Below are 115,343 nucleotides of genomic sequence, written 5' to 3'. Positions count from 1 at the left end.
AGGCGGCCGAGGACGCCGATGCCGAGCCCGCGGACCGGGAGCCGGTGACGGCGTCGAGATCACGACGGGGCGGTGACGCATGACAGTGGCGACCCAGCGACAGGGTGGCGGAGGCGGTTACGTCGAGCGGGGCGGGGGCGGGTCCAGCAGTCTCGCCGACGTCGTCGAGCTGATCCTGGACAAGGGCCTGGTCATCGACGTGTTCGTGCGGGTCTCGCTGGTCGGGATCGAGATCCTGACCATCGACGCGCGGATCGTCGTGGCGAGCGTGGACACCTACCTGCGCTTCGCCGAGGCCACCAACCGCCTGGACCTCTACGCCAAGGGCGGCAAGGACCTGCCCGGGCTGGTGCAGGGCATGACCGAGGGCGGTGCGAAAGGCAAGACGTCCGGCGTCCTCGACGCGGCCGTCGACAAGGTCGAGGACGTGCTGACCAGCGGGCGCGAGGACCGGGAGCGCGAGGAGGCGCCGCGACGGCGTCCGCAGCGGCGGGTGCGGGAGCGCGAGGAATGACCGCGGTGTACGTCTACGGATTGGTGGGCGCGGATACGCCGCTGCCCGACGGCCTGACCGGGCTGGGCCCGTCGGGGAAGGTCTCGACGGTGGCCCACGGGGACCTCGCGGCGATCGTCGGCGACGTGCCGGCCGACCGGCCGCTCGGCACGCGGGACGACCTGCTCGCCCACGAGGCGGTGGTGGACACCGTCGCGTCGATCGCCGCCGTGCTCCCGATGCGCTTCCCGGCCGTGGTCGAGGAGGAAGGCGTCGTGGAGGAGCTGCTCGCGCCGCACCACGACCGCTTCGTGGCCGCGCTCGGCGAGCTCGAGGGGCGTGTGCAGTACACGCTCAAGGGCCGGTACGAGCAGGACGTCGTGCTGCGCGAGGTGCTCGAGTCGGACCCGGAGATCCGGCAGTTGCAGGCGGATATCCGGGACCTGCCCGAGGACGCCACCTACCACCAGCGGCTCCGGCTGGGCGAGCTCGTGGTCGGGGCGCTGGAGGAGCGCCGGGACGCCGAGGCGGAGCAGCTGGTGACGGGGCTGGAGCCGTACGCCGTCGGGATCGTCGAGCACCACCCGGGCCAGCCCGACGACATCGTCAACGCGGCCTTCCTGGTGGAGCGCGAGCGCGCGCAGGAGTTCGAGGACGCCGTCGAGGGGCTGGGGGAGCGGCTGCACGGGCGGGCCCGGCTGCGGCTGCTCGGCCCGCTCGCGCCGTACGACTTCGTTCCCGGGGACGAGCAGTAGTGGGACTGCTGACCGGGCTGCTCGGCCTGCCGCTCGCCCCCGTGCGGGGGGTGCTGTGGCTGGCCGAGCAGATCCACGACCACGCCGAGGAGCAGTACTACGACCCGGTGCGCATCCGTTCGCACCTGGAACGGGTCGACGAGGCGCGGCGGGCGGGCGAGGTCTCCGAGGAGGAGGCGGCCGAGCTCGAGAACGCGTTGCTGCAGCGGCTGATGGTGCGGCGGCAGCAGTGACCGGAGGGAGCCGCAGTGGCTGACGGAGCACAGGTGGCCGACGAGGAGCAGGAGCAACCGCGCCGCCCGCGGCGGGCGCGCCCGGCCGCCAAGGGGTCCGACGGGTCGGTCCCGGCGACGGTCGCGGCGCGCCGGGCCGCGGAACAGGTCGCGGACTTCACCGGGCGCAGCCCCGAATGCGTGATCTCGATCGACCGTGCCGACGACGGGTGGAAGGTCGGCGTGGAGGTCGTGGAGTCCCGGCGCATCCCGGACACCCAGGACGTGCTCGCGATCTACGAGGTGTCGGTGGACCGCCGCGGCGAACTCGTGTCCTACCGCCGCACCCGCCGCTACGCCCGTGGCCAGCTCGACGAGAGGTGCCGATGACATCCGGCGGAATGCCCGTACCCGGCCGCTCCCGCACGCCCGATCACCGGCAGGAGTCGACGAACCTCGCCGACATCCTGGAACGCGTCCTGGACAAGGGCGTCGTGATCGCGGGCGACATCCGGGTGAACCTGCTCGACATCGAGCTGCTGACGATCAAGATCCGGCTGCTCGTCGCGTCCGTGGACAAGGCGCGGGAGATGGGCATCGACTGGTGGGAGCACGACCCGACCCTCAGCTCCGGTCAGCGTGACGTAGCCGAGGAGAACCGGCGGTTGCGTCAGCGGATCGGCGAGCTGGAGGCGGGCCGCGACGGCGCGTCCACGGAGCCCGCGGTGCCCGCTCCGCAGCGGGAACGGGAGGAGGCCGATGGCTGACACCGTCGTCTACCTGTACGCCGTGACCGACGCCGACGCCCCGGATCCCGCGGTGCCTGCCGGCGTCGACGGGGCGCCGGTCCGCCGGGTGGTCGCCGGGCCGCTCGCGGCCGTGGTCTCGTCCGTGGACGCCGTCCGGTTCGGCGAGGAGGCGCTGCAGCGCAGCCTGGAGGACCTGCGGTGGCTGGAGGCCACCGCGCGGGCCCACCACGCCGTCGTCGGGGCCGTCGCGGAGAACGGCCCGGTCGCCCCCGTCCGCCTCGCCACCGTCTACCTCGACGACGAGCGCGTCCGCGCCCTGCTCGACGAGCGGGCGGCGGCGTTCACCGCGGCGCTGGACCGGGTGCGCGGACGCGTCGAGTGGGGCGTGAAGGGCTTCGCCACGCCGTCCGCGGCCGCGGCACCCGCCGAGCCCGAGCCGGAGCGGGGCGGCGGCGGGCCCGGCGCGTCCTACCTGAAGCGCAGGCTCGCCCAGCGCGACCGGGCCACCCGCGGGCAGGAGGCCGCCTTCGCGGCGGCGGAGGAGGCGCACCGCGCGCTCGCCGCGGCCGCCCTGGCCCACCGGACCTACAAGCCGCAGGACCGGCGGCTCACCGGCCGCGCCGAGGAGATGGTGCTCAACGCCGCCTACCTCGTCGACGCCGACGCCGGCGACGCGCTGCGGCAGGTCGTGGAGGAACGGTCGACCGGCGCGGTGGCGCTCGAGCTCACCGGCCCGTGGGCGCCCTACTCGTTCGCCACCCTGGAGGAGCCGTCGTGACCGTCGCGATCGGACCCTCCGCGGAGCGGGACGTGGCGCTCGTGGACCTGCTCGACCGCCTGCTCGCCGGCGGGGTCGTCATCACCGGGGACCTGACGATCTCGCTGGCCGGGGTCGACCTGGTGCACGTGTCGCTGCGCGCCCTGATCAGCTCGGTGTCGACCCTCACGGAGGAGCTGACGGAGGAGCAGCCGTGACGCAGGTACCGGAACGCCTGGACCTCGACCCCGACATGGTCGGGCGCGGGCTGGGCCGCCTCGTCCTCACGCTCATCGAGCTGATCCGCCAGCTCATGGAGCGCCAGGCCCTGCGCCGGGTGGAGGCGGGCGACCTGCCGGAGGAGAAGGTCGAGGAGCTCGGGCTCGGACTGATGCGCCTGGAGGAGGCGATGACCGAGCTGCGGGAGCACTTCGGCCTGCGGCCCGAGGACCTGAACATCGACCTGGGTCCGCTGGGGGACCTGCTGCCCCGCGACCGGCTGTGAGTGGATGCGAGTGCTCCAGCACTCGTATCCGCTCACGACCTCCGAGCGGCGCGCACGGCGTCGGCGGTGGCCGCGTCGCCGCGCGCGTCGAGGCCGGTGATCACTCCGTCGACGTCGGCCGGGGGCCGGTTCTGGCTCATCTTGACCTTCGCCTCGATGCGGCTGATCACCAGTTCGACGCCGACGATCGCGCGCAGCTGCCCGGCCACGAACGTCGCGGGCGCGTCGTCCACCGCCCACGCCTCCGGCTCGCGCGCCTCGTGCAGGTCGGTGAGCTCGCGGACCAGGCCGTCGAGCCACGCCGGGTCGTCGTGGATGCGCAGCTGCCCGTACACGTGCGCGGTGACGTAGTTCCAGGTGGGCACGACGCGGCCGTGCTCGGCCTTCGAGGCGTACCAGCTCGGCGTGACGTAGGCGTCCGGGCCGTGCACGATCACCAGCGCCTCGCCGACGACTGCGCGGCTCCACTGGTCGTTGTTGCGCGCCAGGTGCCCGCGCAGCACGCCGTGCTCGCCCGCGTCCGGGTCGAACACGAACGGCAGGAACGTGGCGACCAGGCCGTCCTCGGTCATCGTGACGAGGTCGGCGGCCTGCGGCCGGGAGAGCAGCTCCCGGACCGCCGCGTCGTCGGGGGCGAAGTGCGTGGGGACGTACACGCCTCCGAGTCTGCGCCGTGGGCGCCGTCCTCCGCGAGGGGTTAGGTGGCCATGATCGCGAGTATCGGTTGTGCGCCACGAGGCGCTGTTGGTTCGGATGGAGGTGGGAGACCTTCGTGGCCCTGTCGTCGTAGCGGTGGGGTGAAGCTGGCGGCAGCCTGATCCGGGGATCGCCGGGGAGGGTGGGAGCAGCCGCGACAAAGTCGGGACGGCTCAGGACTGCCGGATGGGCCGGGCCCGGTGAGCGAGACGAGAAGGTATACGAGAGAAACCAGCGCTATTACGCCTCTTGACTCGCGGCCAGCTCGAAATCCGGTGGATATGGGCTGGGGTGCGGCGCGTACTCGGCTGCCGGTCGTGTCCCGGCGGGTGAGGAACTCCCGGCTGGTATGGCCGTGCCGGGTCCGGGAGGCCATGGTGAATGTCTACGGCGTAGCCGTGGCGATGCCGCAGGGGTACAGCTGGGTGCCTCACTCGTCGACCGAGCAACAGTGAACGTGGGAACCATCCGTGCGACGTTCCAGCAGGGTGCGCCGGCCAGGCGTGACGACCGCTGGATAGGTGCGATGCCGACCGAAGGGCCGGGTGGGGCGGAGCCGCCGTAGTACTCCGGGCCGGGGAAAGCCCGGCACACGGGGAAGGGCGGCAGCGTGTCGGGCGAGGATGCTGACTGCAAGGGACGGAGATACACCGGTGAATACTGGTGTCGTGGCTTGGCCGGATGTGGATTCGGCCGGGTTGGCGGTACGGAGGATGCAGCGCAAGTTGCACCGTTGGGCGAGCGAGGACCCGGCTCGCCGGTTTGATGATCTGTTCAACCTGGTCTATGATCCGGCGTTCCTGGTCGATGCGTTCACGCGTGTTGCCGGAAACAAGGGGGCGAAGACCGCGGGGGTCGACGGGCTGACGGTGGCCGCGGTCGATACCCGCATCGGAGTGGACGTGTTCCTGGGTCAGATCCGGGACTCACTCAAGACGCGTGAGTACCGGCCGTGTCCGGTCCGGCAGGTGATGATCCCCAAGGGCGGCGGCAAGCTGCGCCGGCTGGGGATCCCCACGGTGGCCGACCGGGTGGTCCAGGCCGTCGTCAAGGCGGTGCTCGAACCCATCTTCGAGGCGGACTTCCTGCCGTGCTCGTATGGGTTCCGCCCGAACCGGCGCGCTCAGGACGCGATCGCCGAGATCCACCACTTCACCTCCGCACCCATCAACTACGAGTGGGTGCTGGAGGCCGACATCGCCGCGTGTTTCGATGAGATCGACCACGTCGCGGTGATGGACCGGCTGCGGCGGCGGATCAAGGACAAGCGGCTGGCGAATCTGGTGAAGGCGTTCCTGAAATCCGGGATCTTCACCGATCTCGGGGATCGGGAGGAATCACCGACCGGCACCCCGCAGGGTGGGATCCTCTCGCCGCTGCTGGCGAACATCGCACTCTCAGTGTTGGATGAACACTTCACCCAACACTGGGACCCGGCCACCGGGGCGATGGGCACCCCGGCACGGCGGGCCGCGCGGAAACGTAACGGCAAGGGGAACTGGCGTTTGATCCGGTATGCCGACGACTTCGTGTTGCTGGTCTCCGGGGACCGTCACCACGCCGAAGCGCTCCGGGTCGAGGTGGCGGCCGTGCTCGCCCCACTGGGGCTACGGCTTGCCGAGGAGAAAACCCGGGCGGTGCACATCGACGAGGGCTTCGACTTCCTCGGTTTCCACATCCGGCGGATGCGGAAACGTGGAACGCAGAAGCGCTACGTCTACACCACACCCTCCCGCAAATCAACACAGAAGGTGCGGGACCGGGTGCGAGAGAAAACGAACAAGTCAAACCTGAACACCGACCTGGACGAGCTGCTCTCCGGGCTCAACCAGACGGTGCGAGGGTGGGCGAACTACTTCCGGCACGGGGTGTCCAAAGCGACCTTCAGCGCGGTCGACCACCACACCTGGTGGCGACTGGTCGGGTGGATCCGCCGCAAACACCCCAAGATCAGCTGGAAGGAGATCCGCCGCCGCTTCTGCGATCATGGCTGGCGGATCGCCCACAACGGGGTGGTGTTCACCGGCGCTTCCAGCGTCGCCGTGACCCGCTACCGCTACCGCGGAGCGAACATACCAACCCCGTGGACCCCAGCCCTCACAGGCTGAGCAACGGCCACGACATGCGGAGAGCCGGATGCGGTGAGAGCCGCACGTCCGGTTCGGCGGGCGGGCACGGGAAACGGACCCGGGGCAACCCGGGCACCGCGCCCGTGTCCGACCCAACGCTCATGGTCGTGACGACAGCAATGGGCAACCGATACTCGGGATCTTCGGCCGGTCAGGCCACCCGTTCGGCCCCCGCGGACGGCTCTGTGGCGCGGATGTCGGGCTCCCGGTGCCCGCCCTCCGCGAACGCCGCGCGCACGGCGTCGGCCACCGCGTCGGCGCGGTCGACCGGGACCAGGGCGATCGCCGAGCCGCCGAACCCACCGCCGGTCATCCGGGCCCCGAGGGCGCCGGCTGCGCGGGCCGACTCGCACGCCAGGTCGAGCTCGAGGCACGACACCTCGTAGTCGCCGGCCAGCGAGGCGTGCGAGGCGTCGAGCAGCGGGCCGATCTCGGGGAGCCGGCCGTCGTCGAGCAGGGCGACGGTCTCGCGGACGCGCGCGATCTCGGTGACGACGTGCCGGGCCCGGGGGAGCAGGTCGGCGTCGAGCGCGGCGAGGTCGTCGAGGCCGGCGTCGCGGAGGCTGGGGCGCCCGAGCGTGGCGGCGGCCTTCTCCACCGACGCGCGCCGGGCGCCGTACTGGTTGTCGGCGTGGCTGTGGCGCACCTTCGTGTCGATCACGAGCAGGGTGAGCCCGGCGTCGGCGGGGGCGAAGGGGACCTGGCGCGTCGAGTCGTCGTGGGTGTCGAGCAGCAGCGCGTGCCCGGCCGTCCCGAGCAGCGACGCGGCCTGGTCCATGCCGCCGGTCTGCGCGCCGACCACGTCGTTCTCCGCCCGCCGGCACGCCGCGACGAGCGTCTGGCGGCCCCCGGTCGAGCCGCCGAGCCCGAGCCCGAACAGGTCGTCGGCGGCCAGCGCCGCTCCGCACTCCAGCGCCGCGGACGACGAGAGCCCCGAGCCGAGCGGCACCGTGTCCGTCACCAGCAGGTCGATCCCGCCGACCGCGTACCCGGCCTCGCGCAGCGCCCACAGCACGCCGGCGACGTAGCCCGCCCAGCCCTCGGGGCGGCCCGGGCCGACGTCGGCGAGGTCGCCGTCGTAGCCGCCCTCCTCGGAGCGGCTGCGCAGCCGCAGCCGCGTGTCGTCGCGCCTCCCGACCTCGACGACGGTGCGCTGGGCGATCGCGAACGGCAGGCACAGCCCGTCGGCGTAGTCGACGTGCTCGCCGATCAGGTTGACCCGCCCCGGGCCGGCCCACCGCCCGTCCGGCTCGCGCCCGAACAGCTCTGCGAACGTGCTCACGGTCCGACCTCCCGAAGCCGCTGGGCGATCCGCTCCGGCAGCGCGTCGTTGATCCAGGCGCCGGCCCCGGACTCGGAGCCGGCGAGGTACTTGAGCTTGCCGGGGGCCCGGCGCAGCGAGAACAGCCGCAGGTGCAGCCGGGTGAGGTCACGGCCGGTGCGCACCGGCGCCTGGTGCCACCCCGCGATGTACGGCGGCGGCCCCGCGTCGGAGAAGTACACCTCGAAGCGGTGCAGCAGGTCGCGGTAGAGCTCGGCGAGCTCCGTGCGCTCGTCGTCGGTGAGGGCGGGGAAGTCCGGCACGGGCCGGTGCGGCACGAGGTGCGCCTCGACCGGCCAGCGCGCCGCGGCGGGCACGAACACCGTGAAGTGCTCGCCCTCGCGGATGATCCGGGTGCCCGCCTTGCGCTCGGCGTCGAGGACGTCGCCGAGCAGGTCGCGGCCCGTGCGCCGGCGGTGCTCCGCGGCCTGCTCGAGCAGCTGCCCGGTGCGCGGCGTGACGAACGGGTAGGCGTAGATCTGGCCGTGCGGGTGCTCCAGCGTCACCCCGATCTCGGTGCCGCGGTTCTCGAACGGGAACACCTGCTCCACGCCCGGCAGCGCCGACAGCGCTGCGGTGCGGTCGGCCCACGCCTCGATCACCGTGCGCACCCGCGAGACCGGCAGCGCGCCGAACGACGCGCCGTGGTCGCTGGTGAAGCACACGACCTCGCAGCGCCCGGTCGCCGGTCGCTGCGGCCACAGCGGGTCGCCGTCCACCTCGGCAGGCACGTCGGCGATCCCCTGCGCGAACGAGGGGAAGCGGTTCTCGAACACCACCACGTCGTAGTCCGGAGCCGGGATCTCCGACGCAGGGCGCCCCGGCCGCGTCGGGCACAGCGGGCAGGCGTCGGCGGGCGGCAGGAACGTGCGGTCCTGGCGGTGCGCCGCGATCGCCACCCACTCGCCGGTGAGCACGTCGTAGCGCATGATCGACCCGGTTTGCACCTGCGGCAGGTCCCGGGTGTCCGGCGGCGGCACGCGGTCGGGCGTGACGTCGTCGAAGTAGATCAGCTCGCGCCCGTCGGCCATCCGGGCCGTCGTGCGCCTCATGCGAGCACCAGCCGTCCGCAGCTCTGCTCCAGGACATGGCGCGCTTCCGGATCGAGGCCGTCGTCGCTGACGACGACGTCGACCTCGTCGAGGGCCGCGATCGTGCTCAACCCCACCACTCCCCATTTCGAGTTGTCGGCCACCACGGCCACCTGCCGGGCGCTGGCCACCAGCGCCCGGTTCGTCTCCGCTTCCTCCAGGTTCGGTGTGGTGAACCCGGCCTCGGCGTCCATCCCGTGCACCCCCATCAGCAGCCAGTCGACGTGCAGCCCCCGCAGGGTGGCCACCGCGACCGGCCCGACCAGCGCGTCCGACGGCGTGCGCTCCCCGCCGGTGAGCACCACCGTGAGGTCGTCGCGCGCCGCCGCGTGCAGCACCTCGCCGACGCGCAGCGAGTTCGTCACGACGGTGAGCCGCGGGACCCCGAGCAGCACGGACGCGACCGCATGCGTCGTCGTACCCGCCGACAGCGCCACCGACGCGCCCGGCTCGATGAGGGCGGCCGCCGCCGTGGCGATCGCCTGCTTCGCCGCCGTGTGCAGGGCCGCCTTCGCCGCGAAGCCGGGCTCCTCGACGCTGCTGCCTGCCGCCGTGGCGCCACCGTGCACGCGCGTGACCAGCCCGCGCCGGGCGAGCTCGTCGATGTCGCGGCGCACCGTCATGTCCGAGACGCCCAGCCGTTCCACCAGCTCCGACACCCGCACGCCGCCCGTGGTGCGGACGGCGTCGAGGATCAGCTCCTGGCGCTGGCGGGCGAGCATCAGTCCGCGGTCCGCACCACGGCCGCGCCGCCCGCCGCCACCTCGATCGCGCCGTCCACCGCGTCCCCGGTGAGCAGGTCCGTGCCCCGGGCGGGCACGGTCGCCGGGAGGCCGCCGCGGTTGAGCACGAACAGGTAGCGGCCGCGGCGCACGACCTCCAACCCCGGCTGCGGCGCGTCGAGCCGCGTGACGCCGGCCTCGCGCGCGAGCCGCCCGGCGAGCGCCGCGGTGGCGTCGTCGTCGAGCCAGGTGGCGAGGTACCAGGCCACCCCGTCGCCGACGGCGCGGCGGGTCAGCGCGGGCGTGCCGGGCAGCGGCCCGTCGGTGTAGCGGGCCACGACCTCCGCGTCGCGCGCCTCCAGCAGCTCGGTCCAGACGTCGGCGGCGCTGCCGTCGTCGAGCGCGACGGTCTCGCCGGGCCGCAGCGGCGCGAACTCCTCGGTGCGCACGCCCAGCAGCTCCCGGAACGCGCCCGGGTAGCCGCCGAGCCGGACGTGGTCGTGCTCGTCGACGATCCCGGAGAAGTAGGTGACGAGGACGTGCCCGCCGCCGCGCACGTACGCCTGCACCGCCTCGGCCGTCGCGTCCGCGCAGAGGTAGAGGGTCGGGACGACCACGAGCCGGTAGCCGGACAGGTCGGCGCAGGGGTGCACGACGTCGGCCGTGGCGCCCAGCTCGGTGACCGCGCGGTGCCAGCGCAGCGCGGCGTCCATGTAGCGGATCTGGCAGCTGGGGTGCGCGGTCTGGTCGCACGCCCACCAGGCCTCCCAGTCGACGAGCAGCGCGACATCCGCCTCGACCCGGCTGCCCGCCACCTCCCCGAGCTTCCCGAGCGCCTCGCCGAGGGCGGCGACCTCCCGGAAGCGGGCCGAGTCCGGCCCCGCGTGCGGCACCAGCGCCGAGTGGTACTTCTCGGCGCCGGCCTTCGACGCCCGCCACTGGAAGAAGCCGACGGTGTCGGCGCCGCGGGCGACGTGGCGCAGCGAGTCGAGCAGCAGCTCGCCGGGCTTCTTGGCGACGTTGACCGGCTGCCAGTTCACCGCGCTCGTCGCCGACTCCATCAGCATCCACGGGGCCCCGCCCGCCACCCCGCGCGTGAAGTCGTCGCTGAACGCCTGCTCGGCGTGCGGGTGGGGCATGCGGGCGTCGAGGTAGTGGTCCTGCGCGATGAGGTCGAGCTCGGGCGCCCAGCGGAAGTAGTCCGGCCCGGGCTGGCGGGCGTTGACCATCAGGTTCGTGGTGACCGGCAGGTCCGGCGTGAGCGTGCGCAGGACGTCGCGCTCGGCGCGGTAGTAGTCGAGCAGGGCGTCGGAGGAGAAGCGGGAGAAGTCCAGCTCGTGGCCCGGGTTGGAGAACGACGGGGTGAGCCGCGGCGGCAGCACCTCGTCGAACGAGGAGTAGTGCTGCGACCAGAACGCCGTGCCCCACGCCTCGTTCAGCGCCTCGAGCGTGCCGTAGCGCCCGGCCAGCCAGCGCCGGAACGCCGCCGCGCTCTCGTCGCAGTAGCAGCGGACGATGTGGCAGCCCAGCTCGTTGCTGACGTGCCACATCCGCACGGCGGGGTGGCTGCCGTAGCGCCGCGCCAGCTCCCCGACCAGCTGCAGCGCGTGCTCGCGGAACACCGGCGAGCTGGGACACCACGACTGGCGGCTGCCGGGCCAGAGCGTGCGGCCCTCGACGTCGACCGGGAGGACCTCGGGGTAGGACCGCGTCAGCCACGGTGGCGGCGAGGCGGTGGCCGTGGCCAGGTCGACCGCGATCCCGCCCTCGTGCAGCAGCCCGAGCACCTCGTCGAACCAGGCGAAGTCGTACTCGTCCTCGGCCGGCTCGAGCAGGGCCCACGAGAACACCCCGAGCGTGACGAACCCGAGGCCCGCCTCCCGCATCAGCGCCACGTCCTCGCGCCACACGTCGGGATCCCACTGCTCGGGGTTGTAGTCACAGCCCATCGCGATGCCGGGGAAGGGGAACTCGAAGGCCTTGCGTCGGGCCGGCATGTCGTCTCCTTCGACGCGGTGGACGGGGGTGCGAACAGAACGCAACAAGTTCGAACAGAACCGCAAGGACGGATACTAGGGCGTCGCTGCGGGCACCATCCCGGCGGACGGCCGTACGGGCACTGCGCCGAAGGCACCCATCCGGGTCGCGGGACCCGGCACGGTGCCGCCGGTGCGGCAGGATGACCCGCGGGGGACGAGGACCGGGAGACGACATGCTGATGTTCCTGCTGGGCGCGGCGCTCGGGTACGTGCTGGGCGCCCGCGCCGGCCACGAGCGCTACGAACAGCTGCGCCGCACCTACCAGCGCGTCGCCGACCACCCCGCCGTCCAGGGCGCCGCCGGAGTCGTCCGCGCCCGCGTGGAGGAGCGGGTGAACGGCGGCAAGCACGCCGACACCGGCGCCCGCTGACGGGAGGGGGCCCGAAGGGCGGGATGGGCCGTGCGCTAGAGTCCTCCCTGCCAGCGGGGCTCCGCCCCGCACCCGTACGGTCCTCCGTAGCTCAATTGGCAGAGCATGCGACTGTTAATCGCAGGGTTACTGGTTCGAGTCCAGTCGGAGGAGCACATTCCCAGGTCAGCGGCCTGGCCGGGACTTACGCTCAAGATCCACCCCTGCTTTACCCCCATCTTCGGGTGCGATTGAGTTCGAGCCGAAGATCGCCAACACCTCAGCGGCGGCCGTGCGCGCGGCCGAAGTAGTTGTCCTGGGTCATCGACACCTTCGCGTGGCCGAGCTGGTCGGCCGCCTGGCGCGCGCTCAGCCCTGCCGCGTCCATCAGGGTGGCCACCGTCTTCCGGTAGACGTGCGAGGTCACCCAGGGGTAGCCGGCGTCGGCGAACACCACCCGTAGATCGGCCTGGGTGTTCGACGGGTCGCGCAGTCCGCCCAGCGGCGCCGTGAACACCCACGCCCCACTCGTTCGCCTGAGCACCTGTCCGACGGCGCGCAGCATCTCGATCGCCCATCCCGGCAGCTCCAACGCGCGGTAGCCGCTCTTGCTCTTCGGCCGCCACTTGATCGACAGCCCCACGCCTTTGAGCCGGACCACCGTGCCGCGCACCTCGACGGTCCCGGCGTCCCAGGTCCAACGCGCCCCAGGTGACCGCCGCGGCCTCGCCGATCCGCAGCCCGGTCGCGAGCATGAAGTCCGTGAAGTCGACCAGGTCCCAACCCCGGCAGCGCTCGTCGGCGTGGATCGTGCTCCGGAGCTCGACGGCCGGGACGGGTCGAAGCAGGTCACGATGCTTGGCCGAGCGGGCGCGCGGACAAGAGTGGGGGAGGAAGGGTGCGGCATCCCGTCGACCTCCCAATGGGCTACCACACGCGGGGCCGGGGGCAGAGAATGCCGAGCATCGGCGGCGGTAACGTCGAGGGCTGCCCCCGGCCGGGCGCGCGGTCGGGCTTCGCCAGGTCGACGGGATGCCGCACGAGCCCCGAAGTGGGCAGCGGGCCGCTGGGCACATTGGTCGACGCTGCCCCGTCCTACTCCCACTTTTTGACCCGAGAAGACGAACTCGCGCACGGGGGCGACGAACACTCTCCGTGAAATCAAACCCTGCGAATGTGGCGCCGCTCGCAATCACGGTCGCCAACCCTTCGACGTTGAAAGAGTCGCCGCACAACGGCGAGGTATGCGGCGAGGATGCCGATCGCTGCCCCTGCCCACGCCAGTAGTGCGAAATATTGCACTCCGACGAACGCGGGAATCCCGACCGCGAGAGTCAGGATGAGAAAGCCCTGGCAGGCACGGATGCTCCGGCGACCAGCGCGAACGCATCACGAGCCCTGACACTGGCCGGCGCGACCCCCATACGGTCCGGCACGCCGACCAGTCGGAGGAGGCCTCGGCGGCCTTGCGCATCGGCCACGTCCGCGAAGGTGGTGTAAGAGATCGACTCCGCGTGATCTTGGTGAAGGTTATGCGGTGAGTGCTTCGGTTGTCACGACCGGCTCGCTGGTGGTGGGGTCGGGTTCGGTGGTGACGATGCGGATGCGGGATTTCGTGAGCAGTTCCAGGCTCATGTAGCGGCGGCCTTCGGTCCATTCGTCGCTTTGCTCGGCCAGCACTGCGCCGACGAGGCGGATCAGGGCTTCGCGGCCGGGGAAGATCCCGACCACGTCGGTGCGGCGGCGGATCTCCTTGTTCAGCCGCTCCTGTGGGTTGTTGGACCAGATCTGGCGCCAGATCTGACGTGGGTAGGCGGTGAAGGCGAGCAGGTCAGCGCGGGCGGCTTCGAGGTGCTCGGCGGCGTCGCGGAACTTGGGCTCGAGGCCGTCGACGACGCGGTCGTACTGGGCTGCCACGGCGTCGGCGTCGGCCTGGTCGAAGATGGTGCGGACCTGGGTGGCCATGTGCGGCTGCGCGCTCTTGGGTACCTGGGTGAGCAGGTTGCGCAGGTAGTGGGTGCGACACCGCTGCCAGGTCGCGCCGGGCAACGCCGACCCGATCGCGGCGACCAGCCCGGAGTGGGCGTCGGAGATGACCAGCTGGACCCCGGACAGGCCGCGGGCGACCAGCCCGCGCAGGAACGCCAACCAGCCGGCGCCGTCCTCGGCGGAGGCCACGTCGAGGCCGAGGATCTCGCGGTGCCCGTCGGCGTTCACCCCGGTCGCCACGAGCGCGTGCACGTTGACCACGCGGCCGTCCTCGCGGACCTTCACGACCAGGGCGTCTACCCAGACGAAGGTGTAGGGCCCTTGGTCGAGGGGCCGCTGGCGGAACGCGGTGACCTGGGCGTCGAGGTGGGTGGCCATCTCCGAGACCTGCGAGCGGGACAGCGACTTGATCCCGAGCTGCTCGGCCAGGCGCTCCACCCGGCGGGTCGAGACACCGAGTAGGTAGGCGGTGGCCACGACGGTGACCAGGGCCTGCTCGGCGCGGCGGCGGTGGGTCAGCAGCCAGTCCGGGAAGTAGGAGCCCTCACGCAGCTTGGGGATCGCGAGCTCGATCGTGCCGGCGCGGGTGTCCCACTCCCGGGGCCGGTAGCCGTTGCGTCGGTTGACCCGCTCTTGGCTGCGCTCGCCCCAGTCGGCGCCGCAGACTCCGTCGGCCTCGGCGGACATCATCGCGTTCGCGAACGAGGCGACCATCTGCCGCAACAAGTCCGGCGACGCGCCCTGCAGCTGCTGCTCCAACAACCCCTCGACATCGATACTGTGCGGTGCGGCCATCGTGGTGATCCTCTCGGTGAGTTCCTTGGTCGGTACTCATCAAGATCACGCGGTGGCCGTCTCAGTTCACGACGCCACGCCGTTCACCAGCGGGGGACTCGTACACCACCTCCGAGGACGCAGCCTGCGCATCCGCAGTGATCCGCGTTCGGGACGAAACCGCTCCAAGTCGGACTGGTCTCGCTCGCCTGTTGACCTAGCGACCGTTCCTTCCCTGTCCGGTCTTGGCGTCACCCGCATGCCGCTCAGCGCGATACCGAGTGTTGGGTCGTGCGAACGGTGCGTAACAAGACCTAGACCGCGCGCGAGAAGGGCAGTGTGAGTGGCGGCGGTGGCCCGAGCGGCGGTGGCCCGAGCGGCGGTGGCCCGAGCGGCGGTGGCCCGAGCGGCGGTGGCCCGAGCGGCGGTGGCCCGAGCGGCGGTGGCCCGAGCGGCGGTGGCCCGAGCGGCGGTGGCCCGAGCGGCGGTGGCCCGAGCGGCGGTGGCCCGAGCGGCGGTGGCCCGAGCGGCGGTGGCCCGAGCGGCGGTGGCCCGAGCGGCGGTGGCCCGAGCGGCGGTGGCCCGAGCGGCGGTGGCCCGAGCGGCGGTGGCCCGAGCGGCGGTGGCCCGAGCGGCGGTGGCCCGAGCGGCGGTGGCCCGAGCGGCGGTGGCCCGAGCGGCGGTGGCCCGAGCGGCGGTGGCCCGAGCGGCGGTGGCCCGAGCGGCGGTGGCCCGAGCGGCGGTGGCCCGAGCGGCGGTGGCCCGAGCGGCGGTGGCCCGAGCGGCGGTGGCCCGAGCGGCGGTGGCCCGAGCGGCGGTGGCCCGAGCGGCGGTGGCCCGAGCGGCTCGGTCCTTGCGTGGTTCACACTTGCAGGGGGGATAGGGACATCGCTTGCGGCAGTATTCGCCGGTGTCGCCCTTTTAATACAAACTAACGCATTCAACATCCAGGTTTCACGTGAAGCGAGAGAGTATGCAAGTCGCGTTGCTTGGTGGTACAACGACGATGGCACGTTGACTCTGCAGAACCGGTCATATGTACCGATCATCGGAACGCACTTCCGCCTCCTTGCCGTCGGCGAAGAGGGGGAAATCGGCGGGCTGACCGTATTTGACAATGCCGACGAAATCGAAGGTGGTGGTGCTGTAGTGGTCGATCTACTTCCGCCTTGCGCGATTCTGGTGCTCGACGCCGCGGAGATGCAAGACTTCTACGTCGCTACGCTCAATGAATGGGATACGGTTGTGCCCCCGGATCCTGGCGCTCCGAGGAAGGTGTACACAGATGCGGTGGTTAGCTACATAGAGTTTGGCGATGTTAATGGATTTTGGCGAGCGCGCTCGGGTGGCCAGCCAGAGTCAATTGAGCAAGACGACTTCGGGCGAACTGCGGAGGACGGGGACTTGTGGATCGAAGCTGAGTCGACTTCGACTGCGGGTGATTGTGGGTCGGGATGACATTATCCGCCTTCTGGCGGCCTTGATGCCTTTGACGTTTGGGGGTGCACCAGGACCACGCCGACAAGCCAGGCTTGGGCTCAGCCGGTCGTAGCATTTGATCTTGGGAGTTCGGTGGGACAGGATGCCCGCCGTGCGCGTGATGTTGATGTTGTCGGATCGTGAGGAGATCTCCCGTGGCCTGGCCGAGGGCCTGCAGTTCACCGAGATCGGGTTGCGGCTCGGGCGCGATGCGTCGGTGATCTCGCGCGAGGTGGCCCGTCACGGCGGCCGTGGCGGGTATCGGGCGGTGGTCGCGGACACCACGGCGTGCGCCGCGCGCGAGCGGCCGAAGCGGTTCGCCGTGGAGCGCTCACCCCGGCTGCGGGCAGTGGTGTGTCAGCAGCTGCGCGACGGGTGGTCCCCGGCCTCGATCGCGGGCCGGTTGCCGGTCGAGTACGCCAGCGACCAGGCTTGCCGGGTGTCTCACGAGGCGATCTACCAGTGGGTCTACGCCCAGCCGGTGTCCACCCTGGCCAGCGAACTGATCAGCCTGCGCACCGGCCGTAAGGCCCGCAAGGGCGGGCGGCGCCCCGAGCCGGCGCCGCGGATCCGGGAGCCGGTTTACATCGACGACCGCCCGGCCGAGGTCGAGGGCCGTCAGGTGCCCGGGCATTGGGAGGGGGACCTCGTGATCGGCAAGGGCGGCAAGACCGCGGTCGCGACGCTGGTCGAGCGCACCTCCCGGTTCCTCATCCTGGTGCCCTTAACCGGGCGTGACTCGTTGACCGTGGGTGACGCGGTCATCGCCGCCACCCACGGCCTGCCCGACCAGATCCGTCGCTCGCTGACCTGGGACTGCGGCTCGGAGATGGCCCGACACGCCACGATCACCGCGACCGGGCTGCCGGTGTACTTCGCCCATCCGCACAGCCCGTGGGAGCGCGGCAGCAACGAGAACCTCAACCGCATCGTGCGCGAGTACTTCCCCAAAGGTGTGACAATCACCTCCGATCCGACATACTTGGCGATGGTGGCTTCCGACATCAACGACAGACCCCGTAAGATTCACAACTGGAAGAAGCCCTCCGAGTTATTCACCGAACTCGTCGAGGCGAATGCTTCGACTGGCTGAATCTGCCAGGTTCTGGCTCAAGACGAGCAGTCATCAGGTAGTCGGAACCGGCGAGGCCTTCGAGATGAAGGTCGTCGCGAAGAAGGGCTGCGAGGCGGTCCAGCAGGCTCGCCGAGGGCGCTCCGGTCGTTGATACGGACTGAAACTCGCCCCGGCGGGATATGCGGCGGCGAGTGACTAACTGACTGACAACGGCGGTGCAGTAGGCTGGACTGCCACGGACGCCGCGACGAGCAGGGAGCGGTGTGTGGCCCGAGTCAAGCTGGCCTCGCGAGTGCCTGACAGTCAGGGGATCAGGACAGGGATCGCCCTCGCCGGGCGGGCAGGTCTCCGGGATGGCCGGCCGAGCAGCCGCGCGGGCAGGGTGGGGGAGGAGGGGTGCGGCACCCCGTCGACCTCCCAGAGGGCTACCACACGCCGAGCCGGGGCAGAGCATGTCGAGCATCGGTGGCGATAGCGTCGAGGGCTGCCCCCGCCTCGGCGCGTGGTCGGGCTTCGCCAGGTCGACGGGATGCCGCACGAGCCCCGAGGTGGGCAGCGGGCAGGTGGGTAGGGTGGTCGGCAGTGCCCCCGTCTTACCTTCCCTTTTGAGCGGCAGAAGTCGGTAGTCGACGCTCGAGGACAGAAGGCTCGCCAGGGGCTTGGCGAAGTTCACGGCAGGTGATGCCAGGCGACCAGCATCGACCGCAATAGTGGATCTTGTTTCGCAGGGTTACTGGTTCGAGTCCAGTCGGAGGAGCTCCGCCCCTGGTCAGGGGCTTCAGCCGCGGACGCCGCCAAGATCGACACATCACGTGTCCATCATCTATGGCCGGCTGTGTCGCCGACTGCAACCTGGAGCGCATCCGCCGTGCGGCGGCTCGTCAGCCGCCGGCTGAGGTGGTTGTCCTGCGTCATGGAGACCTTCTCGTGCCCGAGTTGGTGCCGGCCGAGGTAGCTGCGGCCTTCGAAGTGGTCCAGGCCGAGGCCGTCTCGCGCTCGCGGTAGTCGTGCTCGATGCGCCGGCGGATCTTGGCCAGTCCGACCGGCTCACGTCGGCCCGGGTGGACCCGCAGGGCCAGGAACTACTAGAAATGACTGTCGTTTTCATGTGAAGCTGGAGGCTCCCCCGAGAACGGAGCATCGATGCGTCACGGGATGAGTCTGTTTCCCGTCCTGGCCCCCGAGGAGAAGAGCGCCGCCGACTACTTCGACGAGAGCCTGCGGCTCGTCGAGCTCGCGGAGTCCCTCGGCTACGACCACGTCCAGATCGTCGAGCACTACCTCGGCCCCTACGGCGGCTACAGCCCCGACCCGGTGACCTTCCTCGCGGCCGCGGCGATGCGGACGACGACGTTGCGCCTGATCACCGGGGCGTCGATACCGGCGTTCACCCACCCGCTCCAGCTCGCCGGCAAGCTCGCGATGCTGGACAACCTCTCGCACGGCAGGCTCGGCGTGGGCTTCGGGCGGGCGTTCCTGCCCACGGAGTTCGAGGCGTTCGGAGTGGACATCGACACCAGTCGCGAGCGGTTCGCGGCCGGGGTCGAGGCCTGCCGGGCGCTCTGGTCCGGGACGGACGTGACGGTGGACGACGGGTTCCACCGGTTCGGCCCGATCACCTCGCTGCCGCGCACCGTGCAGCGCCCGCATCCGCCGATCTACCTGGCCTCGGCGATGAGCCCGCAGACCTGCGAGTGGGCGGGCCGGTCCGGCTTCCACCTCCAGGTCGTCCCGACGATCACCGCCCGGTCGCAGGTGCAGGAGATGCTCGCGGCCTACCGGGAGGCCTGGGCGGCCGCGGGCAGGGACCCCGGCGACGCCGAGATCCAGCTCAAGTTCACCTGCTACCTCGACGACGACCGCGACGTGGCGCTGCGCACCGCCGAGGAGCTGGAGCGCAACTACATCGCGAAGATGACGGCCGTCGTCGCAGGCTGGGCGGACGTGCGCAGCAGCGCGTACGCCGGGTACGAGCAGCTCGCGGGGAAGGTCCGCCAGTACGACTTCGCGACGTCGCACCGGGACAACAAGGTGCTCGCCGGCCGCCCGCAGGACGTGGCCGAGCAGCTCGCGACGGTCCGCGGGTGGTTCGGGGACGTCGACGTGAGCTGCGTCTTCTCACCCGGCTACCTGCCCGCCGACCGGGCGGAGGCGGCCGTCCGGATGTACGCCGAGCAGGTCGTCCCGGCGCTCGGCCCCGCGCCGGCGGGTGTGGCGTGAGCGGCGGCGACACGAGCGGCGGCGACCTGCACGCGGACGTCGTGGTCGTCGGGCTCGGTGCGTGGGGCGCGTCCACGCTGTGGCGGCTGGCCGCGGCGGGCGTCGACGTCGTGGGCGTCGAGCGGTTCACCCCGGGGCACCCGCTCGGCTCGTCGCACGGGGGCAGCCGGATGTTCCGGACGGCCTGCCTGGAACACCCCGGACTGGTGCCGCTCGCCCAGCGGTCCGGCGAGCTGTGGGCCGAGCTCTCGCAGGTGAGCGGGCGGCGGCTCGTGGAGCCCACCGGCGGGTTGCTCATCGGGCCGCGGGACGGGCACGTCGTCGAGGGCACGCTGGCGGCGGCCCGGCGGTTCGACCTGCCGGTGGAGCTGCTCGAGGCCGGACGGGTGCGGGAGGAGTACCCCCTGCACGCGAGCCTGCCGGACTCCCACGCCGCGGTCCTGGAGAAGACGGCGGCACTGGTCCGGCCCGAGCAGACGATCCGCGCCGCGGTGGAGGCGGCGGTGGCCGCGGGCGCGCGGACCCTCACCGGAACCGCGGTCGAGGGCATCGAGCTCGTCGGCGACGGCGTGGTCGTCCGCACCGCGGCCCGGAACCTGCGCGCGGGGCAGGTCGTCGTCACGGCGGGTCCGTGGCTCTCGTCGCTCGTCGCGGACCTCCCCGTCGAGGCGGTGCGCATGCCGATGACGTGGTTCGCGCCCTCGGGCGACCCGGCGCCGTTCGCGCTCGACCGTTTCCCGGTCTTCATCCGTGAGCTCGACGAGGGCGCCATCTGGGGCCACGGGCTCGGAGCCGACCTGGGGCCTGCCGGCGAGGTCAAGCTCGGCCTCGAGGACGGCGGCTCCGCGTTCTCCGTGGTCGACGCCGCGGCGGTGGACCGGTCGGTCTCCGAGGCGGACTGGGCGGTGCTCACCCGGCTGCTGCCCGACGCCGTCCCCGGGCTCGGCGCGGCCCCGACCCGGGCGGCGGTCTGCATGATCACCCGCACGCCGGACCGGCAGTTCCTGCTGGGGCGCCCGCGCGCGGACCCGCGCCTGGTGGTGGGCGGCGGGTGCAGCGGCCACGGTTTCAAGCACGCCACGGGGGTGGGCGAGGCGTTGGCGGACGTGGTCCTCGGCCGAGAGCCGAGGATCGAGTTGGGCTTCACGAACCCGAACCGCTTCGGCTGACCGCGGCGGTCCGCCCCGGAGGTTCAGGAAAGCCACGTTGCTGTCCTGCAGGTCTATGAAAGTGGCTTTCCTGAACCTCGGACGTGCCGCGCCGCCCCCCCGTCAGTCCGAGCCGATCCGGTCGGAGTCCCGGATCAGGGTGAGGGCGACGAGCACCCCGAGCGCGCAGAGCGCCGCCATCGACGCGGCGATGGCGTCCAGGCCCGCGACGACGGCGTCCTCGGCGTCGGCGGCCGCGGTGGAGACCACCCCGAAGACGGCCACTCCGACGGCCGTGCCGAGCGGGAAGAACGTGTTCGCCATGCCGGACGCCATCCCGGCCCGGTCCGGCGTCACGACACCGACCGCGATCCCCATCAGCGAGGGGAACACCAGTCCGGCGCCGGCGCCGATCAGGGCGAACCCGGGCAGCGCCGCGGTCCAGCCGCTGCCCGGGCCGATTGCGACGAGCAGTGCCAGCGCGCCGGCCGCAGCAGCGAGGTTCCCGGAGGCGATGAGGACCCGGGCGGACAGCACGCGCTGCAGCCGCCCGCTCAGCGATGCCAGCACGAGGACCGGCAGCGAGAGCGCCAGCAGGCACAGCCCCGTCGCCGTCGCGGAGAGCCCGAGCGGGCCCTGCATCCACAGCACGAAGAAGGGCAGGGCGCCGAAGGAGGCCATGCGGGTCAGCAGGCTCAGGACGATCGCGGCGCTGAAGGACGGGATCCGGAACAGCCGGAGGTCGAACATCGCCCGCTCGCCCCGCGCCCGCTGCAACAGGACGAAGCCCACCAGTGCGAGCACGGCGACCCCGGACGCGCCGAGCACGGCCGGGTCCCGCCAGCCGCGTTCGGAGCCGCTGAGCACGGCGAAGTTCAGCGCGAACAGCCCGGCCACGGCGAGGGCGACGCCGCCGACGTCCGGGCGCCGGTCGCGCCCGGGTGCGGGGTGGCCGGAGCGGGCGGGGACGAGCACGGGCAGCGCGATCAGCAGGACGAGGCCGATCGGGACGTTCACGAGGAAGATCCCGCGCCAGCCGAGGCCGTCGACGAGGACGCCCCCGACGAGCGGGCCGAGGTTCGCGGCCAGCGTGCCGACCGTCACCCAGGCGCCGATCGCGGTGGCGCGGCGCGGGCCGTCGTAGGAACGGGCGAGCAGCGAGATGGAGGTGGCGAGGATCGCCGCGGCGCCGATCCCCTGGACCGCCCGGGCGGCGACGAGCACCTCGGCGGAGGGAGCGAGGCCGCAGCCCGCGGAGGCGATCGTGAACAGCGCCACACCGCTGCCGAAGACGGGCCGGTCGCCGAGCCGGTCGGACAGCGCGCCCGCCGTGAGGATCAACGACGCGAACGCGAGCGTGTAGGCGTTCACCACCCACTGGAGGCCGCTCAGACCGGCCGCCAGATCGTCTGCGAGCTGCGGCAACGCCACGTTGACGATGGTCAGGTCGAGGGAGGTCAGGGCGCCGCCGACGCAGACCGCGACGACGGGCCCGTGCCGCCGGACGAGGCTCGGTGATGTCCGGTCGGCAGGGGATCGGGTCACGCTGTTCCTCCTCGCGGGCTGGGCGGTCCACGCTCCCAGACCAAGACGATATTGACAATCGTTCTCGATTCCACGAATGATCCTGCGCGACAGGCCCGTGCACGGGGACGCGAGCCGATGGCCGCACACGACGAGCGAGGAGTCACCGGTGAGGGCAGGTCGGATGGGTCGGCGCGCGTTCCTGCGGGCGGGAGCGGCCGTGGGTGTCGTGGGGGCCTCATCCCTGCTCACCGCGTGCGGGTCGGGTGGAGCCGCCCCCGGACCGGCTCCGGCGACCGCCCCGGCGGCGGGCGGGACGCTGCGCGCCGCCTTCGTCGGCGGCGGGGCGACCGAGACGCTCAACCACCTCATGGGCCCGACCGCGCTGGACTACGTGCGGGCCAGGGCGCGGCACGGCGCCCTCGGCGCCGTCGACCCGTCCGCCCCCGACGGCGTCCGGTACGACCTGCTCGAGGGCATCGACATCTCCGACGACCTCACCGAGTACACGCTCCGGCTCCGCCCAGGTCTCACCTTCACCGACGGCTCCCCGCTGACGGTCCGCGACGTCGTCTACTCGCTGGCGGCCCCGGCCACACTGGGCTCGCTGCCCTTCCTGAAGAACGCCGTCGGCGCGTTCGACCTCGACGCGGCCCGGGTCGAGGGCGACCTCACGGCCGTGCTGCCCGCCCGCCGCCCGCTGGTCGACGGCCGGCTGCTGCTGTGCCAGAGCAACCTGGTCTTCCGCGAGGGCACCACCGGGTTCACCGCGGACATGCCGACCTGCGGGCCGTTCCGGATGACGGCGTTCGACCCGGGCCAGGGCTCGACCTTCGTCCGGCACGACGGCTACACCGCGCCGGCGGGCGCGCCCGGTCCCTTCCTCGACGGACTGGAGCTGCGCTCGATCGCCGACAGCACGGCCCGCGCCGCCGCGCTGACCGGCGGCCAGGTCGACTACGCCGACGACCTCGCGCCCGCGACCGCCCGCACCCTGGAGGCGGACCCCGCGGTCCGGATCACGGCCACCGAGGCGCCGTTCGTCAACCAGCTGAGCTTCACCATGAACGTCGCCAGGGAGCCGTTCGCCGACCCGCGCGTGCGGGAGGCGTTCAAGCTCGCCGTCGACCGGCAGCGGATCGTCGACACGGTGTTCTTCGGCCGGGCGGAGGTCGGCAACGACCTGCCGTCGGTCGGGTTCCCGTCCTACGCGGGCGCCATCGAGCAGCGCGCCTTCGACCCGGACCGCGCCCGCGCGCTGCTCGCCGAGGCCGGCGTCGCGGGCGTCGTGGTCACCCTGACCACCGGCCCGGAGATCCCCGGCATGGCCGAGACGGCCACCGTCGTCGTCGAGAACCTGCAGGCGGTCGGGGTGGACGCGACCCTGGACCAGCTGCCGGCCGGGCAGCTCTACGCGGACTTCCCCGCCTACACGCAGCTGCAGTTCGCGGGAGGCTACAACCCACCGCAGCCGGTGCTCACCGCGTACCTGTCCACCCGTACCGCCGGATCGCCGACGTCGTTCGGGTTCGACCGCCCGGACATCGACGAGCTCGTCACGACCGCGCGCACGTCGACCGACGAGGCCGAGCGGGACGCCGCGATCGCAGAGGCCCAGCGTCGCACCTGGGCCGAGGGCAACACGATCATCCCCGTGTTCAAGGCCGCGGCGAACGCCCAGACCGCCGCCGTGCAGGGGGTCACGTACTCGCCGTTCGCCGACTTCACCGGTGCCTCGGTCCGCTGACGGCCGCCCGGGCTGGGCGCGGTTCCTGCTCGGGCGGATCGCGGGCGCCGCGCTCGTGCTGGCGGTGCTGTCGGTGCTCGTCTTCGCCGCCACGGCCGTGCTGCCGGGCGACGCCGCCGGTGGCCTCGCCGGGCCCGACGCCACCGAGGCCGAGCGGGACCGGATCCGGGCCGACCTCGGCCTGGACCGGCCCGCGGTCGAGCGCTACCTGATCTGGGTGGGCGGGCTGCTGCGCGGCGACCTCGGCACGGCATGGGTCGGCGGGCGGCCGGTCGGGGAGCTCATCGTGGATCGGCTGCCCGACAGCGCCCTGCTCGCGGGCCTCGCCCTGCTGGTGATCGTGCCCCTCGGGGTGGTGCTCGGCCTGCTCGCCGGGCTGCGGGCCGGCCGGACCGCGGATCGCGTGGTCTCCACGGGCGCGCTGCTCGCGGTCGGCGTCCCGGAGTTCCTCACCGCGGCGCTGCTCGTCGCGGTGTGCGGGACCTGGCTGGCGCTGTTCCCGCGGGTGTCGCTCGTGCCGCTGGGCGGCTCCGGGCTGGACACCCCGGAGGTCCTCGTGCTGCCCGTGCTCACCCTGAGCGTCGTGGGGCTCGCGACGGCGACGCGGATGATCCGCAGCTCCGCGGCCGAGGTCGCCGCGTCGCCGTACGTCGAGGCGGCGCGCCTGGGCGGGGTGCGCGGGGCCCGGCTCGCACTGGTGCACGTGCTGCCGAACGCTGCGGGCCCCGCCGTCCAGGTGGTCGCCGTCGTCGTCGGCGGACTCGTCGGCGGTTCGGTCGTGGTCGAGACTGTGTTCGGCTACCCCGGCGTCGGCCAGGAGCTCGCGCAGGCCGTGGCCCGGCGCGACGTCCCGGTGGTCCAGGGGCTGGCCCTCGTGCTCGCCGCCGTCGCTCTCGGCGCGCTGCTCGCGGGCGATGTCGTCCGGCGGTTGCTCGACCCGCTGGGGCAGGGGGCCCGGTGACGCTCCTGCGCAGGCCGGTGGCGCTGGTGGCGGGGGCGCTCACCCTCGTGGTCCTGGTGGTCGCACTCGGTGGAGCGGTCGTCGGCGGCGCGCTGACCGGTGCCTCGCCGACCGAGCAGGTCGGCGTCCCCTTCGACCTCCCGAGCCCCGCGCACCCGCTGGGCACCGACTTCCTCGGCCGGGACGCGCTCTCCCGGGTGCTTGCGGGCGGCGCCGTCGTGGTCGGGCTGGCGGCGGGCGCCACCCTGCTCGCGGGTGCCGCCGGGCTGCTGCTCGGCGTCCTGGCGGGGACGGCACCGCGGCGGGTCGGCGAGCTGGTCGTCCGGGTCGTCGACGTGCTGGGCGTGGTGCCCGCGCTGTTGGTCGTACTGGTCCTCGCGGCAGGCTTCCCGGGCAGCGACCTCGCCGTCCTCGTCGCCGTGGCGCTGGTCAGCCTGCCGTTCTCGGTTCGTGTGAACCGTGCGGCCGTCGAGCGGGTGGCCTCGTCGGGGTACGTCGAGATCGCCCGCGCCCGGGGCGACGGCTGGTGGCGCGTGCTGCGCCACGACGTGGCGCCGAACGTGGCCGGGACCGCGATCACCGAGACCGGGCTGCGGTTCGTCGCCGCCGTCTACCTCACCGCGACGGCCGGTTTCCTCGGACTCGGGGCCGGGGCACCGGCCGCGAACTGGGGCCGCATGGTCGCGGAGAACCTGCCCGGGGCCGCGCTGTCGCCGTGGCCGTTCCTCGCCCCGGCGCTGCTGCTCGTCGCGCTGGCGGTCGGGGTGAACCTGCTGGCGGACGAGCTGACCGGCGGGGAGCACCGTGGTTGAGTCGGCGCTGGGGTCGGTGCGTGACCTGGTCGTCGGACCGGTCGGCGGTGGGGCGCCCGTCGTGGACGGCGCCTCCCTGACCGTCGGCCGCGGCGAGGTCCTCGGCATCGCCGGGCGCTCCGGCTCGGGGAAGACGACGACCGCGCTGGCCCTGCTCGGCCACGTCCGGCCCGGCCTCGTCCGGCGGGGCGGCGAGGTTCGCGTCGAGGGCACGGACCCCTTCACCCGCACCGGTGCGCGCGAGCTCCGCGGCCGGGTGGTGAGCTTCCTCGGCCAGGACCCGGCGGCGGCGCTGAACCCGCGGCGCCGGCTCGGTGCCCAGATCGCGGAGTCGGTGCGGCTGCGCTGCCCCGGCGTCGGACGCGCGGGTGCCGCGGCCCAGACCGCGCGGCTGCTGGAGTCGGTCTCGCTGCCGGCGGACCCGGAGTTCCTGCGCCGGCTGCCGGCGCAGGTCTCCGGTGGCCAGGCCCGCCGCGTCGCCCTGGCGGTCGCGCTGGCGGGTGGACCGCGGTTGCTCGTGCTCGACGAGCCCACGGCCGGGCTGGACTCCGTGGTCGCCGACTCGGTGCGGGAGCTGCTCGCCGAGGTCGTGCAGCGGTGCGCGGTCGTCCTCGTCAGCCACGACACCCGGCTCGTCGGCGCGCTGGCCGACCGCACGCTGGTGATGCGGGACGGGAGGGTCGTCGCCGACGGCGCGCCCGCCTCCGTGCTCGCAGGGCCGCCCCCGCGCCCGCCCGCGGTTCCAGCACCGGTCCGCGCCGCACCGCTGCTCACGGCCGAAGGGGTGAGCGCGGCGCACGGCCGCCGCTCCCCGGTGCTGCACGAGGTGTCGTTCGAGCTCGGTGCGGGGGAGTGCCTGGCGCTCGTCGGCCCCTCGGGCTCGGGCAAGAGCACCCTCGCCCGCGTCGTCACCGGGCTGCACCCGCCTACGGCCGGGCTCCTCACCCTCGACGGCTCCCCGCTCGCGCCCCGGGCGGCCCACCGCACCCCGGCCCAGCGCCGCGCGGTGCAGCTCGTGGCCCAGGACAGCGTCGGCGCGCTCAACCCCCGCGAGACCGTCGGCGACGCGCTCGCGCGTGCGCTGCGGTTGCGCGGCGTACGCGGCCCCGAGGCGTCGGCGCGGACCTCGGTTCTGCTGGACCGGGTGCACCTCCCCGCCGCGATGCGCGAACGCAGGCCGGGGGAGCTCTCCGGTGGGGAACGTCAGCGGGTGAACCTCGCGCGGGCGCTCGCCGCCGGTCCGAACCTGCTGGTCTGCGACGAGGTCACCTCGGCGCTGGACCCCGAGATCGGCTCCGCGGTGATCGACCTGGTCGACGAGCTGCGCCGCGACGCCGGGCTCGGGGTGCTGCTGGTGACCCACGACCTCGGCGTCGTCGCCCGCAGCGCGGACCGCGTGCTTGTCCTCGACGACGGGCGGGTGGTGGAGGAGGGCCCGCTGGCCCGGTCCGGAGGTTCAGGAAAGCCACGTTGCTGTCCTGCAGGTTCAGGAAAGTGGCTTTCCTGAACCTCGGGCGACGACCAGGTCCCCGTTGACCTCCGAGTGCAGGCCCGCCTCCGTCAGCTCCGCGGCGAGGCCGGCCGCCGACAGGACCCACCACCCGTACTCCGCTTCCGCCTCCTCCACGACGACGCCGTCGCGCAGGGTGGCGTACTGCATCCGCCAGCGCACCGACTCCGGGCCGGTGGGCTCGGCGCTGCCCGTGCCCTGGTAGGTCAGCGCGCCCTGCCGGACGCCGAACGGCGGCCAGGCGGGAACGGCGGTCGCGGTCTCCGGTGGCTGCACGTTGAGCACCACCGGCGCCCCCGGCGTGAGCCGGGCGGCGATGTCGCGCCAGAGCGCGCGGCGGGTGTCCGGGGCGAGGTGCCCGACCATGTGCATCCCCACGACGGCCGCCAGCCGCTCCGGCAGGTCGACCTCGGCGGCGCCCACGGGCAGCACAGTCACCCGCTCACCTCCGGTCATCCCGCGCAGCCGGGCGATCAGCACGGCGCGCAGCGCTGCCGACGGCTCGGCGGCGAGGACGGGGGAGTCCGGCACGGCGGCGAGGATGCGCTCGGTGCCCAGGCCGGATCCCGCCCCGAGTTCGAGCACCGCTCCCGCTGCCGGGTCGGCGCCGGCGAGGGCGTCCGCCAGCCGGGGGCCCAGGTCGACCCACGCCGATTCGCTGAGCAGGTGCAGGTAGGGCGCCGACGCGTCGTACTCGCCGTAGTGGTTCATCGCTTCTCCTCCGTGGTGGGGACGAGCCGCCAGCCCGCCGCGTGCGTGCGCCGCTCCCAGAACTCGGCGTAGGTACCGCCGGCCGCGAGCAGCTCGGTGTGCCGGCCCTGCTCGGCGACGACCCCGTGCCGCAGCACGAGGATCTTCTCGGCGGCCTGCACCGTCTGCAGCCGGTGGGCGATCACCAGCACCGTGGCGCGGGTGGCGAGCTCGGTGACGGCCGCGCCGATCGCCGCGTCGTTCTCCGGGTCGAGTGCGGCGGTCGCCTCGTCGAGGACGACGATCGGGGCGTCCTTGAGCAGGGCGCGGGCGATCGAGACCCGCTGGCGCTGCCCGCCCGACAGCGTCGCGCCGCCCTCGCCGACGCGGGTGTCCCAGCCGGCGGGCAGCTCCTCGACGACCTGGATCAGCCCGGCGAGCCGGCCGACCCGGTCGAGGTCGTCGGCGCTCGCGTCGGGACGGCCGAGCCGGACGTTGTCGGCCAGCGTGCCCTCGAACAGGTAGACGTCCTGGAAGACGCTCGCGACCAGGCCCATCAGGTCGTCGGCGGCGATCTCCCGGACGTCGACGCCGCCGATCCGGACCGCGCCGGTGTCGACGTCGGCGAAGCGGGCCAGCAGCCGGGCGACGGTGGTCTTGCCCGCCCCGGACGGCCCGACCAGCGCGGTGAGCCCGCGTTCGGGCAGGGTGAACGAGACGTCGCGCAGGACGGGGGCGTCCGCCCGGTAGCCGAACCCGACTCCCGCGAACTCGACCTCGTACGACTCCGGCCGGCGCGGCCGCGCCGGTTCGGGCAGCGGCGGGGTGTCGAGCACGTCTGTGATCCGGGTGAGGGCGTTGCCCGACATCCGCAGGCTCGCGCCGATCTCGGCGCCGGTCCCGATCGTCTCGGTGAACCGCGCGACGAGCACGATGACGGCGATCGCGGTGGCGGGGTCGAGCGATCCGGTGAGCGCGAGCTGGACGGCGAGTGCCAGCGCGGCGGTGAACACGACGCGGACCCCGAACGCGAACGACACCAGGCCGGGCACGGCCAGCCCGATCATCCGGCGGTCGGCGTCGCGCTGGGCGACCAGCGCGTCGTCGAGGACCCGGTTGCCGTCGGTGGTGGCACCGAACGCCCGCAGCACCGGCTGGGCCCGCGCGAACTCGATCACCCGCGCGGCGGCCTCGTGGATCACCGCGTCCCGGCCCCGGTCGCTGCGCGCGAGCAGGTCGTTGCCGACGCGGAGCACCACGAGCAGGACCGGCACGGCCACGGCGACGGCGAGCCCAACCCGCCAGTCGATCACGAGCAGGGCGACCAGCACCGTGGCCGGGGTGACGACGGCGGTGACGAGCGGGCGCAACTGGTGTGCCGGCAGCGACATCACCTGCAGCACGCTCTGCCCGGCGACCCGGGTGAGCTCGCCGGAGCGGCCGCCTGCGAACCAGCCCAGAGGGAGCGTCACGATCGCCTCGCCGAGGACGTGGTGCAGCTGACGGGCGACTCGGGCGCCGGTGCGGAAGCCCTCGTTCTGGGCGTGGAAGGTGATCGCGAGGAACGCCGCGGTGGCGAGGGCGAACCAGCCCAGCGGTGCCCACGCGTCGCGCGGGTCGGGCCCGAGCAGCGCGCGCAGCAGCGGAACGAGCAGGGCGAACGCGAGCCCCTGCAGCACCGCCGCCGCGACAAGCAGCGCGAGCAGCCTGCGCACGGGCCGCGCGTCCTCGGGGCCGAGCGCGGCCAGCAGCCGCCGGATCATCGCGGCACCCCCTGCCCTGCGAGGACCGTGCCGTCCTGGGCCGCCCACATCCGCGCGTACCGGCCGCCGAGGGCGAGCAGCTCGTCGTGCCGGCCCTGTTCGGTGACCCGGCCGCTCTCGAGCACCACGATCTCGTCGGCGCCGGCGACGGTGTGCAGCCGGTGGGCCACCACCAGCAGGGTCCGGCCGACCGCCAGCTCGGAGAGCGCGTCGCAGATGGCGGCCTCCGACTCGGGGTCGGCGAACGCGGTGGCCTCGTCGAGGACGAGGACCGGGGTGTCCGCGAGCAGCGCGCGGGCGATCGAGAGCCGCTGCCGCTCGCCGCCGGAGAACTCGGCGTCCTCCCCGACGACGGCGTCGTACCCCCGGCCGAGGGCGAGGATCCGCTCGTGGATGCGGGCCGCGCGGGCCGCATCCACGATCTCCTCCCGCGCCGCGCCGGGCCGGCCGAGGGCGATGTTGTCGGCGACCGAGGTGCGCAGCAGCGTGGTGTCCTGGAAGACGAAACCGACGCTGCGGTAGAGGGTGCGGGCGTCGAGCTCGCGGACGTCGACGCCGCCGATGCGGATCGCGCCGCCGGTGACGTCGTGGAACCGGGGGACGAGCGTCGCGAGGGTGGTCTTGCCCGCCCCGGACGGTCCGACCAGCGCGGTGACGGTGCCGGGTCGCAACTCCAGGTCCACCCCGGCGAGGGCGTCGGACTCCGTGCCCGGGTAGCGGAATGCGACGTCGTGCAGTGTGACCGTGGTGCCCTCGGGCTCGCCTCCCACCGCAGGCTGCGGCTGGACCGGCTCCGCGAGCAACGCCTCGATCGACGCCGCCGCGGCGGTTCCGCCACGCAGCGCCTGGATCCGGGGCCCGACCGCGCCCATCGGGGCGACGATCGCCGGGCCCAGCAGGGCGAACGGGATCAGCGCGGTGGCGGGCGTCCACCCGGCCACGACGAGCACGGTGCCGGCGCCGAGGAGCAGCAGCAGGACCAGCGACGGCGTGACCACCAGCTGGGACGCCGTCGTCACCGACGTGGTGCGCCGCTGCCAGCTCGCGAAGAAGTCGTGGAAGGCGTCGCACGCCGCGACGAACCGGCGGTGCGCCGACCGGCCGCGGCCGAACGTCTTCACCACGGCGATGCCGTCGACGAACTCGACGATGCCGGCGTTGATCTCGGTCTGGGCCCTGCCGTACTCGGCCATCAACGGGCCCGCGCCGGACATGGCCTTCCGGAACAGCAGCGCCCCGGCGACCAGGGGGACCAGGGCGAGCAGCGCCAGCCGCCAGTCGACGGCGGCCAGGTACACCAGCGCGGCGAGCGGGGTCACGAGGACCGCGGTGACGTCGAGCAGGGTGTGGCCGACCAGGTAGTGGAGCGAGTGCACGTCGTCCTGCAGGGCCTTGGACACGTGCCCTGAGCTGCGGGCGGAGAACCAGCCGGGGGAGACCCTGGCCAGGTGCCCGGCGATGCGCCTGCGCAGGAGCAGCTGCAGCCGGTTGTCCGCGAGGTGGGTCAGCGTGGTCGCCAGCGTGGTGGCGATCAGCGCGAGGACCGCGGCGCCGGCACCGAGACCCACCAGCAGCCAGATCCGGTCCGAGGCAACCGGTTCGGGAGCGAGCAGCGCCCGGCCGATCTCGGCGACGGCGACGAACGGGGCCACTCCCGCCACCGAACCGAGGGCCTGCAGCGCGACGGCGGCGGCGAGGGTGCCACGCACCGGCGCCAGCACCCTGGTCACGGTGTTCATGCCGGCCGCCCGCGGAGGATCGCGATCTCGGCCGTGGTGCGGCTGTTCACCTCGGTGACCTGCTCCGCCGCCAGTCCGGATTCGGCCGCGAGGTCGGCAGTGCCGAGCGTGTGCCACTGGTAGGACTCGGAGACCTCGCGCACCGGGGCGCCGCCCGCCGGACCGAACACCTTCCACGTCGTGTCGAAGCGCATCCGGCCCGCGCCCGACGGCTCGCCCGCGCTCCACCACTCGTAGACCTGGTCGCCGACGCGTTCGCGCAGCATCCGGACCGGGGGGATGGTGCGCGGTGCCGCGACGCCCATCAGGTCGACCGCGATCGGGGCGCCCGGGGGCAGCGCGCCGTCCAGGGCGCTCCACAGGGCCCGCCGCTCGCCGGGGTCGAGGTGGCCGGCCACGCCGAAGACGACCGCGGCGCAGAACCGCTCGCCGGTGCGGGGCAGCCGGGCGGCGAGGTCCTGGGCGCTCTCGGCCGTGACGGTGACCCGCTCGCGCAGCCCGGGGTCCCCGGCGACCCGGCTGGTCAGCACGGCGCGCATCGTGGTGGCCGGCTCGGTCGCCACGATCGAGGCGCCCGGTACCTCCCGCGCGATCAGCTCGGTGATGCGCCCGGTGCCGGCGCCGATCTCGAGCACCGGCCCGGCCGCCGGGTCCACCCCGGCCAGCGCGACGGTCAGGGCGGGGCCGCTGCTGGCGGCCTGGCGCTCGGCGACCAGCTCGTAGAACTCGCCCGCGGCGGAGTAGGCGCTCTCGACGGTGCTCACGGCGTGCGGTGTCACGGCGTGCTGGGGTGCTCGATGCGGCCGCGGGACAGCGCCGGGTCCAGCCGGCGCAGCAGCGCGTTCACGACCTGCGCCCGGTGCGGGCCGAGGTAGAAGTGCCCGCCGGGGAAGGTCTGGACGTCCTCCTGGCCGTCGCCCAGCGGTGCCCAGGCCGCCGCCTGCGCAGGCGTGAGCTCGGGGTCGGCGTCCCCGGTGAAGACCGTGACCGGGCAGCCCAGCGGGGTCGCGGGCGCGGGACGGTAGGTCTCGATGAGCCGGTAGTCGTTGCGCACGTAGCCGAGCACGGCCCGGCGCAGGTCGTGGTCCGCGAGGATCTCCGTCGCGGTGCCACCGAGCCTGCTCAGCTCCGCGCACAGCGCGTCGTCGTCGCCGAGGTGGACCTCGCCGCCGCGGGGGCGCACCGGCGCTTCCCGCCCCGACGCCACGAGTCTCCTGGGCCCCGGCCGCCCGCGGCGGCGCAGCTCCCGGGCCACCTCGTAGGCCACCGCAGAACCCATGCTGTGCCCGAACAGGACGTAGGGCCGGTCCAGGACCCCGGCCAGCGCGTCGCACACCGCGACGACCAGCGCGCCCATCTCGTCGATCATCGGTTCGCCGAAGCGGTCCTCTCGCCCGGGGTACTGCACGGCGAGGAGCTCCACGTCCGGCGGCAGCAGGCCCGACCAGCCCCGGAAGCTGCTCGCCCCACCGCCCGCGTGCGGGAGGCAGACGAGCTGCAGGCGCGCCGCGGGGCGCGCGGTGAAGCGTCGCAGCCAGGGATCGGGTGCCGTTCGGGAACTCACGCGAAGAACCGTACAACAATGGCGCGGAGAATTGCCAAAGCATGCACTCATGGCAATGCGGCAACGGTCTGGAAATGCGTGGTCCGGCCGTTCTACGGTGGGGTGTGACTTCCGAGGTGCTCCCGGATTTTCCGATCCGGCGTGACGAGCCGTTCTTCCCGCCCGCCGCCTACGACCGGATCCGTGCGCAGACGCCGGTGCTGCGGGTTCGCCTGCCGACCGGCCGTCCCGCCTGGGTCCTGACCCGCTACGCCGACGTGCGGGCCCTGCTGGCCGATCCCGCCGCGTCGTCGGACATCCGCAGGCCGAACTTCCCCGCGATGGGGGCCGGCGAGCAGGAGGCCGGGATCCGGACCCGGCCGTTCATCCGCACCGACCCGCCGCGGCACACGCGCTTCCGGAAGCTGTTCGTGGGGGAGTTCACCCCGCGCCGCGTCCAGGCCCTGCGGCCCACGGTCGAGAAGCTCGTCGACGGGCTGGTGGACGACCTGCACTCCCTCGGGCGGCCGGTCGACCTGGTGCCGCACTACGCCAACGCGGTCACCACCACGGTCGTCTGCGCGCTGCTCGGCGTGCCCGCCGACGACGTCGAGTTCTTCCGGGACGTCACCCGGGTGTCGGGCTCGCGCCTGAGCACGTCCGAGCAGGTGGGAGCCGCCCTGGGGCAGCTGTTCTCGCTCCTGGGGGGCCTCGTGGAGGCCAAGCGCCGCACCCCGGGCGACGACCTGGTGAGCCGGTTGGCGGGCGAGCACCTGCCCGCGGGCACCGTCACCGAGCAGGAGCTGGTGTCCGCGCTCGCGATGACGATCATCGCCGGGCGGGAGACGACCACGAGCATGATCACCCTCGGCGCGCTGTACCTGCTGGAGCACGCGGCGCTGCGCGCGGAGCTGGAGCGGCGGCCCGACCGGTGGCCGGCCGCGGTCGACGAGCTGCTGCGGGTGCTGTCGGTGGGCGACTCGCTCGCACTGCGGGTGCTCACCGAGCAACGGACGTTCTCGGGCACCACGATCGGTGCCGGCGAGGGCGTGATCGGGCTGCTCGGTGCGGCCAACCACGACCCCGATGCGTTCCCCCGGCCCCGCGAGATCGATCTCGACAGGGCGGGGCCGGCACACCTCTCCTTCGGTCACGGTGGCCATTCCTGTTTCGGTGCGACGCTCGCCAGGATGGAGATCGGGGTCGCCCTGGAATCGCTTTTCCGGCGCATTCCGGAACTGTCGCTCGTCGGCGGGATCGCCGACGTCGACTTCAAGCACGAGTCCGCCACCTTCGGGGTGGAGGAGATGCGGGTCAGCTGGCCCGGGTGAACACCCCCAAGGGAGCCGAGTTGGCTCCGGGCCCGCCGCGCAGGGCCCGGAGCTCCCACCCGGTCTCCGCGGCCACCCGCTCGAGCCCGAAGGCGTGCCAGCGGTGGGTCTCGGTCTCCTCGCGCACGGTGGAGCCCGTGGCGTCGAGCACCCGCCAGGTGCTGTGCAGCACCAGCGGATCGCCCTCGCCCGCGCCGGGGCGGGCCGCGAACCACCACTCGTAGTCCTGCCCGCCGACGCGGCGGGTCGCGAGCCGGGTCCGCGGCATCGCGACCGGCCGGTGCACCGCCATCAGCTCGACCACCAGCGGCGCCCCGGGCAGCATCCGCTCGGTGAGCCGCCGCCACAGGTCCGCCCGCTCGGCATGGTCGAGGTGCCCCGCGACACCGCAGAGCACCGCCGCCGAGATCCGCTCCGGCAGCGCCAGCTCCTGCGCGGTGTCCGGGCGTACCGTGACGCGCTCGCGCAGGTCGGGATCCCGGACGACGCGGCTGGTCAGCACCGAGCGCAGCACGGTCGAGGGCTCCGCGGCGAGGATCCTGGCTCCGGGCAGGGCCGCCGCGATCGCCGCGGTCACCAGCCCGCTGCCCGCCCCGATCTCCACGACCGTGCCCGCGTGCGGGTCGACGCCTGCCAGGGCCTGCGCGACCTCCGGCGAGCCTGCGGCGGCGAGCTCGTAGAACTCGGCGGTGGCGCCGTAGGCACCGTGGCCACCTGCCGGCGCGGGGCTCGGGGAGCGCGCCCCGGAGGTGCCCTGCACCGCGGCGGCGTTCGGCAGCTCGGCGGCGTCCGGCGCGTCGAGGGCTTCCGGTATGTCGGGGGCGTCCGGCACGTCGGAGGCACCCGGCACGTCGGAGGCACCCAGCACCTCGGAGGCACCCAGCACCTCCGGCGGCGCCGGCCGGATGCTGCGCGGCGGGCCGAGCCGGGTGACCAGGTCGGTCCACATCCGGGCGACGGTGAGGTCGCGCTGCCCGTCCCGCAACGGGTCGACGCCCTGCTCGACGGCCGTGCGCAGGCCGCGTAGCGCGTGAACCACCGCGTCCGGCCACAGGGTCGCGACCGCCTCGGCGAGCGTCCCGGCGGGCGCGGCGACCGAGGTGCTCGGGTGCGCGAGCCCGGGCCCGTCGAGGACGAGCCGGTGGTCGGCGTCGCGGGTGCTGTGGAAGCGGGGGCTCCACAGCACCGGGCCATGGGTGTCCGCGAGGGTCAGGACGCCGCCCTCGGTGCCGATGGCGATCCGGTGCCAGAGCAGGGCGTGGTTGTCCCGGTCGCCCGGATGCAGCTCGTTGTGCACCCGCAGGGTGACCGGTACCCCCGCGACGACGGCCTGCAGTGTCCGCAGCGGCGCGTCGCGGCCGGTCAGCGCCGTCAGCTCGGGATCCTCCGGGGCCGGGTCGCCGAACGCCCACGGCCGCACCCCGCCCAGCGCGCGCCCGAGGACGTCGAGGAAGGGCTGCAGGACGTGGACGGGGGTCGCGGCGTCGACGAACAGCGGTGCCTGGCGCGCCCGCAGCCGGCTGGCGGCGTCGAGGAACGTCCGGACCGGCCGCACGTGCGGGTAGTGGGTGGTGAGCCGGAAACCGGTGCGGTGCCGGCGCGCGGTCCGCAGGCACTGCGTCAGCTCGTCGGGGTGCATCGGGTGCTCGGCGAGGACGGCGATCCCGCGTTCGAGCAGCGCGCAGGCCAGCTCGGTGCCGCGCCCGCCGGAGACCGCCGAGCCGACCGCGACGCAGACGGCGTCGACGTCGCCGGGCACCTCGTCGGCGCAGGTGAGGTGCGGGACGCGCAGCGCCGCCGCCTCGCGGGCCGAGCGGTCGCTGCCGCGGGAGAGGACGCCGGCGAGGGTGAACTCCGCCGGCGCGGAACGCACGCCGCGGGCGTGCACCCGGCCGAAGTTCGTGCCCGCCACCACGACTCGCCACGGCCGATTCACAGTGCCCCCTCCTCCACGAGCGAGTCGGCGGGCGACCCGTCGTGCACGAGCTCGGTCAGCCGGGACACCTCAGAGGCCCGGATGCGCCGCAGCGTCTCCGCCGGGTCCAGCACGTCGCACGCGTAGTGCGTGCCGGGCCGGACCCGGCCCCGGGCCACGGCCTCGGCGGCCAGCGCCGCCACGAACCCGGTGAGGGCGTAGCTGTCCCGGCTGCGCAGGACCGCCGTGCGCCCGGCGCCCGCCTCGTCGAGCGCGGTGACGACCATCAGGTGGTAGGGCGTGCGGCCGGCCAGGTCCAGGTCGGCGGCGCGGATCAGCTCGGCGCCCGCCCGTTCCTCGTCGAGCCCGCGCAGCCGGCGCATCGCCGCGCGCACGTGCGGTCCGGGGTGGACGTTGTACCAGTCCAGCTCCGCGAGCGAGGTGTCACGGGCGAGGCGCTGCGCCTCGGCCGCGAGGAACGGCTGCAGCGCCACGCGGCCGGGGAAGAAGGGTGCCTCGGCGTCCTCCTCGCTGCGCAGCTCGCGCGGGACCACCCGGTCGGTCCGCCAGGCGGCGAGCGGCTCGCCGTAGGCGCCGTCCGGGCCGCCGGTGCCGAGGGAGAGCAGCATGTCCCGGGCCACGCCGGGGGTGCACGGCTCCACCCCTCCGGTGTGGACGGTGAGCCGGTCCGCCTCGACCCCGGCGGCCCGGGCCGCGTCCAGGACGTACCGGGGCAGCAGCGAGGACAGTCCCGGGACGACGCCCGCCCCGAGCACGGCCACCCCGGCGGCGGCCCCCAGCTGATCGTGCAGCAGGGCGTCCCCGGAGACGTCGACGTAGCCGGCGCGCGCCCGGCCCGCGGCCCGCGCCACCCGGTCGCCGATTGCGAACGCCGGGGCGGCGCAGTGCAGCACGACGTCGGCGCCGGCACAGAACGCGTCGAGGGCGCGGTCGTCGTCGAGGTCCAGCGGGTGCACTTCGGCCCCCAGCGACTCCGCCAGCGCGCCCAGCGGCGCCTCCCGCCGCCCACCCAGCCGCAGCCGGTGGCCTGCGGCCAGCGCCCGGGCGGCCGCGGAACCCACGGCCCCGCTCGCGCCGAGGACCGCGAGCACGGGCGCCGTCACGCGAGCACCTCCCCGCCGGTCAGGTCGACCAGGTGCCCGAGGATCGAGGGCACGTGGTCGTCGCCGAGGCAGGTGAAGTGGTCGCCGCCGATGTCGGTGACGGTGAGGTCGCCCAACGTCAGCTCCTCCCAGTACCGGGTGACGCTGCTGCGGCTCCCCGGGAACGGGTACGGACCCGCGTGCCGGAGGAAGGCGACATCGCCCGCGTAGGGATCGGCCCGGTAGCGCGTGATCGCGAAGACGCTCTGGCGGAACGTGCGGAACATGCGCAGCAGCTGGGCCGGGGTGAAGGTGCCGACCGACGGCGGGACCGCGTCGCACATCCGGCTCACCCGCTGCGCCCGCGGCACCCCGGCGAGGTGTCGGAAGCAGGCCGAGACCTCCTCGTACTCCCCGCCCAGGGCGGCGATCGCGCCGTCCGGCATCACGCCGGGGGAGTGTGCGAGCACCTCCTGGGCCGCGGCGGTGAACAGCTGCGCGTCGGCGGGGAAGCCGAGCGACACCGCGTCGATGCCCATCATCACGGCGAACGAGTACTCCGAGAGCAGCTCGTCCTCGAGCCGGAACGCGGGCGCGTGGCTGCTGATGGCGGTGAACGACCCGACGTCCGCGCCCGCCTCGGTCAGCGTGCGGGCGACCTCCGTGGCGACGAGCCCGCCGAGGCAGTAGCCGACGACGTGGAAGCGGCGGTCGCCGGTCTCGAGTAGCGCGCGGGCGTACTCGGCGGCCATCCGCTCGATCAGCCCGGCCGGCTCGGCGTCGAGGAAGGCGTCCAGGTCCGGGACCTCGATCCCGACCAGCCTGCCCTTCCCCGCGGCGCGCCTGCGGATCTCGGTGACCAGCGCCCGGTACGGCATGATCGTCCCGACGCCCGCGTGCACGAGCACCGTCGTGACCTCCGCGGCGTCCGGCCCGTTGAGCGGGACCACCGGACTGACCGGCCCGGCCGGCTCCGTGGCAGGGGAACCGGCGCCGTCGATCCCGGCCAGGTACTCGGCGAGCCCGGCGACGGTCGGGCGGTGCAGCAGGTGGCGCAGCACCACGTCCCACTCGATCTCGACGAGCGCGGGCTCGCTCTCGCGGAGCCTGCCGACGAGCCGGGCGACCAGCAGCGAGTCCCCACCGAGGGCGAAGAAGTCCTCGTCGCGCCCGACCCGGTCGCGGTCGAGCAGCTCGGCCCACAGCGTGGCGAGCTCCCGCTCCCGGTCGTCGCGGGGTTCGCCGGAGCCGGTGACCGGCTCGCCGGTCTCTCCCGAGGGCAGCAGCGCGTGCAGCGCGGCGCGGTCGACCTTGCCGTTGGCGGTGTGCGGCAGCGCGTCGAGCACCTGCCAGTGCGCCGGGATCATGTACTCGGGCAGCCGGTCGGCGAGGTGCCGGGTCAGCACGCCGATGTCGGCGCGGGCGCGGTCCTCCTTGACGACCGCGCTCACCAGGCGCTGGCCCAGGCCGGCCAGCGCGGTGCCGGGCTCGGGGAGGACGAGCTCGGTGCGGGCCCCCGCGGCGTCGAGGAGCGCCGTCCAGCCGTCGGCGTCGACGAACACGCCGTCGGTCGCGTGGCGCCCGTCCACCGGCTCGCCGGCGAGCGCCTCCAGGAACTCCATCGAGATCATCAGCGCGGGCGAGTCGTCCCGGGTCTGCTCGACGAGCACGAGCCGGCCGCCGGGCGTGAGCAGCTCGGTGAGCCGGCCGAGCACCGCGGGCAGGTCGGTGCAGCGGTGCAGCGCGTTCCCGGCGACGATCACGTCGACGCCGTGCGGCGCCATCCCCTGCGCGCGCAGGTCGCCGTCGTGGTCGAGGCGGGCGTGCCGCACCCACGGGTGGTCGGCGAACCGCTCCCTCGCCTCGGCGACGAAGAACGGCGACGGGTCGGTGACCAGGTACTCGACGTCGAGCCCGGCCAGTGCGGGCACCAGTTCGGCGGTCGTGCCGCCGACGCCCGCGCCGATCTCCAGGACGCGCAGTGGGCCACGGGTGCGGGCGAGCTCCGCCACGGCCGCGGCGGCGGCGGTGTGGAGCCCGCGGACGGCGAGGTTGTCCCGGTAGGCCGCGCGCACCGCGTCGGCCGGGGCGCCCGGGAACAGCAGCCCGGCGACCGGGACCGAGCCGTCGAGCAGCGCCGGCAGCGTTGCGGCGCAGGCGCGCACGTGGTCGAGCAGGTCGGCGCTCCAGCCGAGCGCGCGTTCGGCCGCGACGAGGTCGTCCCAGCGCGGGGGACCGGATTCGGACAGGCCGGTGTAGACGCCGTCCGGCGTGCGCGTGAGCCGGCCCGCCGCGACGAGCGCCCGGAGCCACCGACGGACGATCCGGTGGTGCCGGGGCAGGGCACCGACCGCCGCGCAGACCTGTTCCGCCGTGCGCGGGCCGTCGGCGAGCGCCGCCCGCAGGGTGGCGGCCATCGCGTCGAGCGCGGCCTCGTCGAGGTCGGCGGTGAACGTGCGGAGCCGCTGCGCGCGCTCCTCCGCCAGTGGCTCCCCGGCCGCCCGGGCGGCGTCGGCGGGGCGGGTGTCCGGGGCCGGCGGGGTGATCCGTGCGGGAGCCACGAACGCGGCGAGGCGGTGGCCGGAGAAGGTGTCGCTGTCGACGAGCACGGCGGCGGTCGCGACATAGTCGTGGGTGTGCAGCGCGGCCTCGACCTCGGCCAGCTCGATCCGGTAGCCCCGGATCTTGACCTGGGTGTCCTCCCGGCCGAGGAACTCCAGCACGCCCTGGCCGCGGGCGTCCCCGGCGCCGATGTGGCGACCCAGGTCGCCGGTGCGGTAGATCCGCTCGCCGGTGCGCGGGTGCACCCCGAACCGCGCGGCCGTCCGTTCCGGGTCGCCCCGGTAGCCGAGCGCCACGCCGCTGCCGCCGATGTACAGCTCGCCCACCACCCAGTCCGGGCAGGGGCGGAGCCGGTGGTCGAGTGCGCGCAGCGTCTGGTTGGCCATCGGCGTGCCGTACGGGATGCTCGGCCAGGCCGGGTCGACCTCGCCCACCGGGTGGTGGATCGACCAGATCGCGCCCTCGGTGGCGCCGCCCAGGCTGTGCACCTCCAGGCCCGGCACCAGCGCGCGGACCTGGTCCGGCAGCGTGACGGGGATCCAGTCGCCGGACAGCATCGCCACCCGCAGCGAGGCGAGCCCCGCGCCCGCGCCCGGAGGCAGGTGGTCGTGCAGCATCTGCAGCTGCCCCGGCACCGAGTTCCAGACCGTGACGCCGTGCTCGGCGACCAGCTCGGCCCAGTGCGACGGGTCGCCGCGACGCGCCGGGTCCGGCAGCACCAGGGTGCCGCCCGCGGCGAGCGTGCCGAACACGTCGTACACCGACAGGTCGAAGCCGAGCGCGGCGAGCCCGAGCACCCGGTCCGCGGGCCCGACCCCGAAGCGCGCGGTCACGTCGACGACGGTGTTCAGCGCGGCCTCGTGGCTGATCATCACGCCCTTCGGGCTCCCCGTGGACCCGGAGGTGTAGATGACGTAGGCGAGGTCGCCCGGCGCCGTCGCCACCGGTTCCGGGGTGCCTCCACCGCCGGCGGGCAGCGCGTCGACGGCGACGAGGCTCAGCCCCGGCGAGCCGTCGTGCACGGCGTCGACCAGCCAGGACTGGGTCAGCGCCACCCGCACCCCGCCGTCCTCGACGATCGTGTTGCGCCGCGCCGCGGGCTGGTTCGGCTCGATGGGGAGGTAGGCCCCGCCGGCCAGCAGGACGCCGAGGACGCCCACCACCTGCTCGACCCCCTTGTCCATCAGGACGGCCACGAGCTCACCGGGCTCGACGTCGCGGGCGTGCAGCAGCGCGGCGACCGCGGACGCCCGTGCGGCGAGCTCCCCGTAGGTCGTCGGGCCCGTGACGTCGACGACGGCGACGTCGTCGGGGTGGGTGGCGGCGCGGGCGAGCACGGGCTCGTGCAGCAGGCCGGGCGGCACCGGGGCCGCGGTCGCGTCGATCCGCTCCCGGACGGCCGCCTGGCCCGCGGGCAGCCGGACCGGGTCGTCGTCGCCCCAGAGGGCGTCGGACCCCGGATCGACCAGCCGGGTGACGACGTCGGCGAAGGCCTCGAACGCGTCGTCGAGCAGGCCGCCGGGGAATACGCCCTCGCGGCAGTCCCAGCTGACGACGACGCCGCCGCCCCCGGGAGGTTCAGGAAAGCCACTTTCCTGAACCTGGGGGACAGCAACGTGGCTTTCCTGAACCGGCGATGCGTCCTCGGCGAGGGGCAGGACCTGGCAGTCGATCCACACCTGCGGGGTCTGGGTGATCGCCCGGCTCACCCGGAACCCGCCGGGCTCGGGGCCGGACGGAGCCTGGTCGAGGGCGCTGGTGAACACGACCGGCATGAGCAGCCCGCCTGCGCTCGCGCCCGCGGCGCGGGTCATCTCGGCGAGGACCTCGCTGCCGGTGTGCAGCGGGTGCGCCAGGTCCTCCAGCAGCCGGGCGCCGAGCTCGCGGGCGCGCCCGGCGAAGGGCAGCGCCTCGGTGAGGTCCACCTCCAGCAGCTCGACGGCGGTGAAGTCGCCGACCAGCCGGTCGACGTCGGGGTGGACCGGGTGCCGGGTGAACGTCGGCACCGTGAGGGTGAAGCGGGGGTGGCGGCTCCATCGGCCGACGACCTCGGCGTAGGCGGTGAGCAGTGCGCCGGACGGGGTGACCCCGTGCGCGGTGGCGCGCTCGCGCAGCCGGGCCCAGTCGGCGGCGTCGAGGACGAGCTCCCGACGGGTGAACCGGACGGGCCGCTCGGTCCCGTCGCCGGTCACGGGCAGCTCGGGGGCGGGTGGGAGCTCACGGCCGCGCCAGTAGGCCCGGTCGCGCTCGGCCTGCGGGCTCTCGGCGAGCCCGCGGCAGGCGAGGACGTAGTCGCGGAACGTGAGGCCGAGCGGCTCGGGATCCGCGGTCCCGGCGTACCCCGCGGCCAGCTCGGCGAGCAGCAGCTGCAGGCTCGTGAAGTCCACGACGAGCAGGTCGACCGACAGGTGCAGGACCGTCCGGTCGGGACATCGGGTCAGCCGGAGCAGGCACAGCGGCAGGGCCGCCGGGTCGCCGACGCGGTGGTCGAGCTCGGCGCGGGTGGCCTCCAGCGCGGCCTCGACGTCGGCGGGTGCGGCCCCGCGCAGATCGTGGACGACGACCGTGGCCTCCCCGGTCTCCCGGACCTGGGCCACGCCGTCGGGGTGTACGACCGCGCGCAGCATGTCGTGCCGGTCGACCAGGGCCGCCCAGGCGGCGGCGAGGCGGTCCGGGTCGAGGTCGGTGCCCGCATGCTCCAGCTCCACGTAGGCGTGGCAGGCGGTGCCGCCCCAGGGGTAGCCCGCGCCCCGCCCGACCAGGTACGCGGCCTGGATGTCGGTGAGCGGGAAGGGTTCGTGGCGGGCGGCCGGGTCGGGCTGGGCCCGGACGGTCGCGGCGCCGGACAGGTGCGCGAGGAGCTCGTCGCGGTGCGCGCGCACGCGGGCCCGGCGCTCCTCGGTCATCGTCCCGCGGGGGGCGCGGAACCGGATCTGGTCGGCCTCGGCCCACAACCGGATGCCCGAGGACTCCAGGTCGTCGATCAGCTCGGCGACGTTCATGCGATTCCGGTCTCCTCGTCTGCGTTTGTGATGGCGGTCCGCACGTCCGCGGCGAGTGCCGCCACGGTGGGGGCCGCGAGGAAGCGGCGTGCGGGGATCTCGGCGCCGTACCGTTCCGACACCGCGGCGAGCAGCCGCAACGTCGTGAGGCTCGATCCGCCGAGGGCGAAGAAGGCGACGTCGCGGGCGGGCAGCGGCGCGGCGGGCAGCTCCAGCAGCTCGGCCCACAGCCGGGCGATGCCGATCTCGAGCTCGCCGTCGGGGGCCGCGCCGGTCGCAGCGCCGTCCGCCTCGGCCCGTGCCGCGAGCCCGGCGCGGTCGACCTTGCCGTTCGCGGTGAGAGGGAGTGCGTCGAGCACGGTGCGGCGCGCAGGGACGGCATGCGTGGGGAGCCGCTCGGTCAGGAACGCGTCCAGGTCCGTCCCCGGATCACCGACGAGGAAGGCGTGCAGCCTGCGCGCCCGCTGCGGCCCGACGGCGACGACGGCGGCGCGGTCGATCCGCGGGTGCTCGGCGAGCGCGGTCTCGACCTCGCCGAGCTCCAGCCGGTGCCCGCCGATCTTGACCTGCTGGTCGGCGCGGCCGAGGAACTCGAGCATCCCGTCCGGGCGGTAGCGGCCGACGTCGCCGGTGCGGTACCAGCGCAGCCCGTCGCGGGTGACGAAGCGCTCCGCGGTCCGGTCCGGGTCGCCCCGGTAGCCGTCGGCGACCCCGCGGCCGCCGATCCACAGCTCACCGGGCACCCAGTCCGGCCGGTCCCGCCCGTCCTCGCCGACGACGCGGTAGCGCTGGTTGGCCAGTGGGAAGCCGTAGGGCACCGAGCCCCAGGCGCCGCCGTCGCCCCCGGCCGCCCAACCGGCGGGCAGCGCGGTGGCGTCGACCGCGTTGGACCAGATCGCGCCCTCGGTGGCACCGCCCATCGCGATCAGCCGGATCCCGGCCGCCGCGGCCCGGCCCGGCAGGTCGACGGGCACCCAGTCCCCGGACACCAGCGCCAGCCGCAGCGTCGAGGGCAGGCCCGCGACCAGCAGCATCTCCAGCAGCACCGGCACCGAGTTCCACACGGTCACCCCGTGGGCCTGCGCGAGATCGCGCCAGCGGGCCGCGTCGCGGCGCTCGTCCTCGGCCGGGAACACCACCGCCCCGCCCGCGCCGAGCAGGCCGAACAGGTCGTAGACCGACAGGTCGAAGTCGAGGGCGGACACCCCGAGCACCCGGTCGGCCGGGCTGATCCCGAAGCGCGCGGTCACGTCCGCGACGGTGTTGGCCGCCGCGCTGTGCCGGACCTGCACGCCCTTGGGGGTGCCCGTGGACCCGGACGTGAAGATCACGTAGGCCGGCGCATCGGCCGAGACGGGGACGGGTCCGGCGAGCGGCACCGCGGCGAGCAGCGGGCCCAGGTCGGTGATCGCCGCGCGGGCCTGCGCGGCCTGGTGCACCTGCGCGCGCCGCCGCGGCGGCTGGTCGACCCCGACGGGTACGTACGCGGCGCCCGCGGCGAGCACCCCCAGCACCGCGACGGCCTGCTCGGGCCCCTTGGGCAGCGTGACGGTCACCGCGTCGCCGGGCCGCACGCCGCGCTCGACCAGCCCGGCCGCCACCCGCAGGGCACGGTCGGCGAGCTCGCCGTGGGTCACCGAGACGTTCTCGGCGATGAGGGCGGGCGCGTCCGGGCGCGCGGCGGCGCCGTCGAAGAAGGGGGCGTGCAGCAGCCCGGCCGGGAGGTCGGCGTCGGTAGCGTTGACCCGGTCGCGGACCGCCCGCTGCGCCGGCGGCAGCAGCTCGGGCAGCGGCGTGTGCCAGTCCGCGGTCGCGAGGTGCTCCAGCAGCAGGTGGTAGGCGTCGAACATGGCGTCGAGCACGCCCGCGTGGAACAGCTCCTCGACGGCGTCCCAGGTGACCTGCAGCCCGCACGCGGACTCCAGCACCTGGTTGTCCAGGCTCACCTGCGGGGACTGCGAGATGCCGAAGACCCGTTCCGGGAAGCCCGGGGACATGTCCATCGAGACCGGCGTCTCCTGGTCGCCGACGCCGAGTGCGCTGGTGAAGACCACCGGCACCGCGGCGTCGAGCGTCCCGGTCCGGGTGGCGAGCTCGCGCAGCAGCCACGACGGCGAGACGTCGCGGTGGTCGAGGTCCTCGCCGAGACGCCGCTGCAGCTCGCGGGCCGCCGCGAGCCACCCGGCCCCCGGGCCGGGCCGGTACCCGGCGAGGGTCAGCGAGGTGAAGTCGCCGAGCACCCGGAAGACGTCGTCGTGGACGGGCCTGCGGTCGAACAGGGTGAGCGTGACGGTCAGCGCGGACGACCCGCTCCAGGCGCCGAGCACCTCGGCGTAGGCCGCGAGCAGCACCGTCGACGGGGTCAGCCCTTCGGCCCTGGCGCGGCGGACCAGCTCCGACCAGCGGTCGGCGGGCAGGTCGCGGCGGCGGCGGGTGAAGCGCGGGCGTTCCACGTCGGCGGGGTCGATCCGCAGCGGGAGCTGCGGGGGTTCGGGGAGCTCGGCGAGCCGGGCCCGCCAGTGCTCCTGGGCCCGCTCGACGGCCGCCGGGTCCGGTGCGACCTGCAGGACGTAGTCCCGGAACGACAGCGTGATCGGCTCGAGGTGCGCCGCCGGGTCGGCGTAGAGGAGGTCGAGCTCGGTGAACAGGGTCATGATCGACAGTGCGTCGAAGAGGATGTAGTCGAGCCCGATCGCGAGCCGGGTCCGGCGCTCGCCGTCGGCGCCGGCGTAGCGGACCGCGCGCAGCTCGTGCAGCGGCCAGGCGGTGAGGTCGAGCAGCCGGTGCGAGCACTCCGCGCGCAGCTCGGCACAGGCCCGCTCGCCGGCGCCCACCCCGTCGCCGGACACGTCACGTACGGCGATCCGGGTGGGCGGCACGTCGCGCAGAATGCGGTGCCGGCCGTCCGGGTCGAGCACGGCGCGCAGCATCTCGTGCCGCGCGACGAGCCGGTCCCACGCCCGCTCCAGCCGGGGGAGGTCGACCTCTGCTCCGTCGAACTCGGCGTACTGCCAGGTGCCGACCCCGCCGAGGGTGAACGCGGGGTCGCGGCCGAGCCAGTAGGCGGCCTGGACGTCCGTGCCGGGGAACGGCTCGTGCCGGTTCGCGGGATCCGGGACGATCCGCGTGCCCTGCGGGGTGACCGTCGCCGGCTCCGCGAGCTCCAGCGTGGCGGCGAAGTCGGCGAGCCGCGGGGAGCCGAACAGCGCACCGAGCCGGGCGCCCGCGAGCCCGTCGGCGGCCAGGCGCGTGACCAGCCGGGTGGCGAGCAGCGAGTCCCCGCCGAGGGTGAAGAAGCTGTCGGTGCGGTGCACGGCAGGCACGTCGAGCAGCTCCGCCCAGACGCCCGCGAGGCGCTGCTCGACCGGCCCGCGCGGCGGCTCGCCCTCGGCGACGGCGGGACCGGCAGCCGCGAGCAGCCGGGCGACGGCGGCCCGGTCCGGCTTGCCGTTGGAGGTGAGGGGGAGCGCGTCGCGGACCTGGACGGTCTCGCAGATCATCGCGGGTGGCAGCAGCGCGGTCTGCCGGTCGCGCAGCTCCTGCGCGGACACCGGAGGGATGGCCTCGACGAGGGCGGCGAGCCGGGCGCCCGACCCCGTCCCGATCACGACGGCGACCGCGCGGCGCACAGCCGGGTGGGTCTCCAGCACGGACTCGATCTCGCCGAGCTCGATGCGGTGGCCGCGCACCTTGACCTGGTGATCAGCGCGGCCGAGGAAGTCGAGGGTGCCGTCGGGCAGGTAGCGGGCGAGGTCACCGGTGCGGTACCAGCGCACGCCGTCGCGGGTCACGAAGCGGTCGGCCGTGCGCTCGGGGTCGCCGCGGTAGCCGCGGGCGACGCTCGCGCCGCCGACCCAGAGCTCACCGGTCACGAGGTCGGGCCGGTCCCGGTCGCGGCCGTCGACGACCCGACACCGGACACCGGCGAGCGGGACGCCCCAGGGCACCGCGCGCCAGTCCGGGTCCGGCGCGCCGGGCACCTCCTGGACGGTCGAGTGGATCGCGGCCTCGGTCATCCCGCCCAGTGCGACGAACCGGGCCCCCGGCACGACGGCACGCAGCCGGCCGGGCAGCTCGGGGGACACCCAGTCACCCCCGAGCAGCACGAGCCGCAGCGAGTCGCCCGGATCGGCGGGGGCGGCGGCGAGGAGCATGTCGAGCAGCACCGGGACCGTGTTCCACACGCTCACCCGGTGCCGGCGGACGAGCTCCCACCAGCGCACGGGGTCGCGCCGCTCGTCGTCGGCGAGGGGGACGACCGCGCCGCCGACCGACAGCGGCGCGAACAGGTCGTAGACCGACAGGTCGAACTCCAGGGCGGACACCAGCAGGGTGCGGTCGCCCGCGCCGACGCCGAACCGGGCGCCGATGGCGGCGATCGTGTTGGCGGCGGCGGCGTGCGAGACCTCGACGCCCTTGGGCTCGCCGGTCGAGCCCGAGGTGAACAGGACGTAGGCGGCGTCGTCGGGGGAGACCGGCAGCGGCCCGGGCAGGGGCTGCTCGCCGAGGTCGCGCGCGGACAGGACCGGCACCTCGGCCTCGGCGCCCGGCTGCGCGAGCAGCGCCTTCGGTTCGGCCCGCTCGAGGATCCGGGTGTGCCGCCGCAGGGGCTGATCACGGCCGATCGGAACGTACGCGGCCCCGGCGGCCAGCGTGCCGAGCACCGCGACGACCTGGTCGGTGCCGCGGGGCAGGCTGATCGCGACCGCGTCCCCGGGGCGCACGCCGTGCCCGGCCAGCCGCGCGGCGAGCCGCAGGGCGCGGTCGGCGAGCTCGCCGTAGGTCAGCGCGTCGCCGGTCCGGCCCGGCTCGCCGAGCACGGCGGGCCGTCCGGGATCGGACCGGGCCGCGGCGAAGAAGGCGGCGTGCAGTGCCTGCCGGGGCCCCGCGGCCGCGGTGGCGTTGACCCGCTCCCGCACGGCCACCGCGTGGTCCGGGAGCATCGCGCCGACCGGGGCGTCCCACTCCCGCTCGTCGCCGCCGGCCAGGCGGAGCACGAGGTCGCGGTAGGCGGCGAACATCTGCGCCGGGACGACGTCGCCGAGCACGTCCTCGCGGACGTCCCAGTTCAGCAGCAGCCCGCCGTCCTGCTCGCGGACCTGCGCGTCGAGCCACACCTGCGGATTCTGCGAGCCGACCCAGACCGCGTCACCGAAGGCGGAGCGCACGGCGTCGTCGTACATCTCGCCGAGCCCGATCGCGCTGGTGTGGACGACCGGGGCCAGCACCGGCTCGCCGGAGCGCCGCGCGAGGTCGCGCAGCACGTCCACGCCGCCGTACGCGCCGTGCCCGACGACGGCGTGCAGCCGGCTCTGGACCTCCCGGGCCCGGACGACCAGCGGCTGCTCCTCGCCCATGTCGACGTCGAGCAGGACCGAGCCGGTGAAGTCCCCGACGAGCTTCTCGACGTCCGGGTGCAGCGGCTCGCGCTCGAACAGCGGGAGGTTCAGCAGGAACCGCGGTGACCCGCTCCACGCCGCGATCACCTCGGAGAACGCCGTGGCGAGCGCGGCAGCCGGGGTCAGGCCGCGCCGCCGGGCGGCGGCCGTCAGCGCGGCCGAGTGCTCGGGGGACACCAGGTGGTGGTGGCGGCCCATCCGGGCGGGCGTGCCGGGCCGCCCGGCACCGGGCAGCACCGGCAGCTCCGGCGGACCGGGCAGGTCGGCCAACCGCTCGCGCCACCACTGCGCGTCGCGCTCGCGGCGCTCGGCCCGTTCGGCGCCCGCCGTCCCCGCGTCCCGCTCGGTGAGGAAGGTGCGGAACTCGTAGTCGAGGGGCTCCGGCGGCGCCCCGATGTAGAACCGGGCGAGGTCCCCGAGCAGGACGGACATGCTGAGCGCGTCCGCGGCCATCATGTCCAGGTCGACGTGTACCCGGGTCGCGCCACCGGGCAGCAGCGTCAGGCCGAGCTCCACGACCTCGCCGCGCGCGACGTCGAACCGGCGGTGCGTGATGTGCTCCCGCAGCTCGGTCAGCCGTTCCGGGACGTCGGTCCCCGCGCGCAGGTCGTGCACCGTGACGGTGGGCAGGCCCGTAGCGTCCCCGATCCGCTGCGTGCCGTCGTCGCCGATCCGGACTCGCAGCATCGGGTGCCGGTCCACCAGCGCGTCGAACGCCCGCTGCAGCCGCTGCGGGTCGACGTCGTGGCCGTCGAACTCCAGCGAGAAGTGCGAGCCGACGCCGCCGAAGGGCTGGCCGTCCTGGCGGCCGACCCAGTAGGCGTGCTGCATCGGGGCCAGCGGGAAGGGTGTCCCGGCGCCGGGAACGGCGACGTCCACGTCGTCGGGCCGCGGTGCGGGGCCGGTCGCGACGATCGCGTCGACCACGCCCCGCCAGCTCCGGATCGTCGGTTCCACCGCCAGGTCCTCGAAGGACACCGGGTAGCCGCGGTGTCGCCATCCCGATGCCAGGCGGATCACGGTGAGGGAGTCGAGCCCCAGCTCGAACAGGTCGTCGTCCTCGCCGAGCTCGCCGGCGTCGATCTCGAGCAGTGCGGCGACCTCGCCGCGCGGGTCCGGCAGGAGTCGGGCGGATTCGCTTCCGGGTTCGGTGATGTCCTGTGCCACTCTCGCCCCGTCTTGAAAATGAATGTCGTCTCGGATTGACTGCATCGAAGCACGCTGCGGAGTCGGATCGCTACCCCATCGAGTGGTGACGGAGGCCGCGCGGTGGGCATGGGCGGTCCACGACCACGAGGAGTGAGCACGCATGACGGGGAACGCTCAGCCGGACGAGGCGGACGCGCCGACCTGGCCCGCGGAGACGGCCGAGAGCTACCGCCGCGCCGGCTACTGGGCCGGGCGTACGTTCGGTGCGCAGCTACGCGATCTCGCCGCCGCGCACGCGGACCGGACGGCCGTCGTCGACGCCGACCGCAGGATGACCTATGCCGAGCTCGACCGGGCCGTCGACGCGCTCGCCGCGGGCCTGCGCGGACTCGGTCTGCAGCGCGGGGACACGGTGGTGCTCCAGCTGCCCAACGGCGCGGACTTCGTCGTCACCTGGTTCGCACTGCAACGTCTCGGGGTGGTGCCGGTGCACGCGCTGCCCGGGCACCGCGCCGCCGAGATCACCCACCTGGCCGCGCTCAGCGGCGCCGTCGCCCACATCGTCCCGGACGTGCACGCCCGGTTCGACTACCGCGAGCTGGCCGCCACGGTACGGGCGCAGGTGCCCGGGGTGCGGCACGTCGTCGTCGCGGGGGAGCCGGGTGGCCGCGACGGCGCGGTCGCGCTCGGCGACCTGCCCGAGCCGGGTACCGGCCCGATCGAGGACGCCCCCTCCTCGTCGGACGTCGCGCTGCTGCTGCTCTCGGGCGGCACCACCGGCGTGCCGAAGCTGATCCCGCGCACGCACGACGACTACGCCTACAACGCCCTCGCCGCCGCCCGGATCTGTGGCTTGGACGCCGACTCGGTGTACCTCGCGGTGCTGCCGGTCGCGTTCAACTTCACGATGAGCTGCCCCGGCCTGCTCGGGGTGCTCGCCGTGGGTGGAACGGCCGTCCTCTCCGGGAGCCCGGACCCCTCGACGACCTTCCCGTTGATCGAGCGCGAGCGCGTGACGATCACCGCGCTCAACCCGCCGCTGACCCCGGTGTGGATCGAGGAGGCGCGCCGGACCTCGCACGACCTGTCGAGCCTGCAGGTCGTCCAGATCGGGAGCGCGCGGCTGGCGGACGAGATCGCCCCGCTCGTCGAGCCCGCCCTCGGCGCGACCCTGCAACAGGTCTTCGGCATGGCCGAGGGGCTGCTCAACCTCACCCTGCTCGACGACCCCGACGAGCTCAAGTACACGACCCAGGGCAGGCCGATCTCCCCGGCGGACGAGATCCGGGTCGTCGACACCGACGGCCACGACGTCCCGCCCGGCGAGGCCGGTGAGCTCCTGACCCGGGGCCCCTACACCCTGCGCGGCTACTACCGGGCACCCGAGCACAACGCCCGCTCGTTCACCGCCGACGGCTTCTACCGCACCGGTGACGTCGTCCGGCAGCTCCCGACCGGGCACCTGAACGTCGTCGGGCGGGTGAAGGACCAGATCAACCGGGGCGGCGAGAAGATCGCCGCGACGGAGGTGGAGGGGCACCTCCTCGCCCACCCCGGGATCGCCGCGGCCGCCGTCGTCGGGACGCCGGACGAACGCTTCGGGGAGCGGTCGGTGGCGTTCCTCGTGTGCCGGGACGAGCCCGTGGGCAAGGTTGCCGTCGCACGGCACCTGCGCGCGCTCGGCGTCGCCCAGTACAAGCACCCCGACCAGGTCGAGCTGGTCGACGCGCTGCCGCTCACACCCGTCGGCAAGATCGACAAGAATGCGCTGCGAGAACGGCTGGTGTCCGCGTGACGCCCGGCTACCGGGTCCCGTTCGCGCACCGGGGCAGCCACCTCGGGGAGCGGGAGGCCGACGCGATCGCCCAGCTCGTCCGGTCCGGTGGCCGGCTGACGTCCGGTGAGCGGCGCGCGGAGTTCGAACGGCGCTTCGCCGAGCTGGTCGGCGTCCGGCACGCGCTCACCGTGACGAGCGGGACGGTGGCGCTCGAACTCGCGATCGGGCTGCTCGACCTGGGCCCGGGCGACGAGGTGATCACGACCCCGCAGACCTTCCAGGCCACGGTCCAGCCGCTGCTCGACACCCCGGCCCGGGTCCGCTTCTGTGACGTCGACCCGGGCACGCTCAACATCGACCCGAGCCGGCTGGAGGCGCTGACGACCGACCGGACCCGCGCGGTCGTGCTCGTGCACTACGGCGGGCGGCCCGCCGACATGGACCGGATCATGGCGCACGCGCGGCCGCGGGGGATCGTCGTGATCGAGGACTGCGCGCACGCGCTCGGCGCGCAGCGGCACGGCCGGAGCCCGGGCTCGCTGGGCGACATCGGTTGCTTCAGCTTCCACGCCAGCAAGAACATCACCACCCTCGGGGAGGGCGGGATGATCACCCTGGATCGCGACGACTGGGCGGAGCGGCTCGACCGCCGCCGCTCCAACGAGGTCGACGGCGACTTCGTCAGCGGCCTGGTGCCGACGGCACCGCCGCCGTCACTGGCCTGGATGAAATGGGCGGACCGCGCCCACGGCCACGCCTGTGCCGGGGTCCGTCGCGCCGGCACGAACGCCACCATGTCCGAGGCCGCCGCCGCGGTCGGCCTGGTCCAGCTCGACCGGCTCCCCGGGCTCGTGGCGCGGCGCAGGCACATCGGCGCGCGGATCGACGAGGTGCTCACCCGGCACGACTGGCTGCGACCCACCACCCCGGAACCGGGGGTCACGGACGCGCGCCACCTCCACACGTTCTTCGTCGACCGCCCGGGCGCCCGCGACGCCCTGGTCCGGGCCCTGGACCGGCGTTCGGTGGAGGTCCAGCTGCGCTACTTCCCCCAGCACCTGATGCCCGAGTGGCGGGCCCGCGGCCCGCACGGCCCCGGCGAGTGCCCGGTGGCCGAGTCGTCGTGGTTCGGCGCCCACATGAACCTGCCCTGCCACCCCTCGCTGACCGATGCGCAGGTCGACCACCTCGTCCACGCTCTCGACGAGGCTGCGCACGAGGTCGCCGGTCGTGCGGAGAAGGAGACTCCATGCCCTACATCGACGTGAGGATCTTCGAGGGGCGGCTCACCCCGCAGACCCAGGAACGGCTGATCGCGGCGCTCACCGACGCCGTCGTCGACGTCTTCGACGAGTCGATCCGCGAGCAGACCTGGATCGTGCTGAACCCGGTCGACCCGGCGCGATGGGGAATCGGGGGCAGGCCGTGCGGACGTGATCGCGCAGTCGCGGTGGAGGGACGGGACGGCTGACGGCCGACTGCAGGAACAGCGTGGACCGAGCCGATCGGGACGCAGACATCGTGCGCGCGCTGCGGACGGTCCCGCCAGGCCGCCGAGTCCTACGGGGCGAGCCCGAACTGCTCCTGGCGGTGATGGCCGTCGTCGTCCCCGAATCGGTGTCCGCCGATACCCCGCCCCGGGGTTTGCTGGCCGGATACCCGGACGAGTCGTGTCCTCATCTTGACCCCGCCGCGACGTCAGGGTTTGTCCTGGTCGCATGCCGCGCACCGTCGTCATCTACCTGACCTCGCAAGCCGTTGGCCTGTTGGGCGGGATGGTGATCGATCGCATCAACCGGCGGACGGCCTCGTCTCACCGCCCGCCGGGCCAGCATCGCCGCGCTGCGGCGCACCGGCGCGCCTGCCGGCCTCCCCCGGAGGTGTCGACATGGCGGTCCGGTCCCGCCGCGGGGACGCCTGCGGACATGGCCCGCTACGAGCACGACCGGCTGATCCTGGCCGGGCTCTTTACGGCGCGACTCGCGGCGGTGCCTGCGCTCGAGCCCCGTGCGGCGGCGCTGATGGACGAACTGAGCGGGCAGTCCCTGCGGCCGGTGCAGCACCGCGTCCTGCGCCGGGTCCAGCAACGGCTGGCTGCGGCCGGCCCGTCCCCGCGCACGTAGGTGGCTCATCTCACGCCGGACGGTCTTGAGCCTGACGCGACGTCGGGGTCTGAACTCGGGCGCAGGCACACCCGACCGATCAGGAGGAATCCCATGACCACCCCGTCGACGCCGATCCCCGTCGAGGACTTCTTCGGTCCCCCGACCCGCAGCCGCGCGCTGCTGTCCCCGGACGGGGCGAGCGTCGCTTACCTCGCCCCGTGGCGTGGCCGGCTCAACGTGTTCGTCCGTGACGTGGACTCGGACTGGGCCACCCCCGACGACGTACCCGGCGCCCGTCGGGTCACCTCAGACGCCCGGCGCAACATCGACACCTTCTTCTGGTCCGTCGACGGCCGTTACCTGCTGTTCCAGCAGGACACCGGCGGCGACGAGAACTGGCACCTGCACCGCGTCGACCCGACCCGGCCCGACGAGCCCGCTGTTGACCTGACCCCCTACGAGGGTGTGCGGCTGCTCGGCACGCAGCTCCCGCCGGACCGGCCGGGGACGGCCTTCGTCCAGCTCAACGAGCGCCGGCCCGAGCTGGCCGACCTGTACGAGCTCGACCTGGCGACCGCCCGGTTGACCCTGGTCGCGGAGAACCCCGGCGACGTGACCACGTGGCTGCGCACCCCAGGCCGGCTGCTGGCCGTCGGCATGGAGGACGGGGGTGACCACGTGCTCGCGGAATGGGCCGACGACGTCCGGCGTCCGATCGCCCGGTTCTCCGGGCACGACCACATGTTCGGGATCCTGCCCTGTGCGCCCACCCCGGACGGGACCGGACTGTGGATCGGTTCGTCGCGCGGGTCGGACCGCGCCCGTCTGGTCCGGGTCGACCTGGCCACCGGCGAGCAGATCGGGATGGACAGCCACCCCGTGTTCGACCTGGACACCCCCCGCCCCGAGGCCGACCCGCGCTTCCCGTCCTCGCTGATCCTGCACCCGGGCACCGGCGAGCTGCTCGGCGCCCGCTACCTCGGCGCCCGCCAGGAGATCCACGCTCTCGACCCGCACTTCGCGCAGGTGCTCCCGCGACTGGCCGAGCTCTCCGACGGGGACCTGGCCCACGTCTCCTGCGACACGACCGCTCAGCGCTGGGTGGTGGACTTCACCCACGACCGCGATCCCGGCGTCACCTGGTTCTACGACCACACCACCGGCCAGGCCCGCCGGTTGTTCTGCCCCTTCCCGCACCTCGACCCGGCCCGGCTGGCCCCGGTCACCCCGATCAGCGTCACCGCCCGCGACGGCCTGGCGCTGCCGTGTCACCTGACCCTGCCGGTCGGGGTCGAACCCCGCAGGCTGCCGACCGTGCTGCTGGTGCACGGCGGACCGTGGTACCGCGACAGCTGGGGCTACGACCCGGAGGTGCAGCTGCTGGCCAACCGCGGCTACGCGGTGCTGCAGGTGAACTTCCGCGGCTCCACCGGCTACGGCAAGGCGTTCACCCGGGCCGCGATCGGCGAGTTCGCCGGGCGCATGCACGATGACCTGATCGACGCCCTCGACTGGGCCATCGACCAGGGCTGCACCGACCCGGACCGGGTCGCGATCTACGGCAGCTCCTACGGCGGCTACGCCGCGCTCGTCGGGGCTGCGTTCACCCCGGACCGGTTCGCCGCCGCGGTCAGCTACACCGGCATGTCCGATCTCGTCGACCTCGTCGAGTCGGTCGTCCCGTTCGCCCGCCGCTCGGTCGAGAACAGCTACCTGCGCTACATCGGTGACCCGGACCACCCGGCGCAGCGGGCCGACATGCTCGCCCGCTCGCCCATCAGCCGGGTCGACGACATCACCGCACCCGTCCTGCTCATCCACGGCGCCAACGACGTCCGCGTCACCCCGCGGAACTCCGAGCGGGTCGTGGGGGCACTGCGCGCCCGCGGCGCCGAGGTCGAGTACCTGCGCAACGAGCACGAGGGTCACTGGTTCATCAACCCGGACAGCAACATCGAGCTCTACCGCACCCTCGAGGCCTTCCTGGCCCGCCACCTCGGCGGACGGACCTCGACGACCGCCTGATCCACCGCCACCGATGCCCGAGCGTCCGCGGAAGGAGCATGCCCGAGCACCGCGACGGGCGTGTCACTATCCTCGCGAATATTGGCATTGCCGCCACTGGAGTGCGTGGATCATGCGTGCCACGCTGAGAGAGAACCGCCCGTCCTGGCGCGTCGCGCACCCAGAACCACGATGAGGAACATCGATATGGCTGATCCGATGAAGGCCGTTGTGCTCGCCCGTTTCGGAGGGGCCGATGCTTTCGAGCTGCGCGACGTCTCCGTACCGCAAGTCGAACCCCGCCAGGTACGGGTGCGCGTCCATGCGACCGCCGTCAACCCACTCGACTACCAGATCCGTCGCGGAGACTACGCAGATCATGTGCCGCTCCCGGCGATCATCGGGCACGACATCTCCGGGGTGATCGAAGAAGTCGGATCCCACGTGACCGAGTTCCGCGCCGGCGATGCGGTGTACTACACGCCCCGGATCTTCGGCGGCCCCGGCTCCTACGCCGAGCAGCACGTCGCCGACGTCGACCTCGTCGGCCGGAAGCCGGAGAACCTCGGTCACCTGGAGGCGGCGAGCCTGACCCTCGTCGGCGGAACGGTATGGGAGGCCCTGGTGACGCGAGCTCAGCTCACCGTGGGGGAGACGATCCTCGTCCATGGAGGCGCGGGCGGTGTCGGCACGATCGCGATCCAGGTCGCGAAGGCGATCGGCGCACGAGTGATCACCACCGCGAGAGCCGGCGACCAGGAGTTCGTGCGCTCTCTCGGAGCGGACGCAGCGATCGACTACACGTCGACGGACTACGTCGAGGCCGTGGCCGAGATGACGCGAGGCAAGGGGGTCGATGTCGTCCTCGACACGATCGGTGGGGATGCGCTCACCCGGAGCCCGCTGACGCTCGCCGACTTCGGACGCGTCGTCAGCATCGTCGACATCGCGCAGCCGCAGAACCTCATCGAGGCGTGGGGCAGGAACGCCGCCTACCACTTCGTCTTCACACGACAGAACCGAGGAAAGCTGGACGCGCTCACCACGCTGGTCGAGCGGGGTCTCGTGAAGCCGGTCATCGGCGCGACTCTTCCGCTCGCTCGAATGGGGGAGGCTCATGAGCTCCTGGAGAACAGGCGGTCGTACGTACTCCACGGCAAGGTCGCGATCGATGTGGCCGGCGAGACCGTGGCGCTTCCTCCTCGCATTTCGTAGCGGAACGCTCCAGGCATTCGGGCGATGAGCGCGGTGGTCAGCGCCGCCCGGAGAAGGTGGCCCGGTACTCCGAGGGGACACATCCAGGAGCCGGCGGAAATGCACTCGGAGGTTCGATCCGGTTCCCAGGCCGACCTGGTCGGCGATGCGGTCGACCGACAGCCTCGTGCTCTCCAGGAGTTCGCGGGCGGTGTCCACCCGCGCCCGGAGGATCCACTGCAGCGGGGTGCTGCCGGTCTCCTCGGTGAAGCGGCGCAGGAACGTGCGGGGCGACATCCGCGCGTGTGCGGCGAGTCCGGCGATGGTGAGCTGCTGGTCGAGCCGCGTCATGGCCCATTCGCGCGTCGCGGCGAGGGTTTCGCCATGGGCTGCCGAGCTGGTCTTCGGCAGGTACTGGGCCTGACCCCCGGTCCGGTAGGGCGCGGTGACGAGTCCTCGTGCGATCTCGTTCGCCGCGCTCACGCCGAGGTCGCGCCGAACGATGTGCAGGCACAGGTCGAGACCGGCGGCGGCCCCCGCCGAGGTGAGGATGGCTCCCTCGTCGACGAAGAGCACGTTCGGCTCGACCGTGATCTGCGGATGCCGCTCCGCGAGCTTCTCCGCCGCATCCCAGTGCGTCGTCGCCCGCAGGCCGTCGAGCAGGCCGGCATCCGCGAGGGCGAATGCGCCGTAGCAGATCGACGCGATGCGTGCCCCGCGGGATGCGCCGCTCCGGAGCGCTTCGCGCACCTCCACCGGTATCGGCCGACCCGCCGGGGCGTACCCCGGGACGACGATCGTGTCCGCGTCGGCCAGTGCGTCCAGGCCCCGCGGGACCGCGTAGCCGAAGCCTCCGTGGGACGGCACCGTTCCGGCGGTGACCCCGCAGACCGACACCTCGTAGGGGAACCCCGACTCCGGTTGGAACACCTCCGTCGGGATCCCGACATCCAGCGGGAGCGCCCCGTCGAGTACGAGGACCACCACCCGATGCGGTCGCTGCATCACCCGACTCCGATCCGGTCGACGCGTGCGAACGTGTCGAGGTACTCGGTCCTCGAGGCGACCCTGCAGGACTCGTGAGCTCGGCGACGCCTCAACGTCGGCAGCGGCCGGGTGCGGACGCGCGACTACGCACTGCGGCCGCCGAGGTGCTCGGCGAAGTGACGCCCGATGGCGTGGTAGAGCCGCGCCCGGTTCTCCGGGTTGTCGAAGCCGTGACCCTCGTCGTCGGCGACGAGGTACTCCACGGGTACGCCGCGCTCGCGCAGTGAGGTGACGATGGTGTCGGACTGCTCCTGGGGGACGCGGACGTCGTTCGCTCCTTGCGCGACCAGCAGCGGGGTGGCGATCCGCTCGACCATGGTGATCGGCGAGCGGGCGAGCATGTCGGCCTCCTGCTCCGGGTCGTCGGGGTCACCGATGTAGCGGTAGAAGCTGTTGCCGAAGTAGGGGCGGCCGAACGGCGGCAGGGTACGCAGGAACTGCACGAGGTCGGAGATGCCGACGTAGTCGACGGCCGCGGCGAACCGGTCGGGGGTGACCGCCGCGCCGATGAGGGCGGCGTAGCCGCCGTAGGACCCACCGTAGATCCCGACCCGCTCCGGATCGGCGTAACCCTGCGTGATCGCCCAGTCGACGGCGTCGATGAGGTCGTCGTGCATGGCACGGGCGAACTCGCCGATCGCGGCGGTGACGTGTCGGCGGCCATGACCGGTGGATCCGCGGAAGTTGACCTGCAGCACCGCGTAGCCGCGGTTGGCCAGGAACTGCACCTCCGGGTTGAACCCCCAGGCGTCGTGCGCCCACGGTCCGCCGTGCACCAGGAGGACCAGGGGAAGATTGCGCGGCTGGGTACCGACCGGGAGGGTGAGGAAGGCGGGCAGCGGCAGCCCGTCGCGGGCGGGAAGACGAACCGGCGTCATCGGCGCCATGCTGTCCGGATCGATGTGGGGGAAGCTGCGGAACAGCAGCCGGCTCTCGCCCGTCGCATGGTCGTAGTACCAGGTCACGCCCGGGTCGCGGTCGTGGGTGAAGGTCGCGACCCAGCGCATCTCGGAGTCGTCGGAGGACGCTGTGGCCAACACTCCGTCGGAGAGCTGCTGCAGCGCCGCGTGGACCAGGGCGAAGTGCGGGTCCAGCGCCTCGACGTGTGGGCGGTCGCCGACGAACCGGGCCGCGAGGATCTTGCCGGTGCGTCGACTCGTGTACACGGCGGGTGGCAGCACGTCGGGCAGCATGACGCCGCTGATGTCGAGGTCGTGCCCGTCGACGGCGGCGACGACGGTCTCCTCACCGGTGTCACGGTCGATGCGGACGAGCCGGAGGTTGTCGGAGTCCTGGTAGGACCCCAGAAGAAGGCCCTTTCCGTCGCCGGTGACCTGCTGGGGGTGGACACCTGTGGGGTACTCGGCGCCACCCAGGTGGCCCAGCAGCCGCTCCTCTCCGGTAGCGGGCTCGATCGCACGGATCTCGACGCTGCCGTCCTCGGTCAGCACCGTCCGGAAGGCCGGCTCACCGGCGCGGTCGAGCAGGACGGTGTCTCCCGGGGTTTCCTGCTCGCGGTGCACGGTCGTCTCACCGGTGCCGACGTCGATCCGGAACGCGTCGATGAACATCGGCCGCTTGTTCATCCAGACCAGCACGGTCCCCTTCGCCGATGGGTAGGGCGCGACTTCGAGCACCCGGGAACCGGGGTCCATCGGGGTCAGGTCGACCGCGGCCGTGTCCGGGTGGTCGAGGTCGACCCGGTGGAGATGCCAGTCCTCGTTGCCGTCGGTGTCCTGGAGGTAGACCAGCCAACGGGGGTCATCGGTCCAGTGGTAGACGGTGATTCCACGGCGGGTGTCGTGGGTGACCGGCACGGCGTCGTCGTGGTCCTGGTCGACGCCACGGACCCAGACGTTGCGCCGCCCGCGGTGCGGAGCGAGGTAGGCGATCCGGGTGCCGTCCGGGGAGATCGACGGATTCGCGAACTGCGGGTCGGCGAAGAACTCGTCGACGTCGATCAGTTCAGGCGTGGAACGGTGCGGTGGGGTGGTGGTCATCGATGCTCCCTCTCGGCCGGCTATAGGATCGGTCAGGTCAGGAACACCGGCGGGTTTTCGCCGCTGAGGCGGTAGTTCGGGCGGGGTCGTTCGAGGCGGATCGACTCGAGCACGGTGTAGGCGTGGTACTTGGTCTGGCTGGTCACCCCGGCCAGGCGCTCCCACCAGAGCCGACCGTCGCTCGTCTGCTTCTCCAGGACGTACTTCGTGGTGAAGTTCGCCATCGAGTTGATCCAGTTCTCGGTGCCGACGAACACCCGGTCCCATCCGCCGCCGTCCAGGACGCTGAGCAGGGCGTCCGAACGGCTGAACCGCTCGACCGCCGCGGTGGCGCCGTCGAGGACGTCGGCGAAGTACTCCACGCAGGCCTGTACGTCGGAGTAGGTGCCGAAATGCATGTGGTGTCCGCCGACGAAGAAGTCGAAGTCGTAGGAGAGGACCTGCTTCTGAGCCTCGTACCAGCCCGTGATGTTCTGCGAGGCGTCGCAGTGCATGAAGGTCGCGCTCCCCGGGCTCACGATGTCGATCGCGGTCAGGACTTTCTCGGCCGGGGCGTAGATGAAGATGTTGCCTGGGCAGTGGTTCTCGCCCCGGTAGGACAGCTCGAGCGTCGTCCCGCCGACGACGAGGGTGTGGTCGTCGTCGAAGGTCGTGGTCGGCAGCGGACGCAGCGGGTCGGGGAAGCGTTCGAGGAGTTCCCGGGTGATCCTGTGGGCGATGATCTCGACGCCCGGCCCGTAGACGGCTGCCGCGCCGATGTGGTCGGTGTGCCAGTGGCTGTAGACGACGTGGGTGACGGGCTGATCGGTGACATCGGCGATCGCGGTGAGCATGTTCTCCCCGATGGTCGGCGGGGCGTCGATGACGACGACCCCGTCGTCGGTCACCACGAACGCGGCGTCGTAGCCCCCGCTGGTGACCCAGTGGAAGCCTCCGCGGAGCTGCTGGACGTGGTAGCCGAACCGTTGGAAGTGCTCGCTGCGGAAGTACGGGGGGTAGTACTCCGTGGGATCGGCGGGGTCATCGTGACCGGACCGGGGAAATCCGTAGTGGTCGATACCGAAGAACTCCGGCTCGTCGGTCGCGGTGATGGGCTTCTGGGATGAGGGACACATGGGTCCTCCGGGTGTCGTGAGGAGCGGATCAGTTGCCGCGCGCGCTTCCCGCTCGTCGGGCGGGGTCACGGTGCGGTGTGCACGAGGTGTTTGGTCTCCTGGAACTCCTCCAGCCCCCGCACACCGTTGAGGCGGCCCACCCCGGACTGCTTGTAGCCGCCTTCCTCGAACTGGTCGTGCACGACGGCCCAGGTGTTGGTCCACACCGTCCCGGCCTGGAGTCGGCGTCCCACCCGCCACGGCCGGTCCACGTCTCGCGTCCAGAGGCTGGCAGCCAGGCCGAACTCGGTGGCGTTGGCACGCTCGACCGCGTCGAGTTCGGCGTCGAAGATCTCGAACGTCGCGACCGGGCCGAACACCTCGCGTTGCACGATCGGTGCCGTGACGTCGGTGACCTCGACCAGCGACGGGCCGAGCAGCGTGCCTTTCCGGCTGCCCCGCAGGAGCACGGTGCCATCCGCGGCGGCGTCGGCGACGGCCTGTTCGACCCGCCGGGCGCTCGCCTCGTCGATCATGGCGCCCATGTCGGAGGACGGGTCGAGACCGGGGCCGACGCGGACCGCGCTCAACGCGTCGACGAGCCGCCTGCGCAGCTCGTCGGCGATGCCGCGCTGAGCGAGGATCCGGCTACCGGCCATGCAGAACTGCCCGGCGAACGTGGTGACGGCCCTGGTGAGCACGGGAACGGCGGCGTCGAGGTCGGCATCGTCGAACACGATCATGGGCGTCTTGCCGCCCAGCTCCAGTGACAGGCCCTTGAGCGTGGGAGCGGCGGCCTCCATGATCAGCCGCCCGACCGCGGTCGACCCCGTGTAGCTCACGACGTCGACGTCGGCGGAGGAGACCAGCAGGCGCGCACCGTCGGACCCGCTCTCGGTGAAGACGTTGACGACTGCGGTGGGCAGGCTCGGGGCCGAGGTGATGATCTCGGCGAGCAACTCGTTGACCAGCCCGGTCTGCGCCGGCATCTTCATGGCGACGGTGCAGCCGGCAGCCAGGGCGGGCGCGAACGAGCGCGTCGAAAGGATCACCGGTGAGTTCCAGGGCACGATGATCCCGGCGACGCCCGCCGGCTCCTTCAGGGTCATCGAGTACATCCCCGGGCGGACTTCGGCGGCACGGCCGTGCTCGCACAGTGCCAGCGCGGCGTAATAGCGCAGCTTGGCCGCGGACGGGCCGACCTCGATGGCGGCCTCGCTCAGCGTCTTGCCGTTCTCGCGGGACAGCAGATCGATGATCTCGTCGCTACGGGCCTCGAGCCGATCGGCGATCTCCGACAGTGCAGCGGCACGCAGATGCCGATCCCGCGACCACTGCGTGGCGGTGAATGCGCGGCGAGCAGCGGCGATCGCGGCCCGGGCGTGCTCGGCGCCGCCGTCGGCGAACGTTCCCAGCACCTGCCCGGTGGCGGGGTCCCGGGACTCCCGCCGTGTCCCTGCGTCGTACGTGCCGCCGCCCCGCTGGTGGAGGGCATCCGGTGATGGGGTGGGCTTCGGCATCTGATGGCCTTTCGTCGTCGCCGAGGCCACGGTAGGAAGGTCCGTCGTGGGGGGCATCAGTTGTGCTATCCGTCGCGACCGAGCATGGCCGCAAGGTCGCGCCGGGAGCGGAGCCCGAGCTTGGCGAACACGTGGGACAGGTGATGCCCGACGGTGCGGTCGCTGATCCGCATACGGGCCCCGATCTCCCGGTTGGTCAGATCGCCGGCGGCGAGCTGGGCCACCCGGCGTTCCTGTGCGGTCAGCGTTGCCAGGCCCGTGCCGGCGGCAGTGGCACGGCGTGCGGGCGCCTTCGTGAGGCGCTGCTCGCGCCGGGCCCGCTCGAGCATCGGGCGCGCTCCCAGGGCGTGGAAGGTCTCGGCAGCGGCGTCGAGCTGCTGGCGGGCGTCCTGGCGCCGCCGCTGTCGCCGCAACCACTCGCCGTAGAGCAGGCGGGCCCGTGCGTGATCGAACGGGCGCCGGGACGCGCCGGGCACGGCGAGCGCCGCCCGGTAGGACCGTTCGGCGGCGGGTTCGTCCAGCAGTGCGCGTGCCAGGTGCGCGGTGAATCTCGCCCAGTGCGCGCCGGTGCGCCGTACCCAGGCGTCGAGCGCCTCGGCGCGGCGCCGGCCGATCTCCGGCCGCCGCGCGTGCACGGCGGCCTCGATCGTGTCCAGGCCGGCCAGCAGCGCGACGGTCGGATGTGCTGCCTCGTGCCCGTGCTCGTCCAGGCGGGCGAGCAGGTCGAGGGCGGCATCGGCGCGACCGGCCGCCAGAGCGGCCATGCCACGGTTCCAGTGGGCCGAGGCGCTGACCGCACGGTCGCGGCGCGGCCTGGCCAGCTGGAGGGTCCGAACGGTCAGCTGGTCGACGCTGCGGCCGTCACCGCGGACGGCGGCGAGCCATCCGAGGCAGTTCCGGCACTCCGCGGCGATGTGCTCGGCGCCGATCCGCTCGGCCGACGCGAGCCCCTCGGCCGCGGCGTCCTCCGCGGCGGCCCAGCGGCCCGCGGCGATGTCGAGTCGCGCGATCCGAGCCAGCGCCGCAGCGAGCGAGGTGCCATCGGCGTGACGGCGGTGCCTGCGGGCAAGGGCGTGCACGGCATCGGCGAGTGGCTCGTCGAGGCCCCACACCAGTCCGAGCGGTGACGTCGGGAGCAGCTGCGACTCCACCCGGGAGATGCGCGCCATGACGTCACCGAGATCGACGTCACCGAGATCGACGTCACCGAGATCGGCCGACGACTCGGCCCGGGCCGGGTCCGTCGCCGGCCCCCACCACGTCCGGACGATCGGGAGGACGTCGGGCAGTCCGGGGGTCGTCAGCTCCGCGAGACGAGTGAGGGTCTCGCCGACGAGGTCGTCGCGGGCCGCGGACCATCCCGCGTGCAGGGCAGCGGCGCCCAGCTCCACCCTCGTGCGTGGATCGTCGAACTCGGCGATGTCGCGACTGAGCGATCGGTGGGCCCGTTCCAGAGACCCCTCGGCGAGTTCGAGTACCCCGCGCAGGCCGCGGCTGGCGCGGGTGGCCTGGACCTCGTCGGTCAGGCTCCGGGCATCGGCCAGCAACCGGCGCGCCATCGTGGCGTCCCCGCCGTGCCAGGCGGCCACGGCCGCTCCGGCGAGCCTGCGGGTCGCGGCGGCCGGGTCGGCGGAGAGCTCGGCGGCCCGCCGCAGGACCGGTACCGCGCCGGCGCCCGAGGGCACCGTCTGCTCGAGCAGCCCGGCGATCTCCTCGTCGACGTCGGGAACGGTCGCGGCCCGGTGCCAGACATGCCCGCGACTGCCCGGGGGAAGCGCGGCGGCCAGGGTCCGGTGGGCGGTCCTGCGCTCGGACGGGGAGGCGCTCGCGTAGACAGCGGCCCGGACCACCGCGTGCCGTAGCGCAGGCCGGTCGGGCGTCCCGGCGAGCAGCCCCGACCGGAGCGTCTCCTCCCAGACCGGCTCCTCGGCGTCGCGGGACTGCGCTGACCTTGCGAGCGTGAGCTGGTCACCGTCGGCACGAGCCGCGGCCAGGAGCACGACGAGCTCGCGTGCTGGGGGCTGCATCGTCTGCAGGCGCTCGGCGAAGGCCTTCCGCAGCCGGGGCCCCACGGGCACCGTGCCGGCAAGATCGTCGATCCGTGTCGGCAGCTCGTGCAGTGCCAGCGGGTTGCCCCCACCTGCTTCGACCGCGCGGGTGACCGCGGTGGCGTCGAGGCCGGGGTGGGCGGCGGCGAGCAGTTGGGCGGCGTCGTGGTCGGCGAGCGGACCCACTGCGAGCGGATCGACCCCCTCCCACGGTCCGCCGGCGGGAGCGTCGTGGCCGGCGATCAGGACCACCACAGGGTCGCTCCGCACCCGCCGGGCGACGAATCCGAGGACGAACGCGGTCTCCGCGTCGAGCCGGTGTGCGTCGTCCACGACGATCAGGAGCGGACCGTCGACGGCCAGCGCCGACAACAGGGACAGGACCGCCACGGCGGTGAGCAACCGGCCCGGTCCGGTGGCCTCGCCCGCGAGCACGCCCCGCAACGCGGCCGCCTGGGGCACCGGAAGGGTCGCGATCAGGTGCTCGACCGGCCGGAGCAGCGTGTACAGGCCGGCGAAGGGGGTCCCGGACTCGCACCGTGCGGGCTGTACCGCCCACGCGGCGATGTCGGGAGACGCTGCGGTGACGTGGTCGAGCAGTGCGGTCTTGCCGATGCCCGGCTCACCCCAGAGCACCAGGGCGCCACCGGTGCCACGGCGGGCTCGGTCGAGCACCTCGGTCACGGCAACGATCTCCGCCTGTCGTCCGACGAGCCGAGCCGGAACACCGGTCGCCCTCATCGCGTCCACTCACCACTCAACTCGCCGTGCGGAGGGACGGCTCGGCGCCGCTTCTCGTGCAGCCAGACCACCACCACCATGGCGACGTTGACCGCGCCGAGAATGAGCAACGGTGGGCCGCCGGTCTCGGTGGAACGGTCGACGGCCGAGGTGCCGCCCCCGGTCATGACGTTGTTGCCGATGCCGGCCAGCACGTTGTTGACGACGTGGAAGGCGATCGGTGCCTCGACGCCCCCGCTGATGATGGCCATCAGACCGGTGCTGAGGGCGATCAGGGTGATGTACCCGGCCAACCAGGGGTCCGTCGAGCCGTGCAAGGCGGCGAACGCCAGCGAGGACACGACGAGGCCGACGGCCAGAGCCGGGCGCACGGCGCGTACCCAACTCGCCGTCGCGGGGAGGAGGACGCTGCGGTACATCAGCTCTTCGCCGGTCGCCTGGATCGGGATGGTGATCAGCGTGACGGCCAGCAGCGCGACGGTGGTGTCGGTGATCGCGAACCCGGTCCAGCCGGTGGCTTGGGGCGCGACCACGGCCACGGTCCCGAGGCCGGCGGCCACCAGGACCGCGGCGACGGCCGAGTAGTGGGCGAGTCGTCGTCGGTCGAACCGTCGCAGGGGGCTGAGGAGCATCCGCCACGGGGCCCGGGTCATCCACGCGAGCAGCAGAACCGCCATCACGCCCGTCGCCCCGATGGAGAGATTGGCGGCCAGGGACTTCAGGGGTGTGAACTCGGAGGAGAACGGATCGTCGGAACCCTCGATGGCCCCGACGACCGACCAGGCCAGCACCTGGGAGCCGATCAGGCACACCGGCAGCGTCGCGAGCAGCACCAGTGGCTTCCACCAGCTCATCCGCAGATGCGCGCCGAAGGGTCGCGTGCTGTTGACCGCCGTGGTGATGGGTTGGGTCACCTCGTCGCCCGTGGAGTGCGGCGGCCCGGCAGCAGCGGAACGAGGGCGACCGGAAACTGGCCTGTGCATGGAACGAGCACACAGTGTGCCCTTGGGGCAGGGTCAAGGGTCTCTCCATGAAGTTCCGTCGGGCGGTGGCGACGGATCCGTTCCCTGATTCACTCGCGACGGGAAGCCGGTACGAAGAGATCGAGGCTGTTCGAGACGCGCGGAACCGCGGCGTAACGCCTCCACGGCGCGACGACAGCTGAGGAGCAACGCAGTGCGGATCGGATTCGTCCTCCCCCAGTTCGGACGAGGGGCGGCGCAGATCGACCAGGTCGTGAGGTTCGCGGCGGGCGCCGAGGAGCACGGGGCGGAGAGCCTGTGGGTCGGCGACCGGCTGCTCGCCCCGGTGAACCCAACGGTCAACTACGGCGACCTCGACCACGTACCGGCCGTCATGCGCGCGAGCCACGACCCGCTCACCCTCCTGGGAGTGGCGGCCGCGGTCACCTCCCGCGTCCTACTGGGCACCAGCGCCATCAACGCGCCGTGGTACCCGCCGCCCCTGCTGGCCCGCCAGACGTTGACCCTCGACCAGGTCAGTGGCGGGCGGCTCGTGCTCGGCCTGGGCATCGGGTGGAGCCCCGACGAGTACGCCGCGGTGGGGGTGCCCTGGGAGGAGCGCGGGGCACGGCTCGACGAGTGCCTCGACGTCCTGGCCGCCTGGTGGCACGACGACCCGGTGGCACACGAGGGGCGCACCGGGACCATCATGCCGTCGCACGTGAAGGTCAAACCGCACGGCATCCCGATCTACCTGGGCGGGTGGGGACGGCGTCCGATGCAGCGGGCGGCCGAGCGTGCCGACGGCTTCCTGCCGGTCCTGCTGCCGGACACCGTCGATCAACTCGACGCCGTGGTCAACCGGCCGTGGCAGCGGTTGCGGGATGCCGCGGTGGCCGCGGGCCGCCCGGCCGACGCCATCGGCGCTGCGCTGCGCTACAACGTCGCGGCCGACGACGACCCCGCACACATCGGCCGGGTGCTGCGTCGCGTGGCCGCCGAGACCGACGTCGGGGACGTCTTCGTCGACTTCATGGACAAGGACCCGGTCGGCGACGCCGCGGTGGAGCTGGTCGGCCGGGTTCTCGACGCCGCCGGCGGTGGGTCCCGGCGCGACTGAACCATGACCGACTACGGCCACCCGCTGCGCTTCGGCGCGTTCATCACCCACGGGCTTTCCACCTTCATCGTCGCGACCGACGACGTCGACGTGCTGACCCGATTCGCCGAGGAGACCGCGCCGCAGGTGCGCCGGGATGTCGCCGCCGAACGACCGGACCAGGGAGAACAGCAGTCATGAGAGCAGCAGTCGTCACATCCTTCGGCGCGGCCGATGTGCTCCACGAAGCCCAGGTGGACCCCCCGGTGCCGGGGCGCGGCCAGACGTTGGTCGAGGTCCGCGCAGCGGGACTGAACCCCGCCGAACTCATCGCACGGTCCGGCGGCTTCGGCCTGCCGGCCCCGGCGATCATCGGGTTCGAGTTCGCCGGCACCGTCGCGGCGATCGGCGACGACGTCACCGGCGTCGAGGTCGGTGCGCGCATCGCCGGGTGGCCCGACAGCTTCAGCCAGGGCTCCTACGCCGAGTTCACTCTCAGCAGCAACTACACGACCATCCCCGACGGGGTGACCTTCGAGGATGCGGCCGCGACCGTCATCGGCGCAGACAACGCCGCGCGGGGCCTCGCGCTCCTGCGGCCGAGCCCCGGTGAGACCATCGTGATCACCGGGGCGAGTGGAGCCCTCGGCGGCGCAGCCGTGCAGTTCGCACGCCTGCAGGGACTCACCGTGATCGGGATCTGCGGACGTTCCAGCCTCGAGTACGTGGAAGGCCTCGGGGCGACCGCGGTCGAGTACGGCGACCACCTCGCGGACCGCGTGCGTGCGGTCGCGCTCGGCTCGATCGACGCCGCACTCGACACCGCGGGGAAGGGACTCGTGTCGACGCTCATCGACCTGCGCGGCGGAGCCGGGCGCGTCGTCACCCTGGCGGATCCGGCGGCGGCCGCCCGGGGCGTCACCTTCAGCGCGGGACACCCGAGGAACCGGGACAGCCGCCCCGTGCGGGAGGCGCTGGAGCGCATCGCCGCGGGTGAATGGCGTACCCGGATCGGCCGCACCTTCCCGCTGCACCAGGCGGCCGAGGCCCACCGGACACTGGAAGCCGGGCACACCGGGGGGAAGCTGCTGCTGATTCCGTAGCGGTGCCAGGACGACGGTCTTGTCGCGCCCGCACCACTTCCGCTGATCATGGCGGGTGCGTTCCGCTGAACGCGGCTCGGAGCATGATCACATAGACGTGGGGGCTGTCGCGGGAAGATCCGACAGCCCCCACGTCTACCTGATCATGATTCCGCCGGCGGAAGAGAACGCCGGTCGGCAGTCAACGGGTGCGCCTCGGATCGGGCGGCAGGCAGACCGGGCTGGGCCTCGGCGGAGGAAGGTGAGCAGCTCGCTTGCTTTGGGGGAACCGTTCCCGGCATCCGGCGGAGTGCCCCAGGACCCGGCAGACTGGGGCCATGCCCGACTGGCTGCGCACCACCCTGCTGATCGTCGGTGTACTCGGGTTGCTCGTCGTCATGGTGCTCGGGTACGTGATGTGGCGCTACCGCATCCCGCCGCGTGGCCTGATAGCCATGGGCGCCGCGGCGGTCTACCTCATCTTGCCCCTCGACGTCGTGCCGGAGGCGGTCCTCGGTCCCCTCGGGCTGGTCGACGACGCCGGCGTTACCGTCGCGGTGGTGCTGTTCGTCTACAAGTTGGTGAAGGCGCACCGCATCCTCAGCGATGGCGGGGGTGGACCTGGGTCGACTGGGTCGGCGAACCCTCCACCGCGACCGCGACTCGGCCTGATTCCGCCTCGTCTTCCGAGGGAGGCCGTCGGCGGCCTGTCGACGCTGCAGGGTGGGCTATCCCGGTGCCGTGAATCGAAGGATCGCCTTGGTGGCGCGACCGGAGCCCGCGTCCTCGAACGCGGTGTTGATGTCGGAGAAGTCGTAGAAGGACAGCAACCGGTCGATCGGGAACCGGCCCGCTCGATGGAGCTGAGCAAGATCGTTGATCAACAGCGACGAGACAGCGTCTCCCTGGATGATGCCCTGCAGCGACTGGCCGAGCGTGAGCCGGCCGGCGTCGATCATGGCGCCCGCGCCCTCGTGGAACGCCACGAAGCCGAATCGGCCCAGCGGCGCCAAGGCGCCGACCCCGGCGTCGAGGTTCTCCGTGCGGCCGCTCGTGTCCAGGACGTACTCCAGGCCTCGCTCCTCGATCGCGCGGAGCGCGCCGGTCAGATCCTCGACCTGGCCCGGGTCGAGGATGTGCGTCGCTCCGAGATCACGGGCGAGCTCGAGCCGGCCGGCGTCGACGTCGACGGCGACGACGGTGGTCGCACGCGCGACGCGAGCCGCCATGACCGCTGCCAGGCCCACCGCGCCCACGCCGAACACGGCGAAGGACGCCCCCGCCGGAACGGCGAGGGCCTTGAGCACGGCCCCTGCACCTGTCTGCAGCCCGCACCCCAGCGGGGCCATGACGTCGAGGGGCAGGTCATGCGGGACCTTGATCGTGTTCCGTTGGTGCGTGAGGGCGTGGGTGGAGAAGGAGGACTGGCCGAAGAAGTGACCGTGTGGCTCAGCACCGTGGGCGACGTGCAGACCGTTCGAGCCATCCAGGCGCGCACCCGCGAAGTTGGCCGCCCAGATGTTGTCGCAGTAGGCCGCGTGCGCGGACATGCACGGCTTGCAGCGGCCACACGAGTGGTAGGAGAGGACGACGTGGTCACCAGGCTCGACGGTGGTGACGGCAGCCCCCACACGCTCGACGACTCCCGCGCCCTCGTGCCCCAGCACCACCGGTAACGGCGTCGCCATTCGTTGCGCCCGCACGTGAGCGTCGGTCGCGCATATTCCGGTCGCGACCATGCGGACGAGGACCTCGTCGGGTCGAGGGTCCTCGATTTCGATGTCGCGGAATTCGAATGGTCCGTCCTGCGTCTCGAGAACCGCGGCCCGTGCGGACGTGGTCATACGTCGTGAGCCTCCCGCCGAGCGGCGCCGGCGCCGTGGTGAAAGAGGACACAGATCATCAGCACTCCCGGATCGGGGTTGTGGGCCGGCACGCGGTGCGGGTCAGCTCTGTGTGATCAAGTCAGGGTTAGCTCGCGGATCGCCATCGCCTCGGGTCCTGCGGCAGTGCCGCTCCCGGGTTCAAAGATCGGAGTTCATTCGGTCGGGGGGCAGATGCTGCCGATGACCTGTTTCAGCGGCCCGTGTGATCGCCTCGAGTACCCGGTGGCGATCGAGTGCGACCGCGAAATCCGGCGCATCGGCGGTTCCGTCGCGGAGGTCGGCGGCGAACTGGGCGTAGAGGCGGGCGACCCCCGCTGCGGGTGCGTCGAGTTGCAGGTCGGGAGCCGCATGAGCGGGGGGGACCTGTAGCACTTGGACAGGCTCGCTGCCGCGGCGCAGCGTGATGGTGAAATCGGTGAAATGGATGTAGCCCGACGCCGACTCCACACGCACACTGCCCTCGGTGCCCTGGATCTCCCATACCATCGCCGAGCCGGCAGACTGCCCGGCACTGTAGTGCAGCGAAGTGACGATCCCGCCTTCGAGAACGCCGGCGACGACGATCTCGTCCGGCGCGTCCTTCGGCAGCGACGCGCCATCGGAGAGGCGGACGCCGGCACCGCGCTGATTGGCGACGACGGCGGACAGACTCTCGAACGTGCCGAGCACGCGCGCAAGCGGTTCGAGCCCGTGGCCGAGCATGATGCTCAGAAGTGTGGCGCCATGCTTTGCGTGAGCCATGTACTCGACCGGCGGGTCATATCGGCCGACCCACATGTCGTCGGTCAAATGCGCTCGGATGCTCGTGCTGAGCGGCTTGCCGATCACGCCTTGCGCGATGAGGTCGCGAAGGAAGAGGATCGGCGGGTGCAGGCCGCCCTGCAACCCGACAACCGTCCGCAGCTGCCGCTCGCGGGCGAACCCCTCCAGCGCTTCGGCCTCCGACAGGTTTCTTGCGAGCGGCCATTCGCAATAAACCATCTTGCCCGCGGCCAGCGCGTCGGAAACAATCTGCTTGTGCTCCGGCACCTTGACCACAACCACCACCAGGTCGACCTCCGGTCGCACGACCAGAGCCTCATGTGTGTCGAAGGCGAGATCGGCGCCCAGCCGACGCGCGGTCGCGTTCGCGCTCTCCATGCGAGTCGTACTGACGGCGCGGATGTGGAACGCGTCGAGCGCCTGCAGCGCCGGGACGTGAGCAGTTCCGCCCCAACCCCGATCGGCACTGGCCCCGACAAGGCCGACGCCGATCCGGGTATTTGCTGAATTCGTCATCAGGATGCTCCTGCCTTGTGCGGCCCCGGCAACGCTCTCCGGGCTGCGTCGCGATGGTTAGTATCCGGACAAATGCGTGGGCACTCGGGCTCACCATGGCGAGCGAGCAATTATTGCCGTTCGCGTAGCGGCCGCGGGGTGTGAGCCCGAGTGCCTCAAGCGCAGGTCTTACACGTGAGCCCAGTGGGCCTCGAGTTCGCGCGCGACATCGGCTGGACGCTCTAGCATCGGCCAGTGCGAGCTGCGCAGCTTGAAGACGGCACGTGCGCGTGCGGCGTTACCGAGCTCGTCGGCGAAGCGGTGCGGAAGAAACGGATCGTCCAGGCCCCAGATCACTAGCGCTGGTGCGGTCACGTTGCTCAAACCTGGCTTCCACTCCGCCCCGACCTCGATCGCCGAACGGTAAAGGGCGAGAATGCTTGCTCTCATAGTGGCATCGAGATGCCGGACCGATTCGTTTGCCGCGTCGCGCGGCATCTGCGCCTCGTTGAGGCTTGCTGCGAACGCCTCGACGTCGAGGTCCGCCATCCATTGCTCGCCCTCGCCTGGCGTTTGCCAGATCTTGGCAAGATAGTGCCACGGATACTCCGGATCGATTGGTCCGCTGATGCCTGTCCATGTCCGCACCAGATCCGGTCGGATAGACGCGAGACGGCCCGTGAGTAGAGACCCCCAATCATGACCCACCAGGTCGACGGGTTCGCCGACTTCTTCGATCTTCCTGATGAGCCAATCGAGATACTCTTCTTTCGTCGACGTGAATCCCGCTGGTAGGGGTACGCCAAAGCCGGGGAGATCGATCGTCACGATATCTTCGCGTTGAAGATGGGAACGGACGGTGTCCCAAATCCGGTGGGTATCAGGTACGCCATGGACGAGGACTGCAGGCATTTCGGATCCTCCAATTGATCGTTGTCGTGGTTGAATGGCCGGTCGGCCGAGTCAGGCCGTAACGGCGTCGCCATTCGTTGTGCGCGCACTTGAGCGATCGGGGTTATCGGCCGGCACGGCCCTCCGGCATATCTGAACCTACGTCGGCTGCCCGCGCTCCGCATCAGTCGCCATATCGGTCACGACTGTCGATGACCGGTTCTCGCGGCCTGTTCGACCCGGGCGATCAGGCGGCTGTTGTGGACGGCGTGCCCGAATCCCGGGGTGTGGTAGGTGCCGTTCACGATGTCGCGCGCCAGGCTGGCGTACACCTCGCCCACATTGATGGATGCACCGTTCCAGATCTCGGCGGCGGTCGGGCCGGTGCCGGTGGCGGCGGGGCTGTCCGGTGCGGTGAAGTCCACGTTCGATGACAGCGCGAGGTCGCCGACCTGAACACCCGCGGGGTGATTTCCGGTCAGCTTCAGCCAGCCGTCCGATCCGCGGATTTCCAGGCTGAAGTGGGCGTCGGGCGCGGGCACGCCCGCCAGGATCTGCACCCCGACCGGGGCGCCCGACGAGGTCTTGGCGATGGCGTCGAGGTGATCCGGGACTTCCCGGAGGGAGATCGCGCCGGTGTCCACCAGCTTCACCTGCGGCCAGAGGAGCTCCGTGCGCGCATCGATCTCGGTGATGTCCCCGAGAACCGCCTCGACGACGTCCAGGACGTGGCCCGCCGCGATCGGCAGGAAACCGGCACCCGCGGCCGCCTTGTCGAAGTACTCGTACGCGCTCACCGACTCCGGGCCGTTTCCGAACGTCGTCGCGGCGACCCGCGCCGACAGCACGCGCCCGAGCCGACCCTCCGCGACGATCTCCGCCGCGCGGCGTACCGAGGGGTTGAGCCTGCCCTGCAGGCCGATCGCCGTGTGCAGCGAGCCGGCCGCGTCGGCCATCTCCTCCGTCTCCGCGACGGTCGCGCCCAGCGGCGACTCCGAGTACACGGCCTTGCCGGCCGCGAGGGCTGCGAGCACGAGCTCGCGGTGGGCCGGGACCTTCACGGCCACGGTGACCAGATCGATCGACGGATCGTGGACGAGCTCGAGCGGGTCGGCATACCACCGCTGCGCGCCGAAGGCCTCGGCTGCGCTGCGGGCGCTCACCTCGTGCCGTGTCGCCACGGCCGCCAGCGCGAACTGCGGCTGCGCAGCCAGCGCGGGGATGTGCGACGCCCCCGCCCAGCTCGCCTTCGTGTCCGCACCGATGATGCCGACTCGAATCACATTGCTCGACATGATGTGAACTCCATTCCTTCGTCTGCGATCCGGCTGTCTGCGATCCGGCACGGACGTTCCGTGCCGCCCGGTTCCTCAGCGGTCGATGGCGGCCATGTCCGGCGCGGCATGGCGATCACCGGACGCGGGCGTCAGATCGTCCAGCCGGGCGATCTGCTCGGCGGCGAGTCGGATGCCGTCGGCGGCGCTGTTCTCCTCGAGCCGGTCGACGCGCGTGGTGCCCGGAATGGGCGCGATGCCGTCGCCCTGTGCGAGCAGCCAGGCCAGGGCGACCTGTGCGGGCGTGGCCCCGACGTCGACCGCGACCTCGCGTACCTCGTCGACGATGCGCAGGTTGCGCGTTAGGTTGTCGCCGGTGAACCGAGGATTCGTACGGCGCCAGTCGGCGGCATCCAGGCCGTCGAGGGAGCGGATGCGGCCGGTGAGGAATCCGTGCCCGAGCGGCGCATAGGGAACGAGGCCGATCCCCAGCTCGCGCAGCGTGGGCAACACGTCGACCTCGGGGTCGCGGGTCCACAGCGAGTACTCGGTCTGGACGGCGGCCACCGGATGAACGGCGTGAGCGCGGCGGATCGTCGCTGCGGACGCCTCCGACAGTCCGATGTGGCGCACCTTTCCCGCAGCCACCAGCTCGCTCAACGCCTCCACCGTCTCCTCGATCGGGACGTCCGGGTCGACCCGATGCTGGTAGTAGAGGTCGATGTGGTCGGTTCCGAGCCGCCGCAGCGACCCGTCGACAGCCGTACGGATGCTGGCGGGCGTGCTGTCCGGGCCCGGTCGGCCGGTGTGGGAGACGAGGCCGAACTTGGTGGCGAGAACGACCTCGTCGCGGCGGCCTCGCAGCGCGCGACCCACCAGCTCCTCGTTGACGTAGGGCCCGTAGACCTCCGCGGTGTCCAGATGCGTGACGCCGAGGTCCACCGCGCGACGGATGGTGCGGATCGACTCGGCGTCGCCACGGCCGGCGCCGGTGTAGAACGCCGACATCCCCATGGCCCCGAACCCGATGCGCGAGACCTCGAGCGCTCCCAGCGACGTGACGTGCATTCGATGCCCTCTCTGCGAGCCACGACGAACTTGACGCTTCAATATCTACGCGTCCCGACTTGAAGTGTCAACAAGTCGCTAGGGTGGCGGCATGGCGAGAACCACAGCGGCGTCGGAGACGCGATGGCTGAGCCGCGAGGAGCTGGCGGCATGGCGGGCCAACTCGGCGATCATGATCAGCCTGCCTGCGGCCCTGGATGCGCGGATGCGGCGCGAGACCGCCCTGACGTTCTTCGAGTACATGGTGCTCTCGGTGCTGTCCGAGGAACCGGACCGCACGCTGCAGATGAGCGACCTGGCCGCGCGGACGTCGGCGTCGCTGTCCCGCCTCTCGCACGTCGTCGGACGCCTGGAGAAGCGCGGACTGCTCAGCCGGGCCCGGCTCCCCGGCTCCGGTCGACGCACCAGCTCGACGCTGACCGAGGCGGGCTACGAGGCGGTCGTCGCCGCGGCTCCCGGACACGTCGCAGCGGTCCGCGAGTACCTCATCGACCTGCTCGAACGCCACGAGCTGGCGACGCTGCAGCGCATCGGCACCGCGGTCGACGCCGCCATCGGCCGCGGGCCGCTCGATCCCGGCCCTACGTCGTCGGCCCCGTCCGACGCGTGACCGACGACGGGACGCTCACTGCACCCTGAATCGAGCTACCGGCCGAGCGCCGTTTGACCGTGCCGCGACGGCATGGTGTCTGATCGGTGTGCTGCTGCGCGCGGTACGAAACTGCTTCGAGGCCGAACTGAAGAGGAGAAAGGGCAGAAATGTTCGAGCACAAGGTTCTGAAGTTCACCTGGGGCTGGAAGGGGTTCGACTACGCCGCGATGGAGCGGCAGCTCGACGAGCTCGGAGCCCAGGGCTGGGAGGCCGTGGGGACGATCGTGCCCAGCGTGGGGGCCGGGCAGTCGATCGAGATCGGGGTGATCCTCAAGCGGGCGCGGAGGTGACCACCGCTGTGCCTCCGGGGAGCTGAGTCACGGTGGGTGACATGCCCATTCGACGGGCGGCGGCATGAAGTGGGTGTTGCCCGGAAGGTTCGTGCCTCAGTCCCTCCCGGCGGCGACGATCTCGCGGGCGCGTGGGGCGACGTCCCTGCCGAAGATCTCGAGGGCGCCCGGGTCGTCGGAGGTGATGATGAAGCCGGAGGTCCCGTGGCGCAGCGCGATCTCGGCCACCTGCTCGGCCCACTGCTGCGGCGGGCCCTCGAAGAGCCCGCCGCCGGTCCTGGCGAACTGTCCGGTGATGTTGAGGAAGCGGGTGATCGCGGCCGGGTCGCGGCCCGCGGCGGTCGCGGCCTCGTCGATGTGCTCGTTCATCGCCGGCAGCGACGCGGGCCCGTCCGGCAGGTACGCCAGCGACGGCAGCCACCCGTCGGCGAGCCGGCCGATCAGCCGCAGCATGCGGGGCTTGTACGCCCCGATCCGGATCGGCACCGGGTGGGCCGGCGCCGGCCCCCGCTTCGCGCCGTCGACACGGTGGAACTCGCCGTCCACGCGCAGCACCCCGGGCTCGTCGACCGCCCAGACCCCCCGCATGATCGTGATGGCCTCCTCGAGGGCCTGGACGGCCTGACCCGGTTCGAGCCTGCGGCCACCCATGGCCGCGACGGCGTCCCAGAACGCGCCGGCCCCGAGGCCCATCTCGACCCGGCCGCCGCTGAGCAGGTCCAGGCCCGCGGCGGCGCGGGCGAGGACCGCGGGCGGGCGCAACGGCAGGTTGAGCACGTTCCCGCTGATCCGGATCCGCTCGGTGCGCGCGGCGACGAAGGACATGAGCGTCCAGGTGTCCTGGAAGGCGGACTGGTAGGGATGGTCCTGGTAGCTCACGAGGTCGAGGCCGGCTCGTTCCGCGACGACCGAGAGTTCCACGGCGCGCTGCGGTGGACGCGCGACCGGGGTGATGAAGCAGCCGAAGGTCAGCTCGTGTCCGTAGTCGGTCACCGTGTGCTCGCTTCCGGGTGGCGGGACGGGGTGAGGGAGAAGTTGTCGTCGAAGACGCCGTCGGGGTCGTAGGTCGCCTTGAGGTCCCGCAGCCGGGCGAGCGTCCGCGGCGGCCAGGCCTGGTCGATGCGTTCGGGTCGCAGGCTCGACTCGAAGCTGAGGTAGAGACCGTCGAGGTACGGGCGCACCAGCGCCCACTGCTCGTCGACGACATCGGGGTGGCTGCCCATGACGACGAGGGAGAAGTTCGGCTTCCGGTGCGCGTAGGCCGTGGCATCCGGGTCCACGTCGGCGACCGCACCGCCCACCGACCGAAGCTGGAACCAGTGGATGCCACCGCTGCGCAGCACGCGGCTCGCGACCGCGGCGAACTCGGGGGTGAGGTGGTGGACGAGGCCGCTGCGCGCGACCGGCTCGCCACGCGAGGTCGGCGTGTCGTCGCTCGCGCTCGCCATGATGTCGGCGTAGGTCGTGATGGTCACCTGCTGCTGGTACATCGGGGCGATCGCGGCCAGCGGCGCCAGCCTGGCCAGCACGATTTCCGGGTCCCCTGAGTCGACGACGGTGTGGGTGAGCGCCACGGTCGGCTGCCCCCCACGGGGCGGCGGCACGATGAGGAAGCTGGTGAGGTCGCGTGGGGACTCCTCGACCACCCGACCCCACTCGACCAGATAGCGCGCGGTGTCCCTCGCGTCCTGGGTGAGCGCGGCGAACGCCACCGGGCCGACTTCGTCGGCCTCGAACTCGAACGCGGTCGCGATCCCGAAGTTGGCCCCCGCGCCACGGACCGCCCAGAACAGGTCGGGGTTCTCCCCGTCGCTGCACCGCACGACCGAACCGTCGGCGAGCACCAGCGCCACCGCGCGTAGGTGGTCGATCGTGAGGCCGTGCTCGCGGGCCAGGTAGCCCACACCGCCGGCCGTGGCGAGACCACCGACCCCGACCCCGCCGTAGTCGCCCGAGCTGATCGCCCAACCATGCGGAGCGAGCGCGTTCGCGACGTCGGTCCACCGGGCGCCCGGGCCGACCCGCACCCGGCGGGTCGCCTCGTCGAGCACCTCGATCGTGTTCATCAGGGATACGTCGATGACGATGCCGCCGTCGTTGGTGGAGCGCCCGGAGACCCCGTGCCCCGCGCTGCGCCGCGACAGCGGCAGGTCGGGGTGGCGGCGGGCGAACCCCAGGGCCGCCACGACCTGCTCGACGGTCGCCGCCTGCAGGACGACGCCCGGGGACCCGCCGCGCAGGTAGCCCGAGCGCAGTCGCGCGTACGCGAGGTCGCCCGGCTCGACGACACCGGCCAACCCGGTCGGGACGCCGTCGTAGTCGATGCCGGATCGACGGCGGGCGAGCACCGTCGAGCGCCGCACCCGGACCCCGGCCGCGCCGTGGGGAAGCGCCGCGTCGGCGCCCGCGCGCACGGCGGGGACCACCTCGCGGGCGAAGCGGGTCAGGGTGTCGGGGTCGTCGGTGTGGAGCACGATCGTGCCCACGCCGTGCTCGACGACCAGCGCCAGCAGGTCTGCCGCCCAGCCCTCGACAACCCAGCCCTCGGCGACCCGATCGACCGAACCGGCGTGCACACCGGAGCGCCCCGCAACGGTGACCCACCGGCGGATCTCGCGCGGGTCGCGTCCGGCGCCCCGGGCGGCCTCGTCGACGAGGCGCAGGCCCGCGGCGAGGCCGGCCGGGTCCGTCAGGGGCACCGACCAGCCGTCGGCACGGGTGCCGGCCAGCCGCGCCAGGTCGGGGTCCTCGGGGTCCGGTCCGCTCACCGTGATCGGCACCTCGTGCGCGGGCGCGGCCTTCTGCGCCCCGGCGAGCCGGTGCCGGCGGCCGTTCACCCGCGCGAGCCCGTGGTCCAGGACGTTCCACAGTTCTCCGACCACGTCGATCGTCTCGTCGACGTCGTCCCCCGTGCCGGCCGTGAGGCCGAGCTCGACGCGGCCCCCGCTGAGATGGTCGAGCCCCGCGGCCGCGCGGGCCAGCATCGCCGGGTTCCGGGCGGTGTCGTCGTGCCCGTCGGTCGCGAGTCGGATCGTGTCGGTGACACCGGCGATCCACGACAGCAGCGTCCACGCCTCCGGGCCGGCGAGAGCCGGCCGGTCGGGGACGACGACGAGGTCGAGACCCAGCTCCTCGGCCAGGCGGGCCCATCGCACCGGCAGCGCCGGGTCGGCACCGCCGATCGGCAGCCGGACACCGAACTCGAGCGCGTGCCCGTAGTTCACGCGGCGTCCACGTCCGCGCAGGCCTCCGCGACGGTCCGGGCGTGCCGGAGGCGATCAGGATCGGTCACAGCGGCGGTCATCGCGACTCCTCCGGGCGAACGCCCGAGGGGAGCGGGACTCCCAGGAACGCCCGCAGGGCGGCGTTGACCTCGTCGGCGTGGGTCCACAGCAGCCCGTGCGGGGCGCCGTCGATCTCCACGTACTGCGCCTCGGGCAGGGCTCGGCGGAAGCGGTGGGCCGTGGCCTCGATGGGGAGGATCCGGTCGGCGGTGCCGTGCAGGATCAGGGCCGGCAGACCGGCGGCCCGGACGGCCTCGACGTCGGCGCGGAAGTCCTCGATCCACGAGGAGACGACGGCATGGGCGGCCACGGGAGCGCTGGAGACGGCGACGTTCCAGCTGGCGGTGACCGCCTCCTGACTGATGCGGCGGCCGAGGTTGTCGTCGAGGTTGTAGAAGTTGGAGAAGAACTGCTCGTACCAGGCGTAGCGGTCTTCCTTGGCCGTGGCCTCGATGCCGTCGAAGACGTCCTGGGGCATGCCGTCGGGGTTGTCGTCCCGGGCGACGAGGAAGGGCTCCAGGGAGGCGAGGAAGGCGAGCTTCGCGACCCGCTGGTGGCCGTACCGGGCGACGTAGCGGGCGAGCTCGCCGGTGCCCATCGAGAACCCGACGAGGACGACGTCGCGCAGGTCGAGGGTCTCCAGCAGGGCGTTCAGGTCGGCGGCGAACGTGTCGTAGTCGTAGCCGGTGCCAACCTTCGACGACCGCCCGAAGCCGCGACGGTCGTAGGTGATGACGCGGTACCCCGAGGCGAGCAGCTCGCGCGTCTGGCGCTCCCAGCTGTGACCGTTCAGCGGATACCCGTGGATGAGGACGACCGGCTGACCTGCACCGTGATCCTCGTAGTACAGCTCGATCGGAGTGCTGTTCTCGTTCCCGACGATGACGTGTCCCATGATTTCCTTCCGAGGGTTGCGTGTCTGCTACTGGCCGACGAGCCGGCGGACGGCGATCGCTGTCGCTTCGGCGATGGTGGCGTTGCCGGCCGTGGAGTCCGGGTCGTCGGGGTCGGTGTAGACGGCGAGGACCAGCGGCGCGCGGTCCGGGGGCAGCACGATCCCGACGTCGTTGCGCTCGCCCTGTTCTCCGGTCCCGGTCTTGTCCCCGACCACCCACCCGGCCGGCACCCCGGCCCGGATGGTGGCGTCGCCGGTGGTGTTCGCGACGAGCCAGGCGGTGAGCCGCTCGCGGCCGGCCGGCTCGAGGCCCTCACCCAGGGTCACCGCCCGGATGCTCGCGACGATGGCAGCCGGTGTGGTCGTGTCGCGCTCGTCGTCCGGACCGGTGGAGACGTTGAGCTCGGGCTCGGAGCGGTCGAAGCGGGTGGTCGCGTCGCCGAGGCCGCGGGCGAACGCGGTCACGGCGGCCGGTCCGCCGAGGAGTTCGAGGAGCAGGTTCGCCGCCGTGTTGTCGCTGACGGTGAGAGCGGCGTCGCACAGGTCGGCGACGGTCATGCCGGTCGCCACGTTCTGCGTCGTCACCGGGGCGTACTCCAGCAGTGCCTCGGGGCCGAAGCGGACGAGCCGGTCCAGCAGCGCGGGCTCGGTGGCGGCGCGGTCCAGCACGGCGGCGGCGAGGGGCAGCTTGGCGGTGGAGGCCATGAGGAACCGCTCCCCGCTGCGGTGCGACACGGTCGCCCCGTTCCCGGTGTCGAGTGCGTGCACGCCGATCCGGCCGCCGAAGCGGCGTTCGAGCACGACCAGATCCGGATCGTCCGGCGGAGCGGCGGACGGCGGTGGCGCGGAAGCGGGAGCGGTCGCGGGCGCTGCGGCGATCCCGCAACCCGTCAGGGCCGCGCCCACGATCGCGGTGAGCACGCTGCGTCGGGTGGTGCGTTGCTGGTTCATGGCCTTCCGGGGGTTCTCGACGGGGCGACTGCAGTGATCACGCCGGAGTGCACACCGTGCCGTTGGGGCACGGTCAACCCGAGCGGTGTGGCGCCCGTGACCCGATCGCTGCCCTTCGCGACACCGACCTGTGGGATCCGGATCGGACCGGGACGCGAGCGGAGCAGGAGCTCGACCCGGCGCAGGACGTCGAACTGCGCGGGGTTGTAGAGGTCGCGCGCGGCAACGTCGACCGTTCGATTGGCGGCGGCGCTCAGGCCGTCGGTCGCGCTGCGCAGGCGGGGGAGCATCACGCGCAGGGTCCGGCTCCGGGGGAGCAGCCTGGTCGCGAGCTCGTGGCGGGTGGCGTCGTCGGCGTCGGCGGGGAGCTGGTCGAACGCGGTCGCCGCGGGGCTCGGTGGGAGGCCGCGCAGCGTGTCGACGAAGTCGGTGACCACCGCGAGGCCGAGCACCCTGGTCAGCACGATCAGCAGGGCGCGGTCGGCGTCGGACACGTCGGTGTCCCGGATCCTCGCGGCGAGTGCGGGCGGGATGTCGGTGGGTGCGGCCTGCTGGAGGATCTGCTGGATCTCGCTGCGCGCGTCCTGCAGCCGGTCGAGGGTACGGGCGAGGTGGGCGTCGAGCCCGCGGAGCGCGTCCCGGGGGTGCTGGTCCGCGTCGCCCAGCTCGGCGATCTGGGGCAGGGTGAACCCGAGATCGGCGAGGCGCTTGATCCGCAGGACCCGGACGAGGTGCGCGACGCCGTACTGCTTGTAGCCGTTGGCGCGCCGCTGGGGCTCCGCCAGCAGGCCGACGTGGTGGTAGTGCCGCACCGCTCGCACGGAGGTGCCGGCGAGGTCGGCGAGTTCGCGGGTACTCCAGGCCACAGCTGTTCCCTCCATGTGTTGGCGGCGCGTCAGGGGTGCGCGAGCCGGCGCCGACGGTCGGCCTCCGACAGCCCGCCCCACACGCCGTGCAGCTCTCGGTGGGCCATGGCGTGGACGGCGCACTGCTGGCGGACCGGGCAGGTGGCGCAGATCGCCTTCGCGGTCCGCTCGCGGTGCTGCCGTTGCGGGGGGCGCTCGTCGTCGGCGGGGAAGAACATCGCGGTGTCGACCGCGTTGCAGAGGGCCTGTCGGTGCCACGACGGCGGGAACTCGGGGTCGAGTTGCCAGTCGGCGTACTGCCCGGCCCGGCCGGTGCGTACGACGACGGTGACGGGCTCGGTGCTGATCATGGCGGTTGCTCGCTCCCGGTCGCTCTGCTGTCGGGTCTCAGCCTCTCGAGGCAGGCGCCCTGTCCGCGTCGGTGGAAGTCCCTGATCCCGACCCCGAGCGCGGCACGGGGAAGGCCGGCGTCCCGACGGCCCGGTCTCGCCCGCGGGTTTCGCATCGGTGAGAATCACCGCAATCGACCCCCGAGCCCACGCCAGGAATGGCGGTAGGCCGGCATCCACATGCTGCCGGGCATGGGTGCGCAGGCGTTCGCCGCGCGCGCCACGGGGGAGCGCCCGCGCAGCCGGTCCGCCCGGCCGTCGGATGCGCTGACCGAGCAGGAGTCCAGTCAGGAGCTGCAGGTCCCCGGCGCCGGCCGAGGCGGGACGAGTCGATGGGGTTCGACGTGACTTCCGGCTCCGGTACCGAAGGTCCGTGAACCGCGGTGTCCCCATACGTGACTTCTACCGACGCGAAGGTGCCATCGGCACCACGAGTCTGAGACGAGAGGTGTCGAACAGATCGGCATCGAGAGTGATGGAGACACCGGCATGGGACAGTTGGAAGGCAAGACGTCGGTGGTCACCGGGGGCAGCACCGGTATCGGCCTGGCCACCGCCGTACGGCTGGCGGACGAGGGTGCGTACGTGTTCGTCACCGGGCGACGCGAGGCCGAGCTGGAGGCCGCCGTCAAGACCATCGGAGCAGACCGGGCGACGGGAGTGGCCGGCGACATCTCGAAGGTGGCCGACCTGGACCGGCTCTACGACGCGGTCCGGGCCCGAGGCAAGGGGCTGGACGTGCTCGTGGCGAACGCGGCGGTCGCCGAGTTCGTGACGCTGGAACAGACGACCGAGGAGCACTTCGACCAGACCTTCGGGGTCAACGTCCGAGGCACGCTGTTCACCGTGCAGAAGGCGTTGCCGCTGCTCAACGACGACGCTTCGATCGTCCTGGTCGGTTCGACCGCCGGCGACCGTGGTGTGGAGGCGTTCGGCGCGTACGCGGCGTCGAAGGCGGCCGTCCGGTCCTTCGCGCGGACGTGGTCCAACGAGCTCAAGGGCCGTGGCATCCGGGTCAACGTGGTCTCGCCGGCCTGGATCGATACTCCCGGGGGCACCGCCGCGTTCGGCGACGAGGAGACCTTCCGGGCCGTCAAGGAGAACGTCGCCGCGACCGTCGCCAAGGGCCGCTTCGGCCGACCCGAGGAGGCCGCCGCGGTCGTGGCCTTCCTGGCCTCGGAACAGAGCAGCTACGTCGTCGGCGCGAACCTCTACGTCGACGGTGGCGCGAATCAGATCTGAGCCCGACTGCTCTGCCCGCCGCCCTACGGAAGGGACAGATATGACCGCCTCGGACACGCAGCCGAGACTCATCGAGGTCGAGGAGTTCTTCTCCGACCCCGGTTTCATCGTGCCCACCATCTCCCCGGACGGCACCCGTATCGCCTATCTCGCCCCGCACCGCGGGCGGCGCAACATCTGGGTCCGCGGCGTGGACCAGACCCACGACGACGCCGTCCCGGTCACCTCCGACACCCGCCGCGGCATCACCACCTACTACTGGACCGACGACCCGCGGTGGCTGCTCTACCTGCAGGACACCGACGGCAACGAGGACTGGCACCTGTACCGCGTCGCCCTCGACGATCCGGCCGCCCCGGCCCTCGACCTCACCCCGATGGAGCCCGGGTCGCGGGTGTTCGCCGTCGAGCCGTTGCCCACGATGCCTGGCACCGTCCTGGTCTGGATGAACCCGCGCGGCGGCGCCATCGACGTCTTCCGCGTCGACATCGCCTCCGGCGAGGTCGTGCTCCACCACGAGGAAGTCGATCCGTTGGCCGGCACGCTGCTCGACCGCCGGGGGGAGCCCGCGTTCCAGGTCGTGACCGAGGAGGACGGGACGATCGTCGTCTCCGGGATCGACCGCGCCACCGGAGCCGCCCGACCGCTGCGTCGCATGGGCGGGGCCGAGTACCCGCTGAGCGTGCAGCCGCAGCTGGTCACCCCGAGTGGCGACGGCCTGCTCGTCGGCTCCTTCTCCGGCAGCGACGACCTGCGGCTGGTCCGCATCGACCGCGAGACCGGCGAGGAGACCGTCGTCGCCGACGTCCCGGGCCGGAGCCTGGACAACTTCGGCATCCTCGCCCCCGGCGTGCTGCCGCCCGCGGTGTACACCAACCGCAGCACGGGCGAGCCGATCGCCGCCCGGTTCGTCGCCGACCGCCCGCACATCGAGGTGCTGGACCCGGAGTTCGCGCCGGTGCACGCCGAGCTGGCGGCGCTGTCCGACGGGGTGCTCGGCACGCTGTCCTCCGACGTGTCCGGTCGGCGGTGGATCGCCACGTTCGTCCACGACCGCGAGCCGGGTGTGACCTGGTTCTACGACCACGCCACCGGCGAGAAGCGCCGCCTCTTCCAGCCCTTCCCGGACCTGGACCCCGCCGACCTGGCTCCGATGGCTCCGGTGCGCTTCCCCGCCCGGGACGGGCTCGAGCTGCCCGGCTATCTCACCCTGCCGCTCGGTGTGGAGCCGCGGAACCTGCCGATGGTGCTGCTGGTGCACGGCGGACCGTGGTCCCAGGACCTGTGGGGCTACAACCCGGAGGTGCAGCTGCTGGCCAACCGGGGCTACGCGGTGCTGCAGGTCAACTTCCGCGGCTCCACCGGGTACGGGCGCCGCCACCTGACCGCGGCCGTCGGCGAGTTCGGCCGGGCCATGCAGGACGACCTCACCGACGCCGTCGGCTGGGCGGTCGCGCAGGGCTACGCCGACCCCGCCCGGGTGGGCATCTTCGGTGTCTCCTACGGCGGGTACGCCGCGCTCATGGGGATCACGACCACCCCGGACCTGTTCGCCGCCGCCGTCGACTACGTCGGGGTGTCCGACCTCGTCACCGCCGTGCGGGCCCTGCCGCCGTTCACCCGCCGCTACAACGCCAACAGCTGGTACCGCTACGTCGGTGACCCGGACGTGCCCGAGCAGGAGGCCGACATGCGCGCCCGCTCGCCGATCACCATGGTCGACCGGATCCGGACCCCGCTGCTGGTCGCCCAGGGCGCCAACGACGTCCGCGTGCCGCAGGAGCAGTCCGACCGCATCGTCGCGTCGCTGCGCGAGCGCGGCGTCCCGGTGGAGTACCTGCTCGCCGAGGACGAGGGCCACGGCTTCGAGAACGAGGAGAACCGACTCCGGTTGTACCGGGCCGTCGAACGGCACCTCGCCCGGCACCTGGGCGGGCGACGCGGCACCACGTCCGACATGGACGCGGCGTGAACCCGGCCGAGAAGCCCGACTTCTCCGGGTTGCGCGCGTTGTACATCAACTGCACCCTCAACCGTTCCCCCAGCCGCAGCCACACCCAGGGTGTGATCGACCGCAGCGTGGCGATCATGGAGGCGAACGGGGTCGGTGTGGACCAGTTCCGCGCGGTCGACCACGACATCGCCACCGGCGTCCGCCCGGACATGACCGAGCACGGGTGGAACAGCGACGAATGGCCCGCGCTGCTGGAGCGGGTCCTGGCCGCCGACATCCTGGTCATCGGCGGGCCGATCTGGCTGGGTGACAACAGCTCGGTGACCCGCCGGGTGATCGAGCGGCTCTACGGATACTCCGGGGTGCTCAACGACCGCGGCCAGTACGCCTACTACGGCCGCGTCGGTGGCTGCCTGCTCACCGGCAACGAGGACGGCCTCAAGCACTGCGCGATGAGCATCCTGTTCAGCCTGCAGCACATCGGGATCACCGTCCCGCCGCAGTCCGACGCGGGCTGGCTCGGTGAGGTCGGGCCCGGCCCGTCCTACCTGGACGAGGGCTCGGGCGGCCCGGAGAACGACTTCACCAACCGCAACGTCGCGTTCATGACCTACAACCTGCTGCACCTCGCGTCGATGCTGCGGCGTGCCGGTGGGATCCCGGCCTACGGCAACCAGCGCACGGCCTGGGACGCCGGCTCCCACCCCGACCACGCCAACCCGGAGTACCGATGACGAGCCTGACGACGGCCTGGCCGAGCCTGCGGGTCGCGGACTGGACCGACACCCGCGACACCCTGCACATGTGGACCCAGATCGTGGGCAAGATCCGCATGGCCCACGCCCCGCTGCTCAACCACTGGTGGCAGGTCACCCTCTACGTCAGCCCGCGCGGGCTGACGACCTCGACCATCCCGTACCGCACGGGAGCCTTCGAGATCGAGTTCGACTTCGTCGCCCACCGGCTCGAGGTCCGCAGCAGCGACGGCGGCACGAAGGGCTTCCCGCTGCAGCCGATGCCGGTCGCCGAGTTCTACGCGCGGATCATGGCCGAGCTGGACAGGCTCGGGATCGAGGCACCGATCCGGCCGCACCCCAACGAGGTCGACCCGGCGATCCCCTTCGCCGAGGACCACGAACACGCCTCCTACGACGGTGAGGCGGCCGCGCTGTTCTGGCGGCAGCTGCTGCAGGCGGACCGGGTGGTCGGCGAGTTCCGGTCGCACTTCGTCGGCAAGGTCAGCCCGGTGCACTTCTTCTGGGGCTCGTTCGACCTGGCCTGCACCCGCTTCTCCGGGCGCCCGGCCCCGCCGCACCCCGGCGGCGTGCCCAACTGCGGGGACTGGGTCATGGTCGAGGGCTACTCCCGGGAGCTGTCCAGCTGCGGGTTCTGGCCCGGCGGTGGGGAGGAGGGCGCCTTCTACTCCTACGCCTACCCCGCACCCGACGGGTTCGCCGACCAGCCGGTCGGCCCCGACGGCGCGTACTTCAACACCGAGCTCCAGCAGTTCCTGCTGCCCTACGAAGTCGCCCGCGCGGCACCCGACCCCGACCGCGCGGTCGCCGAGTTCCTCCACAGCACCTACGTAGCCGCCGCCGACCTCGGGAAGTGGGACCGCCCGGCGCTGGAGGACGACCCCTTCCGGTGGCACCGAACCAGCCTGTGAGAACACAACATGATCACCGTAACCGACGACCGCATCGCGAACCGGTTCGAAGCCCGCGACGGCGAGACGCTCGCGGGGTTCGCCCCGTACGTCCGCACGCCCGAGCTCGTTGCCTTCGTCCACACCGAGGTCGGCCCGGCTTTCGAAGGGCGCGGCGTGGGTTGCCTGCTGGCTCGCGAAGGTATCGAATCGGTGCAGGCGGAGGGGCTCCGGGTGCTCGCGCTCTGTCCCTTCATCGCGGGTTGCCGGGCGGGGCCCGGTTTTGCGGGTGAGCGGAACACCAGGGTTGTTCGATCTCGCATGGACAGCTCTGGTGTTCCGTTCACCCGCAAAGGGGGCGGCTCGGCGCCGGTTCTCGTGGGAGTGGCTGCGGTGGGCGGGCCGTTCCCGGTTCGGGGCGAGCCGGCTCGCCCTCGTCCCGGCCGTCGCACCCGGACGCGTTGCAGGACCGGCACGAACTGCGGGTTGTCGCCGCGGTGCCCGGCGGTGATCACCGCGCCACGTTGATCAGCTGTCGCTAGTGTCCCCCGCCGGAAGTTCGCTGGGAAAGTCGGTGGATCCAGGTTCTCGCTGCGTGTGCCGGGCGGCGAGCCTCGTACCGGGCGTACTCGGCTCGTCGACCGGTGCGCGCAGCGTGGAGCTGGGCCGCCGAATTATTCGGCGGACTTCCGGTGGGGGACACTAGGTCCACTTTCGGGACCGGCCACGTCCACTCGTCGCTGGCAGGAGTGACTCAAGCAGCTGCCACTGCGCGTCGGTGAGGTCGTGGCGAGCACCTGCGGGTACGTGTCGGCCCGTGTGTCGTCGGCGCGGTCAGGGGTGCGCGAGCCGGCGCCGGCGGTCGGCCTCCGACAGCCCGCCCCACACGCCGTGCAGCTCCCGGTGGGCCATGGCGTGGACGGCGCACTGCTGGCGGACCGGGCAGGTGGCGCAGATCGCCTTCGCGGTCCGCTCGCGGTGCCGCCGTTGCTGGGGGCGCTCGTCGTCGGCGGGGAAGAACATCGCGGTGTCGACCGCGCGGCAGAGGGCCTGTCGGTGCCACGACGGCGGGAACTCGGGGTCGAGTTGCCAGTCGGCGTACTGCCCGGCCCGGCCGGTGCGTACGACGACGGTGACGGGCTCGGTGCTGATCATGGCGGTTGCTCGCTCCCGGTCGCTCTGCTGTTGGGTTCAGACTCGCGAGGACGGCGCCCTGTCCGCGTCGGTAGAAGTCCCTGATCCCGACCCCGACGCCGGCGAGGGAGGTTGAGATCTCGACGACCCGGTCGCGCCCGCGAGCTTCGCGTCGGTGACAATCACCGTGATCGGCCCCGTGCCGGCGCCAGGGGAGGACCAGGCGATGCTCGTGGGACGGCGCGCCGAGCACGCGGCGCTCGAGCAGCTGCTGGCCCGGGCCCAGGGCGGCGACAGCGGCGTGCTGGTGGTGTGCGGTGAGGCCGGCATCGGCAAGACCGCTCTGCTGCAGCACCTGCGGGAGACCGCCGTGGCGACCGGGTTCCGGGTCGAGGACGCGGCCGGGGTGGAGGCCGAGGCGGAGTTCGCGTTCGCGGGCCTGCACCAGCTGTGCGCACCGATGCTGGCGCGGGCGGCGGCGCTGCCCGAGCCGCAGCAGACCGCCCTCGGGGTGGCGTTCGGGATGCGCGAGGGTGCTGCACCGGACCGGTTCCTGGTCGGGCTGGCCGTGTTGAGCCTGCTGGCCGAGGTGGCCGAGGACGGGCCGTTGCTGTGTGTGGTGGATGATGCGCAGTGGCTGGACCAGGCGTCCGCCCAGGTCCTGGCGTTCGTGGCCCGGCGGGTGGCGGCCGAGCGCGTGGTGATGGTGTTCGCGCTGCGCGATCCCGGCGTGACCGCCATCGAGCCGTTCGCCGGACTGCCGGAGCTGCGCCTGGCGGGGCTGGGGGAGTCCGACGCCCGGGCGCTGCTGGCCACCGCGGTCCGCGCGCCGCTGGACGACGTGGTGCGAGACCGGATCGTGGCCGAGGCGCGCGGCAATCCGTTGGCATTGTTGGAGCTACCCCGGGCTGCGCCGGAGGTGCAGCTCGCGGGCGGCCACGAGCTGCCCGACGTGGTGAGCGTCGCGCGCCGGGTCGAGGACGGCTTCCTGCGTCGCGCGGGCAACCTGCCGCCCGATTCGCAGCTGCTGCTGGTGGTCGCCGCGGCCGAGCCGACCGGCGATGCGGCGCTGCTGTGGCGCGCAGCCGCGGAGCTGGGGATCGCCCACGAGGCGGCCGCGCCCGCGGAGACCGCCGGGCTGCTGGAGCTCGACAGCCGGGTGCGGTTCCGGCACCCGCTCGTGCGCTCGGCGGTCTACCGGGCGGCCACCCCGCCCGACCAGCGCCGAGCGCACGGCGCGCTGGCCGCCGTCACCGACCCGCAGGTCGACCCCGACCGGCGCGCCTGGCACCGGGCGCAGGCGGTGGTGGGCACCGACGAGGAGGTCGCCGCGGAGCTGGAGCGTTCAGCCGGACGGGCCCGGGCCCGTGGCGGGCTGGCCGCCGCGGCGGCGTTCCTCCAGCGCGCGGTCGAGCTGACCCCCGAGCCGGCCGTCCGGGCGGGTCGGGCCCTTCAGGCTGCGCACGCCAAGCACGAGGCCGGTGCGTCCGAGGCCGCGCGCGAGCTGCTGACGGTCGCGGCGACCGGGCCGCTGGATGCGGTGGCGCAGGCCCGCCTCGAGCTGCTGCGCGCCCAGATCGCGTTCCACCTGGCGAGAGGCGGCGAGGGGCCGCGGATGCTGCTGGACGCCGCCAGGAGCCTCGCCCCGCTGGACCCGGCGCTGTCCCGGGAGACCTACCTGGACGCGCTCGATGCGGCGATCGTCACCGGCGGCGTCGGCCCCGGCGGCGGCGTGCGGGCGGTGGCCGAAGCCGCCCGGGCCGCGCCCGCATCACCGGAGTCGCCGAGGCCGGCGGACCTGTTGCTCGACGGGCTGGTGACGACGTTCACGCAGGGTTACGCGGCAGGGGTGCCCGGGCTGCGGCGGGCGTTGGACGCCTTCGCCCACGACGAGCGAGACGCTCACGGCGCGAACGACAGCGACAACCGCCGCTGGCTGTGGCTGGCCAGCCGAACCGCGATGTCGGTCTTCGACGACGAGATGGTCCACGCGCTGGCCGCCAGCCATGTCCGGCTGGCCCGTGAGGCCGGCGCGCTGGCCACGCTCCCCGCAGCACTCCTCGTCCAGTCCGTCGTGCTGGTGCTCTCCGGTGAGTTCTCCCGGGCCGCCGAGCAGACCGCGATCGCGGCCGCGACCAGAACCGTGCCCCTGCTCCATGGCCGGCTCATCCTGGCTGCCTGGCGCGGTCGCTCGGACGAGAGCACCGAGATCCACGCGACCATGGTCCGGGAAGCTGCCGGCCGCGGGCGTGGCACCGAGTACGCCCTGGCGCAGTACGCCATGGCGGTCCTGCACAACGGGCTGGGCGACTACCCAGCGGCTCTGGCCGCTGCGACACGGGCTTTCGAGTCCGACGAGCTGACCCACAGCAACCTGGCCCACTCCGAGCTCATCGAAGCCGCATGCCGCACCGGCCAACCGGAGCGAGCGGCCGATGCGCTGGACCAGCTCAGCTCACGGGCGCTGGCCAGCGGCACACCGTGGGGGCTCGGGCTGGCAGCGCGATCACGGGCACTGGTCAGCAGCGGCCCGGCGGCCGACGAGCACTACCGCGAGGCGATCGAGCGGCTCCGGGAATGCCGGATGGTCACCCAGCTGGCCCGCGCTCATCTCGTCTACGGCGAGTGGCTGCGCCGGCAGGGCCGCCGCCAGGGCGCCCGCCAACAGCTCCGCACCGCCCACCAGCTGCTGTCGGGCATGGGCGCGGAAGCGTTCGCCGCGCGGGCCGCCCGCGAACTGCGCGCCACCGGCGAGCACGCACGCGGCCGGTCCGCCCAGCCCTCGGACGCGCTCACCGCGCAGGAGCTGACGATCGCACGACTGGTGGCCACCGGGGCGACCTCTCGGGAGGTCGGCGCGCAGCTGTTCCTGAGCCCGCGCACCATCGAGGCCCACCTGCGCAGCATCTTCCGCAAGTTGAGCATCACCTCCCGCCGACAGCTCCGGGACCTGCAGCTCCCCTGATCGGCCGACAGTCGGTGAACCCCTCGACGACATCGACCTGCCGGGTCGCGGCACTTGTGCGCGACTGGTTGGTCGTCCGGAGTCACGCGGCAGGTTGGCGGGCAGAGCGGGTGCGGTAGGTCAGGTGTCGTAGGAGAGCCTCGAACGGGCCACGCTGCCCGGTGCGGTCCAGGGCGTAGGCGATGACGACGGTGCCCGCCCAGGTGGCGACGGCGACCCCGGCGGCGGTGGCGGCGCCCAGCTTCCCGCCGAGGTCGAGCAGTGATGGTTCGGTGGCGACCAGCCAGACCGGTGACTGGGCGATGTAAAAGGTCATCGAGCGCCGGCCGCATGCGACCAGCGCGGTCGTGACCGGTCCTCGCCGGTCACCGAGTCGGTAGGCGGCGAGTGCGATCGCGGCCAGGAACGCGAGCCCGCCGGCGATGCCGGTGGCCGCGAACACCGCATGGCCGGCCGCGTCGGTGCCGGGGGAGGCGGGGGTCCAGAGGCCCACGGCCTGCAGGGCCACGGGCTGCGCGCCGAGCACTGCCACCGGGAAGCCGATCAGGGCGAACCGGCGCAGCAGCGGCCGGTAGCGGTCGGGCTGTTCGAGCAGCCGCATCCGCGCGGCCAGGACTCCGATCAGGACGGACGGTGCTATCCCCACTGCGGCGATCGGCAGCACCGGGAGCGCTGAGGTGCGCATGATCGCGCTGTCGAGCAGGGTGGGGCCCACGGCGAGTGGTGCGTCGGAGGGGGTCAGGATCTGGAGCAGGGAGGCGGCCGTGACCCCGAGGACGAGGGTGATCGCCATGACCGTCCACATCCGACGGCTCGACCAGGAGACGACCCCGGCGAACATCACTGCGAACGCACCGTAGGCGCCGATCACGTCCCCGCTGTAGAGCAGGACGACGTGGGCGATGCCGAAGACGATCAGCCACACCCCGCGCCTGCGGATCAGTCGCCGGGCCTGCGCCGGGTCGCCGCCGAGGCCGGTGTAGCGCCGGGTCATCTGGACGAGGCCGTAGCCGAACAGGATCCCGAACAGCGGGGCGGCGCGCCCGTCCACCAAGGACGTCAGGAGCCACTGGACGGCGACGTCGACGGGGCCACCGCCGGCGGGTGTGGTGAGCGAGTTGCCCCCGGCGTGCAGCTGACGGGAGTGGGCCAGCGCGATGAGCAGCAGCATCACGCCCCGCGCGAGGTCCGGCGCCAGCAGGCGTTGCGACGCCGGCGTGGGTGCGATCGGCCCTGCGACGGGTTGAGGAGAGGTGGACACGACGATCCTTACGCGAGGTGGAGCTGCGGTCAGACGGGCAGGCTCGGCGGGAGCGGGGTGAGGCGGTAGGAGGGTGGCTCGGCGCCGTGCAGGTGGCGGACGAAGTAGTCCCAGGTGCGGCGCAGGACGTAGTGCTTGCTGCCGTTGAACAGGTGCTCGGCGCCGGGGACGACGAGCATGTCGACGTCCTTGTCGGCCTTCACCAGCGCGTCGACCAGGCGCAGGCTCTGGGCGGGCAGGACGTTGTCGTCGAGCTCGCCGTGGATCAGCAGCAGCCGGCCCTGGAGGTTCGCGGCGAGGTGTGCGTTGTCCAGGTCGCGCCGGGCGTCGTCGTCGAGGTCGCCGTAGTAGCGCTCGCCCCAGTAGGGGTAGTAGCTGCCGATGTCGTTCGGGGTGGCCCGGGCGACGCCGACGCCGAAGAACTCGGGGTGGGCGAGCAGCGCTCGCGTGGTGGCGTACCCGCCCCCGGAGCTGCCGGTGATCCCGACCCGGGCGGTGTCCAGCCACGGGTGGCGCTCGCCCAGCTGGCGGATCGCGGCGACGTGGTCGACCAGGAACCCGGCGGCCGAGAAGTTGCGGTAGGAGTGGTCGTGGAAGGCCTTGCTGCGCCCGGCGGTGCCCCGCCCGTCGACGGCGACGACGGCGAACCCCAGCGCGGCCAGCGCCTCGGCCTCCCCGGTGAACGGCGGGGCGTCGAAGGCAGGGGAGGCGCGGTAGACCATCGGCCCGGGGTAGACGTGGTCGATCACCGGGTAGCGCCGATCCGGGTCGAACCCGTGCGGCCGCCACAGCAGCCCGTAGACCGGGGTCCGGCCGTCGGCCGCGGTGGCCCGGAACCGCTCCGGCGGTGCCCAGCCGCGGGACGCCAGCGCGGCGGTGTCGGGGGCCTCGAGCTCGACCAGTACCCGGCCGTCCCCGTCGAGCACCGACGACCGCGGAGGCGTCGCGACGGTCGAGGCCCGGTCGACGACGTACCCGCCCTCGGGCGGGCTGATCGCGTCGTGGTCGAACTCGTCGTCCGTGAGCCGGGTGAAGCCCGTCCCGTCCAGGTCGATGCGGCAGATCTGGCGCAGGTAGGGGTCGGTCTCGTCGAGCCCGTTCGCGAGGAACCAGACCCGGCGGGCGTCCTCGTCGACCCACAGCACGCGGCGCACCAGCCACTCGCCCGAGGTGACCTGGACGTGCTTCCCGCCGTCCGGTGAGGAGAGGTACAGGTGTCCCCACCCGTCGCGCTGGGACCACCAGAGGATCTCCCCGGAGTCCAGCACCTGCACCTGCGCGGGCTCGACGGTAGAGGCTCCCGGGTCGACGCAGGTCCGTCCGGTCTCCTGGACGACCAGGGTGCTCGCCCCGGTGGCGGGGTCGAGGCGGTGCATCTCGAGGGTCAGTGCGTCACGGGCGTACCGCAGGAAGTAGACGGAGTCCCCGACCCACCACCGCGACGCGCGGCTGGTGGTGTGCACGATCGGGGTGGGCGGATCCTGCTGGTGCACGACGGTGCGAGCGGCGACGTCGAGCACCACCCAGGACATCGTCGCGACCTGCTCGTCGCCCGGCACCGGGTAGCGCAGCCGGTGCTCCACCGGGCGGCCCCCGCCGGCGGGGGCGGACTCCACCAGCACCTGCTCGGGCAGTCCCCGCTGGTCGAGGCGGTGGGTGAGCAGCCGGGTGGAATCCGGCGACCACTCGGCGACGAACGGCGGGTCGATGCCCAGCGCCCGCCACTGGAAGATCCCGGCCCAGTCGAGCATGGCCCCGTAGGAGTGGTCGGGCTCGGCGTCCTCGGTGAGCGCGAACTCCTCGCCGCCGTCCTGCGAGCGAACCCAGATGTTCCCGTCGCGGGTGAACGCGGCCCAGGCCTTGTCCGGGGACACCAGCTCCACCCGGCTGGGCAGCCCGGGGCCCTCGACCCGTTCGCAGGTGCCGTCGTCGCCGGAGAACTCCCAGTTCTCGCCGAAGGCGAAGAAGCGCACCACGTCCTCGTCGCGTCCGGGGAGCTCGAACTCCAGCAGCATCACGGGCAGGTCGGCGGCGTCCACCGCGTGCCCGGACGCCAGCGAGAGCGCGGCCGCGAGCCGGGCGTGGTCGAACGCGTCGCGACGCGTACCCGTCGCCGGGTCGACCAGCACGTGTCGGCCGCCGACCTCGTAGACGAAGCGCCGGCCGCCGGCGAGCCACTGCGGCGCCACGGACGCGCCCGGCACCGCCTGCTTCCGGTACGGCGCGAGCATCGACTCAGCGCGCGCGTAGTCCTCGGCGCCGATGGAAATCATTCTTGGATCCCCCTCGAAGTCCTTGACCGTGGGGTGCCAGGTCACACCCGGCCGTTGCGGCACGGTCAAGCAGCTGAGTTGCGCACAATCCGTCTCGGGTTGCGGAGAGGCCGGCTACTGCTCGCAGCGTGCGTCGGCGGGCGGCAGCGTCAGGTCGATCAGGTAGTCGGTCGCGATCTGGTCGACGCACGGGCTCTGCCCCAACAGGGCGATCCCGTGCTGGGCCCCGTCCACGGTCAGCAGGGTGCCGCCGAGGGTCCGGGCCAGGTTGATGCCGCCCTGGTGGGGTGTCGCCGGGTCACCGGTGACCGACGTGACGAGGATCGGCGGCACGTCGACGTCGCCGGTGACGAACGGCCCGGTCCGGCTCGGCGGCTCCGGCCAGGCCGCGCACTCGTGGTAGCTCTCGGTGACCGGGGTGCCGTCGTCCATGATCGGAGCGGCCTCGCGGACCTGGCGGAGCTGGTCGGCCTGCTCGGCCGGGGTGCGCCGGGGCCAGTCCATGCACCGGATCGAGCGGAACGACTCGAGCATGTTGCCGTAGTGTCCGTCGGGGCCGCGCTGGGCGTACAGGTCGTGCAGCGCCAGCAGGATGTCGCCGCGCCCGTCCGCCACCTCCGACAGTCCCCGCAGGACGACCGGCCACAGGGCCTCGGAGTACAGCCCGGCGAACACACCGGTCACGGCGTCCTCGTAGGTCAGGGCGCGTCCGTCGGTGGTCGGCACCGGGTTGTCCTGCAGCGGGCGCAGGAGTGCGTGGTAGGTCTCGACCGCCCGGGTCGGGTCGGTGCCCAGCGGGCAGTCGGGGCCGCTGGTGCACTGCGCGGCCATCCCGTCGAAGGCTCGCTGGATCCCTGCGGCCTGGGACACCGTGAACTCGACGCCGGACAGTTCGGGGTCGATGGCGCCGTCGAGGAGCATGGCCCGCAGGTTGTCCGGGAACGTCTCGGCGTACACCGCGCCGAGCTCGGTGCCGTAGCTGTAGCCGAGGAAGGACAGCTGCTCGTCGCCCAGCACCGCGCGCAGCACGTCCAGGTCCTGGACGGTCTCCCGGGTGCCGATGTGGACCAGCGCCTGCTCGCCGCCCGCGCTGTCGGCGCAGCGCTGCGCGATCGTCTCCGCCGCCCGCGCGTCGGGGACGTCCTCAGGGGTGAGGGTGCCGTTGAAGCCGTCGCCGCGGTCGTCCTCGGCGCTGGTGAAGCAGTCCACCCGGGGTGTGGTGGCACCCACGCCGCGGGGGTCGAACCCGACGACGTCGAATCGCTCCCCGATCGGCATCGGGTCCAGGGTCGGCGCCATCGTTGCGACGTGGCCCATCCCCGAACCACCGGGGCCGCCCGGGTTGACGACCAGCGATCCGATCCGCTCGCCCCGGGCCTTCATCCGCAGCAGGGCGATCTCGGCCCGGGGGCCGTCGGGGTCGGCGTAGTCGAGCGGGACCTGCATCCGGGCGCAGTCGAACCGCTCGTTCGCGAACAGCGCCTCGTCGGCAAGGGTCGTCGCGTACGGGGCACACGGCTCGAACGCGAGCTGCTGGTCGTGGAACTGTGTCAGGTCCGGCGCGGATGAGGCCGTCTCCTGCGGTACCCCGGCCGGGCCCGGCCGGCCGCACGCTGTGGCCACCAGGAGCAGCGGCAGCCCCACCGCTGCGATCACCATCCGGATACGTCGTCGCTGCACGCTTCCTCTTCCGTTCGGGACGGGAGCGGTCTTGATCACTGATGCGGACGCCAGCGGACAACATGCCGTCGCGGCACCCTCAACCCCCGAACAGGTGGTCCCAGCTGGATCTTCGCTCGTTCGGGGCGCCCAGGGCTCGCTGCGAACGTAGGGAGGCCGGTTGGTTCCGCGGAACCGTCGACGGGCTCGAACCGTCCGACCGAAGTCGGAGGACGGTGCACCGCCCGGTGGACGACGTGTCGGCGCCGAGGACGTCGATGCCGTCCGCCGTTCGCCATCCGGACGGCAGGACGGCCGTGGTGACCGGCGCCGGCACCGGGATCGGGCTGGCGACCGTGGAGCGGCTGGCGCCGAGGGGGCGCACGTCTTCCTGACCGGTCGGCGGCAGGCCGAGCTCGACGCAGCTGTGGCATCCATCGGCTCGGCGGTCACCGGTGTCGTGGGGGACGTCGCGAGAGAAGCGCGTGCCGTTGCGGCACGGCAAGGCGCGGTGCGCGACGGGCGACGGCGACGGGCAGAGGGCTGGCCTGGGCGTGCTCTTGCTCACAGCGGCTTGAGTGTGCCGCTGCGGCACCGGGTTGCGTGGGCGTCCACCACAGAGGACCGATCTGGAAGAGGATCCGATGCCCGACGAGCGGCACTCCGCGCATGCTCCGCGCGCCCCCTGGCACGACGGCACGACCCCGTCGCCGTCGGCCGACGCGGCCACGGGAGCATCGGGCGAGGGCGAGCCGGCGTCGACCCTGTTGGCCCAGATGGGCGGCGCCGCGGGTTTCGTCTACTCGACGGTCCCGGTGATCGTGTTCGTCACCGCAAACGCTTTCCTGTCGCTGCCGCCCGCGATCGGAGTCGCCCTCGCCTCGGGCATGGCCCTGTTCGGGTTCCGGCTGCTGCGCGGCGAGCGGTTCGCCACCGCGGTCGGGAGCCTGCTCGGGGTGGCCGTCGCCGCTGCCCTCGTGGCTGTGACGGGCTCGGCTCGGGACTTCTTCGCGATCGGGATCTGGCTGTCGCTGGCCGGGTTCGTGGCCACCCTCGGATCGGTGCTGGCCCGCCGTCCGTTGACCGGCGTCGTCTGGAACCTGGTGCACGGCGGCAAGTACGACTGGCGGGCCGATGGTGCCGTCCGCCGGGCGCACGACCTGGCCACGCTCGCCGCAGCGCTGGTGCTCGGCGCGCGGTTCGCGGTCCAGCAGTGGCTCTACATCGCCGACAGCACGACCGGGCTGGGCATCGCGCGCGTCGCCATGGGGACGCCGCTGACGATCCTGGCCGCGCTCGTCGTCGTCTGGGCGTTCCGGCGGAGCACGAAGCGGCTGGTCCGCACCGGTCGATGACCGGTGAGGTGCGCCGCAGTCCCGCGGTCTGGCTCACCGCCCATGGGCTGTCGCTGCTGGGCCGGGGCATCACCGCGTAGGTTCTCCCGCTGCTGGCGCTCGACCGCACCGTGTGACGTCCTCGCCGCCGGCCTGCTGCCTCGGCTACGGCTGCGGCGGCCGCCGCAACCCCGGCCACGCGCTGGTGGCAGCGGACACGTATGAGGCTGGGCTGACAAAGGCGAAGCCACTAGCGTGCATCCATCCGCGAGGAACCGGGAGCACTTCGACATGAAGTACACCGTCTCGATCGAGATCGCCCTGCCGCGGGAGAGGGTGGTCCAGCTGCTCGCCGACTCCGCACAGCTGCCGAAGTGGCTGCGCGGCCTGGTGCTGCACGAGCCGCTGAACGGGATGCACGGGCAGGTCGGTACCGAGTCGCGCGTCGTGATGCAGATGGGGCAGCGGAAGATGGAGCTCACCGAGACCATCACGCGCCGGGAACCGGCGGACCTGCACGCGATCCCGAGAGACGGCGTCGTGCACTTCGAACGCGAAATCGTCGCCAAGGGCATGTGGAGCGCCGCGCGCGAGCGGCTGACCGAAGCCGGTCCGGAGACGACGCACTGGGAGAGCGAGAACGAATACCGGTTCAACAGCCTGCCGATGCGACTGGTGGTGCCGTTCATGCGCGGTGCCTTCCGCAAGCAGTCGCGCGTGCACATGCAGGACTTCAAGGCGTTCGCCGAGCACGGAACGGACGTCCGCGAGGCGAAGGGCTGACCCACACGCCGGCGATCAGGGGTGGCTACGTCGACGAGCGCCCTCGCCGGGCGGGCAGGCCTCCGGGACGGCGGGGCGGGCGCGTCCCGTCGGCCTACCCGAGGGCCACCACCCGCCCGTCCGGGGCAGAGCTGGGCGACATCGAGGGCGCCGTCGAAGCCTGTCGTCTGCCGGGCGGTGACGCGCGCGCAGGTTCGTCTGCGTGATGAGCGGATGAGCTGGCCGCCGGCCTCCTGGATCGGTCGGAGCCCGAGGTGGGTGAGGAGGAGTCTGATACGCCAACGCGCTCGGCGCTCAAGGCATCCGCGACAACCACTTTCGCTCGATCTCGCCCTGAACGTCGATCGAGTGGTGGGCGGCGATGAGTAGTGCATGGCAGACGACGTCGGCGATCTCAGCGGCGAATCGCGCATCGAGGTCTGCGGCGCTCAGCCCCTTCTGCCGTGACTGGCCCTGCCTCATGAGGTGCGCTTGTGTCAGTTCCCCGACCTCCTCGTGAAGCTTCAAGAGGTGCCAATCACTGCTGCGCGTGATACCGAACCTCTCGGCGTAGTGGCGGGAAACGCGCTCTACCTGCGTCGTCAGGCTACGGAGGTCCACTCGCACAGCGTTCCAGGGAGGGAAAGCCGGTAACGTCGAAGGTTGCCCAGGGCTGCCGAGTCGACGCTACCGCACCCTGTCGCTCGAGAAGCTCCTCGCGTGCGACCCACTGCGACGACCCAGCCCTGACTTCACGAGCTGCGATACGCGCTGCGGTGACACCCCGAGCACCTTGGCGATGTCGGCGCCGGTGAGCCCGCGTGCCTGCAGTTGGCGGGCGATCAGTCGTGCCTTGGCGGCCGCCTCCTTCTGCACGCGCTCCGCTTCCTGCTGTAGTCGGCGCGCCTCTGCGATCTCCTCGGACGTCTCGTCGTCCACTACCGGGCGCCCCTAGTGATACACCCTCCAGAGGGGCTAGAGGGCGGGGTGGCGCCTCGGTCGGTTGGCTGACCTGTCCGTTGATGTAGACCTTGCCGCCGAAGAATCCGCAGGCCGAGCGGTTGACGAGGGCCTCAGTCGAGGGACAGCCCCGCGGCCGGTGTCACCCCGGCGGCGCGGCGGGCCGGGAGCACCGAGGCGAGCAGGCCGGCCAGTACCGCGATGAGGACGACGGCGCCGAGCGACGGCCAGGGGATGACCATGGTGGCGCGGGTGAGGGCGCGCGTCACGAACGTCTCGTAGCCCACCCAGGCGAACCCGACGCCGATCGCGGTGCCGAGCAGGGTGGCCACCAGCGACAGCAGCACCGCCTCGATGGCCAGCATCCGGCGCAGCTGCCTGCGGGTGAGCCCGAGCGCGCGCAGCAGTGCGTGTTCGCGGGCGCGTTCGAGCACGGACAGCCCCAGGGTGTTCGCGATCCCGGTCAGGGCGATCGCCACGGAGACGCCGAGCAGGCCGACCACCGACCCGGCGAGGATGTCCCGCTCCCGGTCGGCCGCCGCCTGGGCCTGCAGGTGGTCCTCGAGCTGCACGCCGGCCGCGTCCGCCAGCCCGTCCAGGTCGTCGACGAGTGCGAGCGGGTCGGCGTCTGCGGCGGCGCGGACCCAGATGACGTGCGGTGCGGGGGTGTCGGTGAGCTGCGCCAGGGTCTCGGGCGCGACCACGCCGGCCTGGCCCGAGCCGACGGAGATGAGCCGCAGCTGGGCCCGGCGGTCGCCGACGTGCACCGTCACCTGGTCGCCGGGCTCGACGGACGGGTCCACGAAGGACCCCAGGTCGAGCCGGATCGTCCCGGGCTCCACCCCCGCGGCGAACGCCCCGCCGTCGCGGGCCACCTGCGCCGCGGCCGGCGCGGTGAGGACCGGGATCGGTGCGTCGAACCCGGTGATCCGGGCCACGGCGCCGTCCACGGCGGTGGCCTGCTCGACGCCGGGGGTGCGGCGTACCTGGTCGAGGAGCTCGGGGGTGACCGGTTCGTCGAGGGAGGTGAGCGCGGCGTCGATGGGGTTGTGCCGGATGTGGACCTCGTCCATCCCCGCCCGCCAGGTGGCCATCCCGGTGAGCACGGCGGTCGTGAGGGTGACGCCGACCAGCAGGGCCGCGGTGGTGGCGGCGGTCCGGCGGGGGTTGCGCACGGCATTCTGGGTGGCGAGTCCCGCCCGCGGGCCGAGCAGCGTGCCGGTGATCCGGATCAGGCGGGGGACGAGCACCGGCCCGACCAGCAGGACGCCGGTGAACACCGATGCCCCGCCGGCCACCATGAGCAGCGTGCTGTCGCCGAGCATCGCGATCGCGAGCACCGCCGGCCCGGTGACCAGCAGGAGTGCGGCGAGCGCCAGCCGGGCCCGGCCGGTGGCGGTGTGCACGCCGACCGCGGTTCGCGGTCGCAGCGCCGCCAGCGGGCTCACCCGGACCACCTGCCGGGTCGGCAGCCAGGACGCGACCGTCGCGACGAGCAGGCCGACGGCGCACCCGCCCAGCAACCAGGGGACGGGCGGCGCGGGGAAGGCCAACGCGGTGGTCGCCGTGAGGGCGTTGATCAGGGGGAGCAGGCCGTAGCCGAGTCCGAGGCCGCCCAGCGTCCCGGCCAGCGATGCGAGCGCCCCGACCGCGGCCGCCTCCCGGCGTACCGAGCCCAGCACCTGCCGCCGGGTCGCGCCGACGCAGCGCAGCAGGGCGAAGTCGCGCAGGCGCCCGGCGAACAGGATGGAGAACGTGTTCGCGACGACCAGCACCGAGACGACGAGCGCGACGCCGGCGAACAGCAGACCCATCAACGCGAAGGCGTCCACGTCGTTGTTGAGCCCGGCCAGGCCTTCCGAGACGTACTCCGCCACCGGCTGCACGGTCATGCCTTCCGGGAGCTGACCGACCTCCCCGCGCACCGCCACGCTCCCCACGTGCCAGGTGGGACTGTCACGCCACTGCACGTACTGCGGCCAGGTGACGTACATCGAGGCCTGGGTCCAGGTCGTGGGCGACTCCACGAGGCCGACCACGTCCAGGTCGGTCGCGCCGGCGCCCTCTCCGACCCGGATCCGGTCGCCGACGGACACCTCCTGGGCCTGGGCGTCCCACACGTGCATCACCGCCTCGCCCGTACGCGCCGGGAAGCGGCCGGAGACGAGCTCCTGCCAGCGCAGCTCCTCCGCGGCCGCGATCGGCCCCACGGACGTCTCGCCCCGGCGCTCGCCCGAGCCGAGCGGGGCGCCGCCTTCCCGGTGCGCCGGCAGGTCGACCCGGCCGAGGCCGGACGCGTTGTCGCCGAGGCGCTCGACGAGTGCGATCGCGTCGGACGTGTCCAGGGTTCCGGGGCAACAGGGCGGTCCCGGCTCGGGTCCGTGCTCGGGAGCGCTGACGACGTGGTCGGCACCGCGGTACGGCGCCCCGGACTTCTCCATTAGTCCGGCACGGGCGCCGGCGGTGAGCACGCCGATCGCGACGACGAAGGCGACCGAGACGGTCACCGCGATCGCCGCGGCGACGTAGCGGCGGGCATGGGTGCGCAGGGAGGCGAGGACGACGGTGCGCATCAGACGATCCGCCCGTCCCGCATGGTGATCACGTCGTCGGCGTGGGCCGCCGCGGTGTGGTCGTGGGTGACCATCACGACGGTCTGGCCCAGGTGACGCACCGACCGGCGCAGGTGCTCCAGCACCTCCACCGACGTGGTGCTGTCCAGGTTCCCGGTGGGCTCGTCGGCGAACACCAGGTCCGGTCGGGTGAACAGGGCCCGGGCGATCGCGACCCGCTGCTGCTGGCCGCCGGACAGCTCCGCGGGCCGGTGCCCGAGCCGGTCGGCCAGGCCGAGGGTCTCGGCGAGGGTGTGCGCGCGTTCGCGGGTCGCGTCGTCGATCCGCACGCCCCCCAGCTCCAGCGGGAGCAGGATGTTCTGGAGAGCGGTGAGCATCGGCAGCAGGTTGAACGACTGGAACACGAAGCCGACGTGCTCGCGGCGGAAGGTCGTGAGCGCGTCGTCGTCGAGTGTCCCGAGGTCGGTGCCGGCCACGGTGACGGTGCCGCCGCCGGCCTGGTCGAGCCCGGCCAGGCAGTGCATCAGCGTGGACTTGCCCGACCCGCTCGGCCCCATGATCGCGGTGAACCGCCCTCGCGGGAGGTCGAGGTCGATCCCGCGCAGGGCGTGCACCTCGGTGTCGCCCCGGCCGTAGGTCTTGGTCAGACCCCGCGCGCTGGCGGCCAGGATCGGCTGGGTGGCGGGCGGGGGGTTGCCGAGCATTCTGGTCACTTCTGCGTCCTCGGATCCTGCGTGGGGTCGGCGTACATGCGCGGACAACCGCGATCGGCGGCGTCCGGGCGCAGTTCGTAGTGCCAGGGTTCGTTGCGGTAGATCTGGCACAGCCCGTACTCGGCGCCGTGCTCGGACAGCCAGGCCGCGGCAGCGGTGGGCCCGACGTCGACCGCGTCCCCGGACACGTGCGACGAGGTGTCCGCGGTGGCGACCCACCGGGCCGCCTCCTCCTCCGAGCCGTACTTCGAGATCGCCTCGTCGAGCAGGTGCTCCTGGTACTCCCGGGAACGCCAGCCGCTGTTGACGACGAGCTCCACCCGGTCGTCCGCGGCGTCGGTCGCGGCCTGGCGCAGGGCCCGGAGCAGACCCGCGTCGAGGTTGGCCACGGCAGGGACGTCGTCGTCGAAGACCGTCAGGCCCTCGGGGACGGCGCCGTCGCGCACGCCGAGCGGACCACTGGGGGCACTGGGGCGGCCGTTGCCGGGGTCGGGCGCCGCAGAAGGGAACGAGGACGTCCACGTCCGGTGCCCGAGGGCCCCGATCATGGCGGCGATGACCACCGCCACCGCGATGAGGATCGTCAACCGCGGCGAGCGGGCCGCTCGCCGCGCCGGTTCCCGGGGGGACGCGCCGCCGGTCGAGGCGGGGTGGTGCCGGGACGGAGGCGGTCGCCGGTACGCCGTCGACGTGCGCCGGTCCGCGGCTCCGGGAGCCCAGGTGCGCCGGTCCTCGAGGGCGAGCCCTCCCCGGCGGGGGCCGAACGCGATGGGTTGCGTCGGGAAGCGGTCGCCGAAGGGATCGTCGTCGCGGGTTGCGGCGACCGGGCCGGCCGCTCCCGCCGGCGCCCACGTCGTCCGGTTCATCAGCCCCGGCCCTCGGGCAGGAGGGCGTCGCACTTCTCGCTCGCGGACATCATGTCCGGGTCGTCGCCGTAGTACAGGACGTGCCCGTCGGCGTCCGGATCCGGGAAGTCCTCCACCCCGTTCTCGCGCATGCACCGGGAGGACTCGCGGCGTTCCTCCAGCAGTTCCTGCAGCTCGGCGGGACCCGGAGGGGGTCCGGTGGGGCCGGCCCGATCGCCGATGTCACCGGTCTCGGCAGGTGTGTTCGCACAGCCCGCACCGGTCAGGGCGACCAGGGCGACGGCGGCCAGCAGCAGGCGGGGCGACGAGGACGACAGCGATCGGGCCGTTGCTCGTGCAGATCCGCGGTGGGTCATGCCCGCAGTCAATGCGGCGTGGTGTTGCCGGCCCGTATCAGGTTCTCGATATGCCGACGATATGGGCCGGCTCGTAGCATCGAGAGATCGCGCGGCGTAGCTTCCACGCCCGTGGCCGACCTCGAACTCGCCACCCTCCGACGCCTGGTGGCCGCGCGCGCCGTGCGTACCTTCGCCGATCGGCCGGTCCCGGACGAGACCGTCCGCGCCATCATCGACGTGGCGCGGTGGACCGGTTCGGCCCGCAACCGCCAGCCGTGGCGGTTCGCGGTCGTCACCGACCCGCGAACGCGTTCCGCCCTCGCCCGACTCGGTGCCTACGCCGAGCACCTGAGGGGTGCCCCCTGCGTGCTCGCGCTCCTCGCGGCGGACGACGGCAGGCGCGACACCGGCTTCGACGTGGGGCGGGTCGCCCAGAGCGTCGTCATGGCCGCGACGACCGCCGGCCTCGGCTGCTGCCCGGCCACCCTCTGCCCCGACGAGAACGTGGAGCGAGCAGGCCGGCTGCTCGGCGCTCCCGACGGCTGGCAGGTCCGCTGGTGCTTCTCCCTCGGCTATCCGGGGCAGGCACCGCGCGGCCGCTCGGCCGTGCCGACCGGACGGCGATCCGTCGACGACCTGCTGCTGTGAGCGGACGCCGCCTGCGCTGCCAGTAGTGGTGGGGGGCGCCACCGCTGGACATCACCGTGGCCGCACCACCCGCTCGGCCCTACGCTCGCCCCGACATGGGTCGTACAACGGACCGATGAAGATCGCTTTCTTCGGCGACGTCCACGGCTGCGTCCTGCACGCGCTCGGCGCCGCGGTGCTGCTGCAGCGCCACCGGGGGATCACCCTCGACGCCGTGGTCCAGGTCGGCGACCTCGGCGCGTTCCCCTCGGCGGACCGCTGGGACGAGCCGACCCGCCGCTTCGCGGCCACGACCCCGGCGCAGGGCGACTTCTTCCGGCTGCTCGACCCGTCCCCGGCCCTCGCCGACGGGGTGCGGCGCGCGCTCGCCGAGGTCCCGCCGTTCACCTTCGTCAGCGGCAACCACGAGGACCACGACTGGCTCGCCGGCCTGCACGCGGCGGCCGGGGACACGCTGGTCCCGGTGGACCCGCTCGGCGCGTACCGGCACGTGCAGTGCGGGGAGATCGTCGAGGTCGCCGGGCAGCGGGTGGCCTTCCTCGGCAGGATCGAGGCGCCCGGCACGCCGTTCGACTACGACGAGCAGGCCTTCGCCCGGACGCTGGCCGCGGCACCCGGCAGCGTCGACATCCTGGTCACCCACGACGGCCCGTACGGCCTGTCGCGCAACATGCGCGGCGAGGTGCAGGGTTCGGCGCGGATGACCGCGCTGATCGAGCACCTCCCGCGGTTGCACGTCGGCGGGCACTACCACCACGAGAACGGTCCCCGGTACCACGGCGACACCGTCTCCTACACGCTCGCCCAGCTCGTCCCGCCGGTGCGCACGAAATGGAGCCCGGAGCCGGTCAACCCGCGCCAGCAGATCGTCCCGGGCAGCATCGCCCTGCTCGACACCGACGGCCACGTCGTCGAGTACGTCCACGACGGCTGGCTGGCCGACGTGCACGGCGACGACCTGGACCTGACCGCCCTGCTCACCGCCGCCTGCTGAACGCCGGACCCGGCCGCGTTCGCCGGGCCCCCGATGACGTGCGGCACACGGTCGTTAGGAACGCGTCAGGACCACTGCCGCGGCCCCCGGAGCCGCCGCATCCTTGCCTCCGCCGCGACCACGGTGGCGCGGCAGAGGAGGACCGTGATGGCCGACCTGGCCTACGCACTGCTGCTCACCGGCGGGTTCGCCCTGCTGGTGCTGACGCTGCGGGGGCTGCAGCGCCTGTGAACGTCGAGAACCTGATCGGCGGGCTGCTCGCCCTCGCGCTGATCGTCTACCTGCTCGTCGCGCTCGTCCGACCGGAGAAGTTCTGATGTCCCCCACGATGGCCGGGCTGCTGCAGCTCGGCGTCCTGCTGGCGCTCCTCGCCGCCGTGTACGTGCCGTTCGGGAACTACCTCGCCGCGGTGTACTCGAGCGAGCGGCACTGGCGGATCGAGCGCGCCGTGTACCGGGTGGTCCGCGTGGACCCCGACTCCGAGCAGCGCTGGACCGGCTACGCCGGCGCGGTGCTGGCGTTCTCGTTCCTGTCGATCGTCCTGCTCTACCTGCTCCAACGCCTGCAGGGCCTGCTCCCGCTGAACCTCGGGCGGGGCGCGGTGGAACCCGGGATCGCGTTCAACACCGCGGTGTCGTTCGTGACCAACACGAACTGGCAGTCCTACGTGCCGGAGACGGTCATGGGCCACCTGGTGCAGATGACCGGGCTGACCGTGCAGAACTTCGTCTCCGCCGCGGTCGGCATGGCCGTCGCGGTGGCGCTGGTGCGCGGGTTCGCCCGCGCCGGGAGCGACCGGATCGGCAACTTCTGGGTCGACCTCGTGCGCGGTGTCGTCCGGGTGCTGCTGCCCGTCTCGTTCGTGGCCGCGATCGTGCTGGTCGCGCTCGGCGTCACGATGAGCCTGCGCGCCGGGGTCGACGTCACCGGCGTCGACGGGCAGCAGAGCACCATCGCGCTGGCCCCGACCGCGTCCCAGGAGGCGATCAAGGAGCTCGGGACGAACGGCGGCGGCATCGTCAACGCCAACTCCGCCCACCCGTTCGAGAACCCGAACGGCCTCTCGAACCTGCTGGAGATCTTCCTGCTGCTGGTGATCCCGGTGTGCCTGACCCGCGCGTTCGGGGTGCTGGTGCGCGACACCCGCCAGGGCCACGTCCTCGTCGCGGTGATGGGCTCGATCTGGGCGGGGATGCTCGCCGTCGCCTGGTGGGCCGAGGCGCACCCGAACGGGCCGGCCGCGCAGCTGGCCGGGGCGGCGATGGAGGGCAAGGAGGTCCGGTTCGGCATCCCGTCGTCGGTCCTGTTCGCGGTGTCCACGACCGGGACCTCGACCGGCGCGGTGAACTCGATGCACGACAGCTACACCGGGCTCGGCGGCGGGGTGGCGTTGCTGAACATGCTGCTCGGCGAGGTCGCGCCGGGCGGGGTCGGCGCCGGGCTCTACGGCATCCTCGTCCTCGCCGTCATCGCGGTCTTCCTCGCCGGGCTCATGGTCGGGCGCACCCCGGAGTACCTGGGCAAGAAGCTAGGCCGCACCCAGATCACCGCCGCCGCGATCGCGATCCTCGCGATGCCCGCGGTCGTCCTGCTCGGTACCGGGGCCGCCCTCGCGCAGCCCGCCGAGCTGGACGCCGCGCTGACCAACTCCGGCGCGCACGGGCTGTCGGAGGTCCTCTACGCCTACGCGTCGGCGGGGAACAACAACGGCAGCGCCTTCGCGGGACTGACCGTCACCAGCCCGTTCTTCCAGTCGACGCTCGGGCTGGCCATGCTGTTCGGCCGGTTCGTCCCCATCCTCGCCGTGCTCGCACTGGCCGGCTCGCTCGCCGCGCAGAAGCGCGTCGAGCCCGGCGCAGGCACCCTCCCGACGAACGGGCCCCTCTTCGGCGTGCTCGTCGGCGGCACCGTCGTCCTCGTCGCCGCGCTGACCTTCTTCCCGGCGCTGGCCCTCGGCCCTCTCGCGGAGGCTCTCGCATGACCACCCCCACCCTCGACCGCTCCATCCCCGAACGCCGCGAGCTGCACGCGCAGCGCACCGGGCGCGCGGTGGCAGGCGGCGCGTTCTCCCCGCGCCAGCTCTGGCAGGCACTGCCGGACGCGCTGCGCAAGCTCGACCCGCGGGTGCAGCTGCGCAACCCCGTCATGTTCGTCGTCTGGGTCGGCTCGGTGCTCGTCACCGGTCTCGCGGTCGGCGAGACGGTCCGCGGCGAGGCGAGCGCGTTCGCCTGGCTCATCGCCGCGTGGCTGTGGATCACCGTCCTGTTCGCGGGCCTCGCCGAGGCGGTCGCCGAGGGCCGGGGGAAGGCCCAGGCCGACAGCCTGCGCCGCACCCGGACCGAGACCTGCGCCCGCAGGATCTCATCCGACGGCTCCGAGGAGCAGGTGCCGGGGACGGCGCTGCGGATCGGCGACCGGGTCGTCGTGGAGGCCGGTGAGGTCATCCCCGGCGACGGCGACGTCGTCGAGGGCATCGCGACCGTCGACGAGTCGGCCATCACCGGGGAGTCCGCGCCGGTGATCCGCGAGTCCGGCGGCGACCGGTCGTCGGTGACCGGCGGCACCACGGTGCTGTCGGACCGCATCGTCGTGCAGATCACCACCGCGCCGGGGGAGTCCTTCGTCGACCGGATGATCGCGCTGGTGGAGGGGGCGCAGCGGCAGAAGACCCCCAACGAAATCGCGCTGACGATCCTGCTGTCCACCCTGACGATCATCTTCCTGCTCGCCGTCGTGGCGTTGCAGCCCATGGCCGGTTACTCCGGGGCGGAGCAGTCGCTGATCGTGCTGACCGCGCTGCTGGTCTGCCTGATCCCGACCACGATCGGCGCGTTGCTGTCCGCGATCGGCATCGCCGGGATGGACCGGCTCGTGCAGCGCAACGTGCTCGCCACCTCGGGGCGCGCCGTGGAGGCCGCCGGTGACGTCGACACCCTGCTGCTGGACAAGACCGGCACGATCACCTTCGGCAACCGGCGGGCCACGGCGCTCCTGCCCGCTCCCGGGACGAGCCTCGCCGGGCTCGCGGCAGCCGCGCGGCTGTCCAGCCTCGCCGACCAGACGCCGGAGGGGCGCAGCATCGTCGAGCTGTGCGCGCGCGAGCACGGGCTGCCGCCGGAGGCGACCCCCGACGAGGCGGCCGCGGAGTTCGTGCCGTTCACCGCGCAGACCCGGATGTCGGGGCTCGACGTCGCGGGTCGCAGCGTCCGCAAGGGCGCGGGCTCCGCCGTCGCGGCGTGGGTGTCCCCGGACGGTGCCGGCCTGTCGGCCGAGGTCGCGGCGACCGTCGAGCGGATCGCTGCGGAGGGCGGGACCCCGCTCGTGGTCGCCGAGCGCGCCGGGGCGACCGCGCGGGTCCTCGGGGTGGTCCAGCTCTCCGACGTGGTCAAACCCGGGATGCGCGAGCGGTTCGCCGAGCTGCGCGCGATGGGCATCCGCACCGTGATGATCACGGGGGACAACCCGCTGACGGCCCGGGCGATCGCCGCCGACGTCGGCGTGGACGACCACCTCGCCGAGGCCACGCCCGAGGACAAGATGGCGCTCATCCGCAAGGAGCAGGAGGGCGGGCGGCTCGTCGCGATGACCGGTGACGGCACCAACGACGCGCCGGCCCTCGCGCAGGCCGACGTCGGCGTCGCGATGAACACCGGGACGGCCGCGGCCAAGGAGGCCGGCAACATGGTCGACCTCGACTCCGACCCGACGAAGCTGATCGACATCGTCGAGATCGGGAAGCAGCTGCTGATCACCCGGGGCGCGTTGACGACCTTCAGCGTGGCCAACGACCTGGCCAAGTACTTCGCGATCCTGCCCGCGATGTTCGCGGTCGTGTACCCGCAGCTGGACGCGCTCAACATCATGCGCCTCGCCAGCCCGGAGTCGGCGATCCTGTCCGCGGTGGTGTTCAACGCGCTGGTCATCGTCGCGCTCGTCCCGCTGGCCCTGCGCGGCGTGCGGTACCGGCCGACGACGGCGGCGCGGCTGCTGCGGCGCAACCTGCTGGTCTTCGGCGTCGGCGGCGTGGTCACGCCGTTCGCCGGGATCTTCCTCATCGACCTGCTCGTCCGACTCGTCCCGGGGATCTGAGAGATGTTCAGCCTGCTCACCCGACAGTCCGCGGCCGCGCTGCGGATGCTGGTCGCGCTCACGGTCCTGCTCGGGATCGGCTACCCGCTCTCCGTCTGGGGCGTGGCCCACCTGCCGGGGCTCGCCCACCACGCCGAGGGCTCCGTCGTCACCGGTCCCGGCGGGACGCCGGTCGGATCGTCGCTCATCGGGATCGACCCGGTCGCTGCCGATCCCGCCGCCGACCCCTACTTCCACACCCGGCCCTCGGCGTCGGCCGAGGACGTCCTCGGCCCGGGTGACCCGTCCACGTCCGGCGGGTCGAACCAGGGCGGGTTCTCCGAGGACCTCCTGGCGAGCGTCGAGCAACGGCGCACCCTGATCGCGCAGCGGGAGGGCGTGCGGCCCGACCAGGTCCCCGCCGACGCCGTCACCGCGTCCGCGTCCGGTGTCGACCCCGGCATCAGCCCGGACTACGCCGCCCTGCAGGTGCCGCGGGTGGCCCGGGTGACCGGCCTGGGCGAGGAGCGGGTGCGCGAGCTGGTCGCTGCGAGCACGCACGGGCGGCCGCTCGGTGTGCTCGGCGCGCCCGCGGTCGACGTCACGGGGCTGAACCTCGCCGTCGCCGCGGAGCGGTGAGCGGCGGGGAGCGCGCGCGGGTGGAGGATGGTGGGCGTGGGCAAGCGCGGTGAGCTGCGGATCTACCTCGGGGCGGCGCCGGGAGTCGGGAAGACCTACGCCATGCTCGGCGAGGCCCGCCGGCGCGCGGAACGCGGCACCGACGTGGTCGTGGGTCTCGTCGAGACCCACGGCCGGGCGAAGACGGCCGCGCTGCTCGACGGGCTGGAGGCCATCCCGCGGCGCGAGCTCGCCCACCGCGGGGTGACGCTCACCGACCTCGACGTCGACGCCGTGCTGGCCCGCGCGCCCCAGGTCGTGCTCATCGACGAGCTGGCGCACACCAACATCGCCGGCTCCCGCAACCCGAAGCGCTGGCAGGACGTCGAGGAACTCCTCGACGCCGGCATCACCGTGCTGACGACCCTCAACGTCCAGCACCTCGCGTCGCTGGGCGACGTGATCGAGCGGATCACCGGGGTGCGCCAGCGGGAGACGGTGCCCGATGAGGTGGTGCGGCGGGCGGGGCAGGTGGAGCTGGTCGACATCACGCCCGAGGCGCTGCGCCGCCGCCTCGCCCACGGCAACGTGTACGCCCCGGAGAAGGTCGACGCGGCCATGGCCAACTACTTCCAGCCGCGCAACCTCACGGCGCTGCGCGAGCTGGCGCTGCTGTGGGTGGCCGACCAGGTCGAGGTCGCGCTGCACCGCTACCGGGTCGACCAGCGCATCACCGACATCTGGGAGACCCGTGAGCGGGTCGTCGTGGCGCTGACCGGTGGCGCGGAGAGCGAGACGGTGCTGCGGCGCGCCGCGCGCATCGCGAAACGGTCGGGATCGGCGGAGCTGTTCGCCGTGCACGTCCTGCGCGGTGACGGGCTCGCCGGCGCCACCGCGGGCGCGCTGGCGGGGCTGCGGCGGCTCGCCGAGGACGTCGGTGCCTCCTTCCACACCGTCGTCGGTGACGACGTCCCTGCCGCCCTGCTGGACTTCGCCCGCGGGGTCGACGCCACGCAGCTCGTGGTCGGCACGTCGCGCCGATCCCGGTTCGCCCGTTCCGTCGACGAGGGGATCGGCTCGCGCGTCGTGCAGGACTCCGGACCGATCGACGTCCACATGGTCACCCACCCCGCGGCCGGGCGGGGCCTGCGGCTGCCCCGCCGCTTCAACTCCGTCCCCCTCACCCGCCGCGCGGTCGGCTGGGCGCTGGGCGTCGTGCTCCCGGTGCTCGCCACGGTGCTCGGCGTGGCCGGCCGCGACGTCGTGGGGCTCTCCACCGACGTCGTGCTGTTCTTCCTGGTCACGGTGGTGGTGGCGCTGGTCGGCGGGCTCGGCCCCGCCCTGCTCGCCGCGGTCGCCGGGGCGGTGCTGCTCAACTTCTTCCTCACCCCGCCGCTGCACACGTTCACCATCGCCGAGCGCGAGAACGTGATCACGCTGGTCGCGATGGTGCTCACCGCCGTCCTCGTCGCCCTCGTCGTCGACCGAGCCGCCCGGCGCGCCGCGCAGGCCGCGGCGGCACAGGCCGAGGCGGCGTTGCTCGCCTCGTTCTCCCGGACCGTGCTCACCCGCCCCGAGCCGCTGCCCCGGCTGCTCGAGAAGGTGCGCGAGTCCTTCGGCCTGACGACGGTGGCGATCCTGCAACGCCACGACGGGGACTGGAGCGTCTCCGCGTGCTCCGGCCCACCGGACTGCGCGCGTCCCGAGCAGGCCGACGTCGACGTCGCGGTCGAACCGGACGTCCACCTGGTCGGGCGCGGACGCACGTTGCCGGCGGCCGACCGACGATTGCTCGAGGCGGTCGCCGGGCAGGCGCTGCTCGCCCTGCGCAACCAGCAGATCGCGGCCGAGGCCGCCGAGGCCCGACGCCGGGCGGATGCGGTGGAGCTGCGGAGCGCGCTGCTCTCGGCCGTCGGGCACGACCTGCGCACCCCCCTGACCTCGATCAAGGCGGCGGCGGGCAGCCTGCGCGACGACGGCATCCACCTCTCGCCCGCCGACCGGCGGGAGCTGGCCGAGACCATCGAGGAGTCGGCGGACCGCCTCACCGGCCTGGTCAACAACCTGCTCGACTCGTCCCGGATCGCCACCGGCGCGGTCACCCCTGACCTGCGTCCCGTCGGCTACGACGAGGTCGCGATCCTGGCCCTGCGCGGGCTCGACGGGGCCGACCGGGTGCGGCTCGAGATCGACGAACGCGTGCCGGAGGTCCTCGCCGATCCGGGCCTGCTGGAACGCGTCATCGCCAACGTCGTCGACAACGCCCTGCGCCACGGCCGCGGGTCCCCGGTGGTCCTGCGCGCGAGTGCCCACGCCGACCTCGTCGAGCTGCGCATCGTCGACTGCGGGCCCGGCGTGCCCGTCGCGGACTCCGGCCGGCTGTTCGCCCCGTTCCAGCGGCTGGGCGACCGCGACCACGGCGGGCTGGGGCTGGGGCTCAGCGTCGCGCGCGGCTTCACCGCCGCCATGGGCGGCTCCCTCACCGCCGAGGACACCCCCGGCGGCGGCCTCACCGTCGTGGTCAGCCTGCCCGCCGCGCCGCTCGCCGAGCTGACGTCGTGACCACCGTCCTCGTCGTCGACGACGACACCCAGCTGCTGCGGGCCTTGCGGATCCACCTGACCGCCCGGGGCTACCAGGTCCGCACCGCCGCCGACGGCCGTTCCGCCCTGCGCGCCGCGGCCCAGGGCGAGGACATCGACGCCGTCGTCCTCGACCTCGGCCTCCCGGACCTCGACGGCGCGGACGTCATCACCGAGCTGCGCGCCTCCACGAACGTGCCGATCATCGTGCTGTCCGCGCGCACCGACTCCGGGGACAAGGTGCGCGCCCTCGACCGCGGCGCCGACGACTACGTCACCAAGCCGTTCGGCCTCGACGAGCTCATGGCGCGGTTGCGCGCCGCCGTCCGCCGCGCGTCCACCGTCCCCGAGAACGAGCACGAGCCGATCGAGGCGGGCGAGCTCACCATCGACCTGCCGGCGAAGATCGTCCGCCGGTCGGGCCGCGACGTGCACCTCACGCCCACCGAGTGGGGCATCCTCGAGCTGCTCGTGCGCAACCGGGGCAAGCTCGTCAGCCGCCAGCAGCTCCTGCAGCAGGCCTGGGGTCCGGCCGAACGCAAGGAGACGAGCTACCTGCGCGTCTACCTCGCGCAGCTGCGCCGCAAGCTCGAACCCGACCCGGCCCACCCGCAACACCTGCTCACCGAGGCGGGCATGGGCTACCGCTTCCGGGTGTGACGCCGGCGCCCCCACCCGGACGAACGGCACTTTCGTCGGTACCTAGCCGACGAAAGTGCCGTTCGTCATGCGAATCCCGCTTTCGGATGGGGCACCGTGAACGCCAGCTGGCCTCCCGAGACCAGTGCACGCCGGACCGAGGCGATGGCCGCACCGAGATCCGGAACGTTGTTGAGCGAAAGGCCGGCGGTCACCCAGTCCGCCCAGCCCTCGGCGACGGTCGCCAGGGTGCACCCGTCGTCGACGCGGTACGTCGCGCCGGTGGCTGCCGTTCTCTCGATTGCCCGCGCCCGCTCGATCAGGCGCGCCGTCGGATCCACCCCGACCACCTGCGCGCCCCGACCCGCGGTCGCGCGGCTGATCAACCCTTCACCGCAACCCACGTCGAGCACCCGCAGCCCACTCATGTCTGCGGGCAGCGCATCGAGCAGCACCTCACGGGCGAATCGATGCATCGCTGACCCGTGATGGACGAGATCGGCGTACCAGTCCGCGATCGTGTCCCAGGTGTCGGTCATCGAGGACTGGAGTCTATGGGCGGAGCGCGCCCCAGGCCAGGCACCTCCGGAACGGGCGCAAGGACGAGAGCAGCGACGCCGGCAAGCGCATTGCCGGTGACGGCGGTGGTGACACCGGCGAAGGCGACGCCGAGGACACCGACGAGAACACGGCCGCCGACGCGGACGCGCCGAGCGAGGCGGGCGGCGCCTCGGAATGCGGCTGGAGCCGTGCCCGGCCCTCGCCGACGAGCGGCGCTCTTGTTCGGTCGTGCGGTGGCCCACTGGTGTTCATCGGTCCGTGCAGCGGCCGGGCTGCGACCACCGACGCACCCCTTCTGCGCCGCCGTCGACGGGTGGCGTGGGACGAGTCGGGGTGCGTGCGAGGACACGGGGTTCGCGAGCACCGCGCGCGCTCCTGCCGAGGGGTTCCTGCCGCGCGGCGCGGGTTGCGGTGGGCGCGCCGTTCCCGGCTCTGGACCAGCTGCCCCACCCCGCGTCCAGGCGTCAGCCGCAGTCGCCCCGGCGCCCGACCGATCCCCGGAGCCGAGGGCGGCCCGGTTGGCACAACTACCGAATATCGTGGCCGCCCGGGCGGCCGTCCCCGACCGGGCCCCGGCCGGTCCACGACGAGACCGTCGCTCTCAACCGACTGTGGTCTCGTTCAAGAACCCCTCCGAAACGGCCTTGATCAGCGAACCGGAGCCGCCGCACCCAGATCCTGCTGCCGACTGGCCCCGGTCGCGCGATGGGGCGACCGACTTAATGGTCTCCGGAAACGGGATTCGCATGACGAACGGCACTTTCGTCGGCTAGGTACCGACGAAAGTGCCGTTCGTCCGGTGGGAGCCTGCAGCGGAGCCTCACGATTGGGCAACACGCACATGTCCCGTTTCCGCCGATCAAGAGCGCCTGGACGGCCCCGAAGCCATCCGATGATCACCAGGGCGGGGTGCAACGGGACCACAGCCAGGTGCCCACCCACCCGGCAGGGACGGACTCGTCCAGACGGGCCTGGGCCATGTCGGGGACGGCCGCCCGACCGGCCACGATATTCGGCAGTTGCACCAACCCGGCCATCTCGCCGACGGGCGGGGTCGAGCCGAACCGGCCGACTGCGCCGAAGACCCGGGTCGACGCGGAAGGCAGTGGCCTCGAGCCGGGAACGGCCCGCCCACAAAGGGTTTCACGACCTGCCGGACGCCCGCGACACCGGCGCGACCCCACATAATCAGCAGTTCCACAACCGACCCGCCACACCGGCCGCAGCGTTCGCTATCGCAAACGCAAACCACCCGAACGCCACCTGCATTCGAAAACATGTTCGGCTAAACTCAGGGTATGTCCGCAGTCGCCGCCGCGCACCAGCACCTCCAGGAGGCGTTGGACGAATTGCGGCAGGCCGCGGAATCCGGCCTGGCCTCGGATCCCGAGTTGTTGTCGGTGCTGACGGTCAGCGAAGGACTGTCACGGCAGCTGGAGCACCTGACCGTCGCTACCACCGCCGCCCTGCAACGGCGGGGGACCTTCACCGATCGCGGGTATCGGGACACCACCGGGGCGTTGACCGACCTGCTCGGGTGTGACCGGTTCGAGGCCCACCGCCGGGTCGTCGCCGCGGAGCAGGCGTGCGAGCAGATCGGGCTGGACGGCACCGTGCTCCCTGCCCGGCTGCCGGCCACCGCGAAGGCGTTCGCCGCCGGACAAGCCGGCCTGCGCCACGTCGAGGTCATCGCCGGCCTGCTGAACACCCCGGCGGCGGGGCGGCTCACCGACGCCCAACGCGGCGGGCTGGAAGAACAACTCGCCGCCCTGGCCGGCCAGTACCGGCCCACCCAACTACGCAACCTCGGCACCCAACTGATCGAAGCCCTCGACGACGACGGCCCCGAACCCGACGACACCCCACCCGCCCCGGTCAACACACTGCACCTGCGCCGCAACCGCAGCGGATCCGGCGGGAAGAT

At 73.0% G+C, this 115,343-nt stretch carries 91 protein-coding genes, 1 tRNA gene and 3 pseudogenes (2 of these 95 running past the window's edge); 50 read left to right on the top strand and 45 right to left on the bottom strand.

Annotated features, from left to right (window positions below; translation table 11 throughout):
* The 9 genes in view from FB558_RS25315 to FB558_RS25275 are tightly spaced (at most 15 nt apart) and all read left to right on the top strand, a layout consistent with a single transcriptional unit that may run on beyond the window.
* Positions 1-83: the final stretch of an SRPBCC family protein gene (locus FB558_RS25315; RefSeq protein ID WP_142057508.1), read on the top strand. 1,054 nt of this gene lie to the left of the window's left edge; only the last 83 of its 1,137 coding nucleotides appear in the window; the start codon falls outside the window, past its left edge; the stop codon is at positions 81-83.
* A complete protein-coding gene (gvpJ, locus tag FB558_RS25310) occupies positions 80-514 on the top strand; it encodes a gas vesicle protein GvpJ (RefSeq protein WP_142057506.1) in 435 nt (144 codons plus the stop codon). The genes FB558_RS25315 and gvpJ overlap by 4 nt, the downstream gene beginning before the upstream one ends.
* Positions 511-1,248 (top strand): GvpL/GvpF family gas vesicle protein, encoded by a 738-nt coding sequence (locus FB558_RS25305; RefSeq protein WP_142057504.1) that lies wholly within the window; start codon positions 511-513, stop codon positions 1,246-1,248. The genes gvpJ and FB558_RS25305 overlap by 4 nt, the downstream gene beginning before the upstream one ends.
* Entirely contained in the window at positions 1,248-1,481 is a 234-nt protein-coding gene (locus FB558_RS25300; protein ID WP_142057502.1) for a gas vesicle protein GvpG, read from the top strand. The genes FB558_RS25305 and FB558_RS25300 overlap by 1 nt, the downstream gene beginning before the upstream one ends.
* Before the next feature lie 15 nt (positions 1,482-1,496).
* On the top strand, positions 1,497-1,850 hold the full coding sequence (locus FB558_RS25295) for a gas vesicle protein GvpO (RefSeq protein WP_142057500.1): 354 nt from the start codon (positions 1,497-1,499) through the stop codon (positions 1,848-1,850).
* Positions 1,847-2,227 carry a gas vesicle protein gene (locus FB558_RS25290; RefSeq protein WP_425468069.1) on the top strand — a complete coding sequence of 127 codons (381 nt, stop codon included), beginning with the start codon at positions 1,847-1,849 and terminating at the stop codon, positions 2,225-2,227. The genes FB558_RS25295 and FB558_RS25290 overlap by 4 nt, the downstream gene beginning before the upstream one ends.
* A complete protein-coding gene (locus tag FB558_RS25285) occupies positions 2,220-2,987 on the top strand; it encodes a GvpL/GvpF family gas vesicle protein (RefSeq protein ID WP_142057498.1) in 768 nt (255 codons plus the stop codon). Before FB558_RS25290 ends, FB558_RS25285 begins: the two co-directional genes overlap by 8 nt.
* The gene (locus FB558_RS25280) at positions 2,984-3,184 is read left to right on the top strand and encodes a gas vesicle protein (protein ID WP_142057496.1); all 201 of its coding nucleotides are present in this window, start codon (positions 2,984-2,986) and stop codon (positions 3,182-3,184) included. Before FB558_RS25285 ends, FB558_RS25280 begins: the two co-directional genes overlap by 4 nt.
* Complete coding sequence (locus tag FB558_RS25275; protein ID WP_142057494.1) at positions 3,181-3,471, top strand: gas vesicle protein K; 291 nt, start codon at positions 3,181-3,183, stop codon at positions 3,469-3,471. The genes FB558_RS25280 and FB558_RS25275 overlap by 4 nt, the downstream gene beginning before the upstream one ends.
* Positions 3,472-3,503: 32 nt before the next feature.
* Here FB558_RS25275 and FB558_RS25270 read toward each other — a convergent pair whose 3' ends face one another.
* Positions 3,504-4,127: an FMN-binding negative transcriptional regulator gene (locus tag FB558_RS25270; protein ID WP_142057491.1), complete on the bottom strand. Its 624-nt coding sequence runs from the start codon at positions 4,125-4,127 to the stop codon at positions 3,504-3,506.
* A gap of 708 nt (positions 4,128-4,835) precedes the next feature.
* Between FB558_RS25270 and ltrA the strand changes: the two genes are divergently transcribed.
* Positions 4,836-6,275 (top strand): group II intron reverse transcriptase/maturase, encoded by a 1,440-nt coding sequence (gene ltrA, locus FB558_RS25265; RefSeq protein WP_211366131.1) that lies wholly within the window; start codon positions 4,836-4,838, stop codon positions 6,273-6,275.
* 172 nt (positions 6,276-6,447) lie between these two features.
* Here the strand turns inward: ltrA and galK are convergent, their stop codons facing one another.
* The 4 genes from galK to FB558_RS25245 are packed head-to-tail and all read right to left on the bottom strand — an operon-like array spanning position 6,448 to position 11,427.
* A complete protein-coding gene (gene galK / locus FB558_RS25260) occupies positions 6,448-7,578 on the bottom strand; it encodes a galactokinase (RefSeq protein ID WP_246106737.1) in 1,131 nt (376 codons plus the stop codon).
* Complete coding sequence (galT, locus tag FB558_RS25255; RefSeq protein ID WP_142057487.1) at positions 7,575-8,669, bottom strand: galactose-1-phosphate uridylyltransferase; 1,095 nt, start codon at positions 8,667-8,669, stop codon at positions 7,575-7,577. Before galT ends, galK begins: the two co-directional genes overlap by 4 nt.
* Complete coding sequence (locus FB558_RS25250) at positions 8,666-9,430, bottom strand: DeoR/GlpR family DNA-binding transcription regulator (RefSeq protein ID WP_142057485.1); 765 nt, start codon at positions 9,428-9,430, stop codon at positions 8,666-8,668. The genes galT and FB558_RS25250 overlap by 4 nt, the downstream gene beginning before the upstream one ends.
* Positions 9,430-11,427: a beta-galactosidase gene (locus FB558_RS25245; protein ID WP_142057483.1), complete on the bottom strand. Its 1,998-nt coding sequence runs from the start codon at positions 11,425-11,427 to the stop codon at positions 9,430-9,432. Before FB558_RS25245 ends, FB558_RS25250 begins: the two co-directional genes overlap by 1 nt.
* Positions 11,428-11,642: 215 nt before the next feature.
* On the opposite strand from FB558_RS25245, the gene FB558_RS25240 reads away from it, so the two are divergent.
* Together FB558_RS25240 and FB558_RS25235 are read left to right on the top strand one after the other, a co-directional pair.
* Entirely contained in the window at positions 11,643-11,840 is a 198-nt protein-coding gene (locus FB558_RS25240) for a hypothetical protein (protein WP_142057481.1), read from the top strand.
* A gap of 80 nt (positions 11,841-11,920) precedes the next feature.
* A tRNA-Asn gene (locus FB558_RS25235) sits at positions 11,921-11,993 on the top strand.
* Between the two features lie 106 nt (positions 11,994-12,099).
* Here FB558_RS25235 and FB558_RS43415 read toward each other — a convergent pair.
* Both FB558_RS43415 and FB558_RS25225 read right to left on the bottom strand, forming a co-directional pair.
* Positions 12,100-12,492: a site-specific integrase gene (locus FB558_RS43415; protein WP_170231522.1), complete on the bottom strand. Its 393-nt coding sequence runs from the start codon at positions 12,490-12,492 to the stop codon at positions 12,100-12,102.
* Between the two features lie 857 nt (positions 12,493-13,349).
* A complete protein-coding gene (locus FB558_RS25225) occupies positions 13,350-14,603 on the bottom strand; it encodes an IS256 family transposase (protein ID WP_142057479.1) in 1,254 nt (417 codons plus the stop codon).
* Between the two features lie 993 nt (positions 14,604-15,596).
* Here FB558_RS25225 and FB558_RS43410 point away from each other — a divergent pair.
* The 4 genes from FB558_RS43410 (at position 15,597) to solA (ending at position 20,525) form a co-directional block, all read left to right on the top strand.
* Positions 15,597-16,040 carry a hypothetical protein gene (locus tag FB558_RS43410; protein WP_170231521.1) on the top strand — a complete coding sequence of 148 codons (444 nt, stop codon included), beginning with the start codon at positions 15,597-15,599 and terminating at the stop codon, positions 16,038-16,040.
* A 142-nt stretch (positions 16,041-16,182) separates the two neighbouring features.
* Positions 16,183-17,154, top strand: coding sequence for an IS30 family transposase (locus tag FB558_RS25215; RefSeq protein ID WP_246106683.1), 972 nt, complete (start codon positions 16,183-16,185; stop codon positions 17,152-17,154).
* Positions 17,155-18,291: 1,137 nt separating this feature from the next.
* A complete protein-coding gene (locus FB558_RS25205) occupies positions 18,292-19,356 on the top strand; it encodes an LLM class flavin-dependent oxidoreductase (RefSeq protein WP_246106736.1) in 1,065 nt (354 codons plus the stop codon).
* A complete protein-coding gene (solA, locus tag FB558_RS25200; protein ID WP_142057473.1) occupies positions 19,353-20,525 on the top strand; it encodes an N-methyl-L-tryptophan oxidase in 1,173 nt (390 codons plus the stop codon). The genes FB558_RS25205 and solA overlap by 4 nt, the downstream gene beginning before the upstream one ends.
* A 102-nt stretch (positions 20,526-20,627) precedes the next feature.
* On the opposite strand, the gene FB558_RS25195 is transcribed toward solA, so the two are convergent.
* A complete protein-coding gene (locus tag FB558_RS25195) occupies positions 20,628-22,049 on the bottom strand; it encodes an MFS transporter (RefSeq protein ID WP_170231520.1) in 1,422 nt (473 codons plus the stop codon).
* Between the two features lie 148 nt (positions 22,050-22,197).
* Here FB558_RS25195 and FB558_RS25190 point away from each other — a divergent pair, with 148 nt between their 5' ends.
* The 4 genes from FB558_RS25190 to FB558_RS25175 are packed head-to-tail and all read left to right on the top strand — an operon-like array spanning position 22,198 to position 27,055.
* A complete protein-coding gene (locus tag FB558_RS25190; protein ID WP_211366831.1) occupies positions 22,198-23,775 on the top strand; it encodes an ABC transporter substrate-binding protein in 1,578 nt (525 codons plus the stop codon).
* Entirely contained in the window at positions 23,759-24,736 is a 978-nt protein-coding gene (locus FB558_RS25185) for an ABC transporter permease (RefSeq protein ID WP_211366830.1), read from the top strand. The genes FB558_RS25190 and FB558_RS25185 overlap by 17 nt, the downstream gene beginning before the upstream one ends.
* On the top strand, positions 24,733-25,548 hold the full coding sequence (locus FB558_RS25180; RefSeq protein WP_170231519.1) for an ABC transporter permease subunit: 816 nt from the start codon (positions 24,733-24,735) through the stop codon (positions 25,546-25,548). Before FB558_RS25185 ends, FB558_RS25180 begins: the two co-directional genes overlap by 4 nt.
* On the top strand, positions 25,541-27,055 hold the full coding sequence (locus tag FB558_RS25175; protein ID WP_142057469.1) for an ABC transporter ATP-binding protein: 1,515 nt from the start codon (positions 25,541-25,543) through the stop codon (positions 27,053-27,055). Before FB558_RS25180 ends, FB558_RS25175 begins: the two co-directional genes overlap by 8 nt.
* Here FB558_RS25175 and FB558_RS25170 read toward each other — a convergent pair.
* Genes FB558_RS25170 through FB558_RS25150 form a run of 5 tightly spaced genes read right to left on the bottom strand, consistent with a single transcriptional unit; the run spans position 27,035 to position 32,814 of the window.
* The gene (locus tag FB558_RS25170; protein WP_142057467.1) at positions 27,035-27,769 is read right to left on the bottom strand and encodes a class I SAM-dependent methyltransferase; all 735 of its coding nucleotides are present in this window, start codon (positions 27,767-27,769) and stop codon (positions 27,035-27,037) included. The two genes, FB558_RS25175 and FB558_RS25170, sit on opposite strands and share 21 nt — an antisense overlap.
* Entirely contained in the window at positions 27,766-29,511 is a 1,746-nt protein-coding gene (locus FB558_RS25165) for an ABC transporter ATP-binding protein (protein WP_142057465.1), read from the bottom strand. Before FB558_RS25165 ends, FB558_RS25170 begins: the two co-directional genes overlap by 4 nt.
* Positions 29,508-31,250, bottom strand: coding sequence for an ABC transporter ATP-binding protein (locus FB558_RS25160; protein ID WP_142057463.1), 1,743 nt, complete (start codon positions 31,248-31,250; stop codon positions 29,508-29,510). The genes FB558_RS25165 and FB558_RS25160 overlap by 4 nt, the downstream gene beginning before the upstream one ends.
* Positions 31,247-32,014 carry a class I SAM-dependent methyltransferase gene (locus tag FB558_RS25155; RefSeq protein WP_142057461.1) on the bottom strand — a complete coding sequence of 256 codons (768 nt, stop codon included), beginning with the start codon at positions 32,012-32,014 and terminating at the stop codon, positions 31,247-31,249. Before FB558_RS25155 ends, FB558_RS25160 begins: the two co-directional genes overlap by 4 nt.
* An 11-nt stretch (positions 32,015-32,025) precedes the next feature.
* Positions 32,026-32,814 (bottom strand): thioesterase II family protein, encoded by a 789-nt coding sequence (locus tag FB558_RS25150; RefSeq protein WP_281288680.1) that lies wholly within the window; start codon positions 32,812-32,814, stop codon positions 32,026-32,028.
* A 104-nt stretch (positions 32,815-32,918) separates the two neighbouring features.
* Between FB558_RS25150 and FB558_RS25145 the strand changes: the two genes are divergently transcribed.
* Positions 32,919-34,124 carry a cytochrome P450 gene (locus FB558_RS25145; RefSeq protein WP_246106734.1) on the top strand — a complete coding sequence of 402 codons (1,206 nt, stop codon included), beginning with the start codon at positions 32,919-32,921 and terminating at the stop codon, positions 34,122-34,124.
* Here FB558_RS25145 and FB558_RS25140 read toward each other — a convergent pair.
* The 4 genes from FB558_RS25140 to FB558_RS25125 are packed head-to-tail and all read right to left on the bottom strand — an operon-like array spanning position 34,108 to position 49,272.
* Positions 34,108-36,060, bottom strand: coding sequence for a Gfo/Idh/MocA family oxidoreductase (locus tag FB558_RS25140; protein ID WP_142057455.1), 1,953 nt, complete (start codon positions 36,058-36,060; stop codon positions 34,108-34,110). The two genes, FB558_RS25145 and FB558_RS25140, sit on opposite strands and share 17 nt — an antisense overlap.
* Positions 36,057-37,163 (bottom strand): saccharopine dehydrogenase NADP-binding domain-containing protein, encoded by a 1,107-nt coding sequence (locus tag FB558_RS25135; RefSeq protein ID WP_142057453.1) that lies wholly within the window; start codon positions 37,161-37,163, stop codon positions 36,057-36,059. The genes FB558_RS25140 and FB558_RS25135 overlap by 4 nt, the downstream gene beginning before the upstream one ends.
* Positions 37,160-42,706 carry a non-ribosomal peptide synthetase gene (locus FB558_RS25130; protein ID WP_142057451.1) on the bottom strand — a complete coding sequence of 1,849 codons (5,547 nt, stop codon included), beginning with the start codon at positions 42,704-42,706 and terminating at the stop codon, positions 37,160-37,162. Before FB558_RS25130 ends, FB558_RS25135 begins: the two co-directional genes overlap by 4 nt.
* On the bottom strand, positions 42,703-49,272 hold the full coding sequence (locus FB558_RS25125) for a non-ribosomal peptide synthetase (RefSeq protein ID WP_246106733.1): 6,570 nt from the start codon (positions 49,270-49,272) through the stop codon (positions 42,703-42,705). Before FB558_RS25125 ends, FB558_RS25130 begins: the two co-directional genes overlap by 4 nt.
* 142 nt (positions 49,273-49,414) lie before the next feature.
* Here FB558_RS25125 and FB558_RS25120 point away from each other — a divergent pair, with 142 nt between their 5' ends.
* The 6 genes from FB558_RS25120 to FB558_RS45780 all read left to right on the top strand — a co-directional run bounded on the left by FB558_RS25120 (position 49,415) and on the right by FB558_RS45780 (position 56,355).
* The gene (locus tag FB558_RS25120; protein ID WP_142057448.1) at positions 49,415-51,049 is read left to right on the top strand and encodes a (2,3-dihydroxybenzoyl)adenylate synthase; all 1,635 of its coding nucleotides are present in this window, start codon (positions 49,415-49,417) and stop codon (positions 51,047-51,049) included.
* Positions 51,046-52,299: a DegT/DnrJ/EryC1/StrS family aminotransferase gene (locus tag FB558_RS25115; RefSeq protein WP_142057446.1), complete on the top strand. Its 1,254-nt coding sequence runs from the start codon at positions 51,046-51,048 to the stop codon at positions 52,297-52,299. Before FB558_RS25120 ends, FB558_RS25115 begins: the two co-directional genes overlap by 4 nt.
* The gene (locus tag FB558_RS25110; protein ID WP_142057444.1) at positions 52,281-52,502 is read left to right on the top strand and encodes a tautomerase family protein; all 222 of its coding nucleotides are present in this window, start codon (positions 52,281-52,283) and stop codon (positions 52,500-52,502) included. Before FB558_RS25115 ends, FB558_RS25110 begins: the two co-directional genes overlap by 19 nt.
* Before the next feature lie 247 nt (positions 52,503-52,749).
* Positions 52,750-53,154: a hypothetical protein gene (locus FB558_RS25105; protein WP_211366829.1), complete on the top strand. Its 405-nt coding sequence runs from the start codon at positions 52,750-52,752 to the stop codon at positions 53,152-53,154.
* Between the two features lie 93 nt (positions 53,155-53,247).
* A complete protein-coding gene (locus FB558_RS25100) occupies positions 53,248-55,161 on the top strand; it encodes a S9 family peptidase (RefSeq protein ID WP_142057442.1) in 1,914 nt (637 codons plus the stop codon).
* Positions 55,162-55,332: 171 nt separating this feature from the next.
* Positions 55,333-56,355 carry a zinc-dependent alcohol dehydrogenase family protein gene (locus FB558_RS45780; protein WP_425468095.1) on the top strand — a complete coding sequence of 341 codons (1,023 nt, stop codon included), beginning with the start codon at positions 55,333-55,335 and terminating at the stop codon, positions 56,353-56,355.
* 126 nt (positions 56,356-56,481) lie between these two features.
* Here the strand turns inward: FB558_RS45780 and FB558_RS45775 are convergent.
* The 6 genes and pseudogenes from FB558_RS45775 to FB558_RS25065 form a co-directional block, all read right to left on the bottom strand.
* Positions 56,482-57,339, bottom strand: a pseudogene (locus tag FB558_RS45775) (GlxA family transcriptional regulator); the annotation flags it as partial.
* A 125-nt stretch (positions 57,340-57,464) separates the two neighbouring features.
* Entirely contained in the window at positions 57,465-59,381 is a 1,917-nt protein-coding gene (locus tag FB558_RS25085) for a S9 family peptidase (protein WP_142057440.1), read from the bottom strand.
* 32 nt (positions 59,382-59,413) lie between these two features.
* Positions 59,414-60,496 carry an MBL fold metallo-hydrolase gene (locus tag FB558_RS25080; protein ID WP_142057438.1) on the bottom strand — a complete coding sequence of 361 codons (1,083 nt, stop codon included), beginning with the start codon at positions 60,494-60,496 and terminating at the stop codon, positions 59,414-59,416.
* 65 nt (positions 60,497-60,561) lie between these two features.
* Positions 60,562-61,995, bottom strand: coding sequence for an aldehyde dehydrogenase family protein (locus FB558_RS25075; RefSeq protein ID WP_142057435.1), 1,434 nt, complete (start codon positions 61,993-61,995; stop codon positions 60,562-60,564).
* 65 nt (positions 61,996-62,060) lie between these two features.
* A complete protein-coding gene (locus tag FB558_RS25070; RefSeq protein WP_142057433.1) occupies positions 62,061-64,784 on the bottom strand; it encodes an AAA family ATPase in 2,724 nt (907 codons plus the stop codon).
* On the bottom strand, positions 64,781-65,698 hold the full coding sequence (locus tag FB558_RS25065) for a CPBP family intramembrane glutamic endopeptidase (protein ID WP_211366827.1): 918 nt from the start codon (positions 65,696-65,698) through the stop codon (positions 64,781-64,783). The genes FB558_RS25070 and FB558_RS25065 overlap by 4 nt, the downstream gene beginning before the upstream one ends.
* A 262-nt stretch (positions 65,699-65,960) precedes the next feature.
* Here FB558_RS25065 and FB558_RS25060 point away from each other — a divergent pair, with 262 nt between their 5' ends.
* From FB558_RS25060 to FB558_RS45770, 4 genes and pseudogenes are all read left to right on the top strand, one after another.
* Positions 65,961-66,866 carry a TIGR03619 family F420-dependent LLM class oxidoreductase gene (locus FB558_RS25060; protein WP_142057428.1) on the top strand — a complete coding sequence of 302 codons (906 nt, stop codon included), beginning with the start codon at positions 65,961-65,963 and terminating at the stop codon, positions 66,864-66,866.
* A 3-nt stretch (positions 66,867-66,869) separates the two neighbouring features.
* Positions 66,870-67,046 (top strand): hypothetical protein, encoded by a 177-nt coding sequence (locus FB558_RS25055; protein WP_211366826.1) that lies wholly within the window; start codon positions 66,870-66,872, stop codon positions 67,044-67,046.
* 53 nt (positions 67,047-67,099) lie between these two features.
* A complete protein-coding gene (locus FB558_RS25050; protein ID WP_211366825.1) occupies positions 67,100-67,948 on the top strand; it encodes an NADP-dependent oxidoreductase in 849 nt (282 codons plus the stop codon).
* Positions 67,949-68,265: 317 nt separating this feature from the next.
* Positions 68,266-68,466, top strand: a pseudogene (locus tag FB558_RS45770) (DUF1232 domain-containing protein); the annotation flags it as partial.
* A gap of 189 nt (positions 68,467-68,655) precedes the next feature.
* On the opposite strand, the gene FB558_RS25040 reads toward FB558_RS45770, so the two are convergent.
* The 5 genes from FB558_RS25040 to FB558_RS25020 form a co-directional block, all read right to left on the bottom strand.
* Positions 68,656-69,771 carry an NAD(P)-dependent alcohol dehydrogenase gene (locus tag FB558_RS25040; RefSeq protein WP_142057424.1) on the bottom strand — a complete coding sequence of 372 codons (1,116 nt, stop codon included), beginning with the start codon at positions 69,769-69,771 and terminating at the stop codon, positions 68,656-68,658.
* A 180-nt stretch (positions 69,772-69,951) separates the two neighbouring features.
* Positions 69,952-71,091, bottom strand: coding sequence for a Gfo/Idh/MocA family protein (locus FB558_RS25035; RefSeq protein WP_142057422.1), 1,140 nt, complete (start codon positions 71,089-71,091; stop codon positions 69,952-69,954).
* Positions 71,092-71,259: 168 nt separating this feature from the next.
* Positions 71,260-71,982, bottom strand: a complete 723-nt coding sequence (locus FB558_RS25030) for an alpha/beta fold hydrolase (RefSeq protein WP_142057420.1) — start codon at positions 71,980-71,982, stop codon at positions 71,260-71,262.
* A gap of 179 nt (positions 71,983-72,161) precedes the next feature.
* Positions 72,162-73,256 (bottom strand): Gfo/Idh/MocA family protein, encoded by a 1,095-nt coding sequence (locus tag FB558_RS25025; RefSeq protein WP_142057418.1) that lies wholly within the window; start codon positions 73,254-73,256, stop codon positions 72,162-72,164.
* Between the two features lie 75 nt (positions 73,257-73,331).
* Positions 73,332-74,303, bottom strand: a complete 972-nt coding sequence (locus FB558_RS25020) for an aldo/keto reductase (protein ID WP_142057416.1) — start codon at positions 74,301-74,303, stop codon at positions 73,332-73,334.
* 91 nt (positions 74,304-74,394) lie between these two features.
* Between FB558_RS25020 and FB558_RS25015 the strand changes: the two genes are divergently transcribed.
* The gene (locus FB558_RS25015; RefSeq protein ID WP_142057414.1) at positions 74,395-74,913 is read left to right on the top strand and encodes a MarR family winged helix-turn-helix transcriptional regulator; all 519 of its coding nucleotides are present in this window, start codon (positions 74,395-74,397) and stop codon (positions 74,911-74,913) included.
* Positions 74,914-75,062: 149 nt separating this feature from the next.
* Complete coding sequence (locus FB558_RS25010; RefSeq protein ID WP_142057412.1) at positions 75,063-75,245, top strand: DUF4177 domain-containing protein; 183 nt, start codon at positions 75,063-75,065, stop codon at positions 75,243-75,245.
* A 96-nt stretch (positions 75,246-75,341) separates the two neighbouring features.
* Here FB558_RS25010 and FB558_RS25005 read toward each other — a convergent pair whose 3' ends face one another.
* From FB558_RS25005 to FB558_RS43405, 6 genes are all read right to left on the bottom strand, one after another.
* Positions 75,342-76,238: an LLM class flavin-dependent oxidoreductase gene (locus FB558_RS25005; RefSeq protein WP_142057410.1), complete on the bottom strand. Its 897-nt coding sequence runs from the start codon at positions 76,236-76,238 to the stop codon at positions 75,342-75,344.
* Positions 76,235-78,469, bottom strand: a complete 2,235-nt coding sequence (locus FB558_RS25000; protein ID WP_142057408.1) for an LLM class flavin-dependent oxidoreductase — start codon at positions 78,467-78,469, stop codon at positions 76,235-76,237. The genes FB558_RS25005 and FB558_RS25000 overlap by 4 nt, the downstream gene beginning before the upstream one ends.
* Positions 78,470-78,545: 76 nt before the next feature.
* A complete protein-coding gene (locus FB558_RS24995; protein WP_142057406.1) occupies positions 78,546-79,424 on the bottom strand; it encodes an alpha/beta fold hydrolase in 879 nt (292 codons plus the stop codon).
* A 27-nt stretch (positions 79,425-79,451) separates the two neighbouring features.
* Positions 79,452-80,375 (bottom strand): class A beta-lactamase, encoded by a 924-nt coding sequence (bla, locus tag FB558_RS24990; RefSeq protein ID WP_142057404.1) that lies wholly within the window; start codon positions 80,373-80,375, stop codon positions 79,452-79,454.
* Complete coding sequence (locus FB558_RS24985; protein ID WP_142057402.1) at positions 80,372-81,241, bottom strand: MerR family transcriptional regulator; 870 nt, start codon at positions 81,239-81,241, stop codon at positions 80,372-80,374. Before FB558_RS24985 ends, bla begins: the two co-directional genes overlap by 4 nt.
* A 29-nt stretch (positions 81,242-81,270) precedes the next feature.
* Positions 81,271-81,591 carry a WhiB family transcriptional regulator gene (locus FB558_RS43405; RefSeq protein ID WP_170231518.1) on the bottom strand — a complete coding sequence of 107 codons (321 nt, stop codon included), beginning with the start codon at positions 81,589-81,591 and terminating at the stop codon, positions 81,271-81,273.
* A gap of 528 nt (positions 81,592-82,119) precedes the next feature.
* Here FB558_RS43405 and FB558_RS24975 point away from each other — a divergent pair.
* The 5 genes and pseudogenes from FB558_RS24975 to FB558_RS43400 all read left to right on the top strand — a co-directional run.
* On the top strand, positions 82,120-82,872 hold the full coding sequence (locus FB558_RS24975) for an SDR family NAD(P)-dependent oxidoreductase (protein ID WP_142057398.1): 753 nt from the start codon (positions 82,120-82,122) through the stop codon (positions 82,870-82,872).
* A 40-nt stretch (positions 82,873-82,912) separates the two neighbouring features.
* Positions 82,913-84,844 (top strand): S9 family peptidase, encoded by a 1,932-nt coding sequence (locus FB558_RS24970; RefSeq protein ID WP_142057396.1) that lies wholly within the window; start codon positions 82,913-82,915, stop codon positions 84,842-84,844.
* Entirely contained in the window at positions 84,841-85,560 is a 720-nt protein-coding gene (locus tag FB558_RS24965; RefSeq protein ID WP_142057394.1) for a flavodoxin family protein, read from the top strand. Before FB558_RS24970 ends, FB558_RS24965 begins: the two co-directional genes overlap by 4 nt.
* Entirely contained in the window at positions 85,557-86,492 is a 936-nt protein-coding gene (locus FB558_RS24960; protein WP_142057392.1) for a DUF5996 family protein, read from the top strand. The genes FB558_RS24965 and FB558_RS24960 overlap by 4 nt, the downstream gene beginning before the upstream one ends.
* A 9-nt stretch (positions 86,493-86,501) precedes the next feature.
* Positions 86,502-86,723, top strand: a pseudogene (locus FB558_RS43400) (GNAT family N-acetyltransferase); the annotation flags it as partial.
* A 582-nt stretch (positions 86,724-87,305) separates the two neighbouring features.
* On the opposite strand, the gene FB558_RS24945 reads toward FB558_RS43400, so the two are convergent.
* Positions 87,306-87,626: a WhiB family transcriptional regulator gene (locus FB558_RS24945; RefSeq protein WP_142057388.1), complete on the bottom strand. Its 321-nt coding sequence runs from the start codon at positions 87,624-87,626 to the stop codon at positions 87,306-87,308.
* Positions 87,627-87,780: 154 nt separating this feature from the next.
* On the opposite strand from FB558_RS24945, the gene FB558_RS24940 reads away from it, so the two are divergent.
* The gene (locus tag FB558_RS24940) at positions 87,781-90,570 is read left to right on the top strand and encodes an ATP-binding protein (RefSeq protein ID WP_281288679.1); all 2,790 of its coding nucleotides are present in this window, start codon (positions 87,781-87,783) and stop codon (positions 90,568-90,570) included.
* Between the two features lie 82 nt (positions 90,571-90,652).
* Here the strand turns inward: FB558_RS24940 and FB558_RS24935 are convergent, their stop codons facing one another.
* The 3 genes from FB558_RS24935 to FB558_RS24925 form a co-directional block, all read right to left on the bottom strand.
* Positions 90,653-91,831, bottom strand: coding sequence for a DUF418 domain-containing protein (locus FB558_RS24935; protein ID WP_142057386.1), 1,179 nt, complete (start codon positions 91,829-91,831; stop codon positions 90,653-90,655).
* A 29-nt stretch (positions 91,832-91,860) separates the two neighbouring features.
* A complete protein-coding gene (locus FB558_RS24930; RefSeq protein ID WP_142057384.1) occupies positions 91,861-94,104 on the bottom strand; it encodes a S9 family peptidase in 2,244 nt (747 codons plus the stop codon).
* Between the two features lie 114 nt (positions 94,105-94,218).
* Positions 94,219-95,763, bottom strand: a complete 1,545-nt coding sequence (locus FB558_RS24925) for an alpha/beta hydrolase (protein ID WP_142057382.1) — start codon at positions 95,761-95,763, stop codon at positions 94,219-94,221.
* 644 nt (positions 95,764-96,407) lie between these two features.
* Between FB558_RS24925 and FB558_RS24915 the strand changes: the two genes are divergently transcribed.
* Positions 96,408-97,118 (top strand): DUF3159 domain-containing protein, encoded by a 711-nt coding sequence (locus FB558_RS24915; RefSeq protein WP_142057380.1) that lies wholly within the window; start codon positions 96,408-96,410, stop codon positions 97,116-97,118.
* Between the two features lie 270 nt (positions 97,119-97,388).
* The gene (locus tag FB558_RS24910) at positions 97,389-97,880 is read left to right on the top strand and encodes an SRPBCC family protein (RefSeq protein WP_142057378.1); all 492 of its coding nucleotides are present in this window, start codon (positions 97,389-97,391) and stop codon (positions 97,878-97,880) included.
* A 294-nt stretch (positions 97,881-98,174) separates the two neighbouring features.
* Here FB558_RS24910 and FB558_RS24905 read toward each other — a convergent pair whose 3' ends face one another.
* From FB558_RS24905 to FB558_RS24880, 6 genes are all read right to left on the bottom strand, one after another.
* Positions 98,175-98,480, bottom strand: coding sequence for a nucleoside triphosphate pyrophosphohydrolase family protein (locus FB558_RS24905; protein ID WP_142057376.1), 306 nt, complete (start codon positions 98,478-98,480; stop codon positions 98,175-98,177).
* Positions 98,481-98,546: 66 nt separating this feature from the next.
* A complete protein-coding gene (locus FB558_RS24900; RefSeq protein WP_142057374.1) occupies positions 98,547-98,798 on the bottom strand; it encodes a hypothetical protein in 252 nt (83 codons plus the stop codon).
* A 134-nt stretch (positions 98,799-98,932) separates the two neighbouring features.
* Positions 98,933-101,392, bottom strand: coding sequence for an ABC transporter permease (locus FB558_RS24895; RefSeq protein WP_142057372.1), 2,460 nt, complete (start codon positions 101,390-101,392; stop codon positions 98,933-98,935).
* Complete coding sequence (locus tag FB558_RS24890; protein WP_142059047.1) at positions 101,392-102,096, bottom strand: ABC transporter ATP-binding protein; 705 nt, start codon at positions 102,094-102,096, stop codon at positions 101,392-101,394. The genes FB558_RS24895 and FB558_RS24890 overlap by 1 nt, the downstream gene beginning before the upstream one ends.
* Positions 102,097-102,101: 5 nt before the next feature.
* On the bottom strand, positions 102,102-102,971 hold the full coding sequence (locus FB558_RS44725) for a M15 family metallopeptidase (RefSeq protein WP_246106731.1): 870 nt from the start codon (positions 102,969-102,971) through the stop codon (positions 102,102-102,104).
* Positions 102,971-103,327 (bottom strand): hypothetical protein, encoded by a 357-nt coding sequence (locus tag FB558_RS24880; protein WP_142057370.1) that lies wholly within the window; start codon positions 103,325-103,327, stop codon positions 102,971-102,973. The genes FB558_RS44725 and FB558_RS24880 overlap by 1 nt, the downstream gene beginning before the upstream one ends.
* 111 nt (positions 103,328-103,438) lie before the next feature.
* Between FB558_RS24880 and FB558_RS24875 the strand changes: the two genes are divergently transcribed.
* The 8 genes from FB558_RS24875 to FB558_RS24840 all read left to right on the top strand — a co-directional run bounded on the left by FB558_RS24875 (position 103,439) and on the right by FB558_RS24840 (position 112,879).
* Positions 103,439-103,957, top strand: a complete 519-nt coding sequence (locus FB558_RS24875; RefSeq protein ID WP_142057368.1) for a nitroreductase family protein — start codon at positions 103,439-103,441, stop codon at positions 103,955-103,957.
* A gap of 115 nt (positions 103,958-104,072) precedes the next feature.
* Positions 104,073-104,951, top strand: a complete 879-nt coding sequence (locus FB558_RS24870) for a metallophosphoesterase family protein (protein WP_142057366.1) — start codon at positions 104,073-104,075, stop codon at positions 104,949-104,951.
* Between the two features lie 227 nt (positions 104,952-105,178).
* A complete protein-coding gene (gene kdpF / locus FB558_RS24865) occupies positions 105,179-105,268 on the top strand; it encodes a K(+)-transporting ATPase subunit F (protein ID WP_142057364.1) in 90 nt (29 codons plus the stop codon).
* A complete protein-coding gene (gene kdpA / locus FB558_RS24860; protein WP_142057362.1) occupies positions 105,268-106,932 on the top strand; it encodes a potassium-transporting ATPase subunit KdpA in 1,665 nt (554 codons plus the stop codon). Before kdpF ends, kdpA begins: the two co-directional genes overlap by 1 nt.
* On the top strand, positions 106,929-109,040 hold the full coding sequence (gene kdpB / locus FB558_RS24855) for a potassium-transporting ATPase subunit KdpB (RefSeq protein WP_142057360.1): 2,112 nt from the start codon (positions 106,929-106,931) through the stop codon (positions 109,038-109,040). The genes kdpA and kdpB overlap by 4 nt, the downstream gene beginning before the upstream one ends.
* 3 nt (positions 109,041-109,043) lie before the next feature.
* A complete protein-coding gene (locus FB558_RS24850; RefSeq protein WP_142057358.1) occupies positions 109,044-109,658 on the top strand; it encodes a potassium-transporting ATPase subunit C in 615 nt (204 codons plus the stop codon).
* Positions 109,659-109,685: 27 nt separating this feature from the next.
* Positions 109,686-112,199, top strand: coding sequence for a sensor histidine kinase (locus tag FB558_RS24845; protein ID WP_142057356.1), 2,514 nt, complete (start codon positions 109,686-109,688; stop codon positions 112,197-112,199).
* Positions 112,196-112,879, top strand: a complete 684-nt coding sequence (locus FB558_RS24840; RefSeq protein ID WP_142057354.1) for a response regulator — start codon at positions 112,196-112,198, stop codon at positions 112,877-112,879. Before FB558_RS24845 ends, FB558_RS24840 begins: the two co-directional genes overlap by 4 nt.
* Before the next feature lie 65 nt (positions 112,880-112,944).
* Here the strand turns inward: FB558_RS24840 and FB558_RS24835 are convergent, their stop codons facing one another.
* Entirely contained in the window at positions 112,945-113,397 is a 453-nt protein-coding gene (locus FB558_RS24835; protein ID WP_142057352.1) for a class I SAM-dependent methyltransferase, read from the bottom strand.
* Between the two features lie 1,320 nt (positions 113,398-114,717).
* Here FB558_RS24835 and FB558_RS24830 point away from each other — a divergent pair.
* On the top strand, positions 114,718-115,343 hold the beginning of the coding sequence (locus tag FB558_RS24830) for an HNH endonuclease signature motif containing protein (RefSeq protein WP_142057350.1). 646 nt of this gene lie beyond the right edge of the window; only the first 626 of its 1,272 coding nucleotides appear in the window; the start codon lies at positions 114,718-114,720; its stop codon lies beyond the right edge, outside the window.

The organism is Pseudonocardia kunmingensis, assembly GCF_006716445.1.
GTDB lineage: Bacteria > Actinomycetota > Actinomycetes > Mycobacteriales > Pseudonocardiaceae > Pseudonocardia > Pseudonocardia kunmingensis.
This window is presented reverse-complemented; position numbering and strand designations above follow the sequence as displayed.

What these genes read in the sequence shown, in the direction of transcription:
- gvpJ (WP_142057506.1), top strand. Translation starts at nt 80, where the DNA reads ATGACAGTGGCGACCCAGCGACAGGGTGGCGGAGGCGGTTACGTCGAG.
- FB558_RS25305 (WP_142057504.1), top strand. Translation starts at nt 511, where the DNA reads ATGACCGCGGTGTACGTCTACGGATTGGTGGGCGCGGATACGCCGCTG.
- FB558_RS25290 (WP_425468069.1), top strand. Translation starts at nt 1,847, where the DNA reads ATGACATCCGGCGGAATGCCCGTACCCGGCCGCTCCCGCACGCCCGAT.
- FB558_RS25285 (WP_142057498.1), top strand. Translation starts at nt 2,220, where the DNA reads ATGGCTGACACCGTCGTCTACCTGTACGCCGTGACCGACGCCGACGCC.
- galT (WP_142057487.1), bottom strand. Translation starts at nt 8,669, where the DNA reads ATGAGGCGCACGACGGCCCGGATGGCCGACGGGCGCGAGCTGATCTAC.
- FB558_RS25250 (WP_142057485.1), bottom strand. Translation starts at nt 9,430, where the DNA reads ATGCTCGCCCGCCAGCGCCAGGAGCTGATCCTCGACGCCGTCCGCACC.
- FB558_RS25245 (WP_142057483.1), bottom strand. Translation starts at nt 11,427, where the DNA reads ATGCCGGCCCGACGCAAGGCCTTCGAGTTCCCCTTCCCCGGCATCGCG.
- FB558_RS25240 (WP_142057481.1), top strand. Translation starts at nt 11,643, where the DNA reads ATGCTGATGTTCCTGCTGGGCGCGGCGCTCGGGTACGTGCTGGGCGCC.
- FB558_RS25225 (WP_142057479.1), bottom strand. Translation starts at nt 14,603, where the DNA reads ATGGCCGCACCGCACAGTATCGATGTCGAGGGGTTGTTGGAGCAGCAG.
- FB558_RS25215 (WP_246106683.1), top strand. Translation starts at nt 16,183, where the DNA reads ATGTTGATGTTGTCGGATCGTGAGGAGATCTCCCGTGGCCTGGCCGAG.
- FB558_RS25205 (WP_246106736.1), top strand. Translation starts at nt 18,292, where the DNA reads ATGAGTCTGTTTCCCGTCCTGGCCCCCGAGGAGAAGAGCGCCGCCGAC.
- FB558_RS25170 (WP_142057467.1), bottom strand. Translation starts at nt 27,769, where the DNA reads ATGAACCACTACGGCGAGTACGACGCGTCGGCGCCCTACCTGCACCTG.
- FB558_RS25165 (WP_142057465.1), bottom strand. Translation starts at nt 29,511, where the DNA reads ATGATCCGGCGGCTGCTGGCCGCGCTCGGCCCCGAGGACGCGCGGCCC.
- FB558_RS25160 (WP_142057463.1), bottom strand. Translation starts at nt 31,250, where the DNA reads ATGAACACCGTGACCAGGGTGCTGGCGCCGGTGCGTGGCACCCTCGCC.
- FB558_RS25130 (WP_142057451.1), bottom strand. Translation starts at nt 42,706, where the DNA reads ATGAACGTCGCCGAGCTGATCGACGACCTGGAGTCCTCGGGCATCCGG.
- FB558_RS25120 (WP_142057448.1), top strand. Translation starts at nt 49,415, where the DNA reads ATGACGGGGAACGCTCAGCCGGACGAGGCGGACGCGCCGACCTGGCCC.
- FB558_RS25110 (WP_142057444.1), top strand. Translation starts at nt 52,281, where the DNA reads ATGCCCTACATCGACGTGAGGATCTTCGAGGGGCGGCTCACCCCGCAG.
- FB558_RS25105 (WP_211366829.1), top strand. Translation starts at nt 52,750, where the DNA reads ATGCCGCGCACCGTCGTCATCTACCTGACCTCGCAAGCCGTTGGCCTG.
- FB558_RS25100 (WP_142057442.1), top strand. Translation starts at nt 53,248, where the DNA reads ATGACCACCCCGTCGACGCCGATCCCCGTCGAGGACTTCTTCGGTCCC.
- FB558_RS45780 (WP_425468095.1), top strand. Translation starts at nt 55,333, where the DNA reads ATGAGGAACATCGATATGGCTGATCCGATGAAGGCCGTTGTGCTCGCC.
- FB558_RS25085 (WP_142057440.1), bottom strand. Translation starts at nt 59,381, where the DNA reads ATGACCACCACCCCACCGCACCGTTCCACGCCTGAACTGATCGACGTC.
- FB558_RS25080 (WP_142057438.1), bottom strand. Translation starts at nt 60,496, where the DNA reads ATGTGTCCCTCATCCCAGAAGCCCATCACCGCGACCGACGAGCCGGAG.
- FB558_RS25075 (WP_142057435.1), bottom strand. Translation starts at nt 61,995, where the DNA reads ATGCCGAAGCCCACCCCATCACCGGATGCCCTCCACCAGCGGGGCGGC.
- FB558_RS25070 (WP_142057433.1), bottom strand. Translation starts at nt 64,784, where the DNA reads ATGAGGGCGACCGGTGTTCCGGCTCGGCTCGTCGGACGACAGGCGGAG.
- FB558_RS25055 (WP_211366826.1), top strand. Translation starts at nt 66,870, where the DNA reads ATGACCGACTACGGCCACCCGCTGCGCTTCGGCGCGTTCATCACCCAC.
- FB558_RS25040 (WP_142057424.1), bottom strand. Translation starts at nt 69,771, where the DNA reads ATGACCACGTCCGCACGGGCCGCGGTTCTCGAGACGCAGGACGGACCA.
- FB558_RS25035 (WP_142057422.1), bottom strand. Translation starts at nt 71,091, where the DNA reads ATGACGAATTCAGCAAATACCCGGATCGGCGTCGGCCTTGTCGGGGCC.
- FB558_RS25030 (WP_142057420.1), bottom strand. Translation starts at nt 71,982, where the DNA reads ATGCCTGCAGTCCTCGTCCATGGCGTACCTGATACCCACCGGATTTGG.
- FB558_RS25025 (WP_142057418.1), bottom strand. Translation starts at nt 73,256, where the DNA reads ATGTCGAGCAATGTGATTCGAGTCGGCATCATCGGTGCGGACACGAAG.
- FB558_RS25020 (WP_142057416.1), bottom strand. Translation starts at nt 74,303, where the DNA reads ATGCACGTCACGTCGCTGGGAGCGCTCGAGGTCTCGCGCATCGGGTTC.
- FB558_RS25015 (WP_142057414.1), top strand. Translation starts at nt 74,395, where the DNA reads ATGGCGAGAACCACAGCGGCGTCGGAGACGCGATGGCTGAGCCGCGAG.
- FB558_RS25010 (WP_142057412.1), top strand. Translation starts at nt 75,063, where the DNA reads ATGTTCGAGCACAAGGTTCTGAAGTTCACCTGGGGCTGGAAGGGGTTC.
- FB558_RS24995 (WP_142057406.1), bottom strand. Translation starts at nt 79,424, where the DNA reads ATGGGACACGTCATCGTCGGGAACGAGAACAGCACTCCGATCGAGCTG.
- bla (WP_142057404.1), bottom strand. Translation starts at nt 80,375, where the DNA reads ATGAACCAGCAACGCACCACCCGACGCAGCGTGCTCACCGCGATCGTG.
- FB558_RS43405 (WP_170231518.1), bottom strand. Translation starts at nt 81,591, where the DNA reads ATGATCAGCACCGAGCCCGTCACCGTCGTCGTACGCACCGGCCGGGCC.
- FB558_RS24975 (WP_142057398.1), top strand. Translation starts at nt 82,120, where the DNA reads ATGGGACAGTTGGAAGGCAAGACGTCGGTGGTCACCGGGGGCAGCACC.
- FB558_RS24970 (WP_142057396.1), top strand. Translation starts at nt 82,913, where the DNA reads ATGACCGCCTCGGACACGCAGCCGAGACTCATCGAGGTCGAGGAGTTC.
- FB558_RS24960 (WP_142057392.1), top strand. Translation starts at nt 85,557, where the DNA reads ATGACGAGCCTGACGACGGCCTGGCCGAGCCTGCGGGTCGCGGACTGG.
- FB558_RS24945 (WP_142057388.1), bottom strand. Translation starts at nt 87,626, where the DNA reads ATGATCAGCACCGAGCCCGTCACCGTCGTCGTACGCACCGGCCGGGCC.
- FB558_RS24930 (WP_142057384.1), bottom strand. Translation starts at nt 94,104, where the DNA reads ATGATTTCCATCGGCGCCGAGGACTACGCGCGCGCTGAGTCGATGCTC.
- FB558_RS24925 (WP_142057382.1), bottom strand. Translation starts at nt 95,763, where the DNA reads ATGGTGATCGCAGCGGTGGGGCTGCCGCTGCTCCTGGTGGCCACAGCG.
- FB558_RS24915 (WP_142057380.1), top strand. Translation starts at nt 96,408, where the DNA reads ATGCCCGACGAGCGGCACTCCGCGCATGCTCCGCGCGCCCCCTGGCAC.
- FB558_RS24910 (WP_142057378.1), top strand. Translation starts at nt 97,389, where the DNA reads ATGAAGTACACCGTCTCGATCGAGATCGCCCTGCCGCGGGAGAGGGTG.
- FB558_RS24895 (WP_142057372.1), bottom strand. Translation starts at nt 101,392, where the DNA reads ATGCGCACCGTCGTCCTCGCCTCCCTGCGCACCCATGCCCGCCGCTAC.
- FB558_RS24890 (WP_142059047.1), bottom strand. Translation starts at nt 102,096, where the DNA reads ATGCTCGGCAACCCCCCGCCCGCCACCCAGCCGATCCTGGCCGCCAGC.
- FB558_RS44725 (WP_246106731.1), bottom strand. Translation starts at nt 102,971, where the DNA reads ATGAACCGGACGACGTGGGCGCCGGCGGGAGCGGCCGGCCCGGTCGCC.
- FB558_RS24880 (WP_142057370.1), bottom strand. Translation starts at nt 103,327, where the DNA reads ATGACCCACCGCGGATCTGCACGAGCAACGGCCCGATCGCTGTCGTCC.
- FB558_RS24870 (WP_142057366.1), top strand. Translation starts at nt 104,073, where the DNA reads ATGAAGATCGCTTTCTTCGGCGACGTCCACGGCTGCGTCCTGCACGCG.
- kdpA (WP_142057362.1), top strand. Translation starts at nt 105,268, where the DNA reads ATGTCCCCCACGATGGCCGGGCTGCTGCAGCTCGGCGTCCTGCTGGCG.
- kdpB (WP_142057360.1), top strand. Translation starts at nt 106,929, where the DNA reads ATGACCACCCCCACCCTCGACCGCTCCATCCCCGAACGCCGCGAGCTG.
- FB558_RS24850 (WP_142057358.1), top strand. Translation starts at nt 109,044, where the DNA reads ATGTTCAGCCTGCTCACCCGACAGTCCGCGGCCGCGCTGCGGATGCTG.
- FB558_RS24845 (WP_142057356.1), top strand. Translation starts at nt 109,686, where the DNA reads ATGGTGGGCGTGGGCAAGCGCGGTGAGCTGCGGATCTACCTCGGGGCG.
- FB558_RS24835 (WP_142057352.1), bottom strand. Translation starts at nt 113,397, where the DNA reads ATGACCGACACCTGGGACACGATCGCGGACTGGTACGCCGATCTCGTC.